This is a genomic window from Escherichia sp. KTE172, assembly GCF_000408845.1.
In the GTDB taxonomy this organism is placed as follows: Bacteria; Pseudomonadota; Gammaproteobacteria; order Enterobacterales; family Enterobacteriaceae; genus Escherichia; species Escherichia coli.
The window spans coordinates 670,494-785,836 of sequence record NZ_KE137316.1 but is presented as its reverse complement, the minus strand read 5'-3'; the positions used below and the strand labels follow the sequence as shown (position 1 = coordinate 785,836).

Here is a 115,343-nt window from a genome sequence, read left to right as displayed (position 1 = left end):
CCCACGGTACTCATCACGTCGCCCTGGGTGACAATCACCAGGTCACCAGACATCAAGTAACCTTTATCGCGCAGCAGATTAACCGCTTCGCTGGCAGCTGCTACGCCGTCATTAGCGCTATCAAAGTGCACCGGCGTAACGCCGCGATAGAGAGCAGTCAGGTTCAGCGTACGTTCATGGCGTGACATGGCGAAAATTGGCAGACCAGAGCTGATACGGGAGGTCATCAGCGCCGTACGACCCGATTCGGTCATGGTGATGATCGCCGTAACGCCTTTCAGGTGGTTAGCCGCGTACATTGCTGACATGGCAATAGCTTCTTCCACATTGTCGAACTGCACGTCCAGACGGTGTTTAGAAACGTTGATGCTCGGGATTTTTTCCGCACCCAGGCAAACGCGCGCCATGGCTGCAACAGTTTCTGAAGGATACTGACCAGCAGCAGTTTCTGCAGAAAGCATCACAGCGTCAGTACCATCCAGAACGGCGTTTGCTACGTCCATGACTTCTGCACGCGTCGGCATCGGGTTAGTAATCATTGACTCCATCATCTGGGTCGCCGTGATTACTGCGCGGTTAAGCTGACGCGCACGACGGATCAACGCTTTCTGAATGCCGACCAGTTCCGGATCGCCAATTTCCACACCAAGGTCGCCGCGTGCAACCATTACCACGTCAGAGGCGAGGATGATGTCATCCATTGCATCCTGGCTGCATACGGCTTCCGCACGTTCAACCTTGGCAACAATTTTCGCATCACATCCTGCATCGCGTGCCAGCCGACGGGCATAGTTCAGATCTTCGCCGCAGCGTGGGAAGGAGACAGCCAGGTAATCTACGCCAATTAACGCCGCAGTCTTAATGTCTGCTTTGTCTTTTTCGGTCAGCGCTTCAGCCGACAAACCGCCGCCAAGTTTGTTGATACCTTTATTGTTGGAGAGGGGACCACCGACGGTCACTTCGGTGAAAACTTTCATGCCCTGAACTTCCAGTACTTTTAACTGAACGCGACCATCGTCCAGCAGCAGGATGTCACCAGGCACAACGTCAGCAGGCAGGCCTTTGTAGTCGATACCGACTTTTTCTTTGTCGCCTTCACCTTTACCCAGGTTGGCGTCGAGCAGGAATTTATCCCCGATATTGAGGAAAACTTTGCCTTCTTTAAAGGTGGATACACGGATTTTGGGCCCCTGGAGGTCACCCAGAATAGCCACATGACGCCCCAGTTTTGCGGCAATTTCACGAACTTTATCCGCGCGCATTTTGTGATCTTCAGGCGAGCCGTGAGAAAAGTTCATACGTACAACGTTGGCACCCGCTGCGATAACTTTTTCAAGATTATTATCGCGATCTGTTGCTGGGCCTAACGTGGTAACGATTTTTGTTCTGCGAAGCCTTCTGGACATGTAATACTCCGTTGACTGAAACAACCAGGTGTTGCTTGAACATGAAATCCGAATGAAATAACGCCGCGATGGCTATAAATTAATCTCATTCGGATGTCGTATAAGATTAGGACAGTGACAGTCGTTTTTAGCGATCGTCACTTAAATTAAGTAACTGCTTATCAAAACGCGATTCCTTCAGCGCTTCCTTGACCCGCTTCAAGTTATCTCTGAATTTTGCACCGCGTCGCAAAGTAAATCCTGTCGCCAGCACATCTATCACGGTCAGCTGTGCAAGTCGAGAAACCATGGGCATATAAATGTCAGTATCTTCCGGTACGTCGAGGGTAATTGCTAGCGTGGCTTCCCGGGCGAGCGGGGTACCTGCAGAGGTGAGGGCAATCACCATGGCGTCGTTTTCGCGTGCCAGCTGCGCCAGCTCGACCAGATTTTTTGTTCTTCCCGTGTGAGAAATCAGCACCACCACGTCTCCGTCGCTACAATTCATACAACTCATGCGTTGCAGCACAATATCATCGGAGTACACCACCGGAACATTAAAACGAAAGAACTTATTCATCGCATCGTGGGCAACGGCGGCTGAAGAGCCTAATCCGAAAAAGGCGATTTTTTTTGCCTGAGTGAGCAAGTCGACGGCGCGGTTGATGGCAGATTTATCCAGTGAATGACGGACATGATCGAGCGTTGCCATTGCGGACTCAAATATTTTCCCCGTGTATGATTCAACGCTGTCATCTTCATTGACGTTGCGATTAACATAGGGAGTGCCATTCGCCAGACTTTGTGCCAGATGAAGTTTAAAATCAGGAAAACCGCGCGTGTCCATGCTGCGACAGAAACGATTCACCGTCGGTTCGCTAACATTGGCTTCCAGCGCCAGAGCAGCAATACTCGAATGGATCGCGTTATCGGGCGAAGCCAGAATGACCTCGGCAACTTTGCGCTCTGATTTGCTCAAATGTTCCAGCTGAGACTGGATTTTTTCCAGCATATTCATGATGTAAAGAGACTCACGGGTAATGACGATTTCCGCACTGAAAGAAATCGAAATGCAGTTTTGTCAGATATTACGCCTGTGTGCTGTGTTAATGACAAAAGCAGATAAAAAAGTTGTTATTTTTTTTCATAACATGATCAGTGTCAGATTTTTACCCAATGGAAAACGATGATTTTTTTATCAGTTTTGCCGCACTTTGCGCGCTTTTACCGTAATCGCACGGGTGGATAAGCGTTTACAGTTTTCGCAAGCTCGTAAAAGCAGTACAGTGCACCGTAAGAAAATTACAAGTATACCCTGGCTTAAGTACCGGGATAGTTAACTTAAGGAGAATGACATGGCGGTAACGCAAACAGCCCAGGCCTGTGACCTGGTCATTTTCGGCGCGAAAGGCGACCTTGCGCGTCGTAAATTGCTGCCTTCCCTGTATCAACTGGAAAAAGCCGGTCAGCTCAACCCGGACACCCGGATTATCGGCGTAGGGCGTGCTGACTGGGATAAAGCGGCTTATACCAAAGTTGTCCGCGAGGCGCTCGAAACTTTCATGAAAGAAACCATTGATGAAGGTTTATGGGACACCCTGAGTGCACGTCTGGATTTTTGTAATCTCGATGTCAATGACACTGCTGCATTCAGCCGTCTCGGCGCGATGCTGGATCAAAAAAATCGTATCACCATTAACTACTTTGCTATGCCGCCCAGCACTTTTGGCGCAATTTGCAAAGGGCTTGGTGAGGCAAAACTGAATGCTAAACCGGCACGCGTAGTCATGGAGAAACCGCTGGGGACGTCGCTGGCGACCTCGCAGGAAATCAATGATCAGGTTGGCGAATACTTCGAGGAGTGCCAGGTTTACCGTATCGACCACTATCTTGGTAAAGAAACGGTGCTGAACCTGTTGGCGCTGCGTTTTGCTAACTCCCTGTTTGTGAATAACTGGGACAATCGCACCATTGATCATGTTGAGATTACCGTGGCAGAAGAAGTGGGGATCGAAGGGCGCTGGGGCTATTTTGATAAAGCCGGTCAGATGCGCGACATGATCCAGAACCACCTGCTGCAAATTCTTTGCATGATTGCGATGTCTCCGCCGTCTGACCTGAGTGCAGACAGCATCCGCGATGAAAAAGTGAAAGTACTGAAGTCTCTGCGCCGCATTGACCGCTCCAACGTGCGCGAAAAAACCGTACGCGGGCAATATACTGCGGGCTTCGCCCAGGGCAAAAAAGTGCCGGGATATCTGGAAGAAGAGGGCGCGAACAAGAGCAGCAATACAGAAACCTTCGTGGCGATCCGCGTCGACATTGATAACTGGCGCTGGGCCGGTGTGCCATTCTACCTGCGTACTGGTAAACGTCTGCCGACCAAATGTTCTGAAGTCGTGGTCTATTTCAAAACACCTGAACTGAATCTGTTTAAAGAGTCGTGGCAGGATCTGCCGCAGAATAAACTGACTATCCGTCTGCAACCTGATGAAGGCGTGGATATCCAGGTACTGAATAAAGTTCCTGGCCTTGACCATAAACATAACCTGCAAATCACCAAGCTGGATCTGAGCTATTCAGAAACCTTTAATCAAACGCATCTGGCAGATGCCTATGAACGTCTGCTGCTGGAAACCATGCGTGGTATTCAGGCACTGTTCGTACGTCGCGATGAAGTGGAAGAAGCCTGGAAATGGGTAGACTCCATTACTGAGGCGTGGGCGATGGACAATGATGCGCCGAAACCGTATCAGGCCGGAACCTGGGGACCTGTTGCCTCAGTGGCGATGATTACCCGTGATGGTCGTTCCTGGAATGAGTTTGAGTAATATCTGCGCTCATCCTTTATGGTTATTTTACCGGTAACATGATCTTGCACAGATTGTAGAACAATTTTTACACTTTCAGGCCTCGTGCGGATTCACCCACGAGGCTTTTTTTATTACACTGACTGAAACGTTTTTGCCCTATGAGCTCCGGTTACAGGCGTTTCAGTCATAAATCCTCTGAATGAAACGCGTTGTGAATCATCCTGCTCTGACAACTCAATTTCAGGAGCCTTTATGAACCCACAATTGTTACGCGTAACAAATCGAATCATTGAACGTTCGCGCGAGACTCGCTCTGCTTATCTCGCCCGGATAGAACAAGCGAAAACTTCGACCGTTCATCGTTCGCAGTTGGCATGCGGTAACCTGGCACACGGTTTCGCTGCCTGCCAGCCAGAAGACAAAGCCTCTTTGAAAAGCATGTTGCGTAACAATATCGCCATCATCACCTCCTATAACGACATGCTCTCCGCGCACCAGCCTTATGAACACTATCCAGAAATCATTCGTAAAGCCCTGCATGAAGCAAATGCGGTTGGTCAGGTTGCAGGCGGTGTTCCGGCGATGTGTGATGGTGTCACCCAGGGGCAGGATGGAATGGAATTGTCGCTGTTAAGCCGCGAAGTGATTGCGATGTCTGCGGCGGTGGGGCTGTCCCATAACATGTTTGATGGTGCTCTGTTCCTCGGTGTGTGCGACAAGATTGTCCCGGGTCTGACGATGGCAGCCCTGTCGTTTGGGCATTTGCCTGCGGTGTTTGTGCCGTCTGGACCGATGGCAAGCGGTTTGCCAAATAAAGAAAAAGTGCGTATTCGCCAGCTTTATGCCGAAGGTAAAGTGGACCGCATGGCATTACTGGAGTCAGAAGCCGCGTCTTATCATGCGCCGGGAACATGTACTTTCTACGGTACTGCCAACACCAACCAGATGGTGGTGGAGTTTATGGGGATGCAGTTGCCAGGCTCTTCTTTTGTTCATCCGGATTCTCCGCTGCGCGATGCTTTGACCGCAGCCGCTGCGCGCCAGGTTACACGCATGACCGGTAATGGTAATGAATGGATGCCGATCGGTAAGATGATAGATGAGAAAGTGGTGGTGAACGGTATCGTTGCACTGCTGGCGACCGGTGGTTCCACTAACCACACCATGCACCTGGTGGCGATGGCACGCGCGGCCGGTATTCAGATTAACTGGGATGACTTTTCTGACCTTTCTGATGTTGTACCGCTGATGGCACGTCTCTACCCGAACGGTCCGGCCGATATTAACCACTTCCAGGCGGCAGGTGGCGTACCGGTTCTGGTGCGTGAACTGCTCAAAGCAGGCCTGCTGCATGAAGATGTCAATACGGTGGCAGGCTTTGGTCTGTCTCGTTATACCCTTGAACCATGGCTGAATAATGGTGAACTGGACTGGCGGGAAGGGGCGGAAAAATCACTCGACAGCAATGTGATCGCTTCCTTCGAACAACCTTTCTCTCATCATGGTGGGACAAAAGTGTTAAGCGGTAACCTGGGCCGTGCGGTTATGAAAACCTCTGCCGTGCCGGTAGAGAACCAGGTGATTGAAGCGCCAGCGGTTGTTTTTGAAAGCCAGCATGACGTTATGCCGGCCTTTGAAGCGGGTTTGCTGGACCGCGATTGTGTCGTTGTTGTCCGTCATCAGGGGCCAAAAGCGAACGGAATGCCAGAATTACATAAACTCATGCCGCCACTTGGTGTATTATTGGACCGGTGTTTCAAAATTGCGTTAGTTACTGATGGACGACTCTCCGGCGCTTCAGGTAAAGTGCCGTCAGCTATCCACGTAACACCAGAAGCCTACGATGGCGGGCTGCTGGCAAAAGTGCGCGACGGGGACATCATTCGTGTGAATGGACAGACAGGCGAACTGACGCTGCTGGTAGACGAAGCGGAACTGGCTGCTCGCGAACCACACATTCCTGACCTGAGCGCGTCACGCGTGGGAACAGGACGTGAATTATTCAGCGCCTTGCGTGAAAAACTGTCCGGTGCCGAACAGGGCGCAACCTGTATCACTTTTTAAGACGACAAATTTGTAATCAGGCGAGAGAAAACTCTGATGAAAAACTGGAAAACAAGTGCAGAATCAATCCTGACCACCGGCCCGGTTGTACCGGTTATCGTGGTAAAAAAACTGGAACACGCGGTGCCGATGGCAAAAGCGTTGGTTGCTGGTGGGGTGCGCGTTCTGGAAGTGACTCTGCGTACCGAGTGTGCAGTTGACGCTATCCGTGCTATCGCCAAAGAAGTGCCTGAAGCGATTGTGGGTGCCGGTACGGTGCTGAATCCACAGCAGCTGGCAGAAGTCACCGAAGCGGGTGCACAGTTCGCAATTAGCCCGGGTCTGACCGAGCCGCTGCTGAAGGCTGCTACCGAAGGGACTATTCCTCTGATTCCGGGGATCAGCACTGTTTCCGAACTGATGCTGGGTATGGACTACGGTTTGAAAGAGTTCAAATTCTTCCCGGCTGAAGCTAACGGCGGTGTGAAAGCCCTGCAGGCGATCGCGGGTCCGTTCTCCCAGGTCCGTTTCTGCCCGACGGGTGGTATTTCTCCGGCTAACTACCGTGACTACCTGGCGCTGAAAAGCGTGCTGTGCATCGGTGGTTCCTGGCTGGTTCCGGCAGATGCGCTGGAAGCGGGCGATTACGACCGCATTACTAAGCTGGCGCGTGAAGCTGTAGAAGGCGCTAAGCTGTAAAAGTCAAAATGCCCGATCGAGGATCGGGCATTTTTGTAGCGTTTTTCGCCGGGGTTAAGCTTGTACTTTTATCTGTGCTGCGGCGTGCTTTGCGCGCTCAATCGCTTCATCAACACTCTCTGCAGTAGCCAGTGCCACCCCCAGACGACGGCTGCCATCAATTTCCGGCTTACCAAATAAACGAATCTGTAGGCCTGCGCCTACGGCATTCTGCACATTATCAAACGTGACATTCTGACTGGTCAGTTGTGGCAGGATAACGGCAGAAGCTGCAGGACCATACTGACGGATCCCGCCAACCGGAAGTCCGAGGAAGGCACGTACATGCAGGGCAAACTCTGAGAGATCCTGAGAAATTAACGTCACCATCCCGGTATCATGTGGACGAGGGGAGACCTCACTGAAAATCACCTCATCACCACAGACAAACAGCTCGACACCAAACAGACCATAACCGCCCAGTGCCAGCACCACTTTACGGGCAATCTCTTGCGCACGTTCAAGGGCAAGCTGGCTCATTTGCTGTGGTTGCCAGGATTCACGGTAGTCGCCATCTTCCTGGCGATGACCTACTGGTGCACAGAAATGGACGCCATCCACCGCGCTGACGGTTAGCAGGGTAATTTCGAAGTCAAACTTAACGACGCCTTCAACAATTACGCGGCCCGCTCCGGCGCGACCGCCTTGCTGAGCGTACTCCCATGCATGAGCAAGTTGCTCTGCAGAACGAATAAACGTCTGCCCCTTGCCGGAGGAACTCATCACCGGTTTAACAATGCAGGGATAGCCGATGTCAGCAACCGCCTTGCGGAAAAGGTTTTCGTTATCGGCAAAACGATAAGTGGAAGTGGGCAGCTGCAGCTCTTCTGCCGCCAGGCGACGGATACCCTCGCGATTCATCGTTAATTTCGTTGCGCGCGCGCAGGGGACAACATTCAGTCCTTCCTCTTCAAGTTGGATCAGCATATCGGTGGCAATAGCTTCGATCTCCGGCACGATATAATGTGGTTTTTCCAGTTCAACCACACGGCGTAATGCATCACCATCAAGCATATTAATGACATGGGAGCGATGCGCGACATGCATGGCTGGTGCGTCGGCATAGCGATCAACGGCAATCACTTCTACGCCGAGACGCTGACACTCGATTGCCACTTCTTTACCCAGTTCACCGGAGCCTAATAACATCACGCGAGTTGCTGCCGGACGCAGCGCAGTGCCTAATAACGTCATAACGAATATCCCCTGATTAATTCCGCGCGCAGTATAAACGAAAACGTTTGCGCGTGTCTTTATTGCTGATGTTGATTTCCCAACCGAAAAGAAATATACTGTATAAAATCACAGTTATTATGAGAGGCTGCAAATGGCGGTTGAAGTTAAATACGTAGTCATTCGTGAGGGCGAAGAGAAAATGTCGTTTACCAGCAAAAAGGAAGCCGATGCTTATGACAAAATGCTTGATACGGCGGATCTGCTTGACACCTGGCTGACAAATTCTCCAGTGCAAATGGAAGACGAGCAACGTGAAGCCCTTTCGCTATGGCTGGCAGAACAAAAAGATGTGCTGAGCACCATTCTGAAAACCGGCAAATTACCGTCCCCACAGGTCGTCGGTGCTGAATCCGAAGAGGAAGATGCCTCACACGCGGCCTGAAGCAACTTGCGCTCCTGACAATTTGTACCATGCTTTCTCCTGAATCATTGTGCTATGGAGAAAAACATGAAAAAAAGAGGGGCGTTTTTAGGGCTGTTGTTGGTTTCTGCTTGCGCATCAGTTTTCGCTGCCAATAATGAAACCAGCAAGTCGGTCACTTTCCCAAAGTGTGAAGGTCTGGATGCTGCCGGAATTGCCGCGAGCGTAAAACGTGATTATCAACAAAATCGCGTGGCGCGCTGGGCAGATGATCAAAAAATTGTCGGTCAGGCCGATCCTGTGGCATGGGTCAGTTTGCAGGACATTCAGGGTAAAGATGATAAATGGTCAGTACCGCTAACCGTACGTGGTAAAAGTGCCGATATTCATTACCAGGTCAGCGTGGACTGCAAAGCGGGAATGGCGGAATATCAGCGGCGTTAATGGCCTCTGATAATTCGATTGACCGTCGGCGGATGCGGCGCGAATGCCTTGTCCGCCCCACAACGCACCACAATCGTAGGCCTGAGAAGACGCAACAGCGTCGCATCGGGCAATCAGCATCAAACAATGCCACTCAAAACGTCAAATTACTTTCACCTAAAATACCCTTATCACCTGATATACAGTGAATACCTTACCTGGCGCGAATTTCTTTGAATAACGGCCTGCCGGCCCGCTTATTTGCGCATCTTTTGTCTCGATATACATTTTCTGACATCCTCATCCGCTATGCTACAGGCACTAAAAATGGTTATTGAGGAGCAAATATGGCTAACTGGTTAAATCAGCTGCAATCCTTGCTTGGGCAAAGCAGTTCTTCTGCCTCCTCGTCTGCGGATCAGGGATTGGGCAAACTTTTAGTGCCAGGCGCATTAGGCGGACTGGCTGGGCTGCTGGTCGCAAATAAATCAGCACGTAAACTTCTTACGAAATATGGCACCAACGCGTTACTGGTTGGCGGCGGAGCGGTCGCGGGTACGGTGCTGTGGAATAAATACAAAGATAAAATTCGCGCGGCGCATCAGGACGAACCGCAGTTTGGCGCGCAAAGTACGCCGCTGGATGAGCGTACGGAACGTTTGATCCTTGCGCTGGTCTTTGCCGCTAAAAGTGATGGTCATATTGATGCCAGAGAACGTGCGGCAATCGACCAGCAATTGCGTGAAGCCGGCGTGGAAGAGCAGGGGCGTGTACTCATTGAGCAGGCAATCGAACAACCGCTGGATCCACAACGCCTGGCTACCGGGGTCCGCAATGAAGAAGAGGCGCTGGAAATCTATTTCCTGAGCTGCGCGGCTATTGATATTGACCATTTTATGGAACGCAGTTACCTGAATGCACTGGGTGACGCGCTGAAAATCCCCCAGGACGTTCGTGAAGGCATTGAACGCGATCTCGAACAACAAAAACGCACTTTGGCGGAATAATTCCGCTCTCAGGATAGCCTGAAGTTGACTATTTCGGGCTATCCAGAACCGCACAGCCATTTGAACAGGCTGATTTTCTCTGTCTGCATAACATTCGATATCCGCGCCATTACCTGTCATCATGTGACTGCTCCCCGCCCTGTCGGGCGAGGCTTCCCACTTCTTAAGCCGCAACCGTCTGTGTGACGGATTTATGCTGGCCTCCATGGGCAGAAACGACGAGTCCCGCCGCTTGTAATTCCAGTATGCCCTTGCGTTTGATGTTGAGCGCCGCGTTGATATCGCGGTCATGTTCAACTCCACACTCTGGACACTGCCAGATGCGCTTATGTAATGGCATCTCCGACATTTTGTGACCGCAGCAGTGGCAGGTTTTCGAACTGGCGAACCATTGATCCAGTTTCACCAGATGCACACCTTTCTCTGTTGCTTTGTATTCCAGTTTTGTGATGAATCCAGACCATCCAGCATCGCCTATCGCACGAGCCAGATGGTGATTTTTCATCATATTTGCCGTTTTCAATGTCTCGACAATTACCGCTTGGTTTTCGTCAACAATTGCGCGAGATAACTTGTGCTGGAAATCGGCACGGGCACTGGCTACCCGTTCGTGAACGGCTGCAAGTTGTATTCTGGCTTTGCGCCTGTTTGCGTTCCCTTTTTTCTTACGGGACAGTGCTTTCTGCTTCCGGCGAAGGTTGCGACTTGCATTGATTAGGTGGCGGGGACTGGCAATTTTATTGCCGTCCGATTTGATGACAAAATGCGCCAGCCCCATATCCAGCCCTGTCACATTTGATATCAGTGCAGGCTTTGCCGGCGCTTCCATCCCGTCGTCACAAAGTAACGACGCGTAGTATTTCCCGGTTGCGCTGCGGCTCAACGTGATACTTTTCAGCATTCCCGTAATTTCACGATGTAAACGCGCTTCAATCGGCAAGATTTTCGGTATTTTTATCGCACCATCAAGGACTTTTATGCCAACACAATGATAGCTCGATTGTCTGCCGTGTTTACTTTTAAAGGTAGGTTTACCTGCTTTCAGTTTCGGATTGAAAAAGTTAGAAAAAGCCACGTCGAGGTTAATTACCGCCTGCTGCAACGCAATAGAATCATATTCTTTAAGCCATCCATACCGGCGGGATTTCTTCGCCACTGCAAGCAGTGGTTTGAGGTCTTTACGCGGGTTTAAATTTACGCGGTGCCGCTGGTAAGAATGTTTCTTGATATGCAGAGCTTTGTTGTACGCAAAACGCACTGCACCGAACTGGGCGTTGATAAATTCAGCCTGTTCTGGTGTCGGGTAGATGCGTACTTTTGTTGCTCTTAACATAATCAGCGCTCATTGATATAATGCTTTTATTTTAACACTTTAGGTAAATATATCAATTGAGTAATCATGATGATTTACTGGCGGGATTTCTCCGCAAACGACACAGTGTCAGTAAGCTGGTTGTGCACCTTATTTTTACGACAAAGTATCGACGCAAACTATTCGACAGTCAGATGATCGCTCAGTTGCGTGAGGCTTTTGGCTCCGCTGCGGCAAAGCTTGAATGCGAAATTATTGAGATGGACGGGGAGCCAGACCATGTACACCTGCTGGTTGCCTACCCGCCAAAACTGGCGGTCAGTGTGATGGTCAATAATTTAAAATCGGTATCATCACGTTTGCTACGCCAGCAGAACGCGCATTTACGTATGCAGAGTAAAACGGGGCTTTTGTGGTCGAGATCGTACTTTGTCTGTAGCACCGGAGAGGCAACGATTGAAACGCTCAGAGCCTACGTTCAGAGTCAGTCAACACCTGATTGATCTTTAAAGCCCTGCGGGCTTTTCGCCTTATATCCCCGCCCGCATTGGGCGAGGGTTTACGGCGTTTTTCGCTAAGCAATGACTACCCTGTTTCGCTTGCATCTCCGGTGAGTTTTGCCACCCTTATAAGATGTTTCAACCAGAAAGAACAATAACATGCTACCAAAAGCCGCCCGCATTCCCCACGCCATGACGCTTCATGGCGATACGCGCATCGATAATTACTACTGGCTGCGGGACGATACGCGTTCTCAGCCGGAAGTCCTGGACTACCTGCAGCAAGAAAATAGTTACGGTCATCGGGTGATGGCCTCGCAACAAGCCTTGCAGGATCGCATCTTAAAGGAAATCATCGACCGCATTCCGCAAAGAGAAGTTTCTGCTCCCTACATCAAAAATGGCTACCGCTATCGGCATATTTATGAACCAGGCTGTGAATATGCTGTCTACCAGCGTCAATCGGCATTCAGCGAAGAGTGGGATGAGTGGGAAACATTGCTCGATGCCAACAAGCGCGCAGCTCATAGTGAGTTTTATTCGATGGGCGGAATGGCGATTACGCCCGATAACACCATTATGGCGCTGGCAGAAGATTTTCTTTCCCGACGCCAGTACGGCATTCGTTTTCGTAATCTGGAAACAGGTAACTGGTACCCGGAACTGCTGGATAACGTTGAACCCAGCTTTGTCTGGGCAAATGACTCCTGGACTTTCTACTATGTACGCAAGCATCCAGTTACGCTGCTGCCTTATCAGGTCTGGCGTCACGCCATCGGTACGCCAGCATCGCAAGATAAACTGATCTACGAAGAAAAAGACGATACCTATTACGTCAGCCTGCATAAAACGACCTCGAAACATTATGTAGTCATTCATCTGGCCAGCGCCACCACCAGTGAAGTTCGCCTGCTGGACGCGGAAATGGCCGATGCCGAGCCGTTTGTTTTTCTGCCGCGCCGCAAAGATCACGAATACAGCCTTGATCACTACCAGCATCGGTTTTATTTGCGTTCCAACCGCCACGGCAAAAACTTTGGCTTATACCGTACCCGTATGCGTGATGAGCAACAGTGGGAAGAGTTAATTCCGCCACGCGATAACATTATGCTGGAAGGGTTTACGCTGTTTACCGACTGGCTGGTGGTTGAAGAGCGTCAGCGCGGGTTAACCAGTTTGCGCCAAATCAACCGCAAGACCCGGGAAGTCATTGGCATTGCCTTTGATGATCCGGCCTATGTGACCTGGATTGCCTACAATCCAGAACCTGAAACCGCGCGATTGCGTTATGGTTATTCTTCCATGACCACACCAGACACTCTGTTTGAACTGGATATGGATACCGGTGAGCGTCGTGTATTAAAACAAACGGAAGTTCCTGGTTTTGATGCGGCGAATTACCGCAGTGAACACCTGTGGATAGTCGCCCGTGATGGCGTCGAAGTTCCGGTTTCGCTGGTCTACCATCGCAAACATTTTCGCAAAGGACACAACCCGCTACTGGTGTATGGCTACGGTTCTTACGGCGCAAGTATTGATGCCGATTTCAGTTTTAGCCGCTTGAGTTTGTTGGATCGTGGCTTTGTCTACGCCATTGTCCATGTTCGCGGCGGCGGTGAACTGGGGCAACAATGGTACGAAGACGGTAAGTTTCTGAAGAAGAAAAATACGTTTAATGATTATCTTGATGCCTGCGATGCATTGTTAAAGCTGGGCTATGGCTCTCCTTCGCTTTGTTATGCGATGGGCGGGAGTGCGGGGGGCATGTTGATGGGTGTTGCAATTAATCAACGCCCGGAATTATTCCATGGCGTTATCGCCCAGGTACCGTTTGTTGATGTTGTAACAACGATGCTTGATGAATCAATTCCTCTTACCACTGGTGAGTTTGAAGAGTGGGGGAATCCGCAGGATCCGCAATATTACGAGTACATGAAAAGCTACAGCCCGTATGACAACGTCACCGCACAGGCTTATCCGCATTTACTGGTAACGACCGGTTTACACGATTCTCAGGTGCAATATTGGGAACCGGCAAAATGGGTGGCTAAATTGCGCGAGCTGAAAACCGATAACCATCTTTTATTGCTCTGTACCGACATGGACTCAGGCCATGGCGGTAAATCTGGCCGCTTTAAATCGTACGAAGGCGTAGCGATGGAATATGCTTTTCTGGTCGCGCTGGCGCAGGGAACATTACCCGCTACCCCTGAGGATTAAGTATTTTCCAGATAATGTTTCAGTGTTAAACGCAGCTCCGGGCTCATGCTGTCCAGGTTATTAAATAACCAGCGCAGATAGCCCGGATCGCGTTCGGCAACGTCGGAAACCGCTTTGCCACGGTATTTGCCAAAGGTGAAGGTCGTCATCAACGACGGACGTCCGGTGATATCGGCCATCTGTTCTGCCGTCCAGCCGGAGGTGTTCATAATATCGATAAGCAACGCGGCGGTGATATAACAGTCATACAACGCGCGGTGATGATGCAGGCCCGGCGGCGTCTGTACATTGAGCTTCCGTGTTTTATATAACGCCATATTGCTGTACTTGATCCCTAGCCACAAACGACGGGCCAGTTTCATAGTGCAAATCCACTCACCGGGCATCTCAGGCAGTACGCGGCGGTCAAAGCTGGCGTTGTGCGCGACATACCATTCACTACCGTAATAGTGCGGGATCACATCTTCAATCCACGGTTTATCGGCGACCATGGCTTCGGTGATGCGATGAATCGCCATCGCCTGTGGACTAATAGGACGATCGGGGCGCACCAGGTGGCTCATGGGGTTGACGATTTTTCCGTCAATGACATCAACAGAGGCAATCTCAACGATCCCTCCCTGCAAACCGCAGGTTTCTGTATCGATAATGCGCAACATGGCATGCTCCAGGCCGAAAAAGCCTAGCGTAATGGAATGATATCGCCTTGCCAACCCTGTGATGAACGCTGACCGACTAACAATAATGAACCACGATCGGCGCGAACGATGAGACGACCATGTTCATCCCATAGTGCACTGTTACCACGGGCATTTGCCATCAGCACAGCAATCGAGTACTGATGTGAAAAAAATTGTAAGCGACGGGCCGACGCCAGCAGGTCGGGTTCTCCCAGACATTGCCCTGTCGTAAACAGTGAACAGGTCGGGTCCATATCCATACCTTCCGGTTGTTCATCGACCACCGTGATGGTTCTGGAACGACGGCCCAGACATGCACCATGACTCTGATGGTAGATCCCTGGTGTTTTTCGCCACGGTGCGAACACCGCAATTCCACGAATAAAGCGATCGTTATATTCAACGGGAAGGCCGGCAATGATGGTCATTCGCCAGGTCGTTGCAGCATAACAAAGCGGGTCTAACAGCGAGAGATCGGGTGGGGCAGGAAGGGCACGTCGCGAATAATCACACCCCAGTAAAGAAAGCGATGGAAAAACTAACAGCTGACATTGTTGCCTGGCGGCGGCCCTCACAAACTCCAGATGATGAGCTACCTGTTCGGTCAGTGAGGTCTTACGAGGCTCATATTGCGCTGCTGCAACTTTCCAGAACGACATAATGACTTCCTTTTCAAAATGACTGCAAATTATGGGTGCGGTTTAGAAAATACTCATAATTTAGCAGGCGTTATGTAAGAAAGTGTAACTCTGTATAAGTTTTATTTAAGTTTGGGCTCGTAAGGTAAACGTGACAGATTGACCGAAGCCAAACGGTGGGCGATAAGCCGCTCGCGAAACCAGCTGCGCAAATGTTCAGGCTGTTCACGTTCAACCGCTTCAGCGATCACCGGCATATTGTAGCGTTCTTTAAATGCCACCCCGGCCGCCGCCAAATCGACATTCACTTTATCCATTTCTGTTTGATCCAGTTTAGCCAGATTCTTCAGCATTCTTAATCTCCTCATCATTCGCGGGCAAAAGTTACTAAGAGTGAGCCTGGATGGCAAGCCGGAATTGATGATCCTCGACTCAGACATTAGACAAGGTTATGCTCTGTAAAAAAGTTATTACAAAAAGGAATAGATAATATGACTTCAACTGCACGCACCCTTCGCTACGCGCTGGCAATCCTGACCACTTCGTTGGTGACACCTTCCGTCTGGGCACATGCGCATTTAACGCATCAGTATCCTGCGGCAAACGCGCAAGTGACAGCTGCCCCGCAGGCAATTACTTTAAACTTCTCGGAAGGCGTTGAAACAGGATTCAGTGGTGCAAAAATCACGGGGCCAAAAAACGAAAATATTAAAACATTACCGGCGAAGCGGAATGAGCAGGACCAAAAGCAACTGATTGTTCCACTGGCCGATTCGCTGAAACCCGGAACCTACACCGTTGACTGGCATGTTGTTTCGGTGGACGGGCATAAAACGAAAGGACACTACACCTTTAGCGTGAAATAAATCATGCTGGCGTTTACCTGGATCGCGCTGCGATTTATCCATTTCACCTCGCTGATGCTGGTCTTTGGCTTCGCAATGTACGGTGCCTGGCTGGCTCCCTTAACGATTCGTCGCTTGCTGACGAAGCGTTTTCTGCGTTTACAACAGCACGCTGCCGTCTGGAGTTTGATCAGTGCCACTGCAATGCTCGCCGTTCAGGGCGGGTTGATGGGAACGGGATGGACAGATGTATTTTCGCCAAACATTTGGCAGGCTGTTTTGCAAACGCAGTTTGGTGGCGTCTGGTTATGGCAAATTGTTCTCGCCCTCGTAACGTTGATCGTCGCCCTTATGCAACCGCGGAATATGCCACGTTTGCTGTTTATGCTCACTACCGCGCAATTTATTCTGCTGGCGGGAGTCGGGCATGCGACGCTGAATGAAGGGGTAACGGCGAAAATCCATCAGACTAATCACGCGATTCACCTGATCTGTGCGGCGGCGTGGTTTGGGGGATTACTGCCGGTGCTCTGGTGTATGCAACTCATCAAAGGCCGTTGGCGACACCAGGCTATTCAGGCGCTGATGCGTTTTTCCTGGTGCGGGCATTTTGCGGTGATCGGCGTACTGGCAAGCGGCGTGCTTAATGCATTGTTGATTACCGGATTTCCCCCCACGCTTACGACTTACTGGGGCCAACTCTTATTGCTCAAAGCCATCCTGGTGATGATTATGGTGGTCATTGCGCTGGCTAATCGTTATGTTCTTGTACCGCGCATGAGGCAGGATGAAGATCGTGCGGCACCCTGGTTTGTGTGGATGACTAAACTCGAATGGGCGATAGGTGCGGTAGTGCTGGTGATCATCAGCCTGCTTGCGACTCTCGAACCTTTTTGATGGATTACGAAAATGATGAAAAAAAGTATTCTGGCGTTTCTGTTACTCACCAGTTCTGCAGCGGCGCTGGCGGCACCGCAGGTGATTACCGTCAGCCGTTTTGAAGTGGGTAAAGACAAATGGGCGTTTAATCGCGAAGAGGTGATGCTGACTTGCCGACCGGGTAATGCTTTGTATGTCATCAACCCAAGTACCCTCGTGCAGTATCCTTTAAACGATATCGCACAAAAGGAAGTTACCAGTGGGAAGACTAAAGCCCAGCCCATTTCGGTGATTCAGATTGATGATCCTAACAATCGCGGCGAAAAAATGAGTCTGGCACCGTTTATAGAACGAGCTGAAAAACTCTGTTAATTACCTAAAATAACCTTTTGATTTCCAATAAAAAAACCGCCTCAGTTCTTTCACCAGAACGGGCGGTTTTTAACATTTAAGCTGATGACCACCGCGCTTTTTATTGACCATTTTGCACGCAAACTGGAAAACCTGGCGTCGTCATCTATTCTTAAAGGGCAAGGCAACTAAGCCTGCATTAATGCCAACTTTTAGCGCACGGCTCTCTCCCAAGAGCCATTTCCCTGGACCGAATACAGGAATCGTGTTCGGTCTCTTTTTATCTGTTAAAAGCCAGAAGCATTCCCTTCGCTGACTTTATAGTCAACCATAACACACACTCTACTGTCTGAGTCCAGCGTTTTTTAACATTCTTGTTAAGATTATGTGATCTTTAGCGCGGGAGGAAAATATTGATGAAACAGCCTGCGCCCGTTTATCAGAGAATTGCGGGTCATCAATGGCGACATATCTGGCTTTCAGGCGATATACACGGTTGTCTTGAGCAGTTGCGCCGCAAATTATGGCATTGTGGTTTTGATCCGTGGCGAGATTTACTTATCTCAGTGGGAGACGTTATCGATCGTGGGCCGCAAAGTTTACGTTGCCTGCAGTTACTGGAACAACATTGGGTTCGTGCGGTAAGAGGCAATCATGAACAGATGGCGATGGATGCGCTGGCATCCCAGCAGATGTCTTTATGGTTGATGAATGGCGGCGACTGGTTTATTGCGCTGGCAGATAATCAACAGAAACAAGCGAAAACGGCGCTGGAAAAATGTCAGCATTTGCCCTTTATTCTTGAAGTACACAGCCGCACCGGCAAACATGTTATTGCTCATGCCGATTATCCAGATGATGTTTATGAATGGCAAAAGGACGTTGATTTGCATCAGGTCTTGTGGAGCCGCTCGCGATTAGGTGAACGCCAAAAAGGGCAGGGAATTACAGGTGCTGATCATTTCTGGTTTGGTCATACACCGTTGCGCCATCGCGTGGATATTGGCAACCTGCATTATATTGATACCGGTGCTGTCTTTGGGGGCGAACTGACTCTTGTGCAATTGCAATAATTAAAAATCACCGTACTCCTGTGCAGGTCGCCAGAAACCATCTATAAAATCCTCGATTGGAAAACAACCGCCATGGCGGATCCGTTGATCGCTCATAGAATAAAGACACTGCTGTTCCGTGTTGTAGACATCCACAACAATATCTTCACAACCGCCATCCAGGTAGCAAACAAAAAGTACCAGCGCGAACATTTCATCCCCGAAGTGTGGTGCCGTACCGTTAAGTTTAGGAGAGATTTTACAACGGGGGAATAACCAGGACAAATAACCCGCCATGCCGACGGGTTCTTTTTGGATTAGGCAAGACGCATAATCCAGGCATCAGATTGTTGATCGTAACGGGTACGGTAAAGGACAGAGTGTTCGCCATTTAGCAGGGCAGGGATACTGGTTTCAGCATCCCAGGCATCCAGTTGCATACATAAATCGGGGTCAGATTTACAAGGAATGGTTAACGTTCGATCACCCGGCGATTCACCGTGTAATTCGCCGTCGTCGATTTCAAAAGCGCCTATGCGCACACTGGTTTTCATCTTCGTGCTCTCCATTTAGCTGCCGATTATGGTACGACCAGTCCGATCGCACCATTTTTCAGCCTAGTTGAGGCAGCCGAATGTGCCAGTCAAAAAGTGCGCTTTTTTTGTGCGCTGTCAGGCGTTACCGGTAAAAAGTTTCCCATCGCGCACCAGTTCACGCGGATAGCTGTTTTTCAGTCGCGAACCAATCCGTTTGGCTAAACCAATCGGTTGATGCTGGAAAGTAACCAATACATCATCCGCCACTGGCGCGGCTTGCGGGTAAACATCGCGCCCGCGATACCACTCCTCCGCTTCCTGCGGCGTCAGCTCGAATGCATTCATATTATCGGGTGAGGCAAGAGCAATAACCGCTTCATGCTGCCAGCGATAACCTTTGTTGTGCGTCTCGGCAAGTTTAATCCCCAACCGAGAAAATCGGACTTTACCGATCAGGGCTTCAATGCCCACCGGGAACAACCACAGTTCTTTGTCACGCTGCCAGAGGCGCAGGTTTTCATCCCAGTTTAAGCCAACACCTGCAGCCGCCTGACGAATTTGTCCAGCTTCGCGATCTTTCACCGGGCTGAACGGGAAATTGCCCACTTTGTATTTTGGGGCGGGTAAGGCGGGAATCGCCTGAGTTTTACGCAGACGAGCAACGAAGAAGCCTTCGCAGTCGTAAATTTGTGGGAAAACATGCAAAAAGCCTTCCTCGGTCAGCGCCTTGTTTGCACCAGGGAAGAGATCGCCAAGCGGTAAAAACTCTACTGCGTCGGGGTAAGTCTCTTTCAGCCACCGGCAAACGGCTTCGTTTTCTTCCTGGTTTAAGGTACAGGTCGAGTAAACCAGCGTACCGCCAGGGCATAATGCATGAAAGGCGCTGTCGATCAGTTCCCGTTGGGTAGCTGCGATTTCCTGATTGCTTTCTGGTGACCAGTTTTTTAGCGCATCGGGATCTTTACGCACCACGCCTTCGCCGGAGCAGGGAGCGTCCAGCAAAATGGCATCGAACATTTCTGGCAACGCCGCACCAAACACGCGGCCATCAAAATGTGTGAGCGCAACATTACGGATGCCACAGCGGCTGATATTGGCATGTAACACTTTTACCCGACTGGCGGAAAACTCATTGGCAAGGATCGCCCCTTCGTTATTCATCCGCGCGGCAATTTGCGTCGTTTTGGAGCCGGGCGCGGCAGCGACATCCATCACCCGCTGTGGTGCATTACCGTCAGCAAACAAGGCGGCGACGGGCAACATTGAACTGGCTTCCTGAATATAAAACAGGCCACTTAAATGCTCGGCGGTACTACCCAACGGCAATGCATCTTCATCGTCGCGTTCAATCCAGAAACCTTCTTCACACCACGGAATTGGCGTAAGCGTCCAGCCATAAGAAGCGGTTAATTGCAGGAAATCAGCAACAGAGATTTTCAGCGTATTAACGCGAATGCTGCGGCGCAACGGGCGCTGACAGGCGGCAAGAAAATCATCAAATGAGAGCGTCGAAGGCATAGCTTCGCGCATTTGTGTCAGAAAGGCGTCCGGGAAATAAACGGTGTGTTGGGCCACGAGCATGTACCACTGGCAAAAAAACAGGCGCGCAGTTTAGCATAAACGCTCCGGCGCAGGCACGCCGGAGCAGTGGGCATTATTTGGGAAGCGCAGTTCCCCATTCACGCCACTCTTTCGGTTCACTTTCCTGCAACAGGAAGTGCTTGCCTTCCTGGGCTTTCGGTGCCAGCGGCGTACCCGGAGGCGTAGCGAAGGCGATGCCGCCACGGATAAACTGGTTAAAGGTGCCGGTTTTCACGACGCCGCCCGTCAGACCAAAGTCCAGACTGTAACCCGATGCCAACCAGAAGACGGAATTGTTACGCACCAGGTGTTGATAGCGTTTACTGATGCGCATCGCAATCATCACGCGATCTGACAATGTCCCCAGCGTCATTCCGGTAACCGTACCGACTTCCAGACCACGGAATAGCACAGGCGTACCGATGCCTAACGAACCGGCTTCCGGCGCTTCAACAATAATGCTTAAGCCATCCAGGTAACGCGAATCAGTTATGGTGGCCTCTTGTAATTCAAAGTCGCGGCGAGGGTTGCCCCGTCCTGGTTCGACGTTGATATACGGCTGGAGGATAGTATCAAGATGCTCAACGCCAGCTGCCGAAATTTGCGGTGTGACAACTGAGAAGCGCGTACCACCGCGAGCAAAGGTCTGGACATATTCCGGATAGAGCACCGCCTTTGCCTGTACTTCATTGCGCGCGGTAATCAGATCCAGCGTCTGGATTTGCCCGATATCAATACCGAGATAGCGAATTGGCATCCCGACCGCCAGTTTTCCGGCATCGAAAGCGTGAAGCGTAATCTGCCCGCCAACCGCACGGGCTGCTGTTTCGGAAGCATACAGAATACGCTTGTCGCCTTTACGCTGACTGGCGCTGGCACCGCTGAGGTTATCGAAGCTAATAGCCCCCTTTAATGCTCTGGAGAGCGGGGATGCCTGTACAGTCAGACCACTACCATTCAGCTGAACTTTCGCCCCACCTTCTGCCCAGAACACGCTGTTGCTGGTCAGAAGGTTGCGATACTCCGGCTTAATATGCAGATCGATATCAAACGCGTTAGCTCGCGGACGCACGGTAATAACTTCACCAACTTCAAATTTACGGTACAGCACTACCGATCCTGCCTGCACATCCGGCAGCGTCTCTGCACTCAAACTCACGGTTGTGGTGGGTAAATCGCTAAGGCTGTTCTCCAGCGCTTTTTCCAGATTGGCATACAGTGGATAGCTGGCTTTCATCTCGCCTTTATCGCCTGGCAGAATACGTATCCCGCCGTTAATCCATTCTGAGGCGCTGGCACCGAGAAACTCAACGCCATCCAGCCCCACCTTCACGTCGACACGGCTGTTGACGACAAATTTGCTATCGCCTTTTACCAGTTCGCGATGCTGAGGCTCGATGGCGACGGTAAAGGTGACGCCTTTGCTGGTGAGTTTACGATCAATAACCTGGCCTACCTGCACGCCGTGAAGAATGAGCGGCTGACCAGCATCAATACCGTAACTTTCCGGCGCGGTCAGGGTCAGTGTCAGAACATCCGGCTCTTGCAGTAGGGCTTTTTCGCCTGGCACAACAACGAACTCTTTGCGTGGCTCGCCATCGCCGGGCACCAACTCGAAGGTTTTGCCGGTCAGCAGGGCGCTGAGATTGGCATCGCTAAGGGATAATTTCGGATTACGTAATTCGATGCGGGTATTTTCACGAAGCAGGGTGACGACGCTGGGATCAACGGTCATTTCCCCAGTGACTTTACCACCAGGATTTAAATCCAGTTTAGTCAGCTGTCCGACTTCCAGCCCCTGATACATTAACGGCGTCGAGTCGGCGGTTAATCCGGCCCCACTCGGCAGTTCCAGTTTGATTATTACGCCACGCTGGCTATGGGCCAGGTCTTCATACAGACCAAAGGTATCTTCCGCCTCGGCAGGTTTCGACTCTTCAGGTGAATCGAAGGCAATCGCACCGTTAACCAGTGCCGCCAGGCTTTCCAGTTTCACCTTCGCGCCACTGATACTGACGTTGGCATCAACGCCGGAAACGTTCCAGAAACGGCTACCTTTTTTCACCAGATCGGTAAAACGCCGCTCGATCAGGACATCAATCACCACGCCTTGCTTGTTGGGATTGATGGCATAGTCGTAGACTTTTCCGACCGGGATCTTGCGGAAATAGACCAATGAACCGCTGTTCAGCGAACCGAGATCGGGGGCTTGCAGGTGGATCATCAGATCGCCATTGTCCAGCCGATATTTCGGTTGGGTATCGAGTGCGACAAAGTGATCCTGCTCTTTACCTTTACCTGGCATCATGCCGATATAGTTACCACCGACGAGGGCGTCCAGCCCGGAGACACCTGCCAGCGAGGCCTTTGGCGTCACCAGCCAGAACTGTGTCTCTTCGCGCAGCGCATCTTTCATATCGGACTTGATGCTGACCTTGACTTCAATCTTACGAAGATCGTCGCTCAGGCTGATATCCTGCACAGTTCCGACTTCAACGCCCTGATAACGAACAGGCGTACGGCCTGGAACAATACCATCCGCCGACATAAAGTCGATGGTGACGGTATTACCCCGGTCCTGATAACTATCCCAAATCAGCCAACCGGCAATCATTAGCGCGATGAATGGCAGCAGCCAGAAAGGTGAGATACGGCGTTTATTTTTAATCTGCGCTTCAGTCGTCGAAGCGGGCGTTTCCTGACTCATGTGCATCCCAAAGTAAGCGGCTGTCCAGCCATTCCACAGCAAGAATAGTCAAAATTACCGCTGCGCCGAAATAAAACGCAGCCGGTCCCATAGTAAAAGCGAGGATCTGATCGCGATTAATCAGCGACATGGTTAAAGATATGACAAACAGGTCGAGCATCGACCAGCGACCAATCCAGGTCACCATCCGCAGTAACAGAATGCGTGTGCGTAAACCTTGCTGGCATTTAAAATGAATACTCAACAGTAAAGTGAACATGACGATCACTTTAGTAAACGGTACCAGAATACTGGCGATAAACACGATTCCGGCGACCGCAATGTTGCTACTTGCCAGCGACATAATCCCGGAAAGAATTGTATCTTCCTGCCGGCCACCATTCAGATAAATGATAGAAATAGGCAACAGGTTGGCAGGTAACAACAAAACGATTGACGCTAACAGCGCCGCCCAGCATTTTTGCAGACTATGACGGCGACGCAGGCGTAGCGGGATATGGCAACGCGGGCAGCGACCACGCTGATCAGGATAGCCGGTAAAATGGCACCCAAGACAGACACGGAGTTTCTCGTCTCTACGCGTAGCGGGGCGCTGTGGATAAAATCGCTCCCACAGTTCTTCGACATTGAGATGTGACAACGTCACCGTCGTTAAAATCACCAACGCCACAAAAGAGAACAAGCCGACACCCGCCTGGATATGGGCATAATCCTGTACCTTTATAGAAGCAACGCCAATGCCGACCAGGTAGATATCCAGCATTACCCACTCTTTAAGTCGTTCAAGCATCAGCAGTACCGGACGTAAATTCATTCCCAGTCGGTTACCAAACCATAAATAAGCTATGGAGGTCACCAGAATGAGGGGGGCACCGATAACGCAGAAAAAGACCATCGACCCCGTTATCGCATCGCCCTGTTTGGTCATTTGCCAGATGCCTTGCATAACGTTGGCGTCAATACGAATGCCTAACAGCCAGATATGCAACAGCGGTTCGCCCCAGGCAAACGGCATAAGCAACAGCATGGTGAAGGCCATTGCCGCCAGGCGCGTTAGCGACCAGTCGCGCCCGTCACGAATTTTTGCCTGACAGCGCGGACAATAGGCACTTTGATGAGAATTTATCTCGGGCAGGCTAAACAGCATGTCACATTGCGGGCAACGTTGGTAATCACCACGCGGCAGTTCCTCACCGATAGCCCTCACTGTTATCTTTTTTGTCGGCGTAATTTGTGGTGTGTTAAGAGCCATGACGTGCCAAATGTAATAAGAATTAACATTAATCTTAACCCATGATGGGAATGATCTTGAGCATTAACGCATTTAATGCTTATTTTAATAGGCTGGCAGTTCCAGGTAAGACAACCAAGTGATTATATAATGAACAAAATAGAATTTTACGCGGATTTAAATCGCGACTTTAACGCGCTGATGGCAGGAGAAACCAGTTTTCTGGCAACGCTTGCGAACACCAGTGCGTTGTTATATGAGCGTCTCACTGACGTAAACTGGGCAGGTTTTTATTTGCTTGAGGACGATACACTGGTGCTCGGACCATTTCAGGGCAAAATTGCCTGTGTCCGGATACCCGTCGGGCGCGGGGTGTGCGGCACTGCGGTTGCCCGCAATCAAGTGCAGCGTATCGAGGATGTTCACGCGTTTGACGGGCATATTGCCTGTGATGCGGCGAGTAATTCTGAAATTGTTCTGCCGCTGGTGGTGAAAAATCAGATTATTGGTGTTCTCGACATCGATAGTACCGTCTTCGGTCGCTTTACAGACGAGGACGAGCAAGGCTTACGTCAGCTTGTGGCACAGCTTGAAAAAGTGCTTGCAACGACGGATTACAAAAAATTCTTTGCGAGCGTCGCAGGATAATCAACGGATAACGTAGCATTTACTGGTAGCGTCATTATAATGACGCCTGTTCATGCCTGCGCTTGTTGGCTACGTCCGTTGTAATCAGGAAATTTCATGGAAAATCAACCTAAGTTGAATAGCAGTAAAGAAGTAATCGCGTTTCTGGCCGAACGTTTTCCCCACTGTTTCAGTGCGGAAGGTGAAGCGCGTCCGCTGAAAATCGGTATTTTTCAGGATTTGGTCGATCGTGTTGCCGGGGAAATGAACCTGAGCAAAACGCAATTGCGATCCGCTTTACGTCTCTACACTTCGAGCTGGCGTTATCTTTACGGTGTTAAACCCGGCGCAACGCGTGTCGATCTTGACGGCAACCCATGCGGTGAGCTGGACGAGCAACATGTAGAGCATGCTCGCAAGCAGCTTGAAGAAGCGAAAGCGCGTGTTCAGGCACAGCGTGCTGAGCAGCAAGCGAAAAAACGCGAAGCTGCCGCAGCTGCTGGTGAGAAAGAAGACGCACCGCGCCGCGAACGCAAGCCACGTCCGACCACGCCACGCCGCAAAGAAGGCGCTGAACGTAAACCTCGTGCGCAAAAGCCGGTAGAGAAAGCGCCAAAAACAGTAAAAGCACCTCGCGAAGAACAGCACACCCCGGTTTCTGACATTTCAGCTCTGACTGTCGGACAAGCCCTGAAGGTGAAAGCGGGTCAAAACGCGATGGATGCCACCGTATTAGAAATCACCAAAGACGGCGTCCGCGTCCAGCTGAATTCGGGTATGTCTTTGATTGTGCGCGCAGAACACCTGGTGTTCTGAAACGGAGGCCGGGCCAGGCATGAACATGTTTTTTAGGCTTACCGCGTTAGCTGGCCTGCTTGCAATAGCAGGCCAGACCTTCGCTGTAGAAGATATCACGCGTGCTGATCAAATTCCGGTATTAAAGGAAGAGACGCAGCATGCGACGGTAAGTGAGCGCGTAACGTCGCGCTTCACCCGTTCTCATTATCGCCAGTTCGACCTCGATCAGGCATTTTCGGCCAAAATCTTTGACCGCTACCTGAATCTGCTCGATTACAGCCACAACGTGCTGCTGGCAAGCGATGTTGAACAGTTCGCGAAAAAGAAAACCGAGTTAGGTGATGAACTGCGTTCAGGAAAACTCGACGTTTTCTACGATCTCTACAATCTGGCGCAAAAGCGCCGTTTTGAGCGTTACCAGTACGCTTTGTCGGTACTGGAAAAGCCGATGGATTTTACCGGCAACGACACTTATAACCTTGACCGCAGCAAAGCGCCATGGCCGAAAAACGAGGCTGAGTTGAACGCGCTGTGGGACAGTAAAGTCAAATTCGACGAGTTAAGCCTGAAGCTGGCAGGAAAAACGGATAAAGAAATTCGTGAAACCCTGACTCGCCGCTACAAATTTGCCATTCGTCGTCTGGCGCAAACCAACAGCGAAGATGTTTTCTCGCTGGCAATGACGGCGTTTGCGCGTGAAATCGACCCGCATACCAACTATCTTTCCCCGCGTAATACCGAACAGTTCAACACTGAAATGAGTTTGTCGCTGGAAGGTATTGGCGCAGTTCTGCAAATGGATGATGACTACACCGTTATCAATTCGATGGTGGCAGGTGGTCCGGCAGCGAAGAGTAAAGCTATCAGCGTTGGTGACAAAATTGTCGGTGTTGGTCAAACAGGCAAGCCGATGGTTGACGTGATTGGCTGGCGTCTTGATGATGTGGTTGCCTTAATTAAAGGGCCGAAGGGCAGTAAAGTTCGTCTGGAAATTTTACCTGCTGGTAAAGGGACCAAGACCCGTACTGTAACGTTGACCCGTGAACGTATTCGTCTCGAAGACCGCGCGGTTAAAATGTCGGTGAAGACCGTCGGTAAAGAGAAAGTCGGCGTGCTGGATATTCCGGGCTTCTATGTGGGTTTGACAGACGATGTCAAAGTGCAACTGCAGAAACTGGAAAAACAGAATGTCAGCAGTGTCATCATCGACCTGCGTAGCAATGGCGGTGGGGCGTTGACCGAAGCGGTATCGCTCTCCGGTCTGTTCATTCCATCCGGTCCGATTGTTCAGGTCCGTGATAACAACGGTAAAGTTCGTGAAGACAGCGATACCGACGGGCAGGTTTTCTATAAAGGCCCGCTGGTGGTGCTGGTTGACCGCTTCAGTGCTTCGGCTTCAGAAATCTTTGCTGCTGCCATGCAGGATTACGGTCGTGCGCTGGTTGTGGGTGAACCGACGTTTGGTAAAGGCACCGTTCAGCAATACCGTTCATTGAACCGTATTTACGATCAGATGTTACGTCCTGAATGGCCAGCGCTGGGTTCTGTGCAGTACACGATCCAGAAATTCTATCGCGTTAACGGCGGCAGTACGCAACGTAAAGGCGTAACGCCAGACATCATCATGCCGACGGGTAATGAAGAAACGGAAACCGGTGAGAAATTCGAAGATAACGCGCTGCCGTGGGATAGCATCGATGCCGCGACCTATGTGAAATCGGGAGATTTGACGGCCTTTGGACCGGAGCTGCTGAAGGAACATAATGCGCGTATCGCGAAAGATCCTGAGTTCCAGAACATCATGAAGGATATCGCGCGCTTCAACGCTATGAAGGACAAGCGCAATATCGTTTCTCTGAATTACGCTGTGCGTGAGAAAGAGAATAATGAAGATGATGCGACGCGTCTGGCGCGTTTGAACGAACGCTTTAAACGCGAAGGTAAACCGGAGTTGAAGAAACTGGATGATCTACCGAAAGATTACCAGGAGCCGGATCCTTATCTGGATGAGACGGTGAATATCGCACTCGATCTGGCGAAGCTTGAAAAAGCCAGACCCGCGGAACAACCCGCTCCCGTCAAGTAATATCAATCAGGCACAAGAAATTGTGCCTGATTTTTTAACAGCGGCAAGATGCCGTAAATCAGATGCTACAAAATGTAAAGTTGTGTCTTTCTGGTGACTTACGCACTATCCAGACTTGAAAATAGTCGCGTAACCCATACGATGTGGGTATCGCATATTGCGTTTTGTTAAACTGAGGTAAAAAGAAAATTATGATGCGAATCGCGCTCTTCCTGCTAACGAACCTGGCCGTAATGGTCGTTTTCGGGCTGGTACTGAGCCTGACAGGGATACAGTCGAGCAGCGTTCAGGGGCTGATGATCATGGCCTTGCTGTTCGGTTTTGGTGGTTCCTTCGTTTCGCTTCTGATGTCCAAATGGATGGCATTACGATCTGTTGGCGGGGAAGTGATCGAGCAACCGCGTAACGAAAGGGAACGTTGGCTGGTCAATACTGTAGCAACCCAGGCTCGTCAGGCGGGGATCGCTATGCCGCAAGTGGCTATCTACCATGCGCCGGACATCAACGCTTTTGCAACCGGTGCGCGCCGTGATGCCTCTCTGGTTGCTGTCAGCACCGGTTTGCTGCAGAACATGAGCCCGGATGAAGCCGAGGCGGTAATTGCTCACGAAATCAGCCACATCGCCAATGGTGATATGGTCACCATGACGCTGATTCAGGGCGTGGTGAACACCTTCGTTATCTTTATTTCCCGTATTCTGGCGCAGCTTGCCGCGGGTTTTATGGGCGGAAATCGTGATGAAGGTGAAGAGAGCAACGGCAACCCGCTGATCTACTTTGCGGTTGCAACGGTTCTGGAACTGGTGTTTGGTATTCTGGCGAGCATTATCACCATGTGGTTCTCGCGTCATCGTGAATTCCACGCCGATGCGGGTTCAGCAAAACTGGTTGGTCGCGAGAAAATGATTGCTGCATTGCAGCGCCTGAAAACCAGCTATGAACCGCAAGAAGCAACCAGCATGATGGCTTTCTGCATTAACGGTAAGTCGAAATCGCTCAGTGAGTTGTTCATGACTCACCCGCCGCTGGATAAACGTATTGAAGCTCTGCGTACGGGTGAATACCTGAAGTAATATGAAGTAAATACTAAAAAGCGCGTCCTGATCGACGCGCTTTTTTTATGCCCAGGCTCGTGGCTGAGTGATACGTAAACCACTGACACAGGCAGCAATTACTGCCAGAATAGCCGCAGCCATCAGCGAGACGTGCGTACCATTATCACCAAACTGATTTAGCATCAGCGCCACCAGCGCCGCGCCACTACTCTGACCCAATAGACGAGCCGTCCCTAACATGCCACTGGCCCCACCGCTACGTTCGCGCGGAGCGGAGGTTATAATGGTGTGGTTATTGGGTGACTGGAATAAGCCAAATCCAGCGCCACATAAGATCATCGGCCAGATAATATTGATATCCGCAGGTGACGCGGGCAGCAGAACCAGGGAAAAAAGCCCCGCAGCCATGATGAACAACCCTAAAGCACCCAGCAATCCTGCATGTACGCGTTCAATCAAATAGCCTGCCAGCGGAGCCATCACCATCGTTGCTAACGGCCACGGTGTCAGAAGTAAACCTGTTTCGACTTCACTACGCCCGAGCACGGTTTGCAGGTAAAAGGGCAGGGAAACCATTGCCAGCATTTGTGCGCAGAAAGAGCAAACAGATGTGCAAATAGAAAGTGAAAACAGCGGGATACGCAGTAAATCCACCGGTAGCAGCGGTACGGGAAGAGAAAGCTGGCGGCGAATAAAGAAAATACCAACGACAACCATTACCACCAGTTCCGCACCAATCAATGTCAGCGATTGCCCCTGAGCGAAACCACTCAACGCAGTGATAAGCAGGCCGAAGGTTAACGCGTTCATCACGGCGCTGGGCAGGTCGAAACGGGGTTTACTGGCGCGAGAACCATTGGGTGGCAGAAAACGCATTGCCAGAAGCAGGGCGATAATACCCAACGGTACGTTGATTAAAAATAACCATTTCCAGGATGCGATGGAGAGGATTGCTGCAGCAATTGTCGGCCCGGCAGCAGAAGAAACGGCAACAATAAACGAGTTTATGCCCATCCCTCTACCCAGAAAACGTTGTGGATAGATCAGGCGGATAAGTGCGGTATTAACGCTCATCAACGCTGCACCGCCGAAACCTTGTATGACACGCGCAAGGGTGAGCATTTGCAGCGAATCAGAAAGGGCGCAGAACAGTGAAGACAACAGAAAAACGACCAGACCGCATTTATAAATACGTCGATAGCCAAACATATCGCCCAGAAACGAAAATGAGAGCAGGGAGATGACAATGGCGATTTGATAGGCGTTCACTACCCAGATGGAACTGGCTGGCGTGGCATGAAGGTCCGTGGCGATTGTTGGCAGTGCGACGTTGGCGATTGCGCCGTCAAGGACAGCCATCGAAATACCAATCACAATGGTTAATATCGCACCGTATCGCTGGGGCAATGGCAGGCCGTCGGCCTGAACTTTTGGCATAGGAATTTTATATCTTTGGTGAATAATCAACAGGGGTATGATTCTAGCACTGATATTCACGGTGGATGTCGCAGAATTGTAACTAACCGGCAAAAGATGGATTGCGACCACCCTGGTGCGAAATTATAATAAAAAACAGTTCTGATTTTTATAAAACACTCGCAATGAGGTGATAAATGGCTAACGCAGATCTGGATAAACAGCCTGATTCTGTATCTTCCGTGCTAAAAGTTTTTGGCATTTTGCAGGCGCTGGGTGAAGAGCGCGAAATAGGGATAACCGAGCTGTCGCAGCGCGTCATGATGTCAAAAAGCACCGTTTATCGCTTTTTACAGACCATGAAAACCCTGGGTTATGTGGCGCAGGAAGGGGAGTCGGAGAAATATTCCCTGACCCTGAAATTGTTTGAACTGGGCGCTCGCGCGTTACAAAACGTCGATTTAATTCGTAGCGCAGATATCCAGATGCGTGAGATCTCCCGCCTGACCAAAGAAACTATCCACCTCGGCGCACTGGACGAAGACAGTATTGTTTACATTCACAAAATTGACTCTATGTACAATTTGCGCATGTATTCACGGATTGGGCGTCGTAATCCGCTGTACAGCACCGCGATTGGTAAGGTACTGCTGGCATGGCGCGATCGCGATGAAGTGAAGCAAATTCTTGAGGGCGTGGAGTATAAACGCAGTACCGAACGGACCATCATCAGTACAGAAGCGTTATTACCCGTTCTGGACCAGGTGCGCGAGCAGGGGTATGGCGAAGATAACGAAGAGCAGGAAGAAGGACTGCGTTGCATTGCGGTTCCGGTATTTGATCGCTTTGGCGTGGTCATTGCCGGTCTTAGCATCTCCTTCCCGACGTTGCGTTTCTCTGAAGAGCGTTTACAGGAATATGTCGCAATGTTGCATACCGCGGCGCGCAAAATTTCTGCCCAAATGGGTTATCACGACTATCCATTCTGATGAGAGTAAGAACCTGTCTGAATATCAAACAGACAGGTTCTTTATTTAGCATGAGAAAAATAAAGTTGAAGGTGGCGTTATATTAAACGCACTTGCGATAAGAATATTTTACTCATGAGTGAGAATCTGGTTATTTATTACCCTTAACCATTATCGACCACAATATTGCTTTTACGTAACAACGGGCAATCTGTTAACCCAGAAAACCACTTTTAGTGTGCAGGTATTGTACCGTGCTGGTGCCTCTGGCGGTCAGATAGGTACATTGCAAACCTAATCCCGCGGCATTCTCTTTGCTTCCAATCAAAACGCCATATCCGCTGAGTAATAATCCTATCCATACCAGTGCTATCAGCATAACTGTGCGAATGATGAATCGCATTACAACCTCTTCTCTTTTTATGTTCGCTTAATCGTAGCGGCAATATGCGCTGAAGCAAGCGACTCATTCTGAAAAAGCACGAATATCGACATAGTTAGGCGCTGTTTAACTAACGCATGCTAGTTTAATGACATAAGGTAGGTGAAACGGAGATTGGAGTGAAAAAGTTTCGATGGGTCGTTCTGGTTGTCGTGGTGTTGGCTTGCTTGCTGCTTTGGGCGCAGGTATTCAACATGATGTGCGATCAGGATGTACAATTTTTCAGCGGAATTTGTGCCATTAACCAGTTTATCCCGTGGTGATATCATTTTTTCAGCACTAGATTTTCTTCCTCTCCAGCAGTGGTAGAATAGCGCCTCTACTCAGAGGTGGTGAAATGAACGAAGTTGTAAATTCAGGCGTGATGAACATTGCGTCTTTGGTTGTATCGGTGGTGGTTCTTCTTATCGGGCTCATCTTGTGGTTTTTTATCAATCGTGCCAGTTCACGGACTAACGAACAGATTGAACTGCTTGAGGCGTTGCTGGATCAGCAAAAACGTCAAAATGCTCTGTTACGTCGTTTGTGCGAAGCAAACGAACCTGAGAAAGCAGATAAAAAGACCGTTGAGAGTCAAAAATCGGTTGAAGACGAAGATATTATTCGTCTGGTCGCCGAACGATAATCCTACCTCAATCTTGAGTAACCCCGTCGTTGAAGGGTTACTCAATTCATCCTGATTATACGCACTGCCATGGTGCAACTGCTTCAAATTAAAACTCTGGTCTGACTTCAAATAATTATCATATTATTTATTTGCGTAACGGGATATCAGAAAAAGATATTTAGCCCATTAATTTATTAGGATGTTTACATCGGATTTGTGATTAAGTGTGGTATTATTTATTAGCGAAACGTTTCTCTCTTGATTTTTTTGCGCATTCATCAATTTTTCTTATTTTAAATTTACAATACCTTTGGCGATTGACTTCTCTTTGGGGTGATTGATAGTCGTTAACTGACTGTTTTATGAGAAAAAGTGATATAACTTTTTATTCATTGCATAGCAGAAAATGTGATATTGCACGCACTATGTAATAACTTCTCCCATTGGCCTGGAACAACTGAACTTATTGAACTATGTTAGAAAATACGTCAGTTTAAGTATCTGCCTGAACTGGCAAGGTTAAGCACAATGATATATCGGCGCGTATTCCGTTGCATAAGTGTGCAAAAAAAGTGGAAGACGTATCGAGATTTGTGCGTCTGATCGAGACATGTTTAAAAATGGCTTGCCATAATTAACGTTGTATGTGATAACAGATTTCGGGTTAAACGAGGTACAGTTCTGTTTATGTGTGGCATTTTCAGTAAAGAAGTCCTGAGTAAACACGTTGACGTTGAATACCGCTTCTCTGCCGAGCCTTATATTGGTGCCTCATGCAGTAATGTGTCAGTTTTATCTATGTTATGCCTGCGGGCGAAGAAAACAATCTAAGGAATTTTTCAAATGGCAAAGATTAAAGGTCAGGTTAAGTGGTTCAACGAGTCTAAAGGTTTTGGCTTCATTACTCCGGCTGATGGCAGCAAAGACGTGTTCGTACACTTCTCCGCTATCCAGGGTAATGGCTTCAAAACTCTGGCTGAAGGTCAGAACGTTGAGTTCGAAATTCAGGACGGTCAGAAAGGTCCGGCAGCTGTTAACGTAACAGCTATCTGATCGAATCCACTGATCTGAAGTGTGAATACGCTTCAATCTCGCTATAAAGCCTCGTCGAATGCGAGGCTTTTTACTTTGCTTTATCTTCGCTCCAGTCGTTCGGATATTTGCCCGCCGCGTGATTCGCGTTACACTTGCGGCCTTTAGTATCCTGCCGGAGTTGTCATGTCGTTTTCCTGTCCACTTTGCCATCAGCCTCTTTCGCGTGAAAAAAACAGCTATATCTGTCCCCAGCGACATCAGTTTGATATGGCGAAAGAAGGGTATGTCAATCTGCTGCCTGTTCAGCATAAACGGTCTCGTGATCCGGGCGACAGCGCGGAAATGATGCAAGCACGCCGCGCATTCTTAGATGCCGGACATTATCAGCCGCTGCGTGATGCAATTGTCGCCCAACTGCGGGAACGGCTTGATGAAAAGGCCACAGCGGTGCTGGATATTGGCTGTGGTGAAGGGTATTACACACACGCATTTGCCGATGCGCTGCCCGAAATCACCACGTTTGGCCTGGATGTCTCGAAGGTAGCGATAAAAGCGGCGGCGAAACGCTATCCGCAGGTCACTTTTTGTGTTGCTTCCAGCCACCGTTTGCCGTTTTCCGATACCAGTATGGACGCCATAATACGTATTTACGCGCCGTGTAAAGCAGAAGAATTAGCGCGAGTAGTGAAGCCTGGCGGTTGGGTCATTACTGCCACGCCGGGACCGCGACATTTGATGGAGCTGAAGGGGCTGATTTACAATGAAGTACATCTTCATGCACCACATGCAGAACAACTGGAAGGTTTTACATTACAGCAGAGTGATGAGTTGTGTTATCCGATGCGTCTTCGCGGTGATGAAGCCGTCGCATTATTGCAGATGACGCCGTTTGCCTGGCGTGCGAAGCCAGAAGTCTGGCAAACACTGGCAGCAAAAGAAGTGTTCGACTGCCAGACGGACTTTAATATTCACCTCTGGCAGCGTTCTTATTAACCGTGGAAGTGCGTCCAGAGGATCTGGACGCCGATGCCGATCAGCACCAGCCCGCCGAGAATTTCCGCTTTTTTCCCAATAATTGAGCCGATAAAGCGACCAACCATCATCCCTAATGTCGACATAATCAAGGTTGCACAACCAATGGCCAATGCGGTCGCGATAATGTTGACCTGCAGGAAAGCAAGACCAACACCCACAGCCATGGCATCCAGGCTGGTGGCAATCGCGGTGGTTACCAGTAGCCAGAAACCGTGTCGACGGCGCGGCTCTTCATCTTCATCATCTGCGCCACGAAAACCCTCAATAATCATTCGCCCGCCGAGGAATATCAGCAGCACAAACGCAATCCAGTGGTTCCATTCAAGGACAAACCGGCTGGCTAACATGCCCATTCCCCAGCCGATCAGCGGCGTCAGGGTTTCGACAGCACCAAAAATAAGGCCGGTTCGCAACGCTTCAGAAAATTTCGGTTTATGGAGGGTGGCACCTTTACCGATTGATGCAGCAAATGCATCCATCGACATACCAAACGCAAGAAGAACAGTAGCAGTGATATTCATGACAACGTCCTGACCGGGGTATCCATAAAACACATCATCGCCCCCAGCAAACATGCATACATGAACGACAAACCGCGATGGTTTTCGCGTTCATGCAGGCATAGCGATTGATGTGCATATGGTCTCGCCTGACTGAAAGTGTTCAGTCCGTACGTGCCACGTTTTGCAACGAGTATGTTGACACGTACATTTCCGGAATCTGGAAATCGGCTACTCCCCAAATGAGGGCGCAACCTTAACATATTTTGAGAATATAAAACAACTGTTGGAATATATTATTTCATTGCTTTATTGATAACGATTTTCATTTAGATTTATATATCAATGAAACGTTAAAATAAATAACAAATAAGGGAAGAGGTAATATAGCCTTAGCTATGTCTGATTATTAAAAATACACTAAACATAGCTTTGGCTAAATTCATAACTTATTGAGTTGAAACGAGAAGCTTATAAATTTTTTCCAGATCGTCGATATTTCGAACGCGGATTAACAGCCGACGCTGTTCTAATTGCATCACCAACACGCCATCTTCCGACAAGTTCATCGCTTTGATTCGGCTATATTCAATCCAGACATTGGCGAAGAAAAAACCTTTTTGTTTAAAGATGATCTTCGGAACGCGGATCCAGAATATATAAAAACCCATCAGAGCCAGTGCACTTAATAACCATGTTGTTATTAGCGCGCCATGATTCGTGACGTTGTTATAGATAAGAATGACAATCAATCCGACGAAGATAACGCTATCGATGCGACCACGCCGGAGCAAAGGAATTGCCAGCAGGGTGGGGCCGTTACGGCGGGGCATGATGAACTGATCGTAGATCGCGAAGGCCAGGAGTGCGGCGATGAAAAGAATCAGTACCAGGTCCGTGATTGTCATTAATCCTCCAGATAAAAAAACGGGGCCAAAAGGCCCCGGTAGTGTACAACAGTCTTACAGTCCCAGCAGGCCGCAAGCGTAACCAGCGATACCGATGACGAAGAAGCCAACGATGATCCACAGCGGGTTAACTTTTTTGCGCAGTAGCCACATACAAGCAAAGGTCAGCAGCAGTGGTACCAGGCCTGGCATTAACTGGTCCAGAATAGTCTGGACAGTGGTAACGTGTTCTTTGCCCGTCTGGTCAGTAATGCGAGAGACAACCAGCGGGATGTTGACATGCGTCCACTTGTTAACTAATGCCCCCATGACAAACAGGCCGAGGATAGACGCCCCTTCCGTCAGTTTTTGCAGGAAACCACCACCCATATCTTTAACGATATCGATACCTTTGGAGTAACCATACGCTACGCCGTAGTAACGGGTTGCCAGACGCACCAGGTTAAACAAGATGAAGAACAGCAGCGGACCTAACAGGCTGCCGCTCATTGCGATACCGGCACCCAGCGCTGCAAATACCGGTCGTACGGTTCCCCAGAAGATCGGGTCGCCTACACCAGCCAGCGGCCCCATCAAACCGACTTTGATACCGTTGATAGCACCGTCATCGATCTCTGCGCCATTAGCACGCTGTTCTTCCAGCGCCAGGGTTACGCCGAGAATCGGCGCAGCCACGAACGGCTGGGTGTTAAAGAACTCCAGGTGACGGCGAATAGCTTGTTTACGAGCTTCGTTGTTCTCAGGGTAGAGGCGACGAATTGCCGGTACCATAGAGAAGCAGAAACCCAGTGCCTGCATACGTTCGAAGTTCCATGAACCCTGGAAGAGGTTAGAACGCAGGAAGACGCCACGAATATCACTTTGAGTGAGTTTTTTCTCGGTGGTAGTTTGAGTTGTATCAACCATTTCGCTCACCTGTTAGTCCAGTTCGTTATCGAGATCGTTGTTACCAGCTGCCTGAGCAGGCGCACCGGCTACGCGGTTGTATTTCGGGCTAAGTTGGATGTAGAGCACTGCCATAACAGTACCAATCACACCCAGAGCAACCAGGTTAAAGTTGGTGAATGCTGCGGTTACGAAGCCGAGGTAGAAGAACGGCATCAGGTAGCCAGCACGCATCATGTTGATAACCATCGCATAACCAACCACCACGATCATGCCACCGGCGATATTCAGACCATTGGTCACCACTTCCGGAATCGCGTTCAGCATGTTCTGTACTTCGCTGGTACCAACAGACAGCGCAACGATGACGGCCGGAATAGCCACACGCATTGCTTGCAGGAACAGAGAAGAAACGTGGATCCAGGAAATCGCTGTCAGGTTGCCGTTATCAGCAGCCTTATCCGCAGCGTGCTGGAAAGCAACGGTAATAGTACGAACGATGATGGTCAGTACCTGGCCCGCAGCGGCCAGAGGGATTGCCAGTGCAATACCTGCACCAATGCTCTGATGACCTGCGATAACCAGAATGGTAGAAATGATGGAAGCCAGAGCGGCGTCAGGCGCAACTGCAGCACCGATGTTCATCCAGCCCAGCGCGATCATTTCCAGCGTACCACCGATAATAATACCGGTTTTCATATCGCCAAGAACGATACCCACCAGGGTACACGCGATTAGCGGACGGTGAAACTGAAATTCATCGAGGATTGATCCCATACCTGCGATACAGGCTACGATAAATACCAGCACAATTTGAAGAGTGGTAATCTCCATTGTACTTCTCCTGTTTACGTAAGACTAAAGTGTGAAAACTGAGTGATAATCAACACAATACGTTACTTATCGATTTTGCTGATCAGATCCATCATTTTCAGTTTCGGATCGGTGGAAACCTTACGGACTTCCAGCTCAATACCGCGCGCATTCAGTTTCTTGAACGCCTCGATATCTTTTTCATCAACCGAAACCGCGTTATTCACCTGGGTTTTACCCTGACGGAATGCCATACCACCGACGTTAACAGAGGTGATTTTCACGCCGCCTTCAACGAGACGCTCTACATCTGTTGGGTTGGTAAATAACAGCATTACACGTTCGCCAGCATATTTCGGGTTGTTGTAGACGCGAATCATTTTGGCAACATCAACTACGTGTGCTGTTACGCCCGGAGGTGCAACCTGGGTGAGCAGTGTCTTACGAACGGTATCCGCAGCCACTTCATCACTAACAACAATAATACGGGAGACATTGGTTTCTTTGGTCCAGCGGGTGGCGACCTGACCGTGAATCAGACGGTCGTCGATACGCGCAAGGCCAATAACCATGTAGTCGTTTGGTCCCATTGGTTTTGCCGGAGTTGGAGCCGCTTTTGGTGCTGCGGCAGCGGGTGCTGGCGCGGCTTTTTCAACCGGTTTGGCTTTCAGAGCTTTCACGCCTTCACGGCCTGTTTCTACTGCCAGCGCAACCAGTTCATCAAAGCTTGGGTCATCATCACGGGCCATTAACGTTTCCACGAGCATTGGAATGTTAACGCCTGCAATGACTTCATAATGCTCTTTGTCGACGACAATGCGGCTGGCAGCATTGAACGGGCTGCCTCCCCATGTATCAACGAGAAACAGCACGCCTTTAGTGGTGTCGAGTTTTGCCAACTGAGCGTTGTACTTTTCAATCAGCGTTTCGGCATTTTCACCTGGAACGAAATCGATCCAGCCGACGTTTTCCTGCTCGCCTAACAGCATTTCTGCGGTTTTAAGCAACTGCTCTGCAGCCCAACCATGTGTGCCTATAACAATAGCAATGGTCACTTGCTACCTCCTTTATTATCGTTAACACCTCAACGTGCCAGATGTATTTTTGAATCGTCGTCCACAATCGAATCGATTCAGATAAGGGCTACAACCAAAAACCCCTGCGTTTCGCGATTTATTTTAGATATCGAAAAAATTATTTTATGTGATGAAGATCCGTAATTTAACTTTCGATTAGCAGAAATTTCGAAAGGTAAAATATCCTTGTCACATTCGTTTGCAAAGGAAGGTAAATCTTTGCCAAATCAGAGGCGTCTCTGATATGTTTAACTCCCGTTTAACAACCATGGAGTATAGGGCAGTAGCCCGCAGTATGGATCGTCACCGACGTCATTTCAGCATCAGGCCTTTTAACGCCTGCCTTTCTGGCACTCTATGCCGCACCTTTCGTTTGCATTTTGTCGTTACGCCTGCATTATTTCTGGCGTCGAATAGCTATTCCTTAAGCAGGAGCTTGTCATGGAATTCTTAATGGACCCCTCAATTTGGGCGGGGCTACTCACGCTTGTTGTTCTCGAAATTGTGCTGGGTATCGATAACCTGGTCTTCATCGCCATTCTTGCTGACAAACTGCCGCCAAAACAACGCGATAAAGCGCGTTTGCTGGGATTATCACTGGCGCTGATTATGCGTCTGGGGCTGCTGTCGCTGATTTCATGGATGGTCACGCTGACCAAACCGCTATTTACCGTCATGGATTTCTCCTTCTCCGGACGCGACCTGATTATGTTGTTCGGGGGGATATTCTTGCTGTTCAAAGCAACAACCGAACTGCATGAACGGCTGGAAAACCGCGATCATGATTCCGGCCACGGTAAAGGCTACGCCAGTTTCTGGGTGGTCGTCACACAGATTGTCATCCTTGACGCCGTCTTCTCATTGGATGCGGTAATTACGGCAGTAGGGATGGTTAACCATCTGCCAGTGATGATGGCGGCGGTAGTGATTGCGATGGCGGTTATGCTGCTGGCATCGAAACCGCTGACGCGATTTGTTAACCAGCATCCCACGGTGGTGGTGCTCTGTCTGAGCTTCCTGTTAATGATAGGTCTGAGTCTGGTGGCAGAAGGTTTCGGTTTCCACATTCCGAAAGGTTACCTGTATGCCGCGATTGGCTTCTCGATCATCATCGAAGTGTTTAACCAGATTGCGCGTCGCAACTTTATTCGTCACCAGTCGACTTTGCCGCTGCGAGCGCGTACTGCCGATGCCATCCTGCGTTTGATGGGCGGGAAACGTCAGGCCAATGTTCAGCACGATGCCGATAACCCGATGCCGATGCCGATCCCGGAAGGTGCGTTTGCCGAAGAAGAACGTTACATGATTAACGGCGTACTCACGCTGGCGTCGCGTTCTCTGCGCGGGATCATGACGCCGCGCGGTGAAATAAGCTGGGTTGACGCTAATCTCGGGGTCGATGAAATCCGCGAGCAGCTGCTCTCCTCACCGCACAGCCTGTTCCCGGTATGTCGCGGTGAACTGGATGAAATCATCGGAATCGTACGTGCTAAAGAACTGCTGGTGGCGCTGGAAGAGGGCGTTGATGTGGCGGCGATTGCTTCGGCGTCTCCGGCGATTATCGTCCCTGAAACCCTCGATCCGATCAACCTGCTGGGCGTGCTGCGTCGTGCTCGCGGGAGCTTTGTTATCGTGACCAACGAGTTTGGTGTGGTACAAGGTCTGGTCACGCCGCTGGATGTGCTGGAAGCCATTGCGGGTGAATTCCCGGACGCTGACGAAACGCCGGAAATCATTACCGATGGTGACGGCTGGCTGGTAAAAGGCGGTACAGATTTGCATGCCTTGCAGCAGGCGCTTGATGTTGAGCACCTTGCCGATGACGATGATATCGCGACGGTCGCGGGCCTCGTGATCTCGGCAAATGGTCACATTCCCCGTGTGGGCGATGTGATTGATGTAGGGCCACTGCATATCACCATCATTGAAGCCAATGATTATCGTGTTGATCTGGTTCGCATTGTTAAAGAGCAACCGGCGCACGATGAAGATGAGTAAGCGTTAACGTAACGGCATAATGGGCGTGATATGTCCATTATGCTGGGCGGGCGGCGGTTGGCTGCCCGCCAGCCATTTGGGAAAATCACGTAGCGGCATCGGCTGTGCGTACAAATACCCTTGCAAAATATGCACGCCATGACGGCGCAAATACTTCGCCTGTTCTTGCGTTTCCACGCCCTCCGCCACCAGTTCAATATTCAGTCTTTGCCCCAGCGCGATGATGATATCGGTCACCGTCGAGTTAACCGCGTCAGAACCTATAGCTGCGGTAAATGACTTATCAATTTTCAGCACGTCAGGACGTAATGTTTCAAGCCAGGAAAACGAACTGTTGCCGGTGCCGAAGTCATCAATCGCCAGTTTGACGTTTTTACGATGCAGCTCGCGGGCAATCCGATAATCAACATCCAGTAAGGCATCGCGTTCGGTGATTTCGAGGATCAGTTGCTGAATCGGGTGAGCGCTAAACCAGTACTGATTGAGATCTTTTATCAGCACACCACGGCGAAAATGACTGGGTGCGACGTTAATGCCAACATGAAACTGACTACTCATTGGGAAAACATGCCGCTGACGGATGGTTTCTGCCATCACATAGCGGGTCAGTGGCACAATTAAATGATGTTCTTCCGCGATAGGAATAAACACATCCGGTGAAATCCAGCCCTGACGCGGATTGTTCCAGCGCAGCAAAATCTCTACACCAATACATTGCTGGCTGCGCGCATTAAGCAAAGGCTGGCAGAACAATTCGAACTCATGTTGCGCCAGGCCCAGATTGATTTCGCGGGAAAAACTCATCCGGTAAGCGGTCGCCAGCCAGGCGATATAGCCCACCAGTAAACTTAGCAGCACCGCCAGCGGTAATTGTGTTGGAAGATAGTGCCATGCCAGCGCCGTAGCCCCCGGACCATTAACGTTAATGGTAAGAGGAAAGCGTTGCGAAGAAACCTGATAGTTTTCATTGTTTTCAGGTTGCGGAAGGGAATCTACCAGCCCATTACCATAGAGCAAATGCCGTTTGTCCACCGTCAGGCTGGCGCTACTGATTTGCGGCAGTTGTGGCTCAAGGAGCATTGCCGTCAGTAAGTCGATGTTAATCATCTCCATGACCCCAGCATTGCTACTGCCCGCTGCAGGTGTCCATTGAATCAAAACCGGACTGCCTTTAATCAGGACACGGTCGATCGTCAGGCGTAAAAGTGGTTGCGGTGCAGGAAGTTCAGCCAGAATGTCCACGACGGGCACATTGCGATAACCAAAAATGCTGGAGCAATAAAGTGTGCCGTCTTGCACCAGGCCAATGGATCGCACAGTTTGGAGTTTTGCCGCCTGTTTACGTAATGGCAAATGGGCGACAGAGCAGGGCAGACCAATCAGCGGAAGCAAGACTTCGCTACCTGCCTGTAGGGGAAGCAGTACTTTATCTAATTCCTCTACAGCGTGATTAGCGAATTGTACTACCCGTTGTTGATTTAAGTTACGCTGTGAAATAAATCGCACGCTCAGGGTCGAAGCGAGCGTAACGAGTGCGCAAATCGTACAAACAATCATTCGATTACGGCGATAGGTTTTAATGATCCGTTGTGCTTTTTGCATGCGGGCCACCCTGTAAGCGTATGGCGACAAACGCCTGACGCAACAGTGGAAGTGTAGTGGGGAAAATTACAGCAGACGAGAAAGCGGGGATAAATTCGCCCATCCGTTGCAGATGGGCGAGTAAGAAGTATTAGTCACACTGGACTTTGATTGCCAGACCACCGCGTGAGGTTTCGCGGTATTTGGCGTTCATGTCCTTACCGGTTTCGTACATCGTTTCGATGACCTTATCCAGCGAGACGCGCGGTGCACTGGTGCGGCGCAGAGCCATCCGTGCGGCGTTAATCGCCTTCACAGAGGCAATGGCATTACGCTCAATGCACGGCACCTGAACCTGCCCTGCAACCGGGTCGCAGGTTAAACCAAGGTTGTGTTCCATGCCAATTTCCGCCGCCACGCAAACCTGTTCCGGGCTACCGCCCAGCAGTTCTGCAAGACCCGCAGCAGCCATTGAACAGGCAACACCCACTTCGCCCTGGCAACCGACTTCCGCACCGGAAATAGACGCGTTCATTTTATACAGTGCACCAATCGCGCCCGCTGCCATAAAGTAACGGGTATAGATGTCCGGGCTAACCGATTCAATAAAGTGGTCATAATAAGCCAGCACTGCCGGAACAATGCCACAAGCACCGTTGGTTGGCGCAGTTACCACACGACCACCGGCGGCGTTTTCTTCGTTAACTGCCAGCGCAAACATGTTTACCCAGTCAATGACATTCATCGGATCGTTAGACAGTTTATCGCTGGAAACTAACATCCGGCGCAGGGCCGACGCACGACGCGGCACGCGCAGCGGGCCTGGCAGTACGCCTTCGGTATTCATCCCGCGATCGATACATGCCTGCATGGTTTGCCAGACATGAGCGAAATACTCGTCGATCTCTTTCTTGCTGTGTAGCGCCAGTTCGTTCTGCATAGCGAGACCAGAAAGCGAATAGCCGGTTTCATTACAGTACGCGAGCAGTTCGGTGGCAGATTTGAAAGGATACGGCACGCTCACTTCGTTGGCGGCATCCTGACCAAAGTGTTCTTCATCGACGATAAAACCGCCGCCGATGGAATAATAAGTTTTGCTGTAGACGACTTCATCGCCTTTATAGGCGTGGATTTGCATACCGTTTTCATGCAGCGGCAGGTTGCCGTTATGAAAACGCATCCCGTTGTCGCGCGGGAAATCCACTTCATGCCGTCCCTGTGCCAGCAGCAGACGTTCGCGCTCTTCTACGTCGCGAATAAAACCGGGAATACTGTCGATATCCACGGTGGCAGGTTCGTTACCTGCAAGACCCATAATAATGGCGATATCGGTGTGGTGGCCTTTACCCGTCAGCGACAGTGAACCATAAACGTCCACGGCAACGCGAGTAACGCTATCCAGTAAGCCTTTTTCGACCAGATCATCGACGAACTGTTTACCCGCCTTCATAGGCCCTACGGTATGGGAAGATGAGGGACCAATCCCCACCTTAAACATGTCGAATAGACTAATCACGATAATACTCCTGACAAGGTGACTGGACTTCCAGTAACGAACTAATAACAGCGCATAGTGTAAGAGGGAACGCGGCGACTGGCTTAACTATTCACATGAATTAAACTAATCAAAAACCGCGATTTAACTAATATTGCGATGATTGTCTCAAGTAGTGTTTTGTAGATGTAAAGATAAGTATAGTCAGGGTTTCACACCAATTTGCAACGCCAGTTCACGAATTATGCCTGCGGTCATTCCCCATACAAAATACTGTTCGTACCAGGACAGCCATACCCGATGTGAATCGCCACGGCGGTAGATATCTAAAGGGTGATAACGACCCAGATGTAATGCCTGGGCGAGCGGCATTTCAAACACCGCCGAGACTTCATCTTCACTGGCGCGATACGGCAGATCGGGCGGGATAATGCCGACCACCGGGGTTACCTGATAGCCAGTTACGCTATCGACGGGCGGCAGCACGCCGATAACTTCAACGGCGGAAGGCGGTATAGCGACCTCTTCTTCAGCTTCGCGCAGCGCAGCGGCGATAACTGATGCGTCCGTGTCATCGACTGCGCCTCCAGGGAATGCCACTTGTCCAGCGTGTTTACGCAGATGAATCGAACGCTGAGTCAGCAACAACCCCGGTTGCGGTCGACGGACGATGGGGATTAACACGGCAGCCTGACGATGATTTAGGGTTTCCCGGTTAATTTGCGGGCGCAAAAGTTGAAAGCGCGATAAAAAATCATCAAGCGTCAGGCTACGGTATTCCACGTCTTACTTCTCCAGTTGGCGTAATATCTTATTAACTTTATCAAAAGTTTCCTGATATTCCGCTTCTTCCTGGCTATCGGCGACAATTCCACCGCCCGCAGAGCAGTAAATTTGTCCGTTAATGGCAGTCAGCGTGCGGATAGTAATGCTGGTGTCCATGTTGCCGCAAAAGCTCAAATAGCCAATGCTGCCGCACCAGGCATTGCGTCGGTGCGGTTCCAGTTCGTCGATAATTTCCATAGCCCGTACTTTCGGAGCCCCGGTTATTGAGCCACCAGGAAAAGCTGCGCGCAGCAGATCGCTGGTGTGTAACTGTTCTGGTAGCCGCGCCGTTATGGTGCTGACCAGATGATGCACGGCAGGGAAGGGTTCGACCACGAACAGCTCTGGTACTTTTACCGAACCGGCTACGGCAACACGACCGATATCATTACGCATTAAATCGACAATCATCAGATTTTCGGCACGATCTTTCGCTGAGTTCGCCAGTTTTTCTGCTTGTTTGCTATCTTCCTGAGGATCGGGCAGGCGTGGTAGCGTGCCTTTAATCGGGCGGGTCTGGATTTCACTATTATCACAAAGGATAAACCGCTCTGGCGAAAGGCTTAAAATCGCACCCTGTTCAAGACGTAAAAAAGCGCTAAACGGCGCGCGGTTGGCCTGATTAAGCTGAAGGAATGCCTGCCATTCATCGCCAGAATAGGTCGTATGAAAACGCTGGGCGAGATTCACCTGATAGCAATCACCACTGTGCAGATATTCCTGTACCTGGCGAAATTTTTCGCCGTACTGCTCGCGGGTCATATTGGATTGCCAGTCGGATGTGAGCGCGAAATCTTCCTGCGGGGAGAATTGCTGGCTTTCCAGCCAGGCCCGACGGGTATTGACATCATTATGACTCAGCAAAGAAACTGTTTGACGCTGGTGGTCAACAACCAGCGCCCAGTCGTAGATACCCACTGCCATATCCGGCAGAACGATATCTTGCTGCGCAATTTCTGGCAGTGACTCAAAACGGCGGCCCAGATCGTAGCCAAACAACCCCAGCGCGCCGCCCTGAAATGGCAAATCTTCGTTATGCGCTGGGCGAATGTCTGCGCGATCCAGCACCTGCTGGAGCACCTGTAGCGGGTCATCAGTGGTCGTTGTGCGTTTTTCGCTTTCACTAACAACGGTTTCTTTACCGAAAGTGGTTAAAGTGCAAATCGGCTCGGCGACCACAATATCAAAGCGGCTATACGGATGATCGGCATAGCCGGAGTGTAAAAGCATCGCCCACGGCAGGTGGCTTAAGCGTGAGAAATAAAATTCAGCGGCGTCCTGACGCCAGGGTAAAGTAATCACAGCGGGAGATAACGTCTTCATCAGTCCTGACTCTACTGGCTATGTGCCGGGTAGCATGAAATAATTAGCGCCAACAATTTAGCAGGAGTTAACAATGTTTGCAGGTTTACCTTCACTCACCCATGAACAGCAGCAAAAAGCCGTCGAGCGGATCCAGGAACTGATGGCACAAGGGATGAGCAGCGGCCAGGCAATCGCGTTGGTGGCAGAAGAGCTGCGTGCCAACCATTCCGGCGAGCGAATCGTGGCGCGTTTTGAGGATGAAGACGAGTAACACACTTATCCGTATCGCTTTCGTTATAGAAGTCAATGGTTATTTGGTTGTGAGAAAAAGGACGCTTTTCATATGTGCTTAAAAGCGTCCTGACCCATTTATGCTGATATAAATTTAACTTAGACCAGTGCTTTTAGTTCTTCCTGCATATATGTTGAAAAGTATTCAGGATTTTTAATCACAATGCGTTCACCAGACTCCATTTTTTTTGCCCATCCAACCATTTTTTCCGTGAACCCCGGGTTCCAGCCTTCCTGGTCAGCTCGCGCCGTAATATCGGCTGCGCTCGCGGGTACTCCCAGTTCTTTTAAATATTTAAAGATTCCCTTCGCCGTGCTTTCATTCATCGAACTTGGTGTTGGTGCTGATACATCCATGGCACCAATGAAATCCAGGGCTTTATCTATTACAGCAGGCATATTCTTATCCTTAAAATTAACCATGTTATCGATAAGGCTATATATGACCTTAATTTGCATCTAATATCAAAGGGATTATAACGATATGGCACGAGTTAACCTGTTGACATTCAGGTGTTTTAAAGGTAGCAGCTCATGGTGTGTTATCCAGTAAGAGAGAGAAAATTGACGGTCAGTTCTCACGCTATAACCAAATTGTTCAGCTAAGAAAGAAAACCAGAGATGCTAATCGAAGGGCGAACACAACGGCATGGTTATGTTTATTTATATAGTTAGCTTTATAGCTAAAATTGAAAATATAAAAATAAATAATGAATTAGCAGGAGCATCAACAGTAATATCTTAATCTCTGGTCGATTTATGTAAAACCGACCAGTATTATCGATAAATTATCGTCTGACTTATTTTGCTTCGATAAAGCTTACACCGCAGCCACAATCTTAATTTCAACTTTATACTTCGGGTTCATCAAACCCGCTTGTACCGTGCAGCGCACCGGCGCATGACCCGCGACAACCCAGGCATCCCACGCTTTATTCATCGCCGCGAAGTCGTTTTTATCGGCCAGGAAAATGGTGGCATCCAGAATGCTCGATTTATTGCTGCCCTGTTTTTCCAGCACGGCGTCAATCTGCGCCAGCGTGTTGGCAGTTTGCTCGAAAGCATCGGCGTCGAGGTTTTCCGGTACACCAGTGTAGTAGAGCGTGTTGTTGTGGATCACCACATCAGACCAGCGGGCTTCAGCATCGATACGAACGATAGTCATCATTTTGTCCTCATTATACTTCCATTTTCGTGCTGCAAAGACTGCCACAATGTGAGGTCGCCGTCATCACTTCAACTGGCGAAAGCGCCCTCATCCTGACATAATCCCTGTTCAAATCAACAGGGGGTAGTGTGACGGACGATTTTGCACCAGACGGTCAGTTGGCGAAAGCGATACCAGGCTTTAAGCCGCGAGAACCACAGCGACAGATGGCGGTAGCCGTCACCCAGGCGATAGAAAAAGGCCAGCCGCTGGTGGTGGAAGCCGGAACCGGTACGGGCAAAACCTACGCTTACCTGGCCCCTGCGCTGCGGGCGAAAAAGAAAGTCATTATCTCGACCGGTTCAAAAGCGTTGCAGGATCAGCTCTACAGCCGCGATTTGCCAACAGTCTCAAAGGCATTGAAATATACGGGCAACGTGGCGCTGCTGAAAGGGCGCTCAAACTACCTCTGCCTCGAGCGTCTCGAACAGCAGGCGCTGGCGGGGGGCGATCTGCCGGTACAAATCTTAAGCGATGTGATCCTGCTGCGCTCCTGGTCTAATCAAACAGTCGATGGTGATATCAGCACCTGCGTCAGCGTGGCGGAAGATTCACAGGCGTGGCCGCTGGTCACCAGTACCAACGATAACTGCCTTGGCAGCGACTGCCCGATGTATAAAGAATGCTTTGTGGTCAAAGCACGCAAAAAAGCGATGGACGCCGATGTGGTGGTGGTAAACCATCATCTCTTTCTGGCGGATATGGTGGTTAAGGAGAGTGGATTTGGCGAGTTGATCCCGGAAGCGGACGTGATGATCTTCGACGAAGCCCACCAGCTACCGGACATTGCCAGCCAGTATTTTGGTCAGTCACTCTCCAGTCGACAACTGCTCGACCTGGCAAAAGACATCACCATCGCCTACCGCACCGAATTAAAAGACACCCAGCAGTTACAAAAGTGCACTGATCGTCTTGCCCAGAGTGCGCAGGATTTTCGTCTGCAATTAGGTGAGCCAGGTTATCGTGGCAACCTGCGCGAACTGTTAGCTAATCCGCAAATTCAGCGGGCGTTTTTACTGCTCGATGACACCCTGGAACTTTGTTATGACGTGGCGAAACTGTCGCTGGGGCGTTCCGCCTTGCTGGATGCGGCATTTGAGCGCGCCACGTTGTATCGCACGCGGCTGAAACGGCTAAAAGAGATCAATCAGCCGGGCTACAGCTACTGGTACGAATGCACTTCGCGCCATTTTACTCTGGCACTCACGCCGCTCAGCGTGGCGGATAAATTCAAAGAGTTAATGGCGCAAAAACCAGGTAGCTGGATCTTTACCTCAGCAACGCTGTCGGTGAATGACGATCTGCATCATTTTACCTCGCGGCTTGGCATTGAACAGGCAGAGTCGTTGCTGTTACCCAGCCCGTTTGATTACAGCCGCCAGGCGTTACTCTGTGTGCCGCGCAACCTGCCGCAAACCAATCAACCGGGCTCCGCACGGCAACTGGCGGCAATGTTGCGACCGATCATCGAAGCTAACAACGGTCGTTGTTTTATGCTTTGTACCTCGCACGCCATGATGCGCGATCTGGCTGAGCAGTTCCGCGCTACCATGACGCTTCCCGTTTTGTTGCAGGGGGAAACCAGCAAAGGGCAACTGTTGCAGCAATTTGTCAGCGCCGGTAACGCGCTTCTTGTGGCAACCAGCAGCTTCTGGGAAGGGGTGGATGTGCGTGGCGATACATTGTCATTGGTGATTATCGACAAGTTGCCGTTTACCTCACCGGATGATCCACTATTAAAAGCGCGCATGGAAGATTGCCGTTTGCGCGGAGGCGACCCGTTCGATGAAGTACAGCTGCCGGATGCGGTCATTACTCTCAAACAGGGGGTAGGGCGACTAATTCGCGACGCCGACGATCGAGGGGTTTTGGTGATTTGCGATAATCGGCTGGTGATGCGCCCTTACGGCGCGACGTTTCTCGCCAGTCTGCCGCCAGCGCCGCGCACCCGTGACATTGCCCGTGCGGTTCGTTTCCTTGCGATACCATCCTCCAGGTAATTTGTGATGGAGTATGGTATGATGCGCGCCTTTTTATTGATCTAAGCACGAAGACCCATGCGAATTCTGGCTATCGATACCGCGACAGAGGCCTGCTCTGTCGCCCTGTGGAACGACGGTACTGTCAACGCTCATTTTGAGCTTTGCCCTCGTGAACATACTCAACGAATTTTACCGATGGTGCAGGATATCCTGACCACCAGCGGAACTTCCCTGACTGACATAAATGCTCTGGCATACGGGCGCGGCCCCGGTAGCTTTACCGGCGTGCGCATTGGTATTGGCATTGCGCAAGGGCTGGCACTTGGCGCGGAATTACCGATGATTGGCGTCTCCACGCTAATGACAATGGCGCAAGGGGCGTGGCGCAAAAACGGCGCAACCCGCGTGCTGGCTGCTATTGATGCGCGGATGGGCGAAGTTTACTGGGCCGAATATCAGCGTGATGAAAACGGTATCTGGCACGGTGAAGAAACCGAAGCTGTACTCAAACCCGAACTCGTTCATGAACGGATGCAACAGCTTTCCGGCGAATGGGTGACGGTAGGTACAGGCTGGCAAGCCTGGCCGGATCTCGGTAAAGAGAGCGGGCTGGTTTTGCGCGACGGAGAAGTTTTACTGCCAGCGGCGGAAGATATGCTTCCGATTGCGTGTCAGATGTTTGCCGAGGGTAAAACGGTGGCGGTTGAACATGCCGAACCGGTTTATTTACGTAACAACGTCGCATGGAAGAAACTTCCGGGCAAAGAATGAATCTTAAGAGTATGCCCTGAGAAAAAAGGAGTCGCATCATGGCGGTTCAAAAGAATGTTATCAAAGGCATACTGGCAGGTACGTTTGCGCTAATGCTCAGCGGTTGTGTTACTGTGCCGGACGCCATTAAAGGCAGCAGTCCCACGCCGCAACAAGATTTAGTTCGGGTGATGAGTGCGCCGCAGCTGTACGTTGGTCAGGAGGCACGCTTTGGTGGCAAAGTGGTTGCGGTACAAAACCAGCAAGGGAAAACCCGCCTGGAAATTGCCACCGTACCACTGGACAGCGGAGCCAGACCGACGCTGGGAGAACCTTCTCGCGGTCGCATTTATGCTGATGTGAACGGTTTTCTGGACCCGGTAGATTTCCGTGGACAACTGGTTACGGTAGTTGGGCCAATCACCGGTGCGGTTGACGGCAAAATCGGCAACACGCCCTATAAATTTATGGTGATGCAGGTAACGGGTTACAAACGTTGGCATTTAACCCAGCAGGTGATTATGCCGCCTCAGCCGATTGATCCATGGTTTTATGGCGGTCGTGGCTGGCCCTATGGCTACGGTGGATGGGGCTGGTATAATCCCGGCCCCGCGAGAGTACAAACTGTTGTAACTGAATAATTGCTTGTTTTTAAAGAAAAAGAAACAGCGGCTGGTCCGCTGTTTCTGCATTCTTACGGTAAAGATAAAAATAAATAGTGACGCGCTTCGCAACCTTTTCGTTGGGTAATTATCAAGCTGGTATGATGAGTTAATATTATGTTAACGACATGTATATCATTTGGGGTTGCGATGACGACGAACACGCATTTTAGAGGTGAAGAATTGAAGAAGGTTTGGCTTAACCGTTATCCCGCGGACGTTCCGACGGAGATCAACCCTGACCGTTATCAATCTCTGGTAGATATGTTTGAGCAGTCGGTCGCGCGCTACGCCGATCAACCCGCGTTTGTGAATATGGGGGAGGTGATGACCTTCCGCAAACTGGAAGAACGCAGTCGCGCGTTTGCCGCTTATTTGCAACAAGGGTTGGGACTGAAGAAAGGCGATCGCGTTGCGTTGATGATGCCTAATTTATTGCAATATCCGGTGGCGCTGTTTGGCATTTTGCGTGCCGGGATGATCGTTGTAAACGTTAACCCGTTGTATACCCCGCGTGAGCTTGAGCATCAGCTTAACGATAGCGGCGCATCGGCGATTGTTATCGTGTCTAACTTTGCCCACACTCTGGAAAAAGTGGTTGATAAAACCGCCGTTCAGCACGTAATTCTGACCCGTATGGGCGATCAGCTATCTACGGCAAAAGGCACGGTAGTCAATTTCGTTGTTAAATACATCAAGCGTCTGGTGCCGAAATACCATCTGCCAGATGCCATTTCATTTCGTAGCGCCCTGCACAACGGCTACCGGATGCAGTACGTCAAACCCGAACTGGTGCCGGAAGATTTAGCTTTCCTGCAATACACCGGCGGTACCACTGGTGTGGCGAAAGGCGCGATGCTGACTCACCGCAATATGCTGGCGAACCTGGAACAGGTTAACGCGACCTATGGTCCGCTGTTGCATCCGGGCAAAGAGCTGGTGGTGACGGCGCTGCCGCTGTATCACATTTTTGCCCTGACCATTAACTGCCTGCTGTTTATCGAACTGGGGGGGCAGAACCTGCTTATCACTAATCCGCGCGATATTCCTGGGTTGGTAAAAGAGTTAGCGAAATATCCGTTTACCGCTATCACTGGCGTTAACACCTTGTTCAATGCGTTGCTGAACAATAAAGAGTTCCAGCAGCTGGATTTCTCCAGTCTGCATCTTTCCGCAGGCGGAGGGATGCCTGTTCAGCAAGTGGTGGCAGAACGTTGGGTGAAACTGACTGGACAGTATCTGCTGGAAGGTTATGGCCTGACCGAGTGTGCGCCGCTGGTGAGCGTTAACCCGTATGATATTGATTATCATAGTGGTAGCATCGGTTTGCCGGTGCCGTCGACGGAAGCCAAACTGGTGGATGACGACGACAACGAAGTACCACCGGGTCAACCGGGCGAGCTTTGTGTCAAAGGACCGCAGGTGATGCTGGGTTACTGGCAGCGTCCGGATGCTACCGATGAGATCATCAAAAATGGCTGGTTACACACTGGCGACATCGCGGTGATGGATGAAGAAGGATTCCTGCGCATTGTCGATCGTAAAAAAGACATGATTCTGGTTTCCGGTTTTAACGTCTATCCCAACGAGATTGAAGATGTCGTCATGCAGCATCCTGGCGTACAGGAAGTCGCGGCTGTTGGCGTACCTTCCGGCTCCAGTGGTGAAGCGGTGAAAATCTTCGTAGTGAAAAAAGATCCATCGCTTACCGAAGAGTCACTGGTGACCTTTTGCCGCCGTCAGCTCACGGGCTACAAAGTACCGAAGCTGGTGGAGTTTCGTGATGAGTTACCGAAATCTAACGTCGGAAAAATTTTGCGACGAGAATTACGTGACGAAGCGCGCGGCAAAGTGGACAATAAAGCCTGAGCGTTAAGTCAGTCGTCAGACGCCGGTTAATCCGGCGTTTTTTTTGACGCCCACTAAAGAGAATACAATTTGAATTACCAAATGATTACCACGGACGATGCGCTGGCTTCTTTGTGTGAAGCCGTCCGTGCCTTTCCGGCGATAGCCCTGGATACTGAATTTGTTCGTACGCGCACCTATTACCCGCAACTGGGTCTAATTCAACTTTTTGATGGTGAGCATCTGGCGCTAATTGATCCTCTCGGGATCACCGACTGGTCACCGCTGAAAGCGATCCTGCGCGATCCGTCCATCACAAAATTTCTCCATGCAGGCAGTGAAGATCTGGAAGTGTTCCTCAATGTCTTTGGCGAATTACCACAACCCCTGATTGACACGCAAATCCTTGCTGCCTTCTGCGGACGCCCGATGTCATGGGGTTTCGCTTCCATGGTGGAAGAGTATTCCGGCGTTACGCTGGACAAGAGTGAATCGCGCACCGACTGGCTGGCCAGACCGCTGACCGAACGTCAGTGTGAATACGCAGCGGCGGATGTCTGGTATCTGTTACCGATCACCGCCAAGCTTATGGTAGAAACGGAGGCCTCCGGCTGGCTACCTGCGGCGCTGGATGAATGCCGCCTGATGCAAATGCGTCGTCAGGAAGTCGTTGCACCGGAAGATGCCTGGCGTGATATCACCAATGCCTGGCAGTTACGCACACGCCAACTGGCCTGTCTGCAACTGTTAGCCGACTGGCGACTGCGCAAGGCGCGGGAGCGCGATCTGGCGGTGAACTTTGTCGTGCGTGAAGAGCATTTGTGGTCGGTAGCGCGTTATATGCCGGGAAGTTTAGGCGAACTGGACAGCCTGGGCTTATCCGGTAGCGAAATCCGCTTTCACGGTAAAACGCTGCTGGCGCTGGTGGAAAAAGCGCAGACATTGCCGGAAGAGGCCTTACCGCAGCCGATGCTTAACCTGATGGACATGCCGGGTTATCGTAAAGCGTTTAAAGCGATTAAGTCGCTGATTACTGACGTGAGCGAAACGCACAAGATCAGCGCCGAATTGCTGGCATCGCGTCGGCAAATCAACCAACTGCTGAACTGGCACTGGAAACTGAAACCGCAGAACAATTTGCCGGAGCTGATTTCCGGCTGGCGTGGTGAGCTGATGGCGGAAGCATTACACAATTTATTGCAGGAATATCCGCAGTAAAATCTTCCGAAGCCGGACTGGGCGCGCTCAGCGCCACATCCGGCTTCGGCAAACTACAAATCCAACACCAGGCGTTTACCCTTCGCGCGCGAACAACAGATCAACATACTTTGCTGGCTGGCACGCTCTTCATCGCTAAAATACTGATCCCGATGGTCAGCTTCACCTTCCAGTATTGCCGTTTCGCAGGTTCCGCATACCCCTTCACGACATAAACATTCCACTTTCGCTGCTTTATTATTTTCAATAACCTGCAAAATAGTCATCTCTTCCGGCACCACAAACTCTTTACCGGAACGGGCAAGCACCAGGGTAAATGCATCGCCGGTTTTGTCTTCGATAGCAAATTGCTCAAAGTGCAGCGTATCGGCGGCGATGTCCAGACGCGCAGCTTCACTTCTTACCGCTTCATTTAGCGCCTCGGGGCCACAGGTATAAACATGTGTGCCAGGTTCGATATCCGCCAATAATCGCGCTAATTCCAGTCGTGTTCCGGTTGATGAATGATGCAAATGGACTTTCTCAGCCTGCGGATGCTGGACTAGCTCATCACGAAATGCGCAACTTTCTGGATTTCGCGTGCAGTAATGTAGCTGCCAGTCGACGTCGCTGTGTTGCAACTCTGCCATGTGCGACAGGAAAGGGGTGATACCAATGCCGCCCGCGATAAACAGATGCTTTCTGGCCGAGGGAATTAGCGCAAACAGGTTATTAGGCGTTGAAATCGTTAACCGATCGCCCACTTTTACCTGCTGATGTAAAAAGCGTGAACCGCCGCGCGAGTTTTCTTCCAGCCGAACGGCAATCTGATAACTAGAGGTGTCATGCGGCGAGCTCAGGAGTGAATAAGCATTGCTGTACTGGTTATCACCATCGCTCATCTGCACAATGATGTGACTTCCTCCGGTAAACGCAGGTAATGGTTTGCCATCGGTTGCCACCAGCGTGAAGCGTTTCACCTGTTCGGTAAGCGGTTCAACCTGGCTCACCTGTACTTCAAACATTTGATAGTCTGACATTGCTGTACTCCATCAAAAATCAGCCCAGCGGCGGAAAATACCGCCGCCGATGTCATTAGTCCTTAAATACCTGCGCCAGCAGATTATGGAAATGGGCGATACCATGTTCGGAAATGCCACTACCGCTACTGTCGGCCATGATGCGCCCCTGACCACGATAGCCACGCGATTTCAGCCCTTTCTGTACGCTTTCAACCAGACGTAAATCTTCCGGACGGAACACATCGCGATACCACTCAATCAGCGATTTTTGCTCGTCGGTTAACTCTTCATTGGTGAAGTAAATATCGTAGTTTTGCAGGGTAGTTTCAGAATCCACCGGGAATTCATAAATGACCGTCATCATCCCTTTGATCGGAGTGACGTTCAGCATCGTGCACGGCCACAGCCAGAAACCGTGGAATGCCGCATCCGTGCCCTCTTCGAATTTGAAAGACTGTTCGGACGGTTTGGCGAAACCGTATTGCAGCGTCCAGTTACCGTGCATGGTGTGCCAGTAACGATCAACCTGAACGGAGTCGGAAAAACCTGGATGCGCCGGACCACAGTGATAGCACTCGAGATAGTTATCGACAATGTTCTTCCAGTTGGCAGGCGTGCGGGTGGTAAAGCGGGCCGCCAGTTTCAGATCGTGGACTTCCGGGCAGGCTTCCAGCACTTTCGCCCCCAGACCGGGTAACTGATCTTCTACGCTGGTGGCGTTGGGGTCCATGTTGATGAAGACGAATCCGGCATATTCTTCCAGACGCACCGGAACCAGTTGAGCTTTGTCGCTATCGAAATTGGCGACGTTTTCGCAGTTACGTGCATGGGCCAGGTTGCCATCGAGTTTGAATGCCCATGCGTGATACGGGCAGGTAATCACATTTTTCGCTTTCCCTTCGCCGCTCAATAACTGATGACCACGGTGCGGACACACGTTATAGAACGCGCGCAAAACCTTATCACGACCGCGTACCAGCACGATGCTTTCGCCAATGATCTCACGCGTCACATAATCATTGGCATTCGCCAGTTCGCTGCTATGAGCGACGCAAATCCAGCTTTTGGCGAAGACGCTCTCTTTTTCGTGTTCAAAGGCGTTCTGATCGGTATAAAAACGGGCAGGAATGGTCCACGCCTCTTGCGGGTTAGCGCAAAAATTTTCGGGTAGTACAAAGTCAGGGCTCAGATTGCTCATAGGGATACCTTTATCGTTAGGATGATGGCGCTCAGTTGTCGCCTTTGAATACGGTTCCCGCAGGGAGCACTGGCGTTTTTTCCAGGACTTCAACCGGTGTCTGCGGGAGATAATGTTCAACTTGATGAGCCGGAATGTCGGCGTAATCCTGTTTCAGCCAGCGAATAAATCCGCCGACTTTCACCAGTAAAATGACGAGGAACGGAAGGGCTGTGAGTACGACGGTGGTTTTCATCGTTTCCAGCGACGCGCCAGTGAAAAGAATTGAAAGCGGGATCAGGGTAATTACCACGCACCAGAAAAGACGCAGCCCACGGTCAGGATCGTCACCTTCCTGGAGATTACGCGTACTGGTTGCCGCCATGGTGTAGGCCACCGCATCCATATGCGAGGCAAGGAAAATAATCATCACGCCCAGGTATGCGGCGAGGAACAATTTACCGGCTGGCAACGACATCAGAACTTGCTGCACAGCTGTCTCGCCGCCCAGTGTTTCCAGCACCTGTGGGACGTTGATTACGCTATTGATAAACTGGTGAATGGCATAGCTTTCCATTACGCCGAAGAAGAACCAGCAACCGACGGTGCTGCCGAGGATCAGTCCCCAGATAACTTCTTTAATCTTACGACCGCGGGAAACGCGGGTGACAAACATTGCTACGCCAGGCGTGTATGAGATCCACCACAGCCAGTAGAAAACGGTCCAGTTGCGGGTAAATGAACCATCGCCAAGCGGATCGGTGAATAAGCTCATTTGCAGGAAGTTTTGCGTGGTCAGGCCGATGGCATTGATGATGCTGTTGGTAATAAATTCGGTTGGGCCGACAATGAGCACCAGTAATGGCAGCAGGAACGCGCCCCAGCCAACCATTTTGCTCAGACGTTGCAAACCGTTGTTGATACCAATCCACGAGCTTAGGCAAAAAATGCCGCCGGAAAGCAGTATCACAAATGCCTGCACGGTGAAGTTATCGGGTAAACCGGTCAGCGCGGAAAGCCCACGGGTAAAGGTTGCTGCGGTAACAACAAGGGAAATGGTCAGCGCACCGACAGTGGCGATCAGGAACATCAAATCGACCAGTTTTCCCCACGGGCCTTGCGGGCGAACGCCGGTAATCGCGGCAATAATGCCGGAAAGACTCAGACCTTTGTTTTTCCGCACATGAAAGTGATAAGCCATGATTAATGAGGCCAGCGTATAAGTTGCCCAGGCGCTGATGCCCCAGTGGAAGAAGGAGTAAGGGACGCTAAATTCGAGTGCCTGTTGTGAACGCGGTGCGATATTTAATCCAGGTGTTTGATAATAATAGGCCCATTCAGCAACCCCTCAATAAAGCGTAGAAGAACCTAAACCGGCACAAATAAACATAAACAGCCAGGAGAGCGTGCTGTATTCCGGTTTTCCTTCGCCAAGACGAATATTGCCGTATTTACTGGTGGCTAAATAAATCACCAGCCCCATTGCCAGCAAAACCAATACCTGTACGGCGGAACCTAACGTACGCGTAACAAAAGTGTATATTGCGTTGGCCGCGTCGGCCGATTGTTGTGGGAAAAGGCTTAATGCAGCTGCGATGAAAAGAATGGCCACTAGGCTGATGCTTATCAGCGGCACATCTTTTTTCTTAACATTGCTCATCATGAGTCATCTCCTGGGCATAAAAGCCCGTCTCTGGCTTTTGCCTGTTGTAATTATTTGCAGGGTAATGAGTTGCATGTCGTGATTAACAAATTGATTATTTGCATGTTACATAAATTAAACAATTAAGAATGCGGAAAGCCATAAAACACGAAACGGAAACAATAAAAGGTGAAATGACGCAGGTTATTTACTGCAAAGAACGAATAAAAAAACCGCGTCAGTGACGCGGTTCAAATAAACTGGTTTGACCTTAACGCAAAATAATTTTGCAAATCGCGTCGGCAACCTGTGGCGTGGTGGCATTGCCTTTCATATCCGGTGTTTTCGGCCCGTGAGCAATCACTTCTTCAATCGCGGCCAGAATACCGTTATGCGCTTGCTGGAAACGCTCATCGCCATTGCCGAGAAAATCGAGCATCATTGCACCGGCCCAAATTGTGGCGATAGGGTTAGCAATGTTTTTCCCGTAGATATCCGGCGCGGAACCGTGGACTGGCTCGAAGAGCGACGGGAAAGTGCGTTCCGGATTCAGGTTGGCGGATGGGGCAATGCCAATGGTGCCGGTGCAGGCCGGGCCAAGATCGGAAAGGATATCGCCAAACAAATTGGACGCCACTACCACATCGAAGCGTTCCGGCTGCATCACAAAACGTGCGCAGAGAATGTCAATATGCTGCTTGTCCCAGCGGATCTCCGGGTAATTCTCAGCCATTGCTTCCACTCGCTCATCCCAGTACGGCATGCTGATGGCTAAACCGTTCGATTTAGTGGCAGAAGTTAGCGTCTTACGTGGGCGGCTTTGCGCAAGTTCGAAGGCATAACGCAAAATGCGATCGACACCACGACGCGTAAATACCGATTCCTGAATGACGACTTCATGCTCTGTACCTTCATTCACTCTGCCGCCGAGCGAGGAATATTCGCCTTCGGTGTTTTCCCTGACCACGTAAAAATCGATGTCGCCAGGCTGTTTTCCCGCCAGCGGGCAGGGAACGCCAGGAAAGAGACGAACCGGGCGCAGGTTGACGTACTGGTCGAATTCACGACGAAATTTCAGCAGCGAACCCCACAACGAAATATGGTCCGGAACGGTGTCCGGCCAGCCGACGGCACCAAAATAGATGGCGTCGAAACGGCTAAGTTGCTCATGCCAGTCGTCCGGCATCATTTTACCGTGATGGCTGTAATACTCGCAGCTCGCCCACTCCATTTGCTCAAAACTCAAGGCGAAGCCCCAGCGCTCAGCGGCAGCCTGTAACACGCGAATCCCTTCAGGAAGGACTTCTCTGCCAATCCCGTCTCCCGGGATCGCAGCAATACGCATCGTTTTCATCATTGGGTTCTCACTTCCTGACCATCAAAATTGACAATACCCTCATCCTATAATTGACTGAAAAGGAATTAATCCCCGTAACTGGTGAAACATAAAACACGAATCATGAATAATTTACCGCTGCTGAACGATTTGCGCGTCTTTATGCTGGTGGCTCGCCGGGCTGGTTTTGCCGCCGTGGCGGAAGAACTGGGCGTTTCTCCGGCGTTCGTCAGCAAGCGCATCGCCTTGCTGGAGCAAACGCTAAACGTGGTGTTGTTACACCGCACCACCCGCCGCGTCACCATTACCGAAGAAGGAGAGCGGATTTATGAATGGGCGCAGCGGATTTTGCAGGATGTCGGTCAAATGATGGACGAACTTTCTGACGTGCGTCAGGTGCCGCAGGGGATGCTGCGTATTATCAGCAGCTTTGGTTTTGGACGACAGGTAGTGGCTCCGGCGTTATCAGCGCTGGCGAAGGCGTATCCGCAACTGGAATTACGTTTTGATGTGGAAGACCGGTTGGTCGATTTGGTCAATGAAGGTGTCGATCTCGATATTCGCATTGGCGATGATATCGCCCCTAATTTAATCGCCCGCAAACTGGCGACCAATTACCGCATTCTCTGCGCGTCGCCGGAATTTATTGCGCAACATGGCGCGCCGAAACATTTAACCGATCTTTCTGCATTGCCGTGCCTGGTCATTAAAGAGCGCGATCATCCTTTTGGTGTCTGGCAATTACGCAATAAAGAAGGCCACCATGCGATTAAAGTTACCGGCCCACTGTCGTCTAATCATGGAGAAATTGTCCATCAGTGGTGTCTCGATGGGCAGGGGATTGCTCTGCGCTCCTGGTGGGATGTTAGCGAAAACATTGCCAGTGGTCATTTAGTACAAGTGCTACCGGAATATTACCAGCCAGCGAACGTCTGGGCCGTTTATGTTTCAAGGCTGGCGACGTCAGCGAAAGTGCGGATAACGGTAGAATTTTTACGCCAGTATTTTGCCGAGCACTACCCGAATTTTTCACTGGAGCATGCCTGATTAATGATTCAATTATCGGGTTGATATCGGGTTAAAACCTGATTTTCTCCTTTCTAAGCCGCTACAGATTGGTTAGCATATTCACCTTTAATCGCGCATGATCGAAAGATAATTAAAGAGGTTAATGTGTTCGCTGAATACGGGGTTCTGAATTACTGGACCTATCTGGTTGGGGCCATTTTTATTGTGTTGGTGCCAGGGCCAAATACCCTGTTTGTACTCAAAAATAGCGTCAGTAGCGGTATGAAAGGCGGTTATCTTGCGGCCTGCGGTGTATTTATTGGCGATGCGGTATTGATGTTTCTGGCATGGGCTGGAGTGGCGACATTAATTAAGACCACCCCGATATTATTCAACATTGTACGTTATCTTGGTGCATTTTATTTGCTCTATCTGGGGAGTAAAATTCTCTACGCGACCCTGAAGGGTAAAAATAACGAGGCCAAATCCGATGAGCCCCAATACGGTGCCATTTTTAAACGCGCGTTAATTTTGAGCCTGACTAATCCGAAAGCCATTTTGTTCTATGTGTCGTTTTTCGTACAGTTTATCGATGTTAATGCCCCACATACGGGAATTTCATTCTTTATTCTGGCGACGACGCTGGAACTGGTGAGTTTCTGCTATTTGAGCTTCCTGATTATTTCTGGTGCTTTTGTCACGCAGTATATACGTACCAAAAAGAAACTGGCTAAAGTGGGCAACTCACTGATTGGTTTGATGTTTGTGGGTTTCGCCGCCCGACTGGCGACGCTCCAGTCCTGATGCATTCAGCCCGCGTTGTCGCGGGCTTCCCACCTGTAATCCTCCCTGATTCTTCTCTGATACGGTGCTAAAAAGTAACCAATAAATGGTATTTAAAATGCAAATTATCAGGCGTACCCTGAAACGGCTGGAATAAACCGTTTTCAGCGCATTCACCGAAGGAGGGAAAAGGATGCTGCAAATCCCACAGAATTATATTCATACGCGCTCAACGCCTTTCTGGAATAAACAAACTGCGCCTGCCGGAATATTCGAACGTCATCTTGATAAAGGAACGCGCCCGGGGGTTTACCCACGCCTTTCCGTTATGCATGGGGCGGTCAAATATCTCGGCTACGCTGATGAACACAGTACAGAGCCTGATCAAGTAATCCTTATCGAAGCGGGGCAGTTTGCGGTGTTCCCTCCAGAAAAGTGGCACAACATTGAAGCCATGACTGACGATACTTATTTCAACATTGACTTCTTCGTTGCCCCTGAAGTCCTGATGGAAGGCGCGCAACAACGAAAAGTCATTCATAACGGGAAATGAATCATGGGCAAAGCAACGTATACCGTGACCGTCACCAATAACAGCAATGGCGTTTCTGTCGATTATGAAACAGAGACGCCGATGACTTTGCTGGTGCCAGAAGTGGCGGCTGAAGTGATAAAAGATCTGGTGAATACCGTGCGTTCTTATGACACGGAAAACGAACATGATGTTTGTGGTTGGTAATTATCACTGATCGTTGATGGCGCAATTTCTGCGCCATCGCAAAAAAATCCTCCGTGATGCTCGTCACAAATCTTGCCCTCCCGATGTTGTGCTATGCTTTTTATCAGCGACTAACCCGCTAATGCAAAACAGATAAGTGAGGAAACAATGGGCATTCTGTCATGGATTATTTTTGGGCTTATTGCCGGTATTCTGGCGAAGTGGATCATGCCAGGTAAAGATGGTGGTGGATTCTTTATGACTATCCTGCTGGGGATAGTCGGTGCCGTAGTCGGCGGATGGATCAGCACGCTGTTTGGCTTTGGTAAAGTCGATGGCTTCAATTTTGGCAGCTTCGTGGTTGCCGTTATTGGCGCGATTGTCGTGCTGTTTATCTACAGAAAGATTAAAAGTTAACGCGTAAATTGCACAAAGGCTGCACACAGGCAGCCTTTGCTATTTTCTAGATGTGACGTTACCACCATCCCAGCTCAGTGCCGAGTACGACAATAATCGCCACACCCATCATAATAATCGTTGTTTTTTTCATCTTTATGCTCCCGGGGCAGCATAGCCGCCAATAAAAAACCATGCTAAAAATACGACCGCTGTAATAAAGATTACAACCGGAAAAATAATACCGATTCGCATGTTATCACCAATCAAAAGGATGTGAATACGCCTCAGGAATGTAGCGCTGGATGCGCGACAAAAGGTGTTTTCTGTTTGTGTTTTTTCTCCTGATACATCGCGATATCGGCAGCATGCAGGGCACTGTCTGCATCGGTCGTTTCAGGATCGACTTCTACTATGCCAAGACTGGCACCGGGATAATACAAATCAACATCACCTAAGTGATATTCTCCGCGTATTTGCTGCTGAATACGTTCTCGCAGAGACGAAATATCCGCATTCTCGTTGTTCAGTGAAACAACCAAAAACTCATCACCGCCGAGACGACCAATAACTTCGCCATTTTGCTGGAGCGTATTAAGGCGCTCGCCAACCTGAATGAGGAACAAATCACCACTATTATGACCAAAACGATCGTTGATTAATTTGAAGTTATCCAGATCGATAAACGCGATCATTATCTTATGGTTAAGATGTCGGGCGAGAGAAAACAGCGTCGTCAGGTTTTCAAAAATCGCCCGCCGATTCGGTAGCCCGGTTAACGAGTCGGTATACGATTGCGCAATCAGCGCAGCATTGGCTTCGCGCAGCTGTTCAACCAGTGCCTCTTTTTGAATATATTGTGCAATCAGTCCGGCGAATAACTGTAAAACCTGTTCCGCGCGTTCACTCCACTGGCGCTTCTCACTACTGGCGGCGCAAAGCGTGCCATAGAATGATCCATCCGGTAAGTGAATTGGCGTGCTCAGAAATGTGGTGATGCCAAGATTGCGTGCCGCAATACAGTCGCCCCAACGGTCAGGGACTTCATCGCTGAAAAAGCAGTTTTCATCAATGGCGCGTTTGCATAACGAGTAATCCCACGAGACGGTAAAATTCTCCGGGATGTGCATTTTCTGGCTGTTACGGGCAAACATAATATGCTGCAGGCGCGCTTCGACATCCACTTTGGTCAGGTAGGTTGATTCCATATCAGTGACCATTTCCAGCATCTCCAGAAGCTGTCGGACCAGACTTTCCAGTGACTGTTCTTTGGCAAGGGATTGTGAGACGCGGGCGATAATCTGATCTGACACGAAACAACTCCAGGATACGGCGGGTAAATGCTGATTATTTAATCTTTGCAGGCATGATAAAACATCATCAACAAAGATGAAACAAGGCGTAATATGATTTGAGTGAATGTAATAAAAATAGTGCTGCAAAACAAAACGATACCGCGATACTCTAAGTCTGGATAAATATGTGAGATCAATAAATGAAAATTATCAGTTTTGTTCTGCCTTGCTTGCTGGTCCTGGCTGGTTGTTCAACCCCTTCTCAGCCAGAAGCACCCAAACCGCCGCAGATTGGTATGGCAAATCCGGCGTCGGTCTATTGCCAGCAGAAGGGCGGGACGCTCATTCCAGTGCAGACAACGCAAGGGGTCAGCAACAATTGCAAATTACCGGGCGGTGAAACGATTGATGAATGGGCATTGTGGCGACGGGACCATCCGGCTGGTGAAAAATAACCGCCGGATGCTGTACTAAAATCACAAGCTACGTAGCCAGTCGGCCAGCACCAGCGCATGGTTCTGCGTGGTGTTTTTTGCTGAGTAGAGCAGGGTCAGCGGCTGTTTTTTGGCGATGTCCGCCAGCCGCTTTCCTTCTTGCTCATGTTGCGCCAGTTCTGCAAGATATTGCTCGCGAAAGGTTGCAAAATCGACGACTTCGCCGTGAAAGGCTTTGCGCAGTTCCGTTGACGGCGTGATTTCTTTATCCCACTCATCAAGGGCTAAATCGGTTTTTTTGATACCACGCGGCCAGAGGCGGTCGACCAGTACGCGATAACCATCGCTCTGTTCTGCCGGATCATAAACGCGTTTGCACTGAATATTCATCGTGTTTGTTCTCCCTTCCACGCATGATTGGTCACGTCACTATAGCACCGGATATTAGCGAATTTCTTTGTCTCTCCCGGCGCAAAGTCCGAAAATCGCCATCAGTAGTGAAAGTATGGCAACACCCATCAATGGTATGGACCAGTCACCGTTAGTATCGTGTATTTTACCCATCAGCGGCGGCCCACAGGCTGCCAGCAAATACCCGACGGATTGTGCCATCCCCGAGAGTGCCGCCGCCTGATGCGCAGAACTTGCCCGAAGACCAATGAACGTCAACCCCAGTATCATTGTTGCGCCGGAACCAAAACCGAAAAGCAGAGTCCAGGTGATCGCGTGCGCTGGCATAAAGCAGAGCCCAACCGCGCCCACTGCGCACATCAAGGCAACGAACGCTGCAATACCACGCTGATCTTTCACATGATGTAAGAAAAGTGGGATCAGCAAACCGGGAGCTGCTGTGGCTAGTTGCAGCAAACCATGCAGTGAACCCGCCTGTGCTTCGCTATAGCCGTGACTGATGAGGATCGCCGGAAGCCAGCCAATAATCACGTAATAGACCAGTGAGTTGATCCCAAGAAACAATGTTACCTGCCAGGCAAGCGGAGAACGCCAGATACCCCGAGTATGTAAGGCGCGTGAGGTACTCAAATTTGCATGTTGTTGACTTCGCCACTGTGGCAGCCATAAAAAAAGAGCCAGCAGAGGAAAAGACATCAGCATGAGCAACGCGCCTTGCCAGCCAAAACCGTTCAAAGCCAGCGGCACGACCATAGCCGATCCCAGTGCCGCTGCAGCTCCCATTGTCAGGGAATATGCGCCGGTAAGTCTGGCGACGGAATGAGGGAAATCGCGTTTAATTAATCCTGGCAGTAAGACATTGCCTAATGCAATTCCACCGCCAATGACCGCTGTACCGCCAAATAATAAGTAAGGCGAAGGGAGAGAGCGAATTGCGATACCAGCACAGATCAAAAGTAACGCGGCAAACAGGCTACGTTCCATACCAAAACGTCGCGCCACCGGGGCAGCCAGAGGTGAGATTAGCGCAAAGGCTAATAATGGCAGGGTGGTCAATAAGCCGGTTTGCGCCGTCGTCAGCGAGTAAGCGGAACGAATCGTATCCAGTAACGGTGCTGCGCCGGTAAAGGTGACGCGTAATGTTGTGGCAATCATTAAAATGCCAGCGATAAGGACAATCCTGTTTTTGCCGCTTAATGAAGTTGAACAGGTCATATGCTTCTCATTGTTACAAACGAGGCTGTACCTTACCGTTTTTATTGTTATGTTGAATCAAGCTAAAATGACAAATTATCGCTAAATTCGGACAAAATGATGCACAGGTTGAATCTCAATGGCTATGAACCCGACCGACACCATGAAGCCGCGGTCGCATTTTGTATTCACGCCGGAACGGATGAGTTAACCAGTCCTGTACATCAGCACCGCAAAGGACAGCTGATACTGGCGCTACATGGTGCAATTACCTGTACGGTGGAAAATGCTTTGTGGATGGTGCCACCGCAATATGCGGTTTGGATACCGGGCGGGGTGGAACATAGCAATCAAGTGACAGCTAACGCTGAACTCTGTTTTCTGTTTATCGAACCCAGCGCAGTGACAATGCCGACAACCTGTTGCACATTGAAAATATCGCCCTTATGCCGGGAATTAATTTTAACCCTGGCAAACAGGACGTCGACTCAGCGTGCTGAGCCGATGACCCGCAGATTAATTCAGGTCCTGTTTGATGAACTCCCTCAGCAGCCACAACAACAGCTGCACCTACCCGTTTCTTCTCATCCTAAAATTCGCGCGATGGTGGAGATGATGGCGAAAGAGCCCGTCGAGTGGGGGTCATTGGGGCAATGGGCTCGCTTTTTTGCGATGAGTGAACGCAATCTTGCCCGACTGATAGTGAAAGAGACGGGGTTGAGTTTTCGCCAGTGGCGTCAGCAGTTACAGCTGATTATGGCGCTTCAGGGATTAGTGAAAGGCGATACTGTACAGAAAGTTGCTCATACGCTGGGGTATGATTCAACAACGGCCTTTATTACTATGTTTAAGAAAGGCCTGGGGCAAACGCCAGGCCGATATATTGCGGGATTAACTACTGTTTCCCCACAATCAGCGAAACCAGACCCGCGGCAATAAGCGGACCAACCGGTACGCCGCGAAACAGCGCCACGCCCAAAACAGTGCCCACCAGCAGCCCGGCGACCAGTTGCGGCTGGCTGCCCATTAACGTCACGCCGCGCCCACCTAGCCAGGAGACAATAACGCCTACTGCAATTGCCACCAGCGATTTCCAGTTCAGAAACGAGTGAATCAGGGTTGAGGGCGGTAGCGTCCCGCTGGCGATGGGGGCCATAACGCCAATCGTCAGAATGATTATCCCGATACTTAGCCCCTGTTTTTCAATCCACGGGAAAAAGGTGCTTAACGGTGTGACGCGGACAATGATTAACACCAGAATTGAAACGGCGACAGTGGTGTTATGACTGATAAAGCCCAGCGCAGCTAACCCGAGCAGGATCAGCAAAGTGACATCAAACATCGTGGTTTCCTTGCCAAAAAATAATAAGCCTGCTTACTTTACGCTTGCTGCAGGAAGGAAGTAGAAAATCTTTACGTTTTTTGCATAAAAAATCAGGCGAACTGTCATCAAACTGCAATTTGTGCACGCTAACAATAACGTGAAAACAGCTATCTCCCGGGGGCATACTATGAACGATCAAATGTTCGTCGAGACACTGATTATCACGTCATCGTTTTTTGCCATTGCTGTTGTGCTGGTTTTGTCCGTTCTTCTTATCGAACGGACAGGCTAGTTACGCAGTGCGGCGGAAATTGACCAGTTCTGGTTGCGCAATGCGCAAATAATCCGCGGTTTTCAAAATAACGGATTTATCCAGCATGCCTGCATTGAAGGCGATTTCATCAAATCGTTCGAAGAGTAGGGGATCGGCAACCAGTTTGAGTTTTGGATGGAAGCTGAAAGGGGGGATCGCGCCGAAGACACAGCCTGTGAGTTCATCGACTTCCGCCGGGCTGGCCAACGAAGCGCGTAATCCGCCTATATGGCTGGCGAGTTGGCTCAGATCGGCCTGTTGATCGGCCGCGAGGATCGCCAGAACATGTTGATTTACACCATTGCCTTTGACTTTACATACCAGTGCCTTAGCCCCCTGGCCTAAAGCGGTGCCACGAATTTCTGACACCGCTTCACATTTACCTACCGCTTCATGGGTAACGACGCGGAAGTCAGCACCTTCTTGTGATAATAAAGCGATTAACCGCTGATGCGTCACGCTTCCTTTAGCCATTTCAGTCATTTCATGCTCCTGAGATTACAAGCAAACAACCATAGAAGGTTATCATGAACGGCTGTTTTTGTTCTGCTTATTGACATATAAACGCTCATCGGAAGCTTTATACGCATCATGTAACGTATCGTTTTCTTTCATCGCGTAAATACCGGAAGAGAAGCCGATCTCTTTCTGCGGCGCGATATGTTGCAGACGTTTTTCGATACGTTCAGGCAGTTGTGCTGCAATTTGCGGCGTCGAATCGACAAGAATGATGCAGAATTCATCGCCACCGAGTCGGATGGCATAATCACTTTTACGAATTGACTGTTTAATCGCCTGCGCTAATAACGTAATCGCTAAATCCCCCTCCTGATGACCGAGGGTGTCATTTATTTGCTTTAACTTGTCCATGTCAATTGCAATAAACATCACCGAAGAACCGGATTGCACCAGTTTTTGCAACCGCTGCTCCAGTTCAGGGGTTAAAATTTTGCGATTATAGAGTCCAGTCATCGCATCACTAATATTTTCTCGCGACACATTTTGGTATAAACGGAAGTGCATCCGCACCATATTCAGCAAAATTAACGCCGTCAAAATCCAGAACAGAACGCTTTTCCACGAAGACGTGATAAAGTAAAGAATATCAATGGATAACGAGACACGAATGCCGCCCGGTAAGTCATGGACGTAACTGACATACTGGAACAGATTGTCTTCGCTCTGGTTGATGATAATGTCGCGCCCCGAATCGGTATCGGTTAGCGTGACATTGAGAAAACGCCAGAGGAGAGGGCGGTCATGAGTGTAAAAGATATTCCGCAGATTGTTTTTGTTAATATCCAGCAGCACAATCCCTTTTAGCTGCCCTGCGACATATACCGGCGTCAGCAAACTCATCACGTTCTGTTTAGTACGCTGATCCTGGTAAATGCTCGATAAAACGGTACGCCCGGTAAATACCTTTTCAATATCTTTGCGATCGATGCCAATACTTCCTGACTGCAGGAAAGACCAGTTATTCATCGCAAAGTATTCAACATTAACCGGCTCATAAAAATAGACATAGCGGTCATTGAGATCGAGATAATAGTGAAATTTCTCTTCGGCCATCCCAAGACCTGAACCGTAATCATCCTGGTGGCGGTTGCCTTCCACTGCCTGATCAAAAGCGGGTAATAGTGCTGCAGCTTCCACAATTGTGTCGCAGTCAGTGGATGCGGTTTGTAGTGTGCCGCGTAAGCCAGGGTATTTATGGGCAGTCAGGTTTAAGCCATGGGTATTATTGGCAGACTCAAAAGCCTCGCAGATGGTGCGCCGCTGTTCTGGCGACACTTCCGACTGCTCAGCAGCGAGAGCGCGCATCACATGCGCGGCAATACTCTGATTCTGATACTTATCATAAAGAAAGGAGGAGTCTGCTCTCTGCACGATATAGCGCAGATAGGCACTCATTGCTCTGTCACTGGCGACAAGTTCAAAAATAAGGAAGGAAGATGTCAGCACAATGACACTTGCGGCGATAAAATGCCGGAGCATTCTATGGTGCAATTTCATGATAAATGGCACTCCTTCGGTTAGTGAAACGAGAAAACCAGATAAAGTTCGATTGCGGCCTGGCACAGGGGCGCTAATTATACTCATCTCTGCGCCGCTGGGGAGGGGAAATTTAGGGGTAATAGTAATAAATTGTATGCAAAAGCCACGCAAAAAGCATGGCTCTGAATATTTTTGCACTTAAATATGATGAATAATCACTTTGTTGCCCCCCTCGCTTTTCGCTTCGCGTAAGGCTTTATCTGCTTCCGTCATGACAAGCGAGATATTACGTGTGTCACCCGTTGAAAAAACCGTGCCAATACTGATGGTCATTTGCTCAGGAACATCATATCTGTTACTAAAGCCGGTCAGGAGTTCGACATTTTTACGCATACGTTCCGCAATGATTTTTGCCTGGGCACTATTCAGTTCGGTAAATAGCAAGCCAAACACCTCACCCTCCAGTCGCGCTAAAATATCATCGGGGCGGATGCTTTGCTGGATAATATCGACAATTGAAACCAGCACTTTATCACCCACACGATGTCCCCATTGGGCATTGATGCGTTTGAACTGATTAATATCAACCAGCATGACACAGAAGTCCTTAACAACAGGTCGCGACAATAATGACTCTACGCTGTTGAAAAAGTAGCGGCGATTATAAATATTGGTCAGCACATCATGAACTGCCAGTTTGCTGGAGAGTTGCAGTTCCTGAAAAATGTTATAAATCAGAAAAGACACAACAAACAGTTTACTGGAGACTTCAATCCCGCGACTGATATACCAGATGGTGTAATTATACTCATCCAGAGTTAGTAGAAGTAAGTTGCAGCATAGCGATGCCAGACATAATAATGCTATTAACGGCCATAGTTCGCTGGCTAATCGTGTGCGCATGATAATAAAGAACAGTAAAAATGCCCACAGACAAACCAATATTTTTGTATAGTTGATTCCCCAGGTCGCAGTATGGTTGTCCGGACAGTAATCGACGACATACAAAGAATAGTCAGCGTTATAACTGCTCAGATTGTGTGCCAGAAGGGGAAAAACTAAAAAAGGAATCAGTGCCAGTAACAGAATGCCAGTTTTTTTCTTATTGTTGTCAAGGATGTTGTCTTTCCCATAACAAAAGAGCGCCAGCGAGGTTAAACAAATGAAACTGAGTTGGCGGAAAATATAGAAAATAGAAACATCATTCGACTTTGTCTGGATCAGTGTACTGCCGTTGATTGGTTTATGGATAATTACAATGGTTTCAACTAAATAGATAAGGCCACTTAAAAATGCAAGGCTTAAAATGAGTGTTGGTAAAATTTGTTTGTTAGTGAAATACTTCATTAACATGAAAAGAAAAATGACGGCGTTAAGGAAAAACAAAGCCACAACAACCATCAGGTAATTCATCTGTGGGATGAGTTTTACATTCGTGTTTTCGTTATATAAGGTAGTAATGCAAAATAAAATTAACGTCAGCAATAAGCTGAAAATAAAAAAGCCTTGAGCTTTTAATTTTTGTGTACCCATAGAAGCCATAAAAAGGAGAGCAATGTGAGTGCTGGATTTTATTGATGGCAGAGATATATAGTTTTGACCAGGATCAATTTTCGTTAACGATAAAAAATATTTAAAGAATAACCCCAGGGAAACACGTGTTGACCGAATCATTTTTCCGAATGATTGTTTTCTGGAACTAAATTGTGTAAAGGTTATGCTGTCATATTTAAAGCGATTGTAAGCTAATGTATGTAATAAATGAGATAATTTACAGTGAGCTAAAAATCAGCCAGGCGATAATGACCCGGCTGATAGTTTTAGTCTTTAGCTGTTGCATTTTGTTTATGAAACAGTTCACGGAACACCGGATAAATATCATCCTGGTCGCGGATATGCTGCATCGCAAAGTTGTCGAAAGTAGATTGCAGATGCTCATATTCTCGCCACAGTGTCTGATGTGCACGACGGGTAATTTCGATATAGCTGTAATAACGAACGACGGGTAATAATTTTTTCGCCAGGATTTCATGGCAAAGCGGAGAGTCATCGGCCCAGTTATCGCCGTCCGATGCTTGTGCCGCGTAAATATTCCACTGTGCCGGGTTATAACGCTCTTTCACTACCTCATCCATCAGTTTCAGGGCGCTGGAAACAATGGTGCCGCCAGTTTCCTGCGAGTAGAAAAACTCATGTTCATCGACTTCTTTCGCCTGGGTATGATGGCGGATGTATACGACTTCCACGTTCTTATACGTTCTGCTAAGGAACAGATACAGCAGAATATAAAAACGCTTAGCCATATCTTTAGTGGACTGATCCATTGAACCGGAAACGTCCATCAGGCAAAACATCACTGCCTGGCTGGAGGGATCGGGCCGCTTCTCGTAGTTCTTGTAACGTAAATCGAAGGTGTCAATGAAAGGGACGCGTTCAATTTTGGCACGTAATTCTGCAATTTCTTTGCGCAGACGTTCCTCTTCCAGCAGTTGCGCAGGTTCACTATTGCTGATGATGGCCAAATTCTCTTCCAGCGCATGAAGTTCCCGCCGCTTGCCCGCCGTCATGGCTGTGCGTCGTGCCAGTGAGTTCTGCAATGAACGCACAACACTGATATTGGCCGGAACGCCGTTAGCGGTATAACCCGCACGATGCGTTTTATATTCGGTCAGCTGGCGTTGTTGGTTTTGTTTCAGATTCGGTAAGGCCAGATCTTCAAAGAGCAGATCAAGATACTCATCTTTCGAAATCTGAAAGACAAATTCATCCTGACCTTCACCATCCTGGCTGGCCTGGCCCTGACCACTGCCGGAACCTCCGCCGCCACCCTGGGGACGTTCAATTCGGTCATTCTGGACGAAATGGTCATTGCCCGGATGCACGCGGTGGCGCAGACCGCCACGCCCCTGATGAAACATCGGTTCGCTAATATCTTCCGTGGGAATGGATACAGACTCGCCGCTGTCGACGTCAGTCACCGAACGCTTATTAATGGCCTCGGAGATCGACTGTTTAATTTGCGCTTTATAACGGCGTAAAAAACGCTGGCGATTCACCATGCTTTTGTTTTTGCCGTTCAGACGCCGGTCAATAAACCAGGTCATATGCCCCCCGTACTACATTTGCCAACTGTATGCTACGCCTGTGTTGCCGCTTCTCTGGCCCACGGTTCGCTGTCGTTGTAGGCCCGGTAGCATGTGTACCGGGCCAGGGTTGTTAAGACGATTTACGTACGCGCAAATACCATTCGCACAGTAAACGCACCTGTTTACGGGTGTAGCCTTTTTCCATCATACGGTCGACAAAATCGTCGTGTTTCTTTTGCTCGTCGGTTGACGTTTTGGCGTTAAACGAAATAACCGGCAACAGCTCCTCGGTATTGGAGAACATTTTCTTCTCAATAACCGTGCGCAGTTTTTCATAGCTGGTCCAGTTCGGATTGCGTCCGCTGTTATTCGCTCTGGCGCGCAGTACGAAGTTAACAATCTCGTTGCGGAAATCTTTTGGATTACTGATCCCCGCCGGTTTCTCGATTTTCTCCAGCTCGGCGTTAAGAGACTCGCGGTCAAACAACTGCCCGGTATCCGGATCGCGATACTCCTGATCCTGAATCCAGAAATCCGCGTAGGTAACATAACGGTCGAAAATGTTTTGCCCATATTCGGAATAGGATTCAAGGTAGGCCGTCTGGATCTCTTTGCCGATAAACTCGGCATATTTCGGGATCAAGTAACCTTTCAGGAACTCCAGATAGCGTTCTGCCTGCTCTTGCGGGAACTGCTCGCGCTCGATCTGCTGTTCCAGGACGTAGAACAGATGGACCGGGTTTGCCGCCACTTCTACATGATCGAAGTTGAACACGCGGGAGAGGATCTTAAACGCAAAACGCGTCGACAGACCGTTCATCCCTTCATCGACACCGGCGTAGTCACGATATTCCTGATACGACTTGGCTTTGGGATCTGTGTCTTTCAGACTTTCGCCATCATAAACCCGCATCTTTGAATAAATGCTGGAGTTTTCTGGCTCTTTAAGGCGCGAAAGAATGGAAAAACGTGACAGCGTTTCCAGCGTGCCAGGGGCGCAGGGGGCGTGAGTCAATTCACTGTGATTAAGCAATTTCTCGTAGATTTTGATCTCTTCGGAAATGCGCAAGCAATACGGCACCTTCACGATGTAAACACGATCGAGGAAGGCTTCGTTGTTTTTGTTATTACGGAAAGTGACCCATTCGGATTCGTTCGAGTGGGCGAGAATAATCCCGTTGAACGGCAGGGCGGAGATACCTTCCGTCCCGTTGTAGTTACCTTCCTGAGTGGCGGTTAGCAAGGGATGCAGCACTTTAATCGGTGCTTTAAACATCTCGACAAATTCCATGATCCCCTGGTTGGCGCGGCACAGTGCACCGGAATAGCCGTAGGCGTCCGGGTCATTCTGCGCGTAGTGTTCGAGTTTACGAATATCGACTTTCCCAACCAGCGCGGAGATGTCCTGGTTGTTCTCATCACCGGGTTCCGTTTTGGCGATAGCAATTTGTTGCAGAATTGACGGCCAGACCTTCACTACCCGGAACTTAGTGATATCGCCACCAAATTCATGCAGGCGTTTTGCCGCCCACGGCGACATGATGGTGCCGAGATAACGGCGAGGAATGCCATACTCTTTTTCCAGAATCTGCGCATCTTCCTGCGGATTGAAAAGACAGAACGGATGATCGTTGACCGGGCTACGCTCACCGTTGGCGCTCAATACATAAATCGGTACGAGCTGCATTAATGATTTCAGTCGCTCAGCAAGCGATGATTTACCCCCACCCACAGGCCCCAGCAGATACAGAATTTGTTTCTTCTCTTCCAGCCCCTGAGCCGCGTGTTTCAGATAAGAGACAATCTGTTCAATCGCGTCTTCCATGCCGTAAAACTCTTCAAACGCCGGATAACGTGCAATGACCCGGTTAGAAAAGAGTCGAGAAAGTCTGGGTTCCTGGGCTGTATCGACCATGACAGGCTCACCGATAGCCATCAATAGCCGCTCAGCCGCGTTGGCATAAGCACTGCGATCTTGCCGACAAGTGGTAAGAAACTCCTGCAGTGTGAACTCTTCGTCCTTGGCAGCTTCATATCGCTGGCGATAGTGATCGAATATATTCATGGTATGCCGTCCTTTCGTTTTTTAGCACAGGTTAAGAGCCGTTCATATGAATAGTAGAGGCTCCCGGAAGAGGTAAACTGAACGACGTCTCTTGCTAAAACACAGCAACTCTCATGCCATTTTATCGACGATGAGAACAACGTGCCCGGTGATACACCTTCAAAATTAAGCGTAGATGGCAAATGGAAAACTTGCCTGCACGGCTTTCTTAATTTCAATGGCATATCAACAACTCATCCATAAATTTTGCATAATTAATGTAAAGACCAGGCTCGCCAGTAACGCTAAATTCATTTGGCTGTAAGCGCGGTGTCATCCGCGTCAGGAAAATTAAACAGTTACTTTAAAAAATGAAAACGTAAAAAGGTTGGGTTTCGATGTATTGACGGGTAAACTTTGTCGCCCGCTAAACATTTGTTTAAGGAATGATTAATTGTGACCAAACTCAAACTTCTGGCACTTGGAGTGCTTATCGCAACGTCTGCAGGCGTAGCGCACGCTGAAGGTAAATTTTCCCTGGGCGCAGGCGTAGGTGTCGTTGAACACCCATATAAAGATTACGATACCGATGTCTACCCAGTACCGGTAATCAACTATGAAGGCGATAACTTCTGGTTCCGTGGCTTAGGTGGTGGTTACTACCTGTGGAATGACGCAACGGACAAACTTTCAATTACCGCTTATTGGTCGCCGCTTTACTTCAAAGCGAAAGACAGTGGCGATCACCAAATGCGTCACCTGGATGACCGTAAGAGCACCATGATGGCTGGTCTGTCTTATGCTCACTTTACCCAGTACGGTTACCTGCGTACCACCCTGGCTGGCGATACCCTGGATAACAGCAACGGCATCGTCTGGGATATGGCCTGGTTGTATCGTTACACCAACGGTGGCCTGACCGTGACTCCGGGTATTGGTGTGCAGTGGAACAGCGAAAACCAGAACGAATACTATTATGGCGTATCGCGCAAAGAGTCCGCTCGCAGCGGTCTGCGTGGCTATAACCCGAACGACAGCTGGAGCCCTTACCTGGAGCTGAGCGCCAGCTACAACTTCCTCGGCGACTGGAGTGTTTACGGTACCGCGCGCTACACCCGTCTGTCTGATGAAGTTACTGACAGCCCAATGGTGGATAAATCCTGGACTGGCCTGATTTCTACCGGGATCACCTACAAATTCTGATAATGCATCTTTCCAGGGCATTTTGTGCATAAAAACAGGGCGTCACGCCCTGTTTTGCATTACGGTGGTGCAATACCTGGGAGGAAACAATGCAACAAAAAATGATTCAATTTAGTGGCGATGTCTCACTGCCAGCCATAGGGCAGGGAACATGGTATATGGGCGAAGATGCCAGTCAGCGCAAAACAGAAGTAGCTGCACTACGCGCGGGCATTGAACTCGGTTTAACCCTCATTGATACCGCCGAAATGTATGCCGATGGTGGTGCCGAAAAGGTGGTTGGGGAAGCATTAACCGGTCTGCGAGAGAAGGTCTTTCTCGTCTCTAAAGTCTATCCGTGGAATGCTGGCGGGCAAAAAGCGATAAATGCATGCGAAGCCAGTTTACGCCGTCTCAATACTGATTATCTCGATCTCTACTTATTACACTGGTCTGGCAGTTTCGCTCTCGAAGAGACTGTCGCAGCGATGGAAAAATTGGTCGCCCAGGGCAAAATCCGCCGCTGGGGCGTTTCTAACCTTGATTATGCCGATATGCAGGAACTCTGGCAGCTGCCGGGGGGAAATCAGTGTGCCACTAATCAGGTACTTTACCATCTCGGTTCACGAGGGATTGAGTACGATCTACTCCCTTGGTGCCAGCAACAGCAGATACCGGTGATGGCTTACAGTCCGTTAGCTCAGGCCGGGCGGTTGCGCAATGGGCTGCTAAAAAACGCAGTAGTCAACGAAATTGCACATGCTCACAATATCAGCTCGGCACAAGTATTGTTGGCGTGGGTAATCAGCCATCAGGGTGTGATGGCGATTCCAAAAGCGGCCACGATTGCCCATGTCCAACAGAATGCGGCTGTGCTTGAGGTCGAACTTTCTCCAGCGGAATTAGCTATGCTGGATAAAGCGTATCCGGCACCAAAAGGAAAAACTGCGCTGGATATGGTGTGATGTTGATACGTGCCGGATGCATCGCACCCGGCACACAACATTAACGCAAATTAACGTTTGGCAACGCGAATGGATTGCGCCAGATGTGCAGGTTTTTCTTTGGTGACTTTTTGCGTTTCTGAAGCGTAAGCCGTTTCTACACAAACAAAGGTCTTGTAGCCATCGTCCGGCATGTCGCCCATGCTAACTGAAAGCGCCGGTCCCGGATTCCAGCCTACAACGTTCAGATGATGCTGGTGACCTACGGCGATAATACGATTCAGCGCTTCATCATTAATCACGCTGCAATCTTGCGGATTCAGATACACGCGATCGGTACGGTCAGGGAAGGTCTGAATACCGTCGGTCAGTACATCTTCTTTCGCGTCATTCACTTTATCAATGAAGCGATCGCCCAGCCCACTGACGCTTACCTTAGCGATATCACCCACGTTAAAGTAGGTATGCAGGGCAGAGGTGGTTTCAAATTCGCCGTGTGCTTCAAGATCGATTTCACAGGTTTTACCCACGCGGAAATACGCTAACAGCGTAAAGTCGTGCGGCCAGAATTTTTTCGTCTCTTCGCTTTGCGTCAATTCAAAAGTCAGCGCTACGCCATCAGCATCTTCATGATGTGATTTCAGCGTCCACGGCAGGTTGCGGGCAAAACCGTGCGCAGGCAGGCCTTGTTGTGCAGCCGGACCAAACCACGGCCAGCAAACCGGTACGCCACCGCGAATAGCGACGCCATTTTTGAACGGTGTGTTGTTACTCAACCACAGAACTTCTTCTTCACCCGCAGGTTTCCATGAGAGAAGGTGTGCGCCCTGTAATGCAAAAGAGGCTTTTACCTGGGGATGATCGACCACAATGAGGTCCAGTTCATCCAGTTTACGACGGGAGAGGACAGGGGAGATTTGTTCGATGACCGGAAGGGCAAAAATTTTCTTAATCATGACGCAGTCCTTTAACTTCATTTTATCAGGTAAAAAAAAGAGCGACCGAAGTCGCTCTTTTTAGATCACAGTGTCATCTCAACTTATTTGGAGATGTGAGCGATCAGGTCCAGAACTTTGTTGGAGTAACCGGTTTCGTTGTCGTACCAGGATACCAGTTTCACGAAGTTGTCGTTCAGAGCGATACCAGCTTTAGCATCGAACACGGAAGTGCAAACTTCGCCGTTGAAATCGGTAGATACTACGTCATCTTCGGTGTAGCCCAGAACGCCTTTCATTTCGCCTTCAGCAGCAGCTTTAACGGCAGCTTTGATCTGCTCGTAAGTTGCAGCTTTTTCCAGACGAACGGTCAGGTCAACTACGGATACGTTCGGGGTCGGAACGCGGAACGCCATACCAGTCAGTTTGCCATTCAGTTCTGGCAGTACTTTACCTACAGCTTTAGCAGCACCGGTAGAGGACGGGATGATGTTCTGAGAAGCGCCACGGCCGCCGCGCCAGTCTTTGTGAGACGGGCCGTCAACGGTTTTCTGAGTAGCGGTGGTAGCGTGAACGGTGGTCATCAGACCTTCGATGATACCGAAGTTATCGTTGATAACTTTAGCCAGCGGAGCCAGGCAGTTGGTGGTGCAGGAAGCGTTGGAAACGATGTCCTGGCCAGCATATTTGTCGAAGTTAGCGCCTTTAACGAACATCGGAGTGTTGTCTTTAGACGGACCAGTCATAACCACTTTTTTCGCACCAGCGGTGATGTGTTTACGAGCAGTTTCGTCAGTCAGGAACAGACCAGTTGCTTCAGCGACAACGTCAACACCAACTTCGTCCCATTTCAGGTTAGCCGGATCACGTTCAGCGGTAACACGGATTTTTTTACCGTTAACGATCAGATGACCGTCTTTCACTTCAACGGTACCGTCGAAACGGCCGTGAGTGGAGTCATATTTCAGCATGTATGCCATGTAATCAGCGTCTAACAGGTCGTTGATTGCAACGATCTCGATGTCAGAACGTTTCTGAGCAGCACGGAAAACAATGCGACCGATACGGCCAAAACCGTTGATACCTACTTTGATAGTCATATATTCCACCAGCTATTTGTTAGTGAATAAAAGGTTGCCTGTAAAATTACAAAAACCTTACGCAGCGTCAAGCGGAATCGTGTCAATCATTGCGACAAATCAATCCTGTGCCTAAGCATTACGCGACTGACTCGCCTCACTCTTCCTTTGGGCTTGAGACCACATGGGGTCGGCGTCCCGAATTTTAAAGGGCAATTACGATAAAAATGTGATTTTCATCACGATTTAGGTGCAGCCATTTCGTCGAGATCAAGTTTAGGACAAATTTTTGCCAGTTGGTGTTAATGTTTTGTTAGAATCAGTCACGTAATGTGAGCACGATTAAAGTGAGATGTGAGCAAATGGCTAATAAACCTTCGGCAGAAGAACTGAAAAAAAATTTGTCCGAGATGCAGTTCTACGTGACGCAGAATCATGGGACAGAGCCGCCATTTACGGGTCGTTTACTGCATAACAAGCGTGACGGCGTATATCACTGTTTGATCTGCGATGCCCCGCTGTTTCATTCCCAAACCAAGTATGATTCCGGCTGTGGCTGGCCCAGTTTCTACGAACCGGTGAGTGAAGAATCCATTCGTTATATCAAAGACTTGTCACATGGAATGCAGCGCATAGAAATTCGTTGCGGTAACTGTGATGCCCATCTGGGGCATGTCTTCCCCGACGGGCCGCAGCCAACGGGTGAACGTTATTGTGTTAACTCAGCCTCTTTACGCTTTACCGATGGCGAAAACGGCGAAGAAATCAACGGTTGAAAAAACGATTCAGCAACTTATTCCACAGGAGCGGAAAAATTATGAATCTTGATGACATTATCAACAGCATGACGCCTGAGGTATACCAGCGTTTGTCGACCGCCGTTGAATTGGGGAAATGGCCTGATGGCGTTGCGTTGACCGAGGAACAAAAAGAGAACTGCCTGCAACTGGTGATGCTGTGGCAAGCCCGCAATAATACCGAAGCACAGCATATGACAATTGACACAAATGGTCAGATGGTCATGAAGAGCAAACAACAGTTAAAAGAAGACTTTGGTATCTCAGCAAAGCCTATTGCCATGTTTAAGTAAGTGGTTTGTCCCCTTTTTGCCGCGGTTATAAAGGGGATAGTCAACAATAACCCCACGACTCATCTCAATTATCTCGTCACGACCAGGCAAAGCCCCAGCCCGGTCTCTTGCAGTCGCGTTCACGCCTGAATGACTTCTCCTGAACTTAAGTCTCAGACCTATTTGGCCGGTAATCCCTCTCAAATTTGCTCATTTTGCGTTCCGCCTTCCATCAACCTGTAACAGATCCAGCCATTTTCTGCGTAATTGTGATCTGAGTTGTAAAACGCAGATCATTATCTGTGTTTTACAGATTTAATGTTGACCTCAAAAATCATGTGGGTAAGTATGATGACCATCTAAGCAAAACAAAACACAGAGGATGACGCAATGAAAGCACTGGCTCGGTTTGGCAAAGCCTTTGGCGGCTACAAGATGATCGATGTCCCACAACCCATTTGTGGCCCGGAAGATGTAGTGATTGAAATTAAAGCCGCGGCAATCTGCGGCGCAGACATGAAGCACTACAATGTCGATAGCGGTTCTGATGAGTTTAACTCTATCCGCGGCCATGAGTTCGCAGGTTGTATTGCGCAGGTTGGTGAAAAAGTCAAAGACTGGAAAGTGGGGCAACGCGTCGTGTCAGATAACAGCGGTCACGTCTGCGGCGTTTGTCCGGCCTGTGAACAAGGTGATTTTCTGTGTTGTACAGATAAAGTAAACCTTGGTCTGGATAACAATACCTGGGGCGGTGGTTTTTCCAAATATTGTCTGGTTCCTGGTGAAATTCTCAAAATTCATCGTCATGCGTTGTGGGAAATCCCTGATGGTGTTGATTATGAGGACGCAGCCGTACTTGACCCTATCTGTAATGCCTACAAATCCATCGCGCAGCAATCGAAATTCCTCCCTGGTCAGGATGTAGTCGTCATCGGTACTGGCCCACTCGGGCTGTTCTCCGTACAAATGGCGCGGATTATGGGGGCGGTAAATATCGTCGTCGTTGGTCTACAAGAAGATGTGGCGGTCCGCTTCCCGGTTGCAAAAGAACTGGGTGCGACGGCAGTAGTAAATGGTTCTACCGAAGATGTGGTGGCGCGCTGCCAGCAAATATGTGGCAAAGACAATCTGGGGCTGGTGATTGAATGCTCCGGTGCCAATATCGCATTGAAACAAGCCATCGAAATGCTCCGCCCGAACGGGGAAGTGGTACGCGTTGGAATGGGCTTCAAACCTCTTAATTTCTCGATTAATGACATTACCGCCTGGAACAAAAGCATCATTGGGCATATGGCCTATGACTCCACCTCATGGCGTAACGCTCTCCGGCTATTAGCCAGCGGCGCTATCAAAGTCAAACCGATGATCACGCATCGTATCGGCCTGTCGCAATGGCGCGAAGGGTTTGATGCGATGGTCGATAAAACCGCAATCAAAGTGATCATGACTTACGACTTTGATGAATAACTACTCTCCTGAAGGAACGTTATCGCATGGAACAGATAACAAAACCGCATTGTGGTGCACGGCTGGATCGCTTACCGGATTGCCGCTGGCATTCGTCAATGTTTGCCATCGTCTCGTTTGGCTTGCTTGTCTGCTGGAGTAATGCCGTTGGTGGCTTGATCCTCGCGCAGCTGAAAGAGTTGGGCTGGACAGATAATTCCACCACTGCCACATTCTCAGCAATCACGACCGCCGGAATGTTTCTCGGTGCGCTGGTTGGCGGCATCATCGGTGACAAAACCGGTCGCAGAAATGCGTTCATCCTCTATGAGGCCATTCATATTGCCTCGATGGTGGTCGGTGCTTTTTCACCGAATATGGATTTCCTTATTGCCTGCCGTTTTGTGATGGGCGTTGGGCTGGGAGCTTTACTGGTGACGCTGTTTGCTGGTTTCACCGAATATATGCCCGGTAGAAATCGCGGAACGTGGTCCAGTCGGGTTTCTTTTATTGGCAACTGGTCATATCCGCTCTGTTCATTGATTGCGATGGGACTCACGCCGCTGATTAGTGCAGAGTGGAACTGGCGAGTACAACTGCTTATCCCTGCAATATTGTCGCTTATCGCTACGGCGCTGGCCTGGCGCTACTTTCCTGAATCCCCGCGCTGGCTGGAATCGCGCGGACGGTATCAGGAAGCCGAGAAAGTCATGCGGAGTATAGAAGAAGGCGTCATACGCCAGACGGGAAAACCTTTGCCGCCCGTGGTTATTGCTGATGACGGTAAAGCGCCACAAGCGGTGCCGTATTCAGCCTTACTGACAGGAGTATTACTGAAACGCGTGATATTAGGTTCTTGTGTGCTGATTGCCATGAACGTTGTGCAGTACACACTAATTAACTGGTTGCCAACGATATTCATGACCCAGGGGATTAATTTAAAAGACTCGATTGTTTTAAATACCATGAGTATGTTTGGCGCGCCATTTGGTATTTTTATTGCCATGCTGGTGATGGATAAAATTCCGCGTAAAACAATGGGTGTGGGGCTATTAATCCTGATTGCGGTGCTCGGATATATCTATTCACTGCAAACCAGTATGTTGCTCATAACGCTGATTGGTTTCTTCCTGATTACTTTCGTCTATATGTACGTTTGCTATGCCTCGGCAGTGTATGTCCCTGAGATCTGGCCGACAGAGGCCAAATTACGTGGCTCCGGTCTGGCGAATGCAGTAGGGCGAATCAGTGGTATTGCCGCACCTTATGCCGTTGCAGTGCTGCTCAGTAGTTATGGCGTAACGGGAGTCTTTATTCTTCTGGGGGCGGTTTCAATTATTGTCGCAATTGCTATCGCCACCATTGGAATTGAAACCAAAGGTGTCTCCGTTGAAAGTTTAAGTATTGATGCAGTAGTCAATAAATAATACTGGTGGATTCAAAATGAAAAATTCAAAAGCAATATTGCAGGTGCCGGGCACAATGAAAATTATTTCAGCAGAAATACCTGTGCCTAAAGAAGATGAAGTTTTGATTAAAGTGGAATATGTCGGTATTTGTGGTTCAGATGTACATGGTTTTGAATCAGGCCCGTTTATTCCGCCTAAAGACCCAAATCAAGAAATTGGCCTGGGTCATGAATGCGCCGGGACGGTTGTGGCTGTGGGAAGCCGAGTGCGCAAATTTAAACCGGGGGATCGAGTAAATATCGAACCTGGCGTTCCTTGCGGTCACTGTCGTTACTGTCTGGAAGGCAAATATAACATCTGCCCGGACGTTGATTTTATGGCGACACAACCTAACTACCGCGGCGCATTAACGCACTATCTGTGTCATCCGGAGAGCTTTACTTACAAACTGCCCGACAATATGGACATGATGGAAGGGGCGCTGGTGGAGCCTGCTGCAGTCGGGATGCATGCCGCGATGCTGGCAGATGTTAAACCGGGTAAGAAGATAATTATTCTGGGAGCGGGTTGTATTGGTTTGATGACGTTGCAAGCGTGCAAATGCCTGGGAGCTACGGATATTGCCGTCGTTGATGTACTGGATAAACGTCTGACAATGGCGGAACAGCTCGGCGCGACAGTGGTTATTAACGGTGCAAAAGAAGACACTATTGCACGCTGTCAGCAATTTACCGAAGAAATGGGCGCAGATATTGTTTTCGAAACAGCGGGTTCTGCGGTCACCGTTAAACAGGCACCTTATCTGGTAATGCGCGGCGGTAAAATTATGATTGTTGGTACTGTACCGGGCGATTCGGCAATCAATTTCCTCAAAATCAATCGCGAAGTCACTATTCAGACAGTATTCCGCTATGCCAATCGTTATCCGGTCACGATTGAAGCTATTTCCTCAGGGCGATTCGATGTGAAATCGATGGTGACACATATTTACGATTATCAGGATGTACAACAGGCATTTGAAGAGTCGGTTAACAACAAACGCGACATTATTAAAGGCGTTATTAAAATTAGCGATTAATTAATACGGGAGAACAGAATATGCTCGCAGATATCAGATATTGGGAAAACGATGCCACAAATAAACATTATGCAATTGCCCATTTTAACGTATGGAATGCAGAAATGTTGATGGGCGTTATCGACGCAGCCGAAGAAGCGAAATCACCGGTTATTATTTCTTTTGGTACAGGTTTTGTCGGGAACACCTCATTTGAAGATTTCTCTCACATGATGGTATCAATGGCAAAAAAAGCAACGGTGCCGGTAATAACTCATTGGGATCATGGTCGGAGTATGGAAATTATTCATAACGCCTGGACTCATGGTATGAATTCATTAATGCGTGATGCTTCCGCATTTGATTTCGAAGAAAATATTCGTTTAACCAAAGAGGCTGTTGATTTCTTCCATCCGCTGGGTATTCCGGTAGAGGCAGAATTAGGGCATGTCGGTAATGAAACCGTTTATGAAGAAGCGCTGGCGGGCTATCACTATACCGATCCTGACCAGGCGGCTGAATTTGTTGAACGTACGGGCTGTGACTCATTGGCTGTCGCCATCGGCAACCAACATGGGGTTTATACGTCAGAGCCACAATTGAATTTTGAGGTCGTCAAACGCGTACGCGATGCCGTTTCTGTTCCGCTGGTTTTGCACGGCGCATCGGGGATCAGTGATACCGACATTAAAACTGCAATTTCGTTGGGTATCGCGAAAATCAACATTCATACGGAGCTCTGTCAGGCCGCAATGGTAGCAGTGAAAGAAAACCAGGATCAGCCTTTCCTGCATTTAGAACGTGAAGTACGTAAAGCTGTAAAAGAACGGGCATTGGAAAAAATTAAACTGTTCGGTTCTGATGGCAAAGCGGAATAATGATATGGATAATCTCGACGTTATTTGTATAGGTGCCGCTATTGTTGATATTCCATTGCAACCGGTCAGTAAAAATATCTTTGATGTGGATTCTTATCCTCTTGAAAGAATCGCAATGACCACCGGGGGTGATGCAATAAATGAAGCAACAATTATTTCTCGTCTGGGCCATCGCACAGCATTAATGAGTCGTGTTGGTAAAGATGCCGCAGGACAATTTATTCTCGACCATTGCCGCAAAGAGAATATTGATATTCAAAGCCTGAAGCAGGACGTCAGCATAGATACCTCTATTAACGTTGGACTGGTGACGGAGGATGGCGAGCGGACGTTTGTCACAAACCGTAACGGCAGTCTGTGGAAATTGAATATTGACGATGTTGATTTTGCGCGGTTTTCTCAGGCGAAATTATTATCACTGGCCAGTATTTTCAACAGTCCTCTATTGGATGGTAAAGCGCTAACAGAAATTTTTACGCAAGCTAAAGCCCGGCAGATGATTATCTGTGCCGATATGATCAAACCACGGTTGAATGAAACGCTGGATGATATTTGCGAAGCATTGAGTTTTGTCGATTATCTGTTTCCTAATTTTGCCGAGGCAAAATTACTCACCGGGAAAGAGACACTGGATGAAATTGCTGACTGCTTTCTTGCGTGCGGCGTAAAAACGGTGGTGATTAAAACGGGTAAAGACGGCTGCTTTATCAAGCGTGGTGACATGACGATGAAGGTGCCGGCGGTCGCAGGAATAACCGCCATCGACACCATTGGCGCGGGCGATAACTTTGCTTCAGGTTTTATTGCGGCACTGTTAGAAGGCAAAAATCTGCGTGAATGCGCACGCTTTGCCAATGCAACGGCGGCTATCTCGGTTCTAAGCGTCGGTGCCACCACCGGCGTAAAAAACAGAAAGCTGGTCGAACAATTGCTGGAAGAATACGAAGGATAATGAAGGCAAATGAAAAAGATACCTTTAGGCACAACGGATATTACGCTTTCGCGAATGGGGTTGGGGACATGGGCCATTGGCGGCGGTCCTGCATGGAATGGCGATCTCGATCAGCAAATATGTATTGATACGATTCTTGAAGCCCATCGTTGTGGCATTAATCTGATTGATACTGCGCCAGGATATAACTTTGGCAATAGTGAAGTTATCGTCGGTCAGGCGTTAAAAAAACTGCCCCGTGAACAGGTTGTAGTAGAAACCAAATGCGGCATTGTCTGGGAACGAAAAGGAAGTTTATTCAACAAAGTTGGCGATCGGCAGTTGTATAAAAACCTTTCCCCGGAATCTATCCGCGAAGAGGTAGAAGCCAGCTTGCAACGTCTGGGTATTGATTACATCGATATCTACATGACGCACTGGCAGTCGGTGCCGCCATTTTTTACGCCGATCGCTGAAACTGTCGCAGTGCTCAATGAGTTAAAGGCCGAAGGGAAAATTCGCGCTATAGGCGCTGCTAACGTCGATGCTGACCATATCCGCGAGTATCTGCAATATGGTGAACTGGATATTATTCAGGCGAAATACAGTATCCTCGACCGGGCAATGGAAAGCGAACTGCTGCCGCTATGTCGTGATAATGGCATTGTGGTACAGGTTTATTCCCCGTTAGAGCAGGGATTGTTGACCGGTACCATCACTCGTGATTACGTTCCGGGCGGCGCTCGGGCAAATAAAGTCTGGTTCCAGCGTGAAAACATGCTGAAAGTGATTGATATGCTTGAACAGTGGCAGCCACTCTGTGCTCGTTATCAGTGCACAATTCCCACTCTGGCACTGGCGTGGATATTAAAACAGAGTGATTTAATCTCCATTCTTAGTGGGGCTACTGCACCGGAACAGGTACGCGAAAATGTCGCGGCATTGAATATCAACTTATCGGATGCAGACGCAACATTGATGAGGGAAATGGCAGAGGCCCTGGAGCGTTAAATACTCAACACGATTCACCTCTGTTTCTGTGAAAACTGTGATGAAAATCTGTGATTCAAACAGGCTATTTTGAAAGTAAACATCGGTTATGCGATAATCACGCTAATGTGATGTAAAAAGATACAGGGGTGTAATCGTGGCGGCAAAAGACAGGATTCAGGCAATTAAGCAAATGGTTGCCAACGATAAAAAGGTGACAGTCTCAAATTTGAGTGGGATTTTTCAGGTAACCGAAGAAACCATTCGCCGCGATCTTGAGAAGCTGGAAGATGAAGGCTTTTTGACCAGAACCTATGGTGGTGCTGTTTTAAATACAGCGATGTTGACGGAGAATATCCATTTTTATAAGCGTGCTTCATCGTTTTATGAAGAGAAGCAGCTTATTGCACGCAAGGCACTACCCTTTATCGACAATAAAACCACCATGGCAGCCGATTCCAGTAGTACCGTAATGGAATTGCTCAAATTGTTACAGGACCGTAGTGACCTGACGTTGCTAACCAACTCGGCGGAAGCGATTCATGTTCTGGCTCAGTCAGAAATTAAAGTCGTTTCAACGGGTGGGGAACTAAACAAAAATACACTTTCCCTGCAAGGAAGAATTACTAAAGAGATCATCAGCCGCTACCATGTCGATATCATGGTAATGAGTTGTAAAGGTCTAGATATTAACAGCGGCGCGCTGGACTCTAACGAAGCGGAAGCTGAAATCAAAAAGACAATGATCCGTCAGGCGACAGAGGTAGCGTTATTGGTTGATCACTCTAAGTTTGATCGCAAAGCTTTTGTCCAGTTAGCTGACTTTAGTCATATTAATTACATAATAACTGATAAATCACCGGGTGCAGAGTGGATAGCATTTTGCAAAGACAATAATATCCAGCTGGTGTGGTAATTTAAGCACACGTTGTCAATATTATTTGTTCCTGCGCCTGGAAAATAAAATGATGATAAAGATGCGGCAAGTGAATTTGCCGCAATTGCTACCTTTTTAGCAAATCCGAGGCACCTAATGGAACAATATGATCAAATTGGCGCAAGACTGGACCGCTTGCCTTTGGCCCGGTTTCATTATCGTATATTTGGTATTATAAGCTTTAGTCTGTTATTAACGGGTTTTTTGAGTTATTCAGGCAATGTTGTTTTAGCAAAGCTGGTAAGCAATGGATGGTCAAATAATTTCCTCAATGCCGCCTTTACCTCGGCATTAATGTTTGGTTATTTCATCGGCTCTCTTACCGGTGGGTTCATCGGTGATTATTTTGGGCGGCGCAGGGCTTTTCGCATAAATCTTCTCATCGTCGGTATTGCGGCAACAGGGGCCGCTTTTGTCCCTGATATGTACTGGCTCATCTTCTTTCGCTTCCTGATGGGCACAGGAATGGGGGCGCTGATTATGGTTGGCTATGCTTCGTTTACGGAGTTTATCCCCGCGACGGTGCGTGGAAAATGGTCCGCGCGACTCTCATTTGTCGGTAACTGGTCGCCCATGTTGTCTGCGGCGATAGGCGTGGTGGTTATCGCTTTTTTTAGTTGGCGGATAATGTTTCTGCTGGGTGGTATTGGCATACTGTTAGCCTGGTTTCTCTCAGGTAAATACTTTATTGAGTCGCCTCGATGGTTGGCGGGTAAAGGACAAATCGCAGGTGCAGAAAGCCAACTTCGTGAAGTAGAGCAGCAAATTGAAAGAGAGAAGAGTGTTCGTTTACCCCCGCTTACTTTGAATCAGAGCAACAGCAAGGCTAACGTAATCAATGGTACTTTCTGGCTGCTGTTTAAAGGGGAAATGTTACGACGTACATTAGTCGCGATTACTGTTTTAATTGCAATGAATATTTCACTTTATACCATCACCGTATGGATACCGACCATATTTGTTAACTCCGGCATTGATGTCGATAAATCAATATTAATGACTGCTGTTATTATGATTGGCGCTCCGGTAGGAATATTTATTGCGGCATTAATTATTGATCATTTCCCTCGTCGATTATTTGGTTCCGCCTTGCTTATTATTATTGCCGTGTTAGGCTATATCTATTCAATTCAGACTACAGAGTGGGCGATTTTAATCTATGGCCTGGTGATGATCTTCTTTTTATACATGTATGTTTGCTTCGCGTCGGCGGTTTATATCCCGGAGCTTTGGCCAACGCATTTACGCCTGCGCGGTTCAGGTTTCGTTAATGCCGTCGGACGGATCGTCGCGGTCTTCACGCCTTATGGCGTTGCGGCACTATTAACGCATTATGGGTCAATCACGGTGTTTATAGTGCTTGGCGTGATGTTAGTGCTCTGTGCGCTGGTTCTCTCCATTTTTGGCATCGAAACGCGGAAGGTGTCATTGGAAGAGATTTCTGAGGTGAATTAAATCTTTCGTTGATGGCGTCAATTGCCAGATGTACCACTGACGTGTTTTATCTGGCCTACAATGGCAGTACAGAATTGTAGGCCAGCATAAAATTACTCCTGCGTCTCTTCCCAGTCTGCCAGCGTATATAGCGTTGCCCCAGCTGCTGACATCTCCATAAACGCGTGCGCACTGTCCTGTGGCTGGATATTCACACCACGACAACCATCGGTAATCACATTAACCTTATAACCTAACTGTAACGCGTCCAGTACGGTAAACTTCACGCAATAGTCAGTAGCCAGGCCCATAATGATCAATTCATCGATTTCATGATCGCGTAACCAGTCATCGAGCGTGGTTTTCTGCCGACGGCCGTTATCAAAAAAGGCACTGTAACTGTCAACTAAAGGATTTTCGCCTTTATGGAACACCGCTGCGATCGCTTTTTGGTTCAGTAACGGATGTAATTGTGCGCCTTCACTGTTCTGCACACAGTGATCTGGCCAGAAGGTTTGTGGCAAACCGTCGAGTTGGCCTGGCGTATAAGGCTCTACACCGTGCTGACTGGCAAAACTGCCGTGATTCGCCGGGTGCCAGTCCTGACTGGCGATAACCGCTTCACCGCGCGACTGGCACCAGTCAATCAGGCGGTTAGCGACATCCACCGTACTGTCACCTTCCGGCACGGCGAGCGCGCCACCAGCACAGAAATCATTTTGTAAATCGACCAGTAACAGGGCGCGAGGGGGCATTGCAGTCTCCTTAATCATCCGGCGTCAGTTCGCCGCGCAGGTTTTGGCTCATGGCCTTGCGAATGGTTTCAGTATCCAGTTCCTGGCTAAGCAGGTAATGCAGTTTGGTTAGTGTGGCTTCTACAGTCATATCTGCACCGCCAATAACGCCGGCATGGGCGAGGGCGTTACCGGTGGCATAACCACCCATGTTCACTTTACCGGACATACATTGTGTCAGGTTGACCACCACAATACCGCGATCGCTGGCTTCTTGTAATTCCTGCAGGAAGGCTTTGTTTTGTGGCGCATTACCCACGCCATATGAGCGCAGAATCAATGCTTTCACCGGTTGGCGCAGAAAATTGCGCACGACGTCAGCAGAAATCCCCGGATAAATCGTCACTACGCCAATGGGTTGTGGGGTGATTGGATGAACGATCAATTCCCCTTCACCGTGCGGGGCGGGTGGCGTATTCAAACGACGAATATGGATACCTGCTTCCAGTAACGGAGGAAGGTTTGGAGAGGCAAACGCATCAAAACCATCGGCATGGGCTTTGGTGGTACGGTTGCCACGATAAAGTCGGTTATTAAAAAAGAGCGTTACTTCGTTGATCGGATAATTCGCCGCAACGTACAACGCATTCAGCAGATTAATTTGTCCGTCAGAGCGTAACTCAGCTAGCGGGATTTGTGACCCTGTCACAATGACCGGTTTACCGAGATTCTCGAGCATGAACGACAGCGCAGAGGCGGTATACGCCATCGTGTCGGTGCCGTGCAGAATGACAAAACCATCATAGTCGTCATAATGCGCTTTAATATCTTCAGCAATATGCTGCCAGTCTTCTGGCGTCATATCTGAAGAGTCCATCAGCGGCGTATATTCATGAATGGTGAAATCTGGCATCTCCGGGCGATGGAATTCCGGCATCAGCGCCAGTTGGCGCTGTAGATGACCTGACACCGGAATATAACCCTGCTCGGAACGCTGCATCCCGATGGTCCCGCCCGTGTAGGCGACGTAAATTGATTTCTTTTGCATGATATTGATATGAATGATATCGAAAGAGCAAAAGTATATACGTGAGGCAGGGGGAGCGCACCTGATACTATGCGGATAAGGAAATATGGGGCGAGACAGCGGGAAGAGGATTCGTCGAGGTAAAAAAAATGTGGCCGACGATCTGTCGGCCACTTAGTACAAGACTTAACGCACGTTGGCGCAGGTCAGGCAAAACGCATAACGGTTTTGTGGGTCGTTAAACGCTGCCAGCTTGTCGCTTTCACTTTTAACGGTAGAGGCTACCGAGGCCAGCGGTGCAGGTAACATGGCCTGGAACGCATCTGGCAACATTGCCCGGACAGAACCAGACATGTTGTCCATCACTTTGTCGAAGAAGGTCGGTTCATCAACGTAGTATTCCAGATGCCACTGTTTCACTTTTGCCAGCTCTGCTGCTTTGGCGACCGCATCATCGAAATCCCCGAGACTATCGACCAGCCCGTTAGCTTTTGCATCCTGACCGGTCCAGACGTGGCCCTGGGCGATTTTATCAATCTGCTCCGGCGTCGAATGACGCGCATCAGCAACCAGCGTGATAAAGCGTTTATAGCCATTCTCAATGCTTAACTGCATCATCTGCTGCGCTTCCGGCGGCAGTGCCCTGGTGATAGAAACATCCGCCAACGGTGAAGTTGATACACCATCAGTATGAACACCAATCGAATCCAGACTATTTTCTACGGTGGTGATCACGCCGAAGATACCGATAGAACCGGTCAGGGTGCTGGGGTTAGCCACAATGTAATTAGCTGGCGTGGAAATCCAGTAACCACCAGATGCCGCCATACCGCCCATCGACACAACCACAGGTTTACCCGCTGATCTGGCGGCAGCCAGTTCAGCGCGAATCACTTCGGACGCGGTAACGCTGCCACCTGGGCTATTAACACGCAGAACAATCGCTTTCACTTTCGGGTCAAGGCGAGCGTCGCGGATTTGTGCCGCAGTGGTATCACCGCCAACATTTCCCTGAGTTTCCTCGCCATCCATAATTGCGCCATTCGCGAAGACGACACCGATGCTGTCACCGGTATCTGCCGGCGTTTTCAATGCGTAATCGTAATAACTGATGGCGCGATAATTTTTATCAGTCTTACTCCAGCCGAACTCTTTGGTCAGAGCTTTTTCGATTTCCGCACTCGATGCCAGTGCATCGACCAGCTTGTTTTCCAGTGCATATTTCGCGGTATCGCCACCGGTTTTGGTTAAACCCTCAAGCAACCCTTGCGCGCCAGGGAATACCTGCTGAGCAGGGATCTGCCGGTTAGCGGCAACAGTATTCAGATAGTTTTGCCACAGCTCACCAATCCAGCGGCTGTCAGCTTCGCGGGCTGCCGGTGACATATCATCACGAATAAACGGTTCAACGGCAGATTTATACGTACCCACGCGGAACACATGGGTGGAAACTTTCAGCTTATCCAGCAACGATTTGTAGTACAGACCGTTGGTAGCAAAACCGTGCAGATCCACCACGCCTTGCGGAGACAGCCAAATTTTATTGGCGAAACTGGCGAGATAATATTGCCCCTGGCTGTAGTTCTCGCCAACGGCATAAACCGGTTTCCCGCTGTCACGAAACTCTTTCAGGGCTTTGCCGATGTACTGCATAGACGGTTGGTCGCCGCCTGCGAAGTTTTTCAGATCCATCACGATACCGGTGATATTGCGGTCATCCTTCGCCTGGCGAATGGTATTGACGATATCAAACAGTGAGTTTTCCTGCAGACGATCGGAACTGGCACCAAGCAGTTGGCGGCTTAATTTACTAAACCGCTGAGAACTGTCGGGTTTATCGACGATCACACCAGAAATGTCCAGCAGCAGCGCGCCACGACTGGCCGTTTCTTTCGAATCACCACCACTGACCTGCATCCAGATCCCCACACCAACCAGTACGAGAAAAATAAAGAACAGGTTAAGTACCATTTCACGGACGAAATTCAGCAGACGCCACGTCCATTTAAAAAATCCGGCAATAAATCGCCAAAGGGTTCGCATGTATTCTCCCAACTTAAGGTCACACCTGTCACAGGCGCAATAGATGTGGTTATCGTAATGACCCAACCGGCACTTGTCAGCAGGAATTGCGGACTGTGCTGTAACAAAATCCACTCTCGTGTTAATTTTGTGAATAAATATCATGACAGGAGTTAATCAAATGGATGCACTCGAACTATTGATCAATCGCCGTAGCGCCTCCCGCCTGGCTGAACCTGCGCCAACGGGTGAACAACTGCAAAACATACTGCGAGCGGGTATGCGTGCGCCGGACCATAAGTCCATGCAACCGTGGCATTTTTTTGTGATTGAAGGGGAAGGACGCGAGCGTTTCAGCGCCGTTCTGGAGCAGGGGGCGATTGCTGCCGGTAGTGATGACAAAGCCATCGACAAAGCCCGTAATGCGCCGTACCGCGCACCGCTCATCATCACGGTGGTGGCAAAATGCGAAGAAAATCATAAAGTCCCGCGCTGGGAACAGGAAATGTCTGCGGGATGCGCGGTCATGGCGATGCAAATGGCAGCAGTTGCCCAGGGGTTTGGCGGCATCTGGCGCAGTGGCGCATTAACTGAAAGTCCGGTAGTGCGTGAAGCATTCGGTTGCCGTGAGCAGGATAAAATTGTCGGTTTTCTCTACCTTGGTACGCCGCAGCTGAAAGCATCTACGTCGATAAACGTCCCGGACCCGACGCCGTTTGTAACTTATTTCTGATAATTGTCGCGAAACTGTCTGGATTGTGAGCAAAGGCGCAGGAATTCAGACACTCTCACTTATCACTTCATGGAATGAGGGTTACCATACCCGGATTGCATTGACAGGAGATGTCCATGAGCGAGAACTCGATTCGTTTGACCCAATACAGCCACGGAGCTGGTTGCGGCTGTAAAATTTCCCCAAAAGTGTTGGAAACCATCCTGCACAGTGAGCAGGCGAAGTTTGTTGATCCGAATTTGCTTGTGGGTAATGAAACCCGCGACGATGCGGCGGTGTACGATCTGGGCAATGGCACCAGCGTTATCAGTACCACCGACTTCTTTATGCCGATCGTTGATAATCCTTTCGATTTTGGCCGCATTGCGGCGACTAACGCCATCAGCGATATCTTCGCGATGGGGGGCAAACCGATTATGGCGATTGCGATCCTCGGCTGGCCGATTAACAAACTTTCCCCGGAAATTGCCCGCGAAGTAACCGAAGGTGGACGCTATGCATGCCGTCAGGCGGGTATTGCGCTGGCTGGCGGTCACTCCATCGATGCGCCGGAGCCGATTTTTGGTCTGGCGGTAACGGGGATCGTACCGACCGAGCGGGTGAAGAAAAACAGTACCGCACAAGCCGGATGTAAACTGTTCCTGACGAAACCGCTGGGGATCGGCGTTCTTACTACGGCTGAGAAAAAATCATTGCTGAAACCAGAACATCAGGGACTGGCGACGGAAGTGATGTGCCGGATGAACATCGCAGGCGCGTCCTTTGCCAACATCGAAGGCGTAAAAGCGATGACCGACGTTACGGGCTTTGGTCTGCTGGGGCATTTAAGCGAAATGTGTCAGGGTGCTGGTGTGCAGGCGCGCGTCGACTATGAAGCGATCCCGAAACTGCCGGGGGTTGAAGAGTACATTAAGTTGGGCGCAGTGCCTGGCGGCACCGAACGTAACTTTGCCAGCTACGGTCATCTGATGGGTGAAATGCCGCGTGAAGTGCGCGATTTGCTGTGCGATCCGCAAACTTCTGGCGGTTTGCTGCTGGCGGTCATGCCGGAAGCAGAAAATGAGGTTAAAGCTACAGCCGCCGAGTTTGGCATTGAACTGACGGCGATTGGCGAACTGGTGCCAGCGCGCGGCGGTCGTGCCATGGTTGAGATCCGTTAATTCAATGCGGTTGTTTATTGCCGAAAAACCGAGTCTGGCGCGCGCCATTGCTGATGTCCTGCCCAAACCGCACCGGAAAGGCGATGGCTTTATCGAGTGCGGTAATGGTCAGGTAGTGACCTGGTGTATCGGTCACCTGCTTGAGCAGGCGCAGCCAGACGCCTACGACAGCCGCTATGCGCGCTGGAATCTTGCGGATTTGCCGATTGTCCCGGAAAAGTGGCAATTACAGCCCCGACCCTCCGTGACCAAACAACTTAACGTCATCAAACGCTTCCTGCATGAAGCCAGCGAAATCGTTCACGCCGGGGACCCGGATCGTGAAGGGCAATTGCTGGTGGATGAAGTGCTGGACTATCTGCAACTGGCACCGGAAAAGCGCCAGCAGGTGCAGCGTTGCTTGATAAACGACCTGAACCCGCAGGCGGTTGAGCGGGCGATCGACCGTCTTCGTTCCAACAGTGAGTTTGTACCGCTGTGCGTTTCTGCGCTGGCGCGAGCCCGAGCCGACTGGCTGTACGGCATCAATATGACCCGTGCGTATACTATTCTCGGTCGCAATGCCGGTTATCAGGGCGTACTTTCCGTGGGACGCGTGCAGACGCCCGTGCTCGGGCTGGTAGTGCGCCGCGACGAAGAGATTGAAAACTTCGTGGCGAAAGATTTCTTTGAAGTCAAAGCGCATATCGTGACACCTGCCGATGAGCGGTTTACCGCTATCTGGCAACCGAGCGAAGCGTGTGAACCTTATCAGGATGAAGAAGGGCGCTTGTTACATCGTCCGCTGGCGGAGCATGTGGTCAACCGCATCAGCGGCCAACCGGCTATTGTCACCAGCTATAACGATAAACGGGAATCAGAATCCGCACCGCTACCGTTTTCTCTTTCGGCGTTGCAGATTGAAGCGGCAAAACGCTTTGGTCTGAGCGCGCAGAACGTGCTTGATATTTGCCAGAAGTTGTACGAAACGCACAAGCTAATCACTTATCCGCGTTCCGATTGCCGCTATTTGCCAGAAGAACATTTTGCCGGACGCCACGCGGTGATGAATGCCATCAGCGTTCATGCACCAGATCTGTTGCCGCAGCCAGTGGTCGATCCAGATATACGCAACCGCTGCTGGGATGACAAAAAGGTCGATGCACACCACGCCATCATCCCGACCGCACGGAGTTCTGCGATCAACCTGACGGAGAACGAAGCGAAGGTCTATAACCTGATTGCCCGTCAGTACTTGATGCAGTTCTGCCCGGATGCGGTGTTCCGCAAGTGTGTTATCGAACTGGATATTGCCAAAGGCAAATTTGTCGCTAAAGCGCGTTTTCTTGCTGAAGCAGGCTGGCGCACGCTGTTAGGCAGCAAAGAGCGCGATGAAGAAAACGACGGTACGCCATTGCCTGTGGTGGCGAAAGGCGATGAGTTGCTGTGTGAAAAAGGTGAAGTGGTAGAGCGGCAAACCCAGCCGCCGCGTCATTTTACCGATGCAACACTGCTTTCGGCGATGACCGGAATCGCGCGCTTTGTGCAGGACAAAGATCTGAAAAAGATCCTTCGTGCGACCGATGGCCTGGGGACAGAAGCAACCCGTGCCGGGATTATTGAACTGCTGTTCAAGCGAGGCTTCCTGACCAAAAAAGGGCGCTATATCCACTCCACCGACGCCGGAAAAGCGCTATTCCATTCGCTGCCAGAAATGGCGACGCGACCGGACATGACCGCGCACTGGGAATCGGTGCTGACGCAAATCAGTGAAAAGCAGTGTCGCTATCAGGACTTTATGCAGCCGCTGGTGGGGACATTGTACCAGTTGATTGATCAGGCAAAGCGCACGTCGGTAAGGCAGTTTCGGGGAATAATGGCTCCCGGCGGTGGAGAAGGGAAGAAAAAGGATTCGCCACGCAAGAGAGCGCCGAAAAAAAGCCCGCCATCAGAAGAGGCGGGCAATGGAGTGATAATATAAAGGTTCTTTCAACCATCTGATACTGAAGATTTTTATGGCCGGATAAGGCGTTTGCGCTGTATCCGGCACAATTGTCTTAAATCACGCCCTGGCTTAACATCGCATCCGCAACCTTCACAAAACCGGCAATGTTCGCACCCTGCACGTAGTTGGTTTGCTCACCTTCACCACCATGCTCAACACAGGCATGGTGGATATCCAGCATGATGTGATGCAAACGCGCATCAACTTTCTCGGCTTTCCACCCCAGGCGCGCAGCGTTTTGCGCCATTTCCAGGCCCGATGTTGCTACACCGCCAGCATTAGCCGCTTTACCCGGTGCAAACAGTACGCCTGCCTGCTGGAACAGTTCAGTCGCTTCGATGGTGGTCGGCATATTTGCCCCTTCGGCGACGGCTTTAACGCCATTGGCGATAAGCTGATGCGCGGCGTCTACATCCAGTTCATTCTGGGTGGCGCAAGGCAGGGCGATATCAACCGGTACAGACCATGGCTGTTGGCCTTCGAGATAGACCAGACCAAATTCTTTGGCGTAATCTGCCACTCGGCCATCGCGGCTGGCTTTGATTTCGATAAGACGTGCCAGTTTCTCTTTCGTGAATCCGCTTTCATCAACTACAGTGCCACTGGAGTCTGACGCAGTGATCACACGAGCACCAAATTCCATCGCTTTTTCGATAGCGTACTGGGCGACGTTGCCGGAGCCAGAAACGGAAACGCGCATTCCTTCAAAACCCATACCGTGGCGTTTTAGCATTGCTTCTGTGAAATAAACCAGACCGTAGCCGGTAGCTTCCGGGCGAATAAGACTGCCGCCAAATGAAAGGCCCTTACCGGTGAAGACGCAGGCGGTATTGTTGGAGAGCTTTTTCATCATCCCCGCCATAAAGCCGACTTCACGACCACCAACCCCGATATCACCTGCCGGAACGTCGGTATCCGCGCCCAGGTGGCGATACAGTTCAGTCATCAGCGCCTGGCAAAAACGCATCACTTCACCTTCGCTTTTTCCTTTCGGATCGAAATCGCTGCCGCCTTTACCACCGCCCATCGGCAGAGTAGTCAGGGCATTTTTGAAGGTTTGTTCGAAGCCGAGGAATTTGAGAATGGAAAGGTTAACTGACGGATGGAAGCGCATACCGCCTTTGTACGGGCCGATGGCAGAGCTGAACTGCACACGCCATGCACGGTTGACCTGTACCTGGTTGCGATCATCAACCCATACCACGCGAAACTGGATCACGCGCTCCGGTTCAACCAGACGCTCCAGTAATGACATCTGGCGATATTTCGGATTTTGTTCAAGAAAAGGCCAAAGTGTGGTCATTACTTCACGAACGGCTTGCGCGAACTCGGTTTGATTCGGGTCGCGCTTTTGGACATGGTTGAGGAATGACTCCAGAGAATATGTCTGATCCATAGATATAAAACCCTTATATATTAATACGATTGTGCTTATGTTGTTTATGTCATGTGCTTTTGCAGTTTTCGACTATACCATCAAGAATGTGACGGTAAGCAAGAAAAAAATGACCCAGGAAAGCAAATTAATAACGAGAGTAATCTCATAACCAAATGCGATAACTCAGTCGCTAAAGTTATGCCGCCCGGCTACCGTTATTAGTAGCAGAGACAATAACGTTAAGGAGTTCCCTGTGAGTCGAGCATTGTTCGCTGTAGTATTAGCATTTCCATTAATTGCACTGGCTAACCCGCATTATCGTCCGGACGTGGAGGTGAACGTACCGCCAGAAGTGTTCAGTTCAGGCGGGCAGTCAGCGCAGCCCTGTACTCAGTGCTGCGTTTATCAGGATCAAAATTATTCTGAAGGGGCGGTAATTAAAGCCGAAGGAATACTGCTGCAATGCCAGCGGGATGACAAAACCCTTAGCACTAATCCGCTGGTCTGGCGGCGCGTAAAGCCATAAATGCCTCTAATAGTGGAATGTCAGCAGGGGCCAGCGGATATTGCAGCGCCTCTTCAGGTGAGCACCAGACCAGCGCCTGATGTTCATGTGCCTGTAACGTCCCGTGGAAGTCGGGTACGTGCCAGGCATGAAGATGGATAATCCGCCCCGAAACTTCTCGCTGATGGCTGGCAACATATTCACCCACAGCTGCTTCGATGCCCAGTTCTTCGCGTAACTCACGCACCAGCGCCTGCCGCTGGCTTTCATCCGGCTCGACTTTACCACCGGCAAACTCCCATAATCCCGCCTGATCGCTATGGGCGGGGCGTTGCGCGAGTAAAATTTTGCCATCACGTTCGATGATGGCGGCAACAACTTCAATCATTTTCATAAATTACACACGGGCAGATAAGCGAAAAATGCCATAATATCCGCACTGTTGCTCAATCAGAAAGGTTTTATATTTAAGGAGTGCCTGTGCTAGACCGCCATCTTCATCCCCGGATTAAACCGTTGTTGCATCAGTGCGTGCGGGTTCTTGATAAACCGGGCATTACGCCAGATGGTTTAACATTAGTGGGATTTGCCATCGGTGTGCTGGCACTGCCTTTTCTGGCGCTGGGCTGGTATCTGGCGGCGCTTGTCGTCATTTTGTTGAACAGGCTGCTTGATGGTCTGGACGGTGCGCTGGCGCGGCGCAGAGGGCTTACCGACGCGGGCGGCTTTCTTGATATTTCTCTCGATTTTCTTTTTTACGCGCTGGTACCTTTTGGGTTTATCCTCGCCGCACCGCAGCAAAATGCGCTGGCAGGCGGCTGGCTGTTGTTTGCGTTTATCGGTACGGGCAGCAGTTTTCTCGCCTTTGCTGCACTGGCAGCAAAACATCAGATTGATAACCCCGGTTATGCACATAAGTCGTTTTACTATCTGGGGGGATTAACCGAAGGCACTGAAACGATCTTACTGTTTGTGCTGGGATGTTTATTCCCTGCATGGTTTGCGTGGTTTGCGTGGATCTTCGGTGCGTTGTGCTGGATGACGACCTTTACGCGGGTGTGGAGTGGGTATCTGACGCTGAAGTCGCTCCAGCGTCAGTAATTGCAATGTTATTTGCTGCTGTCCGGGCCGCGTTCACCGGTTGCTACCGGATTTTTTGGATCGCTGCTCCATTCGTACCAGCCGCCGTCGTAAACGGAGACGTTATTCCAGCCCATTGCTCGTGCGTACATAAAGGTTTCGGACGCGCGCCAGCCGGTGCCGCAGTAGAATGAAACTTGCTGATCTGGTTTGATATTCCATGCTTTCCACATAGCGGTAATATCATCGGCGCTACGCATGGTGCCATCCGGGTTATGGAAATCTTCCATATGCGTCGAGTCGCTACCAGCGTGTCCCCAACGTGCTCCGGCTATTTCACCTTTTGGTTTAATATAGCTGTAACCGCTGGTCGTACCGATAAATTCTGGCCACGAACGAATGCTCACCAGCGATGCATCCTGGCGATGCAGCAGTCCACGCGCCTGTTCCATATCAAGCATCAGTTGCGGTTGTGCCGGGATCTTCACGCCGAAATCCGGTTCCGCTTTCACTTTCGGTGGCGTTCCGCGCTCAACAGGCAGTCCCGCGTCGGACCAGGTTTGCCAGCCGCCATCCAGCAGGCGCACATCTTTCACGCCGGCATAAAGCATTATCTGCGCCACACGCGCTGCAGCGTATACGTCACGCCCGTACAGAATGACCGTGGTGTCATGGCGAATGCCGTGTTTTGCCAGCATCGCTTTTAGTTGTTCATCAGAAACTTTGTTCCACAGCGGTTCGCTTTCCACTTCGTTGGTATCGATGTAGTCAGCGCCGGGAATATGACTGATAAGGTAAAGCTTAGGAGCGCCCCAGGCCGCTTCAATGACTTTCCAGTCACCGGCAGGTTTCGCCGTAACCTCTTTACCTTGTTGCAGGTCATGCAGCCATTGCGGATAAACCAGCTGCTCAAAGTGCGGCAGTTTTTGCAGACGGGAAGGTTCACTTAGCGCGTCACTCAGGATGGAGATATGCGTAAAACCTGCTTTTTGCAGACGCGTTTTGACGGCATCGACATCTTTGTCATTACCGTACAGCGCAACCGGAGCATCGGCTTTCAGGTTATGTAGCTTGATCCACGCGTTAAGCTGTTCGGTGCTCATTTTGTCGAGCCAGCTAGCAGAGAGGTTTAAGGCGGCAGGTTCATGACCAGAAGGGCCATTTAAGGTTTGTGGCCAGCCGTTATAAAACGCGCTGGGGCGAGTATCTATCGCTTTGCCATTTTGTTGTTGAAGCTGGTCAAGTGTAAGAGGCTTCGCCAGTTCAGCGGCCCACGAAGAAGCGCAAGCCAGCCCTAAAGCCATTGCCAGCGCGGTCATTTGAGAAACACGTTTCATCGAAAATCCCGACATTGTAGTTTTGAGTGCGCCATTCTGAACTGACGCATTGAGAAAAACTTTGCGTTATCACAGTTTGTTGTAATTTTCTGACCACTGCGCCATATCCAGAACAGAACTATCAGCAGGAACATCCTGGAGATCGTGCGTTACCTGAACGACGGGGATCGCCAGGGCGCGAACTTCGCTAAATACCCACTTGCGAAAATTATCGCGCAGAGCTACATCAAGACGGCTGAATGGCTCATCCAGTAGCAACGCTTTTGGCTGAGCGAGAAGAGCGCGAAGCAGAGCAACGCGCGCTCGCTGACCGCCAGACAAAGTGGCAGGATCCTGATGGAACATACCGCCAAGCCCCGCACGCTCCAGCGCATCATTTACCGCATCGCGCCTTGCAACACCTTTGAGTGCCGCTGGCAGAGCCAGCAGTAAATTTTGCCCGACGCTGAACTGGTCAAATAACAGTGCATCCTGGAAAAGAATGCCAATCTGACGCTCTGCGGTGGGTAGCATGTCAATCCGTTGCTCATTGAGCCATAGCTCACCTGTACAAGAAAACTGTCCGGCCAGCGCACCAATCATCCATGAAAACAGAGTGGATTTTCCACAGCCAGACGGCCCCATTAACGTGACAATGTCACATTTATCCACCGTAAAGTTAACGTTTGTCAGCAAGCAGCTTTCTGGTAAACGTAGCGAAACATTTTTCACGCAGAGCATTAGCGGAGTCCTTGTCTGACATAACCTACCCATTTTGCGACTAACGCGGTCAGGGCAAAAATAATAAGCGGTAATAGCAGTTGCCATAAAGCCTGGGCGGCGAGAATACCGTTGCTGCCGCCGCTGCTTAATGCCACCGCTTCAGTGGTGAGCGTCGGAAAACGCCCCGCGCCCAGCCACAGCGTCGGCATATACTGTGCAATACTGACTGAAAATCCCACCGCGAAGGCAATCAGCGTAGGGCGTAGCATAAGCGGACATTTCACGTAAAAGAAGATTTTGGACTGCGACCAGCCCAGTGTTTGCGCAATCAAAATTAACCGTGAATCAATGCGCTGCCAGGCCGGTTGCAGGATAAACAGCATCCACGGCATTACCCACAGCAGATGCCCCCAGACCACCGCCGTCCAGCTTCCATCCAGGTTTAGCCATAGCGCCAGCGTGTACTGGCCCGCCACCAGTGGCAGAGCGGGTAATAAAATGGGCAACCATAGCCACAACTGGCGACGCTGTGGCCCCCATTCCAGCCACAGCAGTAACAGGAGCAAAGCGATGAATGTCGCCACCAGCCCCATTGTCAGGCTGTTGATGAGCGCTTCACTATTGATCGTCGACTGATCCGCGAGGATCGCCAGCAGAACCACACACAGCACACCGGTTAAGGGTAAAAGACTCGCCAGCGTAATGCCAGGCAATAAAGGCGTGGCAGGCTTACGAACGCCATCTACGCGGGGAATAGTACGCCGCCAGCTACGCCATAGCAGATAGCCCAGCAAAACGTAGGCGGCGAGTAACAGCATCAGCAGCAGGCTGGCGAGTGCGCCTTTCGTTTGTTGATCGGCTTCGCCCTGAGTTAACCACTGCCAGCTAATTACTGCCAGCGTCGGTGGATTACCTGGCCCAAGAATAATCGCCACATCCACGACCGACAGCGACCAGGCAACAATCGCCAGCATCGCCATTGCCAGCGCAGGCGCGACGGAGGGCAACAGTAGCCAGTTCAGGCATTGCCAGCGGCTGTAGCCCAGCGAATCCAGCACAATGAGTTGCTGCAACAGCCGTTTTTCGCTCAATACTGCCGCTAAGATCCACAATAGAAATGCGCTTTCTTTCACCGCCAGCGTGAAGCCCAGCCCAATACCCAATTTGTCCATTGGCGGAGTGAAATATGGGAAATAGTCATAAAGCAGCCCTCCGTCAGCAAAGAGCAGAAGGGCGCTGGTGGCAAAAGCCACATGGGGAATGGCGAGCAGCCACGGCAGACGGGCGCACATACGCTGCCATTTCGGCCCAGGCCACAGCGCCACAATCACCAGCAGGGCAATCAACAACGCCCCGACCGCCGCGATGGTTGTCGACACCAGCGTTGCCATTAATGCCTGCGGTAACTGTGGATCGGCAAATAACGCCTGCCAGTGTGTCAACGACAAAGCAGGCGATATCAGCGTGAGAGCTGCCGGGATCAGCGGTGCATAAATCACCGCCATCATCGCCCACAGCAAAAAGATTAATGCGTACCGTAACGGTGTAGCCATTCTTGTTCCAGCGCATTTACCCAACCTGCGTGCGGTTCAGCCAGTACCGGCGGCAGATCCTGCGGCATTCTCGATTGCAATGTTTCGCGCTGCCCGTCAGGCAGTTTTTGCGGATCGAGAACAGAAGGATCGCCCCAGACAGCGGGATCTGCTTTACGCAGTTGCGCATCGGGTGAGAGCAGGAAATTGGCAACTACCTTCGCCGCAGCACTGGCATTCGCGTTGGCAGGAATGGTGACAAAATGCACGTTGCCAATCATCCCCTCGTTAAAACCAAAACTGTAACTGCTTGCCGGCAAATCGCCACTGGCGATTTTTTGCTGCGCATGCGCGGGGTTAAAGGTCAGCGACAGGCGCAATGTGCCAGCTTTCAGCAGAGCATCCATCCGCGCGGGCGAAGGTGGGAAATCCTTTCCTTCGCGCCACAAATACGGATGCAGTGCATCAAGATATTGCCACAAGGGCGCAGTGACGCGGGCGAAAGTCGCATCGTCCGGCGCTTCTTTTAATGCTGTGGGATCTGGCGTTAGCATAATCAGCAACTGTTCAAGAAACGCCGTGCCGGTAAAGTCTGGCGGGCGCGGATAGGTAACCGTGCCAGGATTGGCTTTAGCAAACTCCAGCAACGCTTGCGGCGTTTGTGGTGGCTGTGGCGTAACATCGCGGCGGGCGATAAACGTCAGTTGTGCGCCACCCCAGGGCGATTCAGCCCCTTCTGTAGGCACTGAAAAATCTTCCCGCACCGGCAGCTGTGTGTCGACATAGCGCCAGTTGGGCAGAGTCTCCACCCAGCCCGTTTGTAATAAATTGGCCTCTTTTAAGGTGCGGAAGTTTTCGCCGTTCACCCAGAGCAGATCCACCGAACCGCCTGTTTTGCGTCCGGCAGCAGCTTCGGTCTGAATGCGCTTCACCGCGTCTGCGGCATCCGCGAGACGAACAATCTTCAGGTTTATAGCGTAATGGGTTTTCATCTCGCCGCTAACCCAGTCGAGATAGCGGTTAATTGCCGTATCGCCGCCCCAGGCGTTAAACCAGACGGTTTGCCCTTTGGCGTCGTTTTTGATTTCCTGCCAGTCACTGGCATGTGTTGCCAAAGAAAACAGCGATAACAATCCCAGCAACCACACACAATGGCGCATCATCTCTCCTTAAGAACGTTTTTCAGGAATACGGCACAGCCCCTGAGCGGGAATGTCCATGGCAGAATTAAAACGAGCCGACAGGTTTTGCAGGCCAATCAATGCCGTCAGTTCGGTGAGCGCCTGAGCGTCAAAATGCGTAACCAGTCGGGCGCGCAGGGCATCATCGACCGTTGGCGGCGTTACGCTTGCGGCTTCGGCGTACTCCAGCGCCAGCCGTTCTTCATCGCTAAAGAGCGGGCTTTGCCGCCAGTCAGCCACTGCCAGCAGTTTATCGGTGCTGCCAGTGCGCTCGGCGACTTTCATACTGGTGATATCCACGCAAAACTCACACAGGCACATTTGCGCAATGCGCGCGCTGACAAGCGATCGTACTACCGGATCCAGCGGTGAGCGTTTGCGCTCCAGCCAGCCGACAAACATCGACACCAGATAAAAGATAAACGGGATCCGCCCCCACCAGCGAATCGGGCTTAGCACCTCGCCGTAATGGCGACGATGCAGCCACGCCTGCGGACGTAAAATGAAAGGAATTTTGCTAAGCGGCGGTAAACCCATCAGGCATTCCTCTTCTGGCGCTCAAGCCATATTTTCTTCGCCATAAAAATCACCACGGTCAGGGCAAACAGAATAAACAGTCCGGTGACAAACCAGAAAGTACCGCCTGTTAACATGCTGCCCGCCCAGGAATAAACAATAGTCGCTGGTAACTGACCAAGCCCGGTGGCGATAAAAAACGAGCGAAAACGTATTGAAGTCAAACCGGCAGCATAGCTTACGGGATCAAAAGGCACAAAAGGCAATAATCGGCATACCAGAATGGTGTGTTTACCATAGCGGGTAAAAAAGCCGTCCATACTATTGAGTACCGTTTTACCCGTTAACTTTTCCACCACTTCGCGGCCCATCACTCTGGCGATAAAAAAGCACAGCGCCGCGCCGGCCATCGAACTGGTCCACGACAGCAAGCCGCCCCAGAACGCGCCAAACAGCGACGCATTTGCAAAGGTGATCAGAAACGCAGGTAGCGGTGCAGCAATGGCCTGCAAAATCATCAACAAGAACGAGACAACTGCCGCCAGTGCGCCGTAAGACTGAATAAAGCGTTCTATACCCTGTTGGTCCACGGCGGCAAACGCCGCAACGCTGCGATTGATAAACTCATGGACGCCGGGAAGCAGCGCCCATGCCAGCAGCATAGCGAACAACAGGATGATGAGGGTTATACGGTAATACCAGATTTTTCGCGATTGCATCTTCATCATCCTTTATTCTGGCTTTATTCGGTGATTTTAAAGGTAACCGTTGCCAGCGTGTTATCCGCCGGGAGAACCGAGGCATTGCCTTTGAATTTAACTTCACCTCGTTTTTCAACCGCACCATAAGTGTATGTTGCATTGCTGACGATGCCGACCGGGCAGCTATCCAGACACACCAGGCAGCCCGTTTTCTTCTCTTCTGCTGCCGTTAAATTACCGCCAAAGCGCATGTCCAGTTTCTTGCCATTACTGTCAACAATCACTTCATCTAAGGAATACGCTTTTGCCGCCCCTTGCCAGTTGACCGAAATATCCAGTTTGCTGCCTGTGACATGAGTCGTTTCTTTATTATCCATCGTCATGTTTTCGCCCGGTGTACCACCTGCCTCTTTCAGGGCTTCATAAAATGCTTTCGGGGTCGCATAACCCATAAACAGCGATTTATGTCCGTTGGAGCCATCTTTAAACACAATACCGTGACGAGTGTCGTCGGTGAGGAAACGACCATTAATTTGCACCAGCATGGTTACCGTATGGTTATTGGCATCGACACGCAGCGGTTGGCTATTCGAAAGTCCGTCGTATTCCACTTTTGCACCCGCATTCTCTTGTTGATCGCAGCCGCTAAGCCCGGCAACAGCCAGTAAGCAGAGTGCAGCCAGTCCTTTTTTCCATGACACTGAATAATGTTGCAACATCGTTCTATCCTTCATTTTTGGGGTGAGTAAGTGGGCTGCGGCGCGAAGCAGACAGATCCACATGTTTGTGTCGGGCGTAGAGTTTTGCGAGCTGGACGAGAATAAACAGCGCCAGGCCCGCCAGACAGAGTTGTAAAATAAAGCGCAGCGTAATGCCTTCATTGGCGAGATCGCTTGCCATCACGGTATAAATAACAATACCGGGCAGGGTCGTGAGTGCCGAAATAAGGGTATAAGGCCAGAAGGCGATTGTGGTTAATCCGTAAGCGTAATTTTGAATATTGTAAGGAAACAACGGGATTAAGCGGGTCAGAATAAGAAAATCAATACCATTACGCGCAATGCCTTTTTCAATGGCCTGGAAGGTATGGCTATGGCCAACGTATTTCAGCAGTAAATCACGTCCCAGCCAGCGCGCCAGCAGGAATGAGCACGAGGAGGCCAGCGTGGCGGCAATTAATGAGAGTAGTGTCCCTAAGAGCGGGCCAAAAACTATTCCTCCAGCGATCACCAGTATGCTTCCTGGTAACAGAAAGAGGGTGGCAATGATGAATAACAGAATATAGAGGCTATAACCGAACAATCCGCTCTGGCGAATGAGTGTCTGTAAGTGGGGCAAATCGGTGAGCAGATCGAATAAACCGAAAGCGTGGATAGCGTAAATGAGCAGCGCAAAAATAAGACAGGCAAAAAGAAATTTACGCTCAGCGTTCATCGTGGAGTTTCCTATATCAAACTTGATAATAGAGAAGTGGTCAGACAACTAAAAACGCAGTGACGGTATAACAAAGGGCGGCAGGCAACAAATCATTACTGACAGTTTGTTGATTTTTCTCAAGGTTAATTCTCCTGACCCAGTTTGAGCCAGGAGAACAGCTAAATTAGCGGCGGAAGGTCGCCCAGACGGGGGCGTGATCGGACGGTTTTTCCATGCTGCGAATTTCATAGTCGATGCCGGTTTCTACGCAACATTCTGCCAGCGGTTGGCTGGCGAGAAGCAGGTCGATGCGCAGACCACGGTTATCGTCAAAACCTTTTGAGCGGTAATCAAACCATGAGAAACGATCTGCTGTTTGCGGATTCGCATGGCGGAAGGTATCGACCAACCCCCAGCTCATCAGTCTCTCCATCCATTCGCGTTCCTCCGGAAGGAAAGAACATTTTCCGGTACGCAGCCAGCGCTTACGGTTCTCTTCGCCAATGCCAATATCCAGGTCGCCAGGACTGATATTCATATCGCCCATAATCAGCACCGGATTTTCACGCTTGAGTTCGGTTTCCAGGTAGTTTTGCAGATTCTGATAAAACTGCGCCTTTGCCGGGAATTTTATCGGATGGTCGCGGCTTTCACCCTGCGGGAAGTAACCGTTGATCACGGTAACATTGCCCAGCGTCGAGGGGATTTCAGCCATAATAATTCGCCGTTGCGCCTCTTCGTCATCACCCGGAAAACCGCGACGCACGGCAATCGGCGTCTCTTTGGTCAGCAGCGCCACGCCATAATGGCCTTTCTGCCCGTGATAAAACACGTTGTAGCCGAGCTTCGCCACCTCTTCGAGTGGAAACATATCGTCATGAACTTTTGTCTCCTGCAGGCCAATCACATCCGGTTGGTGCTTTTCGACGATGGCTTCAAGCTGGTGAGGTCTGGCGCGCAGGCCGTTGATATTAAAAGAGACAAATTTCATAGTCGCTGCCATTTATTCAGATAAAGAGTGCGTGGATGGTAGCAGAATTTCGCTTTGCGTACCGCCTGTTGTTAAGTGATTTGATCGATGGTTGTTAATGATGTCAACGATGGCGCAAAAAATGCCCGCTTTTGGTGCGCGTTGCGTCAGAATGGCGCAGTAATTTCCAGTAAATTTCGTCAATGATCACAATTCCAGAATTATATTTTACTTCTGCATAACATTGCGTTTTTTATTCTTTTTATTCACCCACATCGCAAACGTATTCACTTTATATGCACTTTAAATGCATATGGTTTGGTTATAACTCCTTGATTTCCAGTTAGCCACCGCGGTTTATGCACTTTTATCACTGGCTGGCACGAACCCTGCAATCTACATTTACAGCGCAAACATTACTTATTATTAACATATAAATAACGAATTATTTACTGTAGAGGTCGCTATGTCTCAGCCAATTACGCGTGAAAACTTTGATGAATGGATGATACCTGTTTACGCTCCGGCACCGTTTATACCGGTACGTGGCGAAGGTTCGCGCTTGTGGGATCAGCAGGGGAAAGAGTATATCGACTTCGCGGGTGGCATTGCGGTGAACGCGCTGGGCCATGCGCACCCGGAACTGCGTGAGGCGCTGAACGAACAGGCGAGTAAGTTCTGGCATACCGGCAACGGTTACACCAACGAGCCGGTACTGCGACTGGCGAAAAAATTGATCGACGCCACGTTTGCCGATCGCGTCTTCTTTTGTAACTCCGGTGCGGAAGCCAACGAAGCGGCGCTAAAACTGGCGCGTAAATTCGCTCACGACCGCTACGGCAGCCATAAGAGCGGTATCGTGGCGTTCAAAAATGCGTTTCATGGTCGCACGCTGTTTACTGTCAGTGCGGGTGGGCAGCCCGCCTATTCACAGGATTTTGCGCCACTGCCGCCGGATATTCGTCATGCTGCATATAACGATATTAACTCTGCCAGCGCGCTGATTGACGACTCTACCTGTGCGGTGATTGTCGAACCCATCCAGGGGGAAGGCGGTGTGGTGCCAGCCAGCAACGCATTTTTACATGGTCTGCGTGAATTGTGTGACCGCCACAATGCATTGCTGATTTTTGATGAAGTACAAACTGGCGTCGGGCGCACCGGGGAACTGTATGCCTATATGCACTACGGTGTGACGCCTGATCTGTTAACTACCGCGAAAGCGCTGGGCGGCGGTTTCCCGGTCGGTGCGTTGTTGGCAACCGAAGAGTGCGCCAGCGTGATGACCGTTGGCACTCATGGCACCACCTATGGTGGTAATCCGCTGGCCTCGGCGGTAGCAGGCAAAGTGCTGGATCTCATTAACACGCCAGAGATGCTTAACGGGGTTAAGCAGCGTCACGACTGGTTTGTTGAGCGTCTTAATACCGTTAATCACCGCTGCGGTTTGTTCAGTGAAGTTCGCGGCTTAGGTTTGTTGATTGGCTGTGTACTGAATGCCGATTACGCCGGGCAAGCGAAACAGATCTCTCAGGAAGCGGCGAAAGCAGGCGTGATGGTACTGATTGCGGGTGGCAACGTGGTGCGTTTTGCGCCTGCGCTCAATGTCAGCGAAGAAGAGGTGACGACCGGACTGGATCGCTTTGCAGCTGCTTGCGACCACTTTGTTAGCCGAGGTTCATCATGATGGTCATCCGTCCCGTTGAGCGCTCAGATGTCTCGGCGCTGATGCAGCTTGCCAGCAAAACGGGCGGCGGCCTGACGTCGCTTCCCGCCAATGAAGCCACGCTTTCGGCGCGTATCGAAAGGGCAATCAAAACCTGGCAAGGCGAACTGCCCAAAAGTGAGCAGGGCTATGTGTTCGTGCTGGAAGATAGCGAGACAGGCACAGTGGCGGGGATTTGCGCCATTGAGGTGGCAGTTGGGCTGAACGATCCCTGGTACAACTATCGCGTCGGCACGCTGGTTCACGCTTCGAAAGAGCTGAATGTCTATAACGCGTTGCCGACGCTGTTTCTCAGTAACGATCACACCGGCAGCAGCGAGCTGTGCACGCTGTTTCTCGACCCGGAGTGGCGCAAAGAGGGCAACGGCTATTTGCTGTCGAAATCGCGCTTTATGTTTATGGCGGCTTTTCGCGACAAGTTTAATGACAAAGTGGTTGCCGAAATGCGCGGGGTGATTGACGAACATGGCTATTCACCGTTCTGGCAAAGCCTCGGTAAGCGCTTCTTTTCGATGGATTTTAGCCGCGCCGATTTTCTCTGCGGCACCGGGCAAAAGGCATTTATTGCAGAACTGATGCCGAAACATCCGATCTATACCCACTTTTTATCTCAGGAAGCCCAGGACGTCATCGGTCAGGTACATCCGCAAACCGCGCCTGCCCGTGCGGTACTGGAGAAAGAAGGTTTTCGCTACCGTAATTATATCGACATCTTCGACGGTGGGCCGACGCTTGAGTGTGACATCGACCGCGTGCGCGCCATCCGTAAAAGTCGGCTGGTGGAAGTGGCAGAAGGGCAGCCTGCGCAGGGCGATTTTCCGGCCTGCCTGGTCGCCAATGAAAATTATCACCATTTCCGCGTGGTGCTGGTGCGTACCGATCCGGCAACCGAGCGTTTGATTTTAACCGCCGCACAACTGGATGCCCTCAAATGCCACGCCGGGGATCGCGTTCGTCTGGTGCGCCTGTGCGCAGAGGAGAAAACAGCATGACTTTATGGATCAACGGTGACTGGGTAACGGGCCAGGGCGCATTGCGTGTGAAGCGTAATCCGGTATCGGGAGAGGTGTTATGGCAGGGCAATGATGCCGATGCCGCTCAGGTCGGGCAGGCTTGTCGGGCAGCCCGTGCGGCGTTTCCGCGCTGGGCGCGTCTCTCCTTTGGCGATCGTCAGGTAAGAGTTGAACGCTTTGCCGGATTGCTGGAAAGCAATAAAGCCGAATTAACCGCGATTATTGCCAGAGAAACGGGTAAGCCGCGCTGGGAAGCGGCAACCGAAGTGACGGCGATGATCAATAAAATCGCGATATCAATTAAGGCGTATCACGTTCGTACCGGCGAGCAGCGTAGCGAAATGCCGGACGGCGCGGCGAGCCTGCGACATCGCCCGCACGGCGTGCTGGCGGTGTTTGGGCCGTATAATTTCCCTGGTCATTTGCCGAACGGGCATATCGTTCCGGCATTGCTGGCGGGTAACACCATTATCTTTAAACCCAGCGAACTGACACCCTGGAGCGGCGAAGCGGTAATGCGTTTATGGCAGCAGGCTGGCTTGCCGCCGGGCGTGCTGAACCTGGTGCAGGGCGGGCGTGAAACGGGTCAGGCGCTGAGTGCGCTGGAGGATCTCGACGGCTTGCTGTTTACCGGTAGCGCCAATACTGGCTACCAGTTGCATCGTCAGCTTTCCGGTCAGCCGGAGAAAATTCTCGCCCTCGAAATGGGCGGCAATAACCCGCTGATTATCGATGAGGTGGCGGATATCGATGCCGCTGTCCATCTGACCATTCAGTCGGCATTTGTCACAGCCGGGCAACGCTGCACCTGCGCCCGCCGTTTATTGCTGAAAAGCGGGGCGCAGGGCGATGCGTTTCTTGCTCGTCTGGTTGCCGTCAGCCAGCGATTAACGCCGGGCAAATGGGATGACGAACCGCAGCCGTTTATTGGCGGGCTGATATCAGATCAGGCCGCGCAGCAGGTGGTGACGGCCTGGCAGCAACTGGAAGCGATGGGTGGACGACCCCTGCTTGCGCCGTGCTTATTACAAGCAGGGACATCGTTGCTGACGCCGGGGATCATTGAAATGACGGGCGTTGCTGGCGTACCAGATGAAGAGGTGTTCGGACCGTTATTGCGCGTCTGGCGTTATGACAATTTCGATGAAGCGATTCGAATGGCGAATAACACTCGCTTCGGCCTCTCATGCGGTCTGGTTTCCCCCGCGCGGGAAAAATTCGATCAACTGCTGCTTGAGGCGCGGGCGGGGATTGTTAACTGGAACAAACCGCTTACCGGCGCTGCCAGTACCGCGCCATTCGGCGGCATTGGCGCTTCCGGTAACCATCGCCCCAGCGCCTGGTATGCCGCAGATTATTGTGCCTGGCCGATGGCGAGCCTGGAGTCGGACTCGTTAACATTGCCCGCCACGCTTAACCCCGGGTTGGATTTTTCCGATGAGGTGGTGCGATGAACGCCTGGGAAGTCAATTTCGACGGGCTGGTAGGGCTGACGCATCATTACGCGGGCCTGTCGTTTGGTAATGAAGCCTCTACCCGTCACCGTTTTCAGGTCTCTAACCCGCGACTGGCGGCGAAACAGGGCTTACTGAAAATGAAAACCCTTGCCGATGCGGGATTCCCCCAGGCCGTGATCCCGCCGCACGAGCGTCCGTTTATACCGGTTTTACGTCAGTTGGGATTCAGTGGTAGCGATGAACAAGTGCTGGAAAAGGTTGCACGCCAGGCACCGCACTGGCTTTCCAGCGTTAGTTCCGCTTCGCCAATGTGGGTAGCCAATGCGGCAACGATCGCGCCATCTGCCGATACGCTGGATGGCAAAGTGCATCTCACCGTTGCCAACCTGAACAATAAATTTCACCGTTCGCTGGAAGCCCCCGTCACTGAATCGCTGTTAAAAGCGATTTTTAACGACGAAGAGAAATTTAGTGTCCATTCGGCGTTGCCGCAGGTAGCCTTGCTCGGTGATGAGGGGGCGGCAAACCACAATCGTCTCGGCGGTCATTACGGTGAACCGGGTATGCAACTTTTTGTCTACGGGCGAGAAGAAGGCAATGATACCCGGCCTTCCCGTTATCCGGCGCGGCAGACTCGCGAAGCCAGCGAGGCGGTGGCAAGGCTGAATCAGGTGAATCCCCAACAGGTGATTTTCGCCCAGCAAAACCCGGACGTTATCGACCAGGGCGTTTTTCATAATGACGTGATTGCCGTGAGTAACCGCCAGGTGCTGTTTTGTCATCAACAGGCGTTCGCTCGACAGGTGCAGTTACTGGCAAACCTGCGTGCGCGGGTGAACGGTTTTATGGCGATAGAAGTTCCGGCGACTCAGGTTTCCGTGTCAGATGCGGTGTCTACATATCTGTTTAACAGCCAACTGCTGAGCCGCGATGATGGTTCCATGATGTTGGTGCTGCCTCAGGAGTGTCGGGAACACGCCGGAGTATGGGGGTATCTCAATGAACTCCTTGCCGCTGACAACCCGATTAGCGAACTAAAAGTCTTTGATTTACGTGAAAGCATGGCGAATGGCGGAGGCCCGGCGTGCCTGCGGTTGCGCGTGGTATTGACAGAAGAAGAACGCCAGGCGGTGAATCCGGCGGTGATGATGAACGATACGCTGTTTAATGTGCTCAATGACTGGGTGGATCGTTACTACCGCGATCGTCTTACTGCTGCCGATCTGGCCGACCCGCAATTGCTGCGTGAAGGGCGGGAAGCACTGGATGTATTGAGCCAATTACTGAATCTCGGTTCGGTTTATCCGTTCCAGCGCGAGGGAGGGGGCAATGGATAATTTTCTTGCTCTGACCTTAACGGGTAAAAAACCGGTTATCACCGAGCGAGAAATCAACGGCGTTCGCTGGCTCTGGCTGGGCGATGGTGTGCTGGAACTGACGCCATTAACGCCACCGCAAGGCGCACTGGTGATTTCAGCGGGAATACACGGTAATGAGACGGCACCTGTGGAGATGCTGGACGCGTTGCTTGGCGCGATATCTCACGGCGAGATCCCGTTACGTTGGCGGTTGCTGGTGATCCTCGGGAATCCTCCTGCGCTGAAGCAAGGGAAACGTTATTGCCATAGCGATATGAACCGAATGTTTGGCGGTCGTTGGCAGCTATTTGCTGAAAGCGGGGAAACCTGTCGCGCGCGCGAACTGGAACAGTGCCTGGAAGATTTTTATGACCAGGGCAAAGAATCTGTGCGCTGGCACCTTGATCTCCATACCGCAATTCGTGGCTCCTTGCATCCGCAGTTTGGTGTATTACCGCAACGCGACATTCCCTGGGACGAGAAATTTCTGACGTGGCTGGGGGCGGCGGGGCTGGAGGCACTGGTATTCCATCAGACGCCTGGTGGTACGTTTACCCATTTTAGCGCCAGACATTTTGGCGCGCTGGCCTGTACGCTGGAACTCGGCAAAGCGTTGCCCTTTGGACAAAACGATCTTCGCCAGTTTGCAGTCACTGCCAGCGCAATTGCTGCGCTGCTATCTGGTGAGAATGTCGGTATCGTGAGAACGCCGCCGCTCCGTTATCGGGTGGTTTCGCAAATTACTCGCCACTCGCCGTCCTTCGAAATGCATATGGCAAGTGACACGCTGAATTTTATGCCGTTTGAGAAAGGAACATTGCTGGCGCAGGACGGGGAGGAACGTTTTACCGTAACCCATGATGTAGAGTATGTGTTATTCCCTAATCCTTTGGTAGCGTTGGGATTACGCGCGGGATTAATGCTCGAAAAAATAAGCTAATACTTACCCGCAGAAATCATTCTGCGGGTATTAAGTTGCTTTCTTATAAATTAATACAGATTAATCCTGGTTATTTGCTTTATTCATCACCAGTCATCCGGTATAGTTCTTCATAATCTCTGCAAAATCATCGTGTTGTAATATTCTCTCATCACTCTCCATCAAATTTTCTTTTTTTCTCCATAATTGGCGCAAAAGTGTTTTTTACACTTTCATTGTTTTACCGTTGCTCTGATTAATTGACGCTAAAGTCAGTAAAGTTAATCTCGTCAACACGGCACGCTACTTAAGAAAGCCGTAAAAAATAACTGAAAGGAAGGATATAGAATATGCGTAAATTAACTGCATTGTTTGTTGCCTCTACCCTGGCTCTTGGCGCGGCTAACCTGGCCCATGCCGCAGACACCACTACCGCAGCACCGGCTGACGCGAAGCCGATGATGCACCACAAAGGCAAGTTTGGTCCGCATCAGGACATGATGTTCAAAGACCTGAACCTGACCGACGCGCAGAAACAGCAGATCCGCGAAATCATGAAAGGCCAGCGTGACCAGATGAAACGTCCGCCGCTGGAAGAACGCCGCGCAATGCATGACATCATTGCGAGCGATACCTTCGATAAAGCAAAAGCTGAAGCGCAGATCGCAAAAATGGAAGAACAGCGCAAAGCTAACATGCTGGCGCACATGGAAACCCAGAACAAAATTTACAACATCCTGACGCCGGAACAGAAAAAGCAATTTAATGCTAATTTTGAGAAGCGTCTGACAGAACGTCCAGCGGCAAAAGGTAAAATGCCTGCAACTGCTGAATAATCTTTCAGCCAAAAAACTTAAGACCGCCGGTCTTGTCCACTACCTTGCAGTAATGCGGTGGACAGGATCGGCGGTTTTCTTTTCTCTTCTCAAACAGTTGTAAAAAAAGCCTGATCACCACTAACGTAAATCACCCGAGTTGCCGATAACCATCCACGGTTACCTGAACGATAACAATGAAAAGAACGGGCCGGGAGCGAGTATGGAATACTTTGATATGCGTAAAATGTCGGTGAATCTGTGGCGAAATGCTGCCGGTGAAACGCGCGAAATTTGCACTTTCCCACCGGCAAAACGTGATTTTTACTGGCGTGCCAGCATTGCATCCATCGCGGCGAATGGGGAGTTTTCTTTGTTTCCCGGTATGGAAAGGATAGTGACGTTGCTGGAAGGCGGCGAGATGTTCCTTGAAAGCGCAGACCGCTTTAACCATACCTTAAAACCGTTACAGCCTTTTGCCTTTGCGGCGGACCAGGTGGTAAAAGCGAAACTGACGGCAGGGCAGATGTCGATGGATTTCAACATCATGACACGCCTGGATGTCTGTAAGGCGAAAGTCAGAATTGCCGAACGTACGTTTACTACCTTTGGCTCACGCGGCGGGGTAGTGTTTGTCATTAACGGGGCGTGGCAATTGGGCGATAAACTGCTCAC

General features: G+C 50.2%; 116 protein-coding genes and 2 pseudogenes (2 of these 118 cut by a window edge). 62 read left to right on the top strand and 56 right to left on the bottom strand.

Annotated features, from left to right (window positions below):
* On the bottom strand, positions 1-1,406 hold the 5' portion of the coding sequence (gene pyk, locus G434_RS19825) for a pyruvate kinase (RefSeq protein ID WP_000091148.1). Its footprint begins 37 nt before the window's first position; 1,406 of the gene's 1,443 nt are visible here — the first part of the coding sequence; its start codon is at positions 1,404-1,406; its stop codon lies off the left edge, out of view.
* 127 nt (positions 1,407-1,533) lie between these two features.
* Positions 1,534-2,403, bottom strand: a complete 870-nt coding sequence (gene hexR, locus G434_RS19830; protein ID WP_001056694.1) for a DNA-binding transcriptional regulator HexR — start codon at positions 2,401-2,403, stop codon at positions 1,534-1,536.
* A gap of 337 nt (positions 2,404-2,740) precedes the next feature.
* Here hexR and zwf point away from each other — a divergent pair, with 337 nt between their 5' ends.
* From zwf to kdgA, 3 genes are all read left to right on the top strand, one after another.
* A complete protein-coding gene (gene zwf, locus G434_RS19840) occupies positions 2,741-4,216 on the top strand; it encodes a glucose-6-phosphate dehydrogenase (protein WP_000301727.1) in 1,476 nt (491 codons plus the stop codon).
* A gap of 234 nt (positions 4,217-4,450) precedes the next feature.
* Entirely contained in the window at positions 4,451-6,262 is a 1,812-nt protein-coding gene (gene edd, locus G434_RS19845) for a phosphogluconate dehydratase (RefSeq protein WP_001069467.1), read from the top strand.
* Between the two features lie 36 nt (positions 6,263-6,298).
* Positions 6,299-6,940: a bifunctional 4-hydroxy-2-oxoglutarate aldolase/2-dehydro-3-deoxy-phosphogluconate aldolase gene (gene kdgA / locus G434_RS19850; protein WP_000800512.1), complete on the top strand. Its 642-nt coding sequence runs from the start codon at positions 6,299-6,301 to the stop codon at positions 6,938-6,940.
* Positions 6,941-6,994: 54 nt separating this feature from the next.
* Here the strand turns inward: kdgA and purT are convergent, their stop codons facing one another.
* The gene (gene purT, locus G434_RS19855; RefSeq protein ID WP_000173461.1) at positions 6,995-8,173 is read right to left on the bottom strand and encodes a formate-dependent phosphoribosylglycinamide formyltransferase; all 1,179 of its coding nucleotides are present in this window, start codon (positions 8,171-8,173) and stop codon (positions 6,995-6,997) included.
* A gap of 133 nt (positions 8,174-8,306) precedes the next feature.
* Here purT and yebG point away from each other — a divergent pair, with 133 nt between their 5' ends.
* The 3 genes from yebG (at position 8,307) to G434_RS19875 (ending at position 10,006) form a co-directional block, all read left to right on the top strand.
* The gene (gene yebG, locus G434_RS19860; RefSeq protein WP_000257738.1) at positions 8,307-8,597 is read left to right on the top strand and encodes a DNA damage-inducible protein YebG; all 291 of its coding nucleotides are present in this window, start codon (positions 8,307-8,309) and stop codon (positions 8,595-8,597) included.
* A gap of 66 nt (positions 8,598-8,663) precedes the next feature.
* Positions 8,664-9,020, top strand: a complete 357-nt coding sequence (gene yebF, locus G434_RS19865) for a protein YebF (RefSeq protein ID WP_001295500.1) — start codon at positions 8,664-8,666, stop codon at positions 9,018-9,020.
* Between the two features lie 326 nt (positions 9,021-9,346).
* Positions 9,347-10,006, top strand: coding sequence for a tellurite resistance TerB family protein (locus tag G434_RS19875; RefSeq protein WP_000024735.1), 660 nt, complete (start codon positions 9,347-9,349; stop codon positions 10,004-10,006).
* 163 nt (positions 10,007-10,169) lie between these two features.
* Here the strand turns inward: G434_RS19875 and G434_RS19880 are convergent, their stop codons facing one another.
* On the bottom strand, positions 10,170-11,339 hold the full coding sequence (locus tag G434_RS19880; RefSeq protein ID WP_000942660.1) for an RNA-guided endonuclease InsQ/TnpB family protein: 1,170 nt from the start codon (positions 11,337-11,339) through the stop codon (positions 10,170-10,172).
* A 56-nt stretch (positions 11,340-11,395) separates the two neighbouring features.
* On the opposite strand from G434_RS19880, the gene tnpA reads away from it, so the two are divergent.
* Both tnpA and ptrB read left to right on the top strand, forming a co-directional pair.
* Entirely contained in the window at positions 11,396-11,821 is a 426-nt protein-coding gene (tnpA, locus tag G434_RS19885; RefSeq protein ID WP_000064873.1) for an IS200/IS605-like element ISEc46 family transposase, read from the top strand.
* 156 nt (positions 11,822-11,977) lie between these two features.
* A complete protein-coding gene (gene ptrB, locus G434_RS19890) occupies positions 11,978-14,038 on the top strand; it encodes an oligopeptidase B (protein WP_000936971.1) in 2,061 nt (686 codons plus the stop codon).
* Here ptrB and exoX read toward each other — a convergent pair.
* From exoX to holE, 3 genes are all read right to left on the bottom strand, one after another.
* Positions 14,035-14,697: an exodeoxyribonuclease X gene (gene exoX / locus G434_RS19895; protein WP_016239019.1), complete on the bottom strand. Its 663-nt coding sequence runs from the start codon at positions 14,695-14,697 to the stop codon at positions 14,035-14,037. The genes ptrB and exoX overlap by 4 nt on opposite strands.
* Positions 14,698-14,720: 23 nt before the next feature.
* Positions 14,721-15,377 (bottom strand): carbon-nitrogen hydrolase family protein YobB, encoded by a 657-nt coding sequence (gene yobB / locus G434_RS19900; protein ID WP_000011651.1) that lies wholly within the window; start codon positions 15,375-15,377, stop codon positions 14,721-14,723.
* 101 nt (positions 15,378-15,478) lie between these two features.
* Entirely contained in the window at positions 15,479-15,709 is a 231-nt protein-coding gene (gene holE / locus G434_RS19905) for a DNA polymerase III subunit theta (RefSeq protein ID WP_000916763.1), read from the bottom strand.
* Positions 15,710-15,847: 138 nt separating this feature from the next.
* On the opposite strand from holE, the gene yobA reads away from it, so the two are divergent.
* The 4 genes from yobA to pphA all read left to right on the top strand — a co-directional run bounded on the left by yobA (position 15,848) and on the right by pphA (position 18,504).
* The gene (gene yobA, locus G434_RS19910; protein WP_000204705.1) at positions 15,848-16,222 is read left to right on the top strand and encodes a CopC domain-containing protein YobA; all 375 of its coding nucleotides are present in this window, start codon (positions 15,848-15,850) and stop codon (positions 16,220-16,222) included.
* A 3-nt stretch (positions 16,223-16,225) separates the two neighbouring features.
* Positions 16,226-17,098, top strand: a complete 873-nt coding sequence (gene copD, locus G434_RS19915; RefSeq protein WP_000879330.1) for a copper homeostasis membrane protein CopD — start codon at positions 16,226-16,228, stop codon at positions 17,096-17,098.
* Between the two features lie 12 nt (positions 17,099-17,110).
* Positions 17,111-17,452, top strand: coding sequence for a YebY family protein (locus tag G434_RS19920; RefSeq protein WP_000976481.1), 342 nt, complete (start codon positions 17,111-17,113; stop codon positions 17,450-17,452).
* A 395-nt stretch (positions 17,453-17,847) separates the two neighbouring features.
* Positions 17,848-18,504 (top strand): protein-serine/threonine phosphatase, encoded by a 657-nt coding sequence (pphA, locus tag G434_RS19925; protein WP_000812712.1) that lies wholly within the window; start codon positions 17,848-17,850, stop codon positions 18,502-18,504.
* Here the strand turns inward: pphA and G434_RS0124875 are convergent, their stop codons facing one another.
* The 5 genes from G434_RS0124875 to yebS form a co-directional block, all read right to left on the bottom strand.
* Positions 18,505-18,696 carry a YdfD/YebW family protein gene (locus G434_RS0124875; RefSeq protein WP_001296140.1) on the bottom strand — a complete coding sequence of 64 codons (192 nt, stop codon included), beginning with the start codon at positions 18,694-18,696 and terminating at the stop codon, positions 18,505-18,507.
* A gap of 104 nt (positions 18,697-18,800) precedes the next feature.
* Complete coding sequence (locus G434_RS19930; RefSeq protein ID WP_001295499.1) at positions 18,801-19,037, bottom strand: YebV family protein; 237 nt, start codon at positions 19,035-19,037, stop codon at positions 18,801-18,803.
* A 117-nt stretch (positions 19,038-19,154) separates the two neighbouring features.
* Entirely contained in the window at positions 19,155-20,594 is a 1,440-nt protein-coding gene (gene rsmF, locus G434_RS19935) for a 16S rRNA (cytosine(1407)-C(5))-methyltransferase RsmF (protein ID WP_001309555.1), read from the bottom strand.
* A 79-nt stretch (positions 20,595-20,673) separates the two neighbouring features.
* The gene (gene yebT / locus G434_RS19940) at positions 20,674-23,307 is read right to left on the bottom strand and encodes a lipid-binding membrane homeostasis protein YebT (RefSeq protein ID WP_001306757.1); all 2,634 of its coding nucleotides are present in this window, start codon (positions 23,305-23,307) and stop codon (positions 20,674-20,676) included.
* The gene (gene yebS / locus G434_RS19945; protein WP_001207282.1) at positions 23,276-24,559 is read right to left on the bottom strand and encodes a membrane integrity lipid transport subunit YebS; all 1,284 of its coding nucleotides are present in this window, start codon (positions 24,557-24,559) and stop codon (positions 23,276-23,278) included. The genes yebT and yebS overlap by 32 nt, the downstream gene beginning before the upstream one ends.
* A gap of 129 nt (positions 24,560-24,688) precedes the next feature.
* Here yebS and msrC point away from each other — a divergent pair, with 129 nt between their 5' ends.
* From msrC to htpX, 4 genes are all read left to right on the top strand, one after another.
* A complete protein-coding gene (gene msrC, locus G434_RS19950; protein WP_001033105.1) occupies positions 24,689-25,186 on the top strand; it encodes an L-methionine (R)-S-oxide reductase in 498 nt (165 codons plus the stop codon).
* Between the two features lie 96 nt (positions 25,187-25,282).
* Positions 25,283-25,981, top strand: coding sequence for an RNA chaperone ProQ (gene proQ / locus G434_RS19955; protein WP_000431370.1), 699 nt, complete (start codon positions 25,283-25,285; stop codon positions 25,979-25,981).
* Between the two features lie 19 nt (positions 25,982-26,000).
* The gene (gene prc, locus G434_RS19960) at positions 26,001-28,049 is read left to right on the top strand and encodes a carboxy terminal-processing peptidase (protein WP_001055785.1); all 2,049 of its coding nucleotides are present in this window, start codon (positions 26,001-26,003) and stop codon (positions 28,047-28,049) included.
* A gap of 191 nt (positions 28,050-28,240) precedes the next feature.
* Positions 28,241-29,122, top strand: coding sequence for a protease HtpX (htpX, locus tag G434_RS19965; protein ID WP_000984517.1), 882 nt, complete (start codon positions 28,241-28,243; stop codon positions 29,120-29,122).
* Between the two features lie 45 nt (positions 29,123-29,167).
* Here the strand turns inward: htpX and G434_RS19970 are convergent, their stop codons facing one another.
* Positions 29,168-30,541 carry an MFS transporter gene (locus G434_RS19970; protein ID WP_001309553.1) on the bottom strand — a complete coding sequence of 458 codons (1,374 nt, stop codon included), beginning with the start codon at positions 30,539-30,541 and terminating at the stop codon, positions 29,168-29,170.
* A gap of 176 nt (positions 30,542-30,717) precedes the next feature.
* Between G434_RS19970 and kdgR the strand changes: the two genes are divergently transcribed.
* The gene (gene kdgR / locus G434_RS19975) at positions 30,718-31,509 is read left to right on the top strand and encodes a DNA-binding transcriptional regulator KdgR (protein WP_001262179.1); all 792 of its coding nucleotides are present in this window, start codon (positions 30,718-30,720) and stop codon (positions 31,507-31,509) included.
* 143 nt (positions 31,510-31,652) lie between these two features.
* On the opposite strand, the pseudogene G434_RS0124870 reads toward kdgR, so the two are convergent.
* Positions 31,653-31,891, bottom strand: a pseudogene (locus tag G434_RS0124870) (YobH family protein).
* A gap of 158 nt (positions 31,892-32,049) precedes the next feature.
* Here G434_RS0124870 and mgrB point away from each other — a divergent pair.
* From mgrB to rlmA, 5 genes are all read left to right on the top strand, one after another.
* On the top strand, positions 32,050-32,193 hold the full coding sequence (mgrB, locus tag G434_RS0124865; RefSeq protein ID WP_000714550.1) for a PhoP/PhoQ regulatory lipoprotein MgrB: 144 nt from the start codon (positions 32,050-32,052) through the stop codon (positions 32,191-32,193).
* Between the two features lie 74 nt (positions 32,194-32,267).
* Positions 32,268-32,555, top strand: coding sequence for a YebO family protein (locus G434_RS19980; RefSeq protein ID WP_001006866.1), 288 nt, complete (start codon positions 32,268-32,270; stop codon positions 32,553-32,555).
* Positions 32,556-33,224: 669 nt separating this feature from the next.
* Positions 33,225-33,368 (top strand): DUF2627 domain-containing protein, encoded by a 144-nt coding sequence (locus G434_RS0124855; protein ID WP_001295496.1) that lies wholly within the window; start codon positions 33,225-33,227, stop codon positions 33,366-33,368.
* Positions 33,369-33,380: 12 nt separating this feature from the next.
* Entirely contained in the window at positions 33,381-33,590 is a 210-nt protein-coding gene (gene cspE / locus G434_RS19985) for a transcription antiterminator/RNA stability regulator CspE (RefSeq protein WP_001062678.1), read from the top strand.
* Between the two features lie 165 nt (positions 33,591-33,755).
* The gene (gene rlmA, locus G434_RS19990) at positions 33,756-34,565 is read left to right on the top strand and encodes a 23S rRNA (guanine(745)-N(1))-methyltransferase (RefSeq protein ID WP_000010122.1); all 810 of its coding nucleotides are present in this window, start codon (positions 33,756-33,758) and stop codon (positions 34,563-34,565) included.
* On the opposite strand, the gene mntP is transcribed toward rlmA, so the two are convergent.
* From mntP to manX, 5 genes are all read right to left on the bottom strand, one after another.
* Positions 34,562-35,128, bottom strand: a complete 567-nt coding sequence (gene mntP, locus G434_RS19995; RefSeq protein ID WP_001296134.1) for a manganese efflux pump MntP — start codon at positions 35,126-35,128, stop codon at positions 34,562-34,564. The genes rlmA and mntP overlap by 4 nt on opposite strands.
* A 428-nt stretch (positions 35,129-35,556) precedes the next feature.
* Positions 35,557-36,015: a DUF986 family protein gene (locus G434_RS20000; protein WP_000156255.1), complete on the bottom strand. Its 459-nt coding sequence runs from the start codon at positions 36,013-36,015 to the stop codon at positions 35,557-35,559.
* Between the two features lie 54 nt (positions 36,016-36,069).
* Positions 36,070-36,921 carry a PTS mannose transporter subunit IID gene (gene manZ, locus G434_RS20005; RefSeq protein ID WP_000228655.1) on the bottom strand — a complete coding sequence of 284 codons (852 nt, stop codon included), beginning with the start codon at positions 36,919-36,921 and terminating at the stop codon, positions 36,070-36,072.
* 12 nt (positions 36,922-36,933) lie between these two features.
* Positions 36,934-37,734 carry a PTS mannose transporter subunit IIC gene (gene manY, locus G434_RS20010; protein ID WP_000406926.1) on the bottom strand — a complete coding sequence of 267 codons (801 nt, stop codon included), beginning with the start codon at positions 37,732-37,734 and terminating at the stop codon, positions 36,934-36,936.
* Positions 37,735-37,796: 62 nt separating this feature from the next.
* A complete protein-coding gene (gene manX, locus G434_RS20015; RefSeq protein ID WP_000150543.1) occupies positions 37,797-38,768 on the bottom strand; it encodes a PTS mannose transporter subunit IIAB in 972 nt (323 codons plus the stop codon).
* A 316-nt stretch (positions 38,769-39,084) separates the two neighbouring features.
* Between manX and G434_RS30920 the strand changes: the two genes are divergently transcribed.
* Both G434_RS30920 and yoaE read left to right on the top strand, forming a co-directional pair.
* Entirely contained in the window at positions 39,085-39,243 is a 159-nt protein-coding gene (locus tag G434_RS30920; protein ID WP_001327808.1) for a protein YoaL, read from the top strand.
* The gene (gene yoaE, locus G434_RS20025) at positions 39,231-40,787 is read left to right on the top strand and encodes a CNNM family cation transport protein YoaE (RefSeq protein WP_000394983.1); all 1,557 of its coding nucleotides are present in this window, start codon (positions 39,231-39,233) and stop codon (positions 40,785-40,787) included. The genes G434_RS30920 and yoaE overlap by 13 nt, the downstream gene beginning before the upstream one ends.
* Before the next feature lie 3 nt (positions 40,788-40,790).
* On the opposite strand, the gene G434_RS20030 is transcribed toward yoaE, so the two are convergent.
* From G434_RS20030 to pabB, 4 genes are all read right to left on the bottom strand, one after another.
* Complete coding sequence (locus tag G434_RS20030; RefSeq protein ID WP_001322971.1) at positions 40,791-42,389, bottom strand: EAL domain-containing protein; 1,599 nt, start codon at positions 42,387-42,389, stop codon at positions 40,791-40,793.
* Positions 42,390-42,519: 130 nt separating this feature from the next.
* Positions 42,520-43,884: an L-serine ammonia-lyase gene (sdaA, locus tag G434_RS20035; RefSeq protein WP_000624291.1), complete on the bottom strand. Its 1,365-nt coding sequence runs from the start codon at positions 43,882-43,884 to the stop codon at positions 42,520-42,522.
* A gap of 183 nt (positions 43,885-44,067) precedes the next feature.
* Complete coding sequence (locus tag G434_RS20040) at positions 44,068-44,646, bottom strand: CoA pyrophosphatase (protein ID WP_000456725.1); 579 nt, start codon at positions 44,644-44,646, stop codon at positions 44,068-44,070.
* A gap of 3 nt (positions 44,647-44,649) precedes the next feature.
* Entirely contained in the window at positions 44,650-46,011 is a 1,362-nt protein-coding gene (gene pabB / locus G434_RS20045) for an aminodeoxychorismate synthase component 1 (protein ID WP_000855015.1), read from the bottom strand.
* 73 nt (positions 46,012-46,084) lie between these two features.
* Here pabB and G434_RS20050 point away from each other — a divergent pair, with 73 nt between their 5' ends.
* Positions 46,085-46,264 (top strand): YoaH family protein, encoded by a 180-nt coding sequence (locus G434_RS20050; protein WP_000457334.1) that lies wholly within the window; start codon positions 46,085-46,087, stop codon positions 46,262-46,264.
* Between the two features lie 119 nt (positions 46,265-46,383).
* On the opposite strand, the gene G434_RS20055 is transcribed toward G434_RS20050, so the two are convergent.
* Both G434_RS20055 and G434_RS20060 read right to left on the bottom strand, forming a co-directional pair.
* Positions 46,384-46,683 carry a DUF1889 family protein gene (locus G434_RS20055; RefSeq protein WP_001111989.1) on the bottom strand — a complete coding sequence of 100 codons (300 nt, stop codon included), beginning with the start codon at positions 46,681-46,683 and terminating at the stop codon, positions 46,384-46,386.
* A 421-nt stretch (positions 46,684-47,104) separates the two neighbouring features.
* A complete protein-coding gene (locus G434_RS20060) occupies positions 47,105-47,449 on the bottom strand; it encodes a RidA family protein (RefSeq protein WP_001295493.1) in 345 nt (114 codons plus the stop codon).
* 131 nt (positions 47,450-47,580) lie between these two features.
* On the opposite strand from G434_RS20060, the gene G434_RS20065 reads away from it, so the two are divergent.
* The 5 genes from G434_RS20065 (at position 47,581) to rnd (ending at position 53,951) form a co-directional block, all read left to right on the top strand.
* Positions 47,581-49,491 (top strand): DNA repair helicase YoaA, encoded by a 1,911-nt coding sequence (locus tag G434_RS20065; RefSeq protein WP_000128862.1) that lies wholly within the window; start codon positions 47,581-47,583, stop codon positions 49,489-49,491.
* 57 nt (positions 49,492-49,548) lie between these two features.
* Positions 49,549-50,244 carry a tRNA (adenosine(37)-N6)-threonylcarbamoyltransferase complex dimerization subunit type 1 TsaB gene (gene tsaB, locus G434_RS20070; protein ID WP_001220981.1) on the top strand — a complete coding sequence of 232 codons (696 nt, stop codon included), beginning with the start codon at positions 49,549-49,551 and terminating at the stop codon, positions 50,242-50,244.
* 38 nt (positions 50,245-50,282) lie between these two features.
* Positions 50,283-50,864 carry a Slp family lipoprotein YeaY gene (gene yeaY / locus G434_RS20075; protein WP_000290576.1) on the top strand — a complete coding sequence of 194 codons (582 nt, stop codon included), beginning with the start codon at positions 50,283-50,285 and terminating at the stop codon, positions 50,862-50,864.
* Positions 50,865-51,068: 204 nt separating this feature from the next.
* Complete coding sequence (gene fadD / locus G434_RS20080; RefSeq protein ID WP_000758422.1) at positions 51,069-52,754, top strand: long-chain-fatty-acid--CoA ligase FadD; 1,686 nt, start codon at positions 51,069-51,071, stop codon at positions 52,752-52,754.
* An 81-nt stretch (positions 52,755-52,835) separates the two neighbouring features.
* A complete protein-coding gene (gene rnd / locus G434_RS20085; protein WP_001303529.1) occupies positions 52,836-53,951 on the top strand; it encodes a ribonuclease D in 1,116 nt (371 codons plus the stop codon).
* A gap of 53 nt (positions 53,952-54,004) precedes the next feature.
* Here the strand turns inward: rnd and yeaX are convergent, their stop codons facing one another.
* From yeaX to dmlA, 4 genes and pseudogenes are all read right to left on the bottom strand, one after another.
* Positions 54,005-54,970 (bottom strand): carnitine monooxygenase reductase subunit YeaX, encoded by a 966-nt coding sequence (yeaX, locus tag G434_RS20090; RefSeq protein WP_001287010.1) that lies wholly within the window; start codon positions 54,968-54,970, stop codon positions 54,005-54,007.
* Positions 54,971-55,025: 55 nt separating this feature from the next.
* Positions 55,026-56,150, bottom strand: a complete 1,125-nt coding sequence (yeaW, locus tag G434_RS20095) for a carnitine monooxygenase, oxygenase subunit YeaW (RefSeq protein WP_000067835.1) — start codon at positions 56,148-56,150, stop codon at positions 55,026-55,028.
* A 31-nt stretch (positions 56,151-56,181) separates the two neighbouring features.
* Positions 56,182-57,792, bottom strand: a pseudogene (gene yeaV / locus G434_RS20100) (BCCT family transporter YeaV).
* A 250-nt stretch (positions 57,793-58,042) separates the two neighbouring features.
* Entirely contained in the window at positions 58,043-59,128 is a 1,086-nt protein-coding gene (gene dmlA, locus G434_RS20110; protein ID WP_000978516.1) for a multifunctional D-malate/3-isopropylmalate/tartarate dehydrogenase, read from the bottom strand.
* Positions 59,129-59,230: 102 nt separating this feature from the next.
* On the opposite strand from dmlA, the gene dmlR reads away from it, so the two are divergent.
* The 5 genes from dmlR (at position 59,231) to G434_RS20135 (ending at position 62,033) form a co-directional block, all read left to right on the top strand.
* Positions 59,231-60,154 (top strand): DNA-binding transcriptional regulator DmlR, encoded by a 924-nt coding sequence (gene dmlR / locus G434_RS20115; RefSeq protein ID WP_001061578.1) that lies wholly within the window; start codon positions 59,231-59,233, stop codon positions 60,152-60,154.
* A gap of 126 nt (positions 60,155-60,280) precedes the next feature.
* Positions 60,281-60,919 carry a leucine efflux protein LeuE gene (gene leuE, locus G434_RS20120; RefSeq protein ID WP_000457202.1) on the top strand — a complete coding sequence of 213 codons (639 nt, stop codon included), beginning with the start codon at positions 60,281-60,283 and terminating at the stop codon, positions 60,917-60,919.
* Positions 60,920-61,091: 172 nt separating this feature from the next.
* Complete coding sequence (gene yeaR, locus G434_RS20125; protein WP_000939322.1) at positions 61,092-61,451, top strand: DUF1971 domain-containing protein YeaR; 360 nt, start codon at positions 61,092-61,094, stop codon at positions 61,449-61,451.
* Between the two features lie 3 nt (positions 61,452-61,454).
* Positions 61,455-61,637, top strand: coding sequence for a DUF1869 domain-containing protein (locus G434_RS20130; RefSeq protein WP_000513737.1), 183 nt, complete (start codon positions 61,455-61,457; stop codon positions 61,635-61,637).
* A gap of 147 nt (positions 61,638-61,784) precedes the next feature.
* Positions 61,785-62,033, top strand: a complete 249-nt coding sequence (locus G434_RS20135) for a GlsB/YeaQ/YmgE family stress response membrane protein (RefSeq protein WP_000512153.1) — start codon at positions 61,785-61,787, stop codon at positions 62,031-62,033.
* 58 nt (positions 62,034-62,091) lie between these two features.
* Here G434_RS20135 and yoaJ read toward each other — a convergent pair whose 3' ends face one another.
* The 3 genes from yoaJ to dgcP are packed head-to-tail and all read right to left on the bottom strand — an operon-like array spanning position 62,092 to position 63,325.
* Positions 62,092-62,166: a protein YoaJ gene (yoaJ, locus tag G434_RS28920; protein WP_001386836.1), complete on the bottom strand. Its 75-nt coding sequence runs from the start codon at positions 62,164-62,166 to the stop codon at positions 62,092-62,094.
* A gap of 2 nt (positions 62,167-62,168) precedes the next feature.
* Positions 62,169-62,267, bottom strand: coding sequence for a YoaK family small membrane protein (locus G434_RS0124840; RefSeq protein WP_001219350.1), 99 nt, complete (start codon positions 62,265-62,267; stop codon positions 62,169-62,171).
* A gap of 32 nt (positions 62,268-62,299) precedes the next feature.
* Entirely contained in the window at positions 62,300-63,325 is a 1,026-nt protein-coding gene (gene dgcP / locus G434_RS20140; protein ID WP_001306169.1) for a diguanylate cyclase DgcP, read from the bottom strand.
* A gap of 182 nt (positions 63,326-63,507) precedes the next feature.
* On the opposite strand from dgcP, the gene yoaF reads away from it, so the two are divergent.
* Positions 63,508-63,762 (top strand): DUF333 domain-containing lipoprotein YoaF, encoded by a 255-nt coding sequence (gene yoaF, locus G434_RS20145; RefSeq protein ID WP_000691933.1) that lies wholly within the window; start codon positions 63,508-63,510, stop codon positions 63,760-63,762.
* Between the two features lie 21 nt (positions 63,763-63,783).
* Here the strand turns inward: yoaF and G434_RS20150 are convergent, their stop codons facing one another.
* Both G434_RS20150 and nimT read right to left on the bottom strand, forming a co-directional pair.
* Complete coding sequence (locus tag G434_RS20150) at positions 63,784-64,131, bottom strand: DUF488 domain-containing protein (RefSeq protein ID WP_001025381.1); 348 nt, start codon at positions 64,129-64,131, stop codon at positions 63,784-63,786.
* 54 nt (positions 64,132-64,185) lie between these two features.
* Positions 64,186-65,367: a 2-nitroimidazole transporter gene (gene nimT, locus G434_RS20155; protein WP_000128501.1), complete on the bottom strand. Its 1,182-nt coding sequence runs from the start codon at positions 65,365-65,367 to the stop codon at positions 64,186-64,188.
* A gap of 96 nt (positions 65,368-65,463) precedes the next feature.
* Between nimT and nimR the strand changes: the two genes are divergently transcribed.
* Complete coding sequence (gene nimR, locus G434_RS20160; protein WP_000972237.1) at positions 65,464-66,285, top strand: DNA-binding transcriptional regulator NimR; 822 nt, start codon at positions 65,464-65,466, stop codon at positions 66,283-66,285.
* Here nimR and G434_RS20165 read toward each other — a convergent pair.
* Complete coding sequence (locus tag G434_RS20165; protein WP_000460707.1) at positions 66,242-66,688, bottom strand: DUF441 domain-containing protein; 447 nt, start codon at positions 66,686-66,688, stop codon at positions 66,242-66,244. The genes nimR and G434_RS20165 overlap by 44 nt on opposite strands.
* 169 nt (positions 66,689-66,857) lie before the next feature.
* On the opposite strand from G434_RS20165, the gene yoaI reads away from it, so the two are divergent.
* Complete coding sequence (gene yoaI, locus G434_RS0124835; RefSeq protein WP_000999630.1) at positions 66,858-66,962, top strand: small membrane protein YoaI; 105 nt, start codon at positions 66,858-66,860, stop codon at positions 66,960-66,962.
* Here yoaI and yeaK read toward each other — a convergent pair whose 3' ends face one another.
* From yeaK to yeaG, 5 genes are all read right to left on the bottom strand, one after another.
* Positions 66,963-67,466, bottom strand: coding sequence for a mischarged aminoacyl-tRNA deacylase (gene yeaK / locus G434_RS20170; protein ID WP_000138043.1), 504 nt, complete (start codon positions 67,464-67,466; stop codon positions 66,963-66,965). It lies immediately after the preceding gene.
* 42 nt (positions 67,467-67,508) lie between these two features.
* Entirely contained in the window at positions 67,509-68,999 is a 1,491-nt protein-coding gene (gene dgcJ / locus G434_RS20175) for a diguanylate cyclase DgcJ (protein ID WP_001322965.1), read from the bottom strand.
* Positions 69,000-69,179: 180 nt separating this feature from the next.
* The gene (locus tag G434_RS20180; RefSeq protein WP_000621404.1) at positions 69,180-70,655 is read right to left on the bottom strand and encodes a sensor domain-containing diguanylate cyclase; all 1,476 of its coding nucleotides are present in this window, start codon (positions 70,653-70,655) and stop codon (positions 69,180-69,182) included.
* A gap of 146 nt (positions 70,656-70,801) precedes the next feature.
* Entirely contained in the window at positions 70,802-72,085 is a 1,284-nt protein-coding gene (locus G434_RS20185) for a YeaH/YhbH family protein (RefSeq protein WP_000219686.1), read from the bottom strand.
* A 112-nt stretch (positions 72,086-72,197) separates the two neighbouring features.
* Complete coding sequence (yeaG, locus tag G434_RS20190) at positions 72,198-74,132, bottom strand: protein kinase YeaG (RefSeq protein ID WP_001019882.1); 1,935 nt, start codon at positions 74,130-74,132, stop codon at positions 72,198-72,200.
* Positions 74,133-74,567: 435 nt separating this feature from the next.
* Between yeaG and mipA the strand changes: the two genes are divergently transcribed.
* Both mipA and yeaE read left to right on the top strand, forming a co-directional pair.
* Positions 74,568-75,314: a scaffolding protein MipA gene (mipA, locus tag G434_RS20195; RefSeq protein ID WP_000163771.1), complete on the top strand. Its 747-nt coding sequence runs from the start codon at positions 74,568-74,570 to the stop codon at positions 75,312-75,314.
* Between the two features lie 89 nt (positions 75,315-75,403).
* Positions 75,404-76,258, top strand: a complete 855-nt coding sequence (gene yeaE, locus G434_RS20200) for a methylglyoxal reductase YeaE (protein ID WP_001186361.1) — start codon at positions 75,404-75,406, stop codon at positions 76,256-76,258.
* 50 nt (positions 76,259-76,308) lie between these two features.
* Here the strand turns inward: yeaE and G434_RS20205 are convergent, their stop codons facing one another.
* Together G434_RS20205 and gapA are read right to left on the bottom strand one after the other, a co-directional pair.
* A complete protein-coding gene (locus G434_RS20205) occupies positions 76,309-77,193 on the bottom strand; it encodes a D-hexose-6-phosphate mutarotase (protein WP_001309547.1) in 885 nt (294 codons plus the stop codon).
* A gap of 83 nt (positions 77,194-77,276) precedes the next feature.
* The gene (gene gapA, locus G434_RS20210; protein WP_000153502.1) at positions 77,277-78,272 is read right to left on the bottom strand and encodes a glyceraldehyde-3-phosphate dehydrogenase; all 996 of its coding nucleotides are present in this window, start codon (positions 78,270-78,272) and stop codon (positions 77,277-77,279) included.
* A 341-nt stretch (positions 78,273-78,613) separates the two neighbouring features.
* On the opposite strand from gapA, the gene msrB reads away from it, so the two are divergent.
* The 10 genes from msrB to G434_RS20260 all read left to right on the top strand — a co-directional run bounded on the left by msrB (position 78,614) and on the right by G434_RS20260 (position 88,423).
* Positions 78,614-79,027, top strand: coding sequence for a peptide-methionine (R)-S-oxide reductase MsrB (msrB, locus tag G434_RS20215; protein WP_001284618.1), 414 nt, complete (start codon positions 78,614-78,616; stop codon positions 79,025-79,027).
* A 41-nt stretch (positions 79,028-79,068) separates the two neighbouring features.
* Positions 79,069-79,341, top strand: coding sequence for a YeaC family protein (locus G434_RS20220; RefSeq protein WP_001046791.1), 273 nt, complete (start codon positions 79,069-79,071; stop codon positions 79,339-79,341).
* A gap of 369 nt (positions 79,342-79,710) precedes the next feature.
* Complete coding sequence (locus tag G434_RS20225; RefSeq protein ID WP_000645191.1) at positions 79,711-80,787, top strand: zinc-binding dehydrogenase; 1,077 nt, start codon at positions 79,711-79,713, stop codon at positions 80,785-80,787.
* 26 nt (positions 80,788-80,813) lie between these two features.
* Positions 80,814-82,193 carry an MFS transporter gene (locus G434_RS20230; protein ID WP_000435315.1) on the top strand — a complete coding sequence of 460 codons (1,380 nt, stop codon included), beginning with the start codon at positions 80,814-80,816 and terminating at the stop codon, positions 82,191-82,193.
* A gap of 16 nt (positions 82,194-82,209) precedes the next feature.
* Positions 82,210-83,253, top strand: a complete 1,044-nt coding sequence (locus G434_RS20235) for an NAD(P)-dependent alcohol dehydrogenase (protein ID WP_000798101.1) — start codon at positions 82,210-82,212, stop codon at positions 83,251-83,253.
* Positions 83,254-83,273: 20 nt separating this feature from the next.
* The gene (locus G434_RS20240) at positions 83,274-84,110 is read left to right on the top strand and encodes a ketose-bisphosphate aldolase (RefSeq protein WP_000878883.1); all 837 of its coding nucleotides are present in this window, start codon (positions 83,274-83,276) and stop codon (positions 84,108-84,110) included.
* 4 nt (positions 84,111-84,114) lie between these two features.
* A complete protein-coding gene (locus G434_RS20245; RefSeq protein WP_001309545.1) occupies positions 84,115-85,062 on the top strand; it encodes a sugar kinase in 948 nt (315 codons plus the stop codon).
* 9 nt (positions 85,063-85,071) lie between these two features.
* A complete protein-coding gene (ydjG, locus tag G434_RS20250; RefSeq protein ID WP_000723698.1) occupies positions 85,072-86,052 on the top strand; it encodes an NADH-dependent methylglyoxal reductase in 981 nt (326 codons plus the stop codon).
* Positions 86,053-86,188: 136 nt separating this feature from the next.
* A complete protein-coding gene (locus G434_RS20255; protein ID WP_000719088.1) occupies positions 86,189-86,947 on the top strand; it encodes a DeoR/GlpR family DNA-binding transcription regulator in 759 nt (252 codons plus the stop codon).
* Between the two features lie 117 nt (positions 86,948-87,064).
* On the top strand, positions 87,065-88,423 hold the full coding sequence (locus G434_RS20260; protein ID WP_000438819.1) for an MFS transporter: 1,359 nt from the start codon (positions 87,065-87,067) through the stop codon (positions 88,421-88,423).
* A 92-nt stretch (positions 88,424-88,515) separates the two neighbouring features.
* On the opposite strand, the gene pncA is transcribed toward G434_RS20260, so the two are convergent.
* The 3 genes from pncA to sppA form a co-directional block, all read right to left on the bottom strand.
* On the bottom strand, positions 88,516-89,157 hold the full coding sequence (gene pncA / locus G434_RS20265) for a bifunctional nicotinamidase/pyrazinamidase (protein WP_001135079.1): 642 nt from the start codon (positions 89,155-89,157) through the stop codon (positions 88,516-88,518).
* 10 nt (positions 89,158-89,167) lie between these two features.
* The gene (gene ansA, locus G434_RS20270; protein ID WP_001170162.1) at positions 89,168-90,184 is read right to left on the bottom strand and encodes an asparaginase; all 1,017 of its coding nucleotides are present in this window, start codon (positions 90,182-90,184) and stop codon (positions 89,168-89,170) included.
* Positions 90,185-90,349: 165 nt separating this feature from the next.
* Positions 90,350-92,206 carry a signal peptide peptidase SppA gene (gene sppA / locus G434_RS20275; protein ID WP_001259830.1) on the bottom strand — a complete coding sequence of 619 codons (1,857 nt, stop codon included), beginning with the start codon at positions 92,204-92,206 and terminating at the stop codon, positions 90,350-90,352.
* 160 nt (positions 92,207-92,366) lie between these two features.
* Between sppA and G434_RS20280 the strand changes: the two genes are divergently transcribed.
* From G434_RS20280 to topB, 3 genes are all read left to right on the top strand, one after another.
* A complete protein-coding gene (locus G434_RS20280; RefSeq protein ID WP_000339288.1) occupies positions 92,367-92,918 on the top strand; it encodes an NAD(P)H nitroreductase in 552 nt (183 codons plus the stop codon).
* Between the two features lie 116 nt (positions 92,919-93,034).
* Entirely contained in the window at positions 93,035-94,078 is a 1,044-nt protein-coding gene (selD, locus tag G434_RS20285; RefSeq protein WP_001295485.1) for a selenide, water dikinase SelD, read from the top strand.
* A 4-nt stretch (positions 94,079-94,082) separates the two neighbouring features.
* The gene (gene topB / locus G434_RS20290; RefSeq protein WP_001235804.1) at positions 94,083-96,038 is read left to right on the top strand and encodes a DNA topoisomerase III; all 1,956 of its coding nucleotides are present in this window, start codon (positions 94,083-94,085) and stop codon (positions 96,036-96,038) included.
* A gap of 76 nt (positions 96,039-96,114) precedes the next feature.
* On the opposite strand, the gene gdhA is transcribed toward topB, so the two are convergent.
* Positions 96,115-97,458, bottom strand: coding sequence for an NADP-specific glutamate dehydrogenase (gene gdhA, locus G434_RS20295; RefSeq protein WP_000373044.1), 1,344 nt, complete (start codon positions 97,456-97,458; stop codon positions 96,115-96,117).
* Between the two features lie 235 nt (positions 97,459-97,693).
* Here gdhA and G434_RS20300 point away from each other — a divergent pair, with 235 nt between their 5' ends.
* Positions 97,694-97,966: a YnjH family protein gene (locus G434_RS20300; protein WP_000085240.1), complete on the top strand. Its 273-nt coding sequence runs from the start codon at positions 97,694-97,696 to the stop codon at positions 97,964-97,966.
* Here G434_RS20300 and nudG read toward each other — a convergent pair.
* Positions 97,932-98,339 carry a CTP pyrophosphohydrolase gene (nudG, locus tag G434_RS20305; protein ID WP_000781866.1) on the bottom strand — a complete coding sequence of 136 codons (408 nt, stop codon included), beginning with the start codon at positions 98,337-98,339 and terminating at the stop codon, positions 97,932-97,934. The two genes, G434_RS20300 and nudG, sit on opposite strands and share 35 nt — an antisense overlap.
* Positions 98,340-98,425: 86 nt before the next feature.
* Here nudG and G434_RS20310 point away from each other — a divergent pair, with 86 nt between their 5' ends.
* Entirely contained in the window at positions 98,426-99,046 is a 621-nt protein-coding gene (locus tag G434_RS20310) for a CDP-alcohol phosphatidyltransferase family protein (RefSeq protein WP_001371603.1), read from the top strand.
* 8 nt (positions 99,047-99,054) lie between these two features.
* Here the strand turns inward: G434_RS20310 and ynjE are convergent, their stop codons facing one another.
* The 9 genes from ynjE to xthA all read right to left on the bottom strand — a co-directional run bounded on the left by ynjE (position 99,055) and on the right by xthA (position 107,401).
* A complete protein-coding gene (gene ynjE / locus G434_RS20315) occupies positions 99,055-100,362 on the bottom strand; it encodes a thiosulfate sulfurtransferase YnjE (RefSeq protein ID WP_001309541.1) in 1,308 nt (435 codons plus the stop codon).
* A 69-nt stretch (positions 100,363-100,431) separates the two neighbouring features.
* Positions 100,432-101,082, bottom strand: a complete 651-nt coding sequence (locus tag G434_RS20320; protein ID WP_000882821.1) for an ATP-binding cassette domain-containing protein — start codon at positions 101,080-101,082, stop codon at positions 100,432-100,434.
* Positions 101,082-102,617, bottom strand: a complete 1,536-nt coding sequence (locus G434_RS20325; RefSeq protein WP_000224945.1) for an ABC transporter permease subunit — start codon at positions 102,615-102,617, stop codon at positions 101,082-101,084. Before G434_RS20325 ends, G434_RS20320 begins: the two co-directional genes overlap by 1 nt.
* The gene (locus G434_RS20330; RefSeq protein WP_001215384.1) at positions 102,590-103,756 is read right to left on the bottom strand and encodes an ABC transporter substrate-binding protein; all 1,167 of its coding nucleotides are present in this window, start codon (positions 103,754-103,756) and stop codon (positions 102,590-102,592) included. The genes G434_RS20325 and G434_RS20330 overlap by 28 nt, the downstream gene beginning before the upstream one ends.
* Before the next feature lie 9 nt (positions 103,757-103,765).
* Positions 103,766-104,314, bottom strand: a complete 549-nt coding sequence (locus G434_RS20335; protein WP_000524078.1) for a carboxymuconolactone decarboxylase family protein — start codon at positions 104,312-104,314, stop codon at positions 103,766-103,768.
* Entirely contained in the window at positions 104,314-105,021 is a 708-nt protein-coding gene (locus tag G434_RS20340) for a TVP38/TMEM64 family protein (protein WP_000977133.1), read from the bottom strand. The genes G434_RS20335 and G434_RS20340 overlap by 1 nt, the downstream gene beginning before the upstream one ends.
* A 14-nt stretch (positions 105,022-105,035) precedes the next feature.
* Entirely contained in the window at positions 105,036-105,713 is a 678-nt protein-coding gene (ydjY, locus tag G434_RS20345; protein WP_000939215.1) for a lipoprotein YdjY, read from the bottom strand.
* A gap of 4 nt (positions 105,714-105,717) precedes the next feature.
* On the bottom strand, positions 105,718-106,428 hold the full coding sequence (locus tag G434_RS20350; RefSeq protein WP_001309538.1) for a TVP38/TMEM64 family protein: 711 nt from the start codon (positions 106,426-106,428) through the stop codon (positions 105,718-105,720).
* A 166-nt stretch (positions 106,429-106,594) separates the two neighbouring features.
* Complete coding sequence (gene xthA, locus G434_RS20355) at positions 106,595-107,401, bottom strand: exodeoxyribonuclease III (protein ID WP_000673933.1); 807 nt, start codon at positions 107,399-107,401, stop codon at positions 106,595-106,597.
* A gap of 445 nt (positions 107,402-107,846) precedes the next feature.
* Here xthA and astC point away from each other — a divergent pair, with 445 nt between their 5' ends.
* The 7 genes from astC to ves form a co-directional block, all read left to right on the top strand.
* The gene (gene astC / locus G434_RS20360) at positions 107,847-109,067 is read left to right on the top strand and encodes a succinylornithine/acetylornithine transaminase (protein ID WP_000082001.1); all 1,221 of its coding nucleotides are present in this window, start codon (positions 107,847-107,849) and stop codon (positions 109,065-109,067) included.
* The gene (gene astA, locus G434_RS20365) at positions 109,064-110,098 is read left to right on the top strand and encodes an arginine N-succinyltransferase (protein WP_000989429.1); all 1,035 of its coding nucleotides are present in this window, start codon (positions 109,064-109,066) and stop codon (positions 110,096-110,098) included. Before astC ends, astA begins: the two co-directional genes overlap by 4 nt.
* Positions 110,095-111,573, top strand: a complete 1,479-nt coding sequence (astD, locus tag G434_RS20370; protein ID WP_000177328.1) for a succinylglutamate-semialdehyde dehydrogenase — start codon at positions 110,095-110,097, stop codon at positions 111,571-111,573. The genes astA and astD overlap by 4 nt, the downstream gene beginning before the upstream one ends.
* Positions 111,570-112,913: an N-succinylarginine dihydrolase gene (gene astB / locus G434_RS20375; protein WP_000994992.1), complete on the top strand. Its 1,344-nt coding sequence runs from the start codon at positions 111,570-111,572 to the stop codon at positions 112,911-112,913. The genes astD and astB overlap by 4 nt, the downstream gene beginning before the upstream one ends.
* The gene (gene astE, locus G434_RS20380) at positions 112,906-113,874 is read left to right on the top strand and encodes a succinylglutamate desuccinylase (RefSeq protein WP_000368473.1); all 969 of its coding nucleotides are present in this window, start codon (positions 112,906-112,908) and stop codon (positions 113,872-113,874) included. The genes astB and astE overlap by 8 nt, the downstream gene beginning before the upstream one ends.
* A gap of 329 nt (positions 113,875-114,203) precedes the next feature.
* Positions 114,204-114,689 carry an ATP-independent periplasmic protein-refolding chaperone Spy gene (gene spy / locus G434_RS20385; RefSeq protein WP_001228981.1) on the top strand — a complete coding sequence of 162 codons (486 nt, stop codon included), beginning with the start codon at positions 114,204-114,206 and terminating at the stop codon, positions 114,687-114,689.
* 202 nt (positions 114,690-114,891) lie between these two features.
* Positions 114,892-115,343: the 5' portion of an environmental stress-induced protein Ves gene (ves, locus tag G434_RS20390; protein WP_000455601.1), read on the top strand. Its footprint extends 124 nt past the window's final position; only the first 452 of its 576 coding nucleotides appear in the window; its start codon is at positions 114,892-114,894; the stop codon falls past the right edge of the window.

Excerpts from the sequence above, each read along its gene's own strand:
- yeaG (WP_001019882.1), bottom strand. The coding sequence starts at position 74,132 with ATGAATATATTCGATCACTATCGCCAGCGATATGAAGCTGCCAAGGAC.
- copD (WP_000879330.1), top strand. The coding sequence starts at position 16,226 with ATGCTGGCGTTTACCTGGATCGCGCTGCGATTTATCCATTTCACCTCG.
- G434_RS30920 (WP_001327808.1), top strand. The coding sequence starts at position 39,085 with ATGGATCGTCACCGACGTCATTTCAGCATCAGGCCTTTTAACGCCTGC.
- G434_RS20135 (WP_000512153.1), top strand. The coding sequence starts at position 61,785 with ATGGGCATTCTGTCATGGATTATTTTTGGGCTTATTGCCGGTATTCTG.
- kdgA (WP_000800512.1), top strand. The coding sequence starts at position 6,299 with ATGAAAAACTGGAAAACAAGTGCAGAATCAATCCTGACCACCGGCCCG.
- pabB (WP_000855015.1), bottom strand. The coding sequence starts at position 46,011 with ATGAAGACGTTATCTCCCGCTGTGATTACTTTACCCTGGCGTCAGGAC.
- yoaE (WP_000394983.1), top strand. The coding sequence starts at position 39,231 with ATGGAATTCTTAATGGACCCCTCAATTTGGGCGGGGCTACTCACGCTT.
- pncA (WP_001135079.1), bottom strand. The coding sequence starts at position 89,157 with ATGCCCCCTCGCGCCCTGTTACTGGTCGATTTACAAAATGATTTCTGT.
- G434_RS20150 (WP_001025381.1), bottom strand. The coding sequence starts at position 64,131 with ATGAATATTCAGTGCAAACGCGTTTATGATCCGGCAGAACAGAGCGAT.
- zwf (WP_000301727.1), top strand. The coding sequence starts at position 2,741 with ATGGCGGTAACGCAAACAGCCCAGGCCTGTGACCTGGTCATTTTCGGC.
- G434_RS20235 (WP_000798101.1), top strand. The coding sequence starts at position 82,210 with ATGAAAAATTCAAAAGCAATATTGCAGGTGCCGGGCACAATGAAAATT.
- astD (WP_000177328.1), top strand. The coding sequence starts at position 110,095 with ATGACTTTATGGATCAACGGTGACTGGGTAACGGGCCAGGGCGCATTG.
- G434_RS19970 (WP_001309553.1), bottom strand. The coding sequence starts at position 30,541 with ATGCCAAAAGTTCAGGCCGACGGCCTGCCATTGCCCCAGCGATACGGT.
- yobA (WP_000204705.1), top strand. The coding sequence starts at position 15,848 with ATGACTTCAACTGCACGCACCCTTCGCTACGCGCTGGCAATCCTGACC.
- astE (WP_000368473.1), top strand. The coding sequence starts at position 112,906 with ATGGATAATTTTCTTGCTCTGACCTTAACGGGTAAAAAACCGGTTATC.
- msrB (WP_001284618.1), top strand. The coding sequence starts at position 78,614 with ATGGCTAATAAACCTTCGGCAGAAGAACTGAAAAAAAATTTGTCCGAG.
- ansA (WP_001170162.1), bottom strand. The coding sequence starts at position 90,184 with ATGCAAAAGAAATCAATTTACGTCGCCTACACGGGCGGGACCATCGGG.
- G434_RS19930 (WP_001295499.1), bottom strand. The coding sequence starts at position 19,037 with ATGAAAACCAGTGTGCGCATAGGCGCTTTTGAAATCGACGACGGCGAA.
- nimR (WP_000972237.1), top strand. The coding sequence starts at position 65,464 with ATGATGCACAGGTTGAATCTCAATGGCTATGAACCCGACCGACACCAT.
- G434_RS19980 (WP_001006866.1), top strand. The coding sequence starts at position 32,268 with ATGAACGAAGTTGTAAATTCAGGCGTGATGAACATTGCGTCTTTGGTT.
- yeaE (WP_001186361.1), top strand. The coding sequence starts at position 75,404 with ATGCAACAAAAAATGATTCAATTTAGTGGCGATGTCTCACTGCCAGCC.
- spy (WP_001228981.1), top strand. The coding sequence starts at position 114,204 with ATGCGTAAATTAACTGCATTGTTTGTTGCCTCTACCCTGGCTCTTGGC.
- nimT (WP_000128501.1), bottom strand. The coding sequence starts at position 65,367 with ATGACCTGTTCAACTTCATTAAGCGGCAAAAACAGGATTGTCCTTATC.
- G434_RS20130 (WP_000513737.1), top strand. The coding sequence starts at position 61,455 with ATGGGCAAAGCAACGTATACCGTGACCGTCACCAATAACAGCAATGGC.
- astC (WP_000082001.1), top strand. The coding sequence starts at position 107,847 with ATGTCTCAGCCAATTACGCGTGAAAACTTTGATGAATGGATGATACCT.
- G434_RS20335 (WP_000524078.1), bottom strand. The coding sequence starts at position 104,314 with ATGGGTTTACCGCCGCTTAGCAAAATTCCTTTCATTTTACGTCCGCAG.
- yobB (WP_000011651.1), bottom strand. The coding sequence starts at position 15,377 with ATGTCGTTCTGGAAAGTTGCAGCAGCGCAATATGAGCCTCGTAAGACC.
- topB (WP_001235804.1), top strand. The coding sequence starts at position 94,083 with ATGCGGTTGTTTATTGCCGAAAAACCGAGTCTGGCGCGCGCCATTGCT.
- ptrB (WP_000936971.1), top strand. The coding sequence starts at position 11,978 with ATGCTACCAAAAGCCGCCCGCATTCCCCACGCCATGACGCTTCATGGC.
- G434_RS20330 (WP_001215384.1), bottom strand. The coding sequence starts at position 103,756 with ATGCGCCATTGTGTGTGGTTGCTGGGATTGTTATCGCTGTTTTCTTTG.
- G434_RS20320 (WP_000882821.1), bottom strand. The coding sequence starts at position 101,082 with ATGCTCTGCGTGAAAAATGTTTCGCTACGTTTACCAGAAAGCTGCTTG.
- yoaF (WP_000691933.1), top strand. The coding sequence starts at position 63,508 with ATGAAAATTATCAGTTTTGTTCTGCCTTGCTTGCTGGTCCTGGCTGGT.
- G434_RS20350 (WP_001309538.1), bottom strand. The coding sequence starts at position 106,428 with ATGAACGCTGAGCGTAAATTTCTTTTTGCCTGTCTTATTTTTGCGCTG.
- cspE (WP_001062678.1), top strand. The coding sequence starts at position 33,381 with ATGGCAAAGATTAAAGGTCAGGTTAAGTGGTTCAACGAGTCTAAAGGT.
- gdhA (WP_000373044.1), bottom strand. The coding sequence starts at position 97,458 with ATGGATCAGACATATTCTCTGGAGTCATTCCTCAACCATGTCCAAAAG.
- G434_RS0124875 (WP_001296140.1), bottom strand. The coding sequence starts at position 18,696 with ATGTTCGCGCTGGTACTTTTTGTTTGCTACCTGGATGGCGGTTGTGAA.
- astB (WP_000994992.1), top strand. The coding sequence starts at position 111,570 with ATGAACGCCTGGGAAGTCAATTTCGACGGGCTGGTAGGGCTGACGCAT.
- G434_RS20325 (WP_000224945.1), bottom strand. The coding sequence starts at position 102,617 with ATGGCTACACCGTTACGGTACGCATTAATCTTTTTGCTGTGGGCGATG.
- G434_RS20225 (WP_000645191.1), top strand. The coding sequence starts at position 79,711 with ATGAAAGCACTGGCTCGGTTTGGCAAAGCCTTTGGCGGCTACAAGATG.
- G434_RS20230 (WP_000435315.1), top strand. The coding sequence starts at position 80,814 with ATGGAACAGATAACAAAACCGCATTGTGGTGCACGGCTGGATCGCTTA.
- purT (WP_000173461.1), bottom strand. The coding sequence starts at position 8,173 with ATGACGTTATTAGGCACTGCGCTGCGTCCGGCAGCAACTCGCGTGATG.
- gapA (WP_000153502.1), bottom strand. The coding sequence starts at position 78,272 with ATGACTATCAAAGTAGGTATCAACGGTTTTGGCCGTATCGGTCGCATT.
- yeaY (WP_000290576.1), top strand. The coding sequence starts at position 50,283 with ATGGCGGTTCAAAAGAATGTTATCAAAGGCATACTGGCAGGTACGTTT.
- dmlA (WP_000978516.1), bottom strand. The coding sequence starts at position 59,128 with ATGATGAAAACGATGCGTATTGCTGCGATCCCGGGAGACGGGATTGGC.
- G434_RS20220 (WP_001046791.1), top strand. The coding sequence starts at position 79,069 with ATGAATCTTGATGACATTATCAACAGCATGACGCCTGAGGTATACCAG.
- G434_RS20165 (WP_000460707.1), bottom strand. The coding sequence starts at position 66,688 with ATGTTTGATGTCACTTTGCTGATCCTGCTCGGGTTAGCTGCGCTGGGC.
- ynjE (WP_001309541.1), bottom strand. The coding sequence starts at position 100,362 with ATGAAACGTGTTTCTCAAATGACCGCGCTGGCAATGGCTTTAGGGCTG.
- G434_RS20000 (WP_000156255.1), bottom strand. The coding sequence starts at position 36,015 with ATGACAATCACGGACCTGGTACTGATTCTTTTCATCGCCGCACTCCTG.
- exoX (WP_016239019.1), bottom strand. The coding sequence starts at position 14,697 with ATGTTGCGCATTATCGATACAGAAACCTGCGGTTTGCAGGGAGGGATC.
- astA (WP_000989429.1), top strand. The coding sequence starts at position 109,064 with ATGATGGTCATCCGTCCCGTTGAGCGCTCAGATGTCTCGGCGCTGATG.
- pphA (WP_000812712.1), top strand. The coding sequence starts at position 17,848 with ATGAAACAGCCTGCGCCCGTTTATCAGAGAATTGCGGGTCATCAATGG.
- G434_RS20180 (WP_000621404.1), bottom strand. The coding sequence starts at position 70,655 with ATGATTCGGTCAACACGTGTTTCCCTGGGGTTATTCTTTAAATATTTT.
- yebF (WP_001295500.1), top strand. The coding sequence starts at position 8,664 with ATGAAAAAAAGAGGGGCGTTTTTAGGGCTGTTGTTGGTTTCTGCTTGC.
- G434_RS20060 (WP_001295493.1), bottom strand. The coding sequence starts at position 47,449 with ATGACTATCGTTCGTATCGATGCTGAAGCCCGCTGGTCTGATGTGGTG.
- G434_RS20030 (WP_001322971.1), bottom strand. The coding sequence starts at position 42,389 with ATGCAAAAAGCACAACGGATCATTAAAACCTATCGCCGTAATCGAATG.
- edd (WP_001069467.1), top strand. The coding sequence starts at position 4,451 with ATGAACCCACAATTGTTACGCGTAACAAATCGAATCATTGAACGTTCG.
- manZ (WP_000228655.1), bottom strand. The coding sequence starts at position 36,921 with ATGGTTGATACAACTCAAACTACCACCGAGAAAAAACTCACTCAAAGT.
- hexR (WP_001056694.1), bottom strand. The coding sequence starts at position 2,403 with ATGAATATGCTGGAAAAAATCCAGTCTCAGCTGGAACATTTGAGCAAA.
- yeaR (WP_000939322.1), top strand. The coding sequence starts at position 61,092 with ATGCTGCAAATCCCACAGAATTATATTCATACGCGCTCAACGCCTTTC.
- G434_RS0124840 (WP_001219350.1), bottom strand. The coding sequence starts at position 62,267 with ATGCGAATCGGTATTATTTTTCCGGTTGTAATCTTTATTACAGCGGTC.
- G434_RS19880 (WP_000942660.1), bottom strand. The coding sequence starts at position 11,339 with ATGTTAAGAGCAACAAAAGTACGCATCTACCCGACACCAGAACAGGCT.
- nudG (WP_000781866.1), bottom strand. The coding sequence starts at position 98,339 with ATGAAAATGATTGAAGTTGTTGCCGCCATCATCGAACGTGATGGCAAA.
- mntP (WP_001296134.1), bottom strand. The coding sequence starts at position 35,128 with ATGAATATCACTGCTACTGTTCTTCTTGCGTTTGGTATGTCGATGGAT.
- xthA (WP_000673933.1), bottom strand. The coding sequence starts at position 107,401 with ATGAAATTTGTCTCTTTTAATATCAACGGCCTGCGCGCCAGACCTCAC.
- dgcJ (WP_001322965.1), bottom strand. The coding sequence starts at position 68,999 with ATGAAATTGCACCATAGAATGCTCCGGCATTTTATCGCCGCAAGTGTC.
- ydjY (WP_000939215.1), bottom strand. The coding sequence starts at position 105,713 with ATGTTGCAACATTATTCAGTGTCATGGAAAAAAGGACTGGCTGCACTC.
- prc (WP_001055785.1), top strand. The coding sequence starts at position 26,001 with ATGAACATGTTTTTTAGGCTTACCGCGTTAGCTGGCCTGCTTGCAATA.
- G434_RS20260 (WP_000438819.1), top strand. The coding sequence starts at position 87,065 with ATGGAACAATATGATCAAATTGGCGCAAGACTGGACCGCTTGCCTTTG.
- yoaI (WP_000999630.1), top strand. The coding sequence starts at position 66,858 with ATGAACGATCAAATGTTCGTCGAGACACTGATTATCACGTCATCGTTT.
- G434_RS20240 (WP_000878883.1), top strand. The coding sequence starts at position 83,274 with ATGCTCGCAGATATCAGATATTGGGAAAACGATGCCACAAATAAACAT.
- manY (WP_000406926.1), bottom strand. The coding sequence starts at position 37,734 with ATGGAGATTACCACTCTTCAAATTGTGCTGGTATTTATCGTAGCCTGT.
- sppA (WP_001259830.1), bottom strand. The coding sequence starts at position 92,206 with ATGCGAACCCTTTGGCGATTTATTGCCGGATTTTTTAAATGGACGTGG.
- G434_RS0124855 (WP_001295496.1), top strand. The coding sequence starts at position 33,225 with ATGTGTGGCATTTTCAGTAAAGAAGTCCTGAGTAAACACGTTGACGTT.
- rnd (WP_001303529.1), top strand. The coding sequence starts at position 52,836 with ATGATTACCACGGACGATGCGCTGGCTTCTTTGTGTGAAGCCGTCCGT.
- htpX (WP_000984517.1), top strand. The coding sequence starts at position 28,241 with ATGATGCGAATCGCGCTCTTCCTGCTAACGAACCTGGCCGTAATGGTC.
- yebT (WP_001306757.1), bottom strand. The coding sequence starts at position 23,307 with ATGAGTCAGGAAACGCCCGCTTCGACGACTGAAGCGCAGATTAAAAAT.
- yeaK (WP_000138043.1), bottom strand. The coding sequence starts at position 67,466 with ATGACTGAAATGGCTAAAGGAAGCGTGACGCATCAGCGGTTAATCGCT.
- yeaX (WP_001287010.1), bottom strand. The coding sequence starts at position 54,970 with ATGTCAGACTATCAAATGTTTGAAGTACAGGTGAGCCAGGTTGAACCG.
- yeaW (WP_000067835.1), bottom strand. The coding sequence starts at position 56,150 with ATGAGCAATCTGAGCCCTGACTTTGTACTACCCGAAAATTTTTGCGCT.
- msrC (WP_001033105.1), top strand. The coding sequence starts at position 24,689 with ATGAACAAAATAGAATTTTACGCGGATTTAAATCGCGACTTTAACGCG.
- ydjG (WP_000723698.1), top strand. The coding sequence starts at position 85,072 with ATGAAAAAGATACCTTTAGGCACAACGGATATTACGCTTTCGCGAATG.
- G434_RS20185 (WP_000219686.1), bottom strand. The coding sequence starts at position 72,085 with ATGACCTGGTTTATTGACCGGCGTCTGAACGGCAAAAACAAAAGCATG.
- G434_RS19920 (WP_000976481.1), top strand. The coding sequence starts at position 17,111 with ATGATGAAAAAAAGTATTCTGGCGTTTCTGTTACTCACCAGTTCTGCA.
- yebG (WP_000257738.1), top strand. The coding sequence starts at position 8,307 with ATGGCGGTTGAAGTTAAATACGTAGTCATTCGTGAGGGCGAAGAGAAA.
- G434_RS20050 (WP_000457334.1), top strand. The coding sequence starts at position 46,085 with ATGTTTGCAGGTTTACCTTCACTCACCCATGAACAGCAGCAAAAAGCC.
- selD (WP_001295485.1), top strand. The coding sequence starts at position 93,035 with ATGAGCGAGAACTCGATTCGTTTGACCCAATACAGCCACGGAGCTGGT.
- G434_RS20205 (WP_001309547.1), bottom strand. The coding sequence starts at position 77,193 with ATGATTAAGAAAATTTTTGCCCTTCCGGTCATCGAACAAATCTCCCCT.
- tsaB (WP_001220981.1), top strand. The coding sequence starts at position 49,549 with ATGCGAATTCTGGCTATCGATACCGCGACAGAGGCCTGCTCTGTCGCC.
- proQ (WP_000431370.1), top strand. The coding sequence starts at position 25,283 with ATGGAAAATCAACCTAAGTTGAATAGCAGTAAAGAAGTAATCGCGTTT.
- G434_RS20245 (WP_001309545.1), top strand. The coding sequence starts at position 84,115 with ATGGATAATCTCGACGTTATTTGTATAGGTGCCGCTATTGTTGATATT.
- G434_RS20340 (WP_000977133.1), bottom strand. The coding sequence starts at position 105,021 with ATGATGAAGATGCAATCGCGAAAAATCTGGTATTACCGTATAACCCTC.
- rlmA (WP_000010122.1), top strand. The coding sequence starts at position 33,756 with ATGTCGTTTTCCTGTCCACTTTGCCATCAGCCTCTTTCGCGTGAAAAA.
- dmlR (WP_001061578.1), top strand. The coding sequence starts at position 59,231 with ATGAATAATTTACCGCTGCTGAACGATTTGCGCGTCTTTATGCTGGTG.
- G434_RS20055 (WP_001111989.1), bottom strand. The coding sequence starts at position 46,683 with ATGCCTGCTGTAATAGATAAAGCCCTGGATTTCATTGGTGCCATGGAT.
- G434_RS20280 (WP_000339288.1), top strand. The coding sequence starts at position 92,367 with ATGGATGCACTCGAACTATTGATCAATCGCCGTAGCGCCTCCCGCCTG.
- kdgR (WP_001262179.1), top strand. The coding sequence starts at position 30,718 with ATGGCTAACGCAGATCTGGATAAACAGCCTGATTCTGTATCTTCCGTG.
- yebS (WP_001207282.1), bottom strand. The coding sequence starts at position 24,559 with ATGGCTCTTAACACACCACAAATTACGCCGACAAAAAAGATAACAGTG.
- G434_RS19875 (WP_000024735.1), top strand. The coding sequence starts at position 9,347 with ATGGCTAACTGGTTAAATCAGCTGCAATCCTTGCTTGGGCAAAGCAGT.
- holE (WP_000916763.1), bottom strand. The coding sequence starts at position 15,709 with ATGCTGAAGAATCTGGCTAAACTGGATCAAACAGAAATGGATAAAGTG.